At 60.1% G+C, this 115,343-nt stretch carries 106 protein-coding genes and 3 pseudogenes (2 of these 109 only partly in view); 57 read left to right on the top strand and 52 right to left on the bottom strand.

Going from position 1 to position 115,343, the window contains the following annotated elements; all coding sequences use genetic code 11:
• The 5 genes in view from J2Y86_RS02065 to fabI are tightly spaced (at most 21 nt apart) and all read left to right on the top strand, a layout consistent with a single transcriptional unit that may run on beyond the window.
• Nucleotides 1-159, top strand: partial view of an extracellular solute-binding protein gene (locus J2Y86_RS02065; protein ID WP_253427744.1) — the final stretch only. Its footprint begins 1,683 nt before the window's first position; only the last 159 of its 1,842 coding nucleotides appear in the window; the start codon falls outside the window, past its left edge; the stop codon is at nt 157-159.
• 3 nt (nt 160-162) lie between these two features.
• Complete coding sequence (locus J2Y86_RS02060; protein ID WP_084320827.1) at nt 163-1,236, top strand: microcin C ABC transporter permease YejB; 1,074 nt, start codon at nt 163-165, stop codon at nt 1,234-1,236.
• Nucleotide 1,237: 1 nt separating this feature from the next.
• Nucleotides 1,238-2,257, top strand: a complete 1,020-nt coding sequence (locus J2Y86_RS02055; RefSeq protein WP_214383768.1) for an ABC transporter permease — start codon at nt 1,238-1,240, stop codon at nt 2,255-2,257.
• Nucleotide 2,258: 1 nt separating this feature from the next.
• Nucleotides 2,259-3,869 (top strand): ABC transporter ATP-binding protein, encoded by a 1,611-nt coding sequence (locus J2Y86_RS02050; RefSeq protein ID WP_214383770.1) that lies wholly within the window; start codon nt 2,259-2,261, stop codon nt 3,867-3,869.
• Nucleotides 3,870-3,890: 21 nt separating this feature from the next.
• Nucleotides 3,891-4,685, top strand: a complete 795-nt coding sequence (gene fabI, locus J2Y86_RS02045) for an enoyl-ACP reductase FabI (protein ID WP_214383772.1) — start codon at nt 3,891-3,893, stop codon at nt 4,683-4,685.
• Nucleotides 4,686-4,867: 182 nt separating this feature from the next.
• Here fabI and J2Y86_RS02035 read toward each other — a convergent pair whose 3' ends face one another.
• Nucleotides 4,868-5,734, bottom strand: coding sequence for a LysR family transcriptional regulator (locus J2Y86_RS02035; protein ID WP_253427743.1), 867 nt, complete (start codon nt 5,732-5,734; stop codon nt 4,868-4,870).
• Nucleotides 5,735-5,848: 114 nt separating this feature from the next.
• On the opposite strand from J2Y86_RS02035, the gene J2Y86_RS02030 reads away from it, so the two are divergent.
• Complete coding sequence (locus tag J2Y86_RS02030; protein ID WP_253427741.1) at nt 5,849-6,283, top strand: VOC family protein; 435 nt, start codon at nt 5,849-5,851, stop codon at nt 6,281-6,283.
• Nucleotides 6,284-6,420: 137 nt separating this feature from the next.
• Here the strand turns inward: J2Y86_RS02030 and J2Y86_RS02025 are convergent, their stop codons facing one another.
• The 5 genes from J2Y86_RS02025 to J2Y86_RS02005 form a co-directional block, all read right to left on the bottom strand.
• Nucleotides 6,421-6,999: a GGDEF domain-containing protein gene (locus J2Y86_RS02025; protein ID WP_253427739.1), complete on the bottom strand. Its 579-nt coding sequence runs from the start codon at nt 6,997-6,999 to the stop codon at nt 6,421-6,423.
• 74 nt (nt 7,000-7,073) lie between these two features.
• Complete coding sequence (locus J2Y86_RS02020; protein WP_253427737.1) at nt 7,074-7,652, bottom strand: hypothetical protein; 579 nt, start codon at nt 7,650-7,652, stop codon at nt 7,074-7,076.
• Between the two features lies 1 nt (nt 7,653).
• Nucleotides 7,654-9,822 carry a xanthine dehydrogenase family protein molybdopterin-binding subunit gene (locus J2Y86_RS02015; RefSeq protein WP_253427735.1) on the bottom strand — a complete coding sequence of 723 codons (2,169 nt, stop codon included), beginning with the start codon at nt 9,820-9,822 and terminating at the stop codon, nt 7,654-7,656.
• Nucleotides 9,823-9,834: 12 nt separating this feature from the next.
• Nucleotides 9,835-10,290, bottom strand: coding sequence for a (2Fe-2S)-binding protein (locus J2Y86_RS02010; RefSeq protein ID WP_010459764.1), 456 nt, complete (start codon nt 10,288-10,290; stop codon nt 9,835-9,837).
• Nucleotides 10,291-10,712: 422 nt separating this feature from the next.
• Nucleotides 10,713-11,558 (bottom strand): oxidoreductase, encoded by an 846-nt coding sequence (locus J2Y86_RS02005; RefSeq protein WP_253427733.1) that lies wholly within the window; start codon nt 11,556-11,558, stop codon nt 10,713-10,715.
• A 114-nt stretch (nt 11,559-11,672) separates the two neighbouring features.
• Between J2Y86_RS02005 and J2Y86_RS02000 the strand changes: the two genes are divergently transcribed.
• Nucleotides 11,673-12,596 carry a LysR family transcriptional regulator gene (locus J2Y86_RS02000; protein WP_253427730.1) on the top strand — a complete coding sequence of 308 codons (924 nt, stop codon included), beginning with the start codon at nt 11,673-11,675 and terminating at the stop codon, nt 12,594-12,596.
• On the opposite strand, the gene J2Y86_RS01995 is transcribed toward J2Y86_RS02000, so the two are convergent.
• Together J2Y86_RS01995 and J2Y86_RS01990 are read right to left on the bottom strand one after the other, a co-directional pair.
• On the bottom strand, nt 12,580-13,734 hold the full coding sequence (locus tag J2Y86_RS01995) for an NnrS family protein (RefSeq protein ID WP_253427728.1): 1,155 nt from the start codon (nt 13,732-13,734) through the stop codon (nt 12,580-12,582). The two genes, J2Y86_RS02000 and J2Y86_RS01995, sit on opposite strands and share 17 nt — an antisense overlap.
• Nucleotides 13,734-13,982, bottom strand: a complete 249-nt coding sequence (locus J2Y86_RS01990) for a transmembrane sensor/regulator PpyR (protein ID WP_253427726.1) — start codon at nt 13,980-13,982, stop codon at nt 13,734-13,736. The genes J2Y86_RS01995 and J2Y86_RS01990 overlap by 1 nt, the downstream gene beginning before the upstream one ends.
• A 282-nt stretch (nt 13,983-14,264) precedes the next feature.
• On the opposite strand from J2Y86_RS01990, the gene J2Y86_RS01985 reads away from it, so the two are divergent.
• From J2Y86_RS01985 to J2Y86_RS01970, 4 genes are all read left to right on the top strand, one after another.
• A complete protein-coding gene (locus tag J2Y86_RS01985) occupies nt 14,265-14,789 on the top strand; it encodes a sigma-70 family RNA polymerase sigma factor (RefSeq protein ID WP_253427724.1) in 525 nt (174 codons plus the stop codon).
• Nucleotides 14,790-14,793: 4 nt separating this feature from the next.
• The gene (locus tag J2Y86_RS01980; protein WP_253427722.1) at nt 14,794-15,777 is read left to right on the top strand and encodes a FecR domain-containing protein; all 984 of its coding nucleotides are present in this window, start codon (nt 14,794-14,796) and stop codon (nt 15,775-15,777) included.
• 102 nt (nt 15,778-15,879) lie between these two features.
• Entirely contained in the window at nt 15,880-18,360 is a 2,481-nt protein-coding gene (locus tag J2Y86_RS01975; protein ID WP_253427720.1) for a TonB-dependent siderophore receptor, read from the top strand.
• Nucleotides 18,361-18,610: 250 nt separating this feature from the next.
• Nucleotides 18,611-19,444, top strand: a complete 834-nt coding sequence (locus J2Y86_RS01970; RefSeq protein WP_253427718.1) for an AraC family transcriptional regulator — start codon at nt 18,611-18,613, stop codon at nt 19,442-19,444.
• Between the two features lie 225 nt (nt 19,445-19,669).
• Here J2Y86_RS01970 and J2Y86_RS01965 read toward each other — a convergent pair whose 3' ends face one another.
• Nucleotides 19,670-20,257, bottom strand: coding sequence for a LysE family translocator (locus J2Y86_RS01965; protein WP_253427716.1), 588 nt, complete (start codon nt 20,255-20,257; stop codon nt 19,670-19,672).
• Between the two features lie 223 nt (nt 20,258-20,480).
• Nucleotides 20,481-21,812: a PLP-dependent aminotransferase family protein gene (locus tag J2Y86_RS01960; protein ID WP_253427714.1), complete on the bottom strand. Its 1,332-nt coding sequence runs from the start codon at nt 21,810-21,812 to the stop codon at nt 20,481-20,483.
• A gap of 102 nt (nt 21,813-21,914) precedes the next feature.
• Here J2Y86_RS01960 and J2Y86_RS01955 point away from each other — a divergent pair, with 102 nt between their 5' ends.
• The 11 genes and pseudogenes from J2Y86_RS01955 (at nt 21,915) to J2Y86_RS01905 (ending at nt 31,939) form a co-directional block, all read left to right on the top strand.
• The gene (locus J2Y86_RS01955; protein ID WP_253427712.1) at nt 21,915-22,811 is read left to right on the top strand and encodes a DMT family transporter; all 897 of its coding nucleotides are present in this window, start codon (nt 21,915-21,917) and stop codon (nt 22,809-22,811) included.
• A gap of 379 nt (nt 22,812-23,190) precedes the next feature.
• A complete protein-coding gene (locus J2Y86_RS01950) occupies nt 23,191-23,550 on the top strand; it encodes a DUF6124 family protein (protein ID WP_253427710.1) in 360 nt (119 codons plus the stop codon).
• Between the two features lie 500 nt (nt 23,551-24,050).
• Nucleotides 24,051-24,409 (top strand): annotated as a pseudogene (locus J2Y86_RS01945) (DUF6124 family protein).
• 103 nt (nt 24,410-24,512) lie between these two features.
• Nucleotides 24,513-25,133: a LysE family translocator gene (locus J2Y86_RS01940; protein WP_253427708.1), complete on the top strand. Its 621-nt coding sequence runs from the start codon at nt 24,513-24,515 to the stop codon at nt 25,131-25,133.
• A gap of 72 nt (nt 25,134-25,205) precedes the next feature.
• Nucleotides 25,206-26,246 (top strand): DMT family transporter, encoded by a 1,041-nt coding sequence (locus J2Y86_RS01935; protein WP_253427706.1) that lies wholly within the window; start codon nt 25,206-25,208, stop codon nt 26,244-26,246.
• An 89-nt stretch (nt 26,247-26,335) separates the two neighbouring features.
• A complete protein-coding gene (locus J2Y86_RS01930) occupies nt 26,336-27,418 on the top strand; it encodes a bifunctional transcriptional activator/DNA repair enzyme AdaA (protein ID WP_253427704.1) in 1,083 nt (360 codons plus the stop codon).
• 32 nt (nt 27,419-27,450) lie between these two features.
• Nucleotides 27,451-28,263 carry an isocitrate lyase/PEP mutase family protein gene (locus J2Y86_RS01925; protein ID WP_253427702.1) on the top strand — a complete coding sequence of 271 codons (813 nt, stop codon included), beginning with the start codon at nt 27,451-27,453 and terminating at the stop codon, nt 28,261-28,263.
• The gene (locus J2Y86_RS01920; protein WP_253427701.1) at nt 28,260-28,877 is read left to right on the top strand and encodes a DNA-3-methyladenine glycosylase family protein; all 618 of its coding nucleotides are present in this window, start codon (nt 28,260-28,262) and stop codon (nt 28,875-28,877) included. Before J2Y86_RS01925 ends, J2Y86_RS01920 begins: the two co-directional genes overlap by 4 nt.
• 211 nt (nt 28,878-29,088) lie before the next feature.
• Nucleotides 29,089-30,678 carry a lactate dehydrogenase gene (locus tag J2Y86_RS01915; RefSeq protein WP_253427699.1) on the top strand — a complete coding sequence of 530 codons (1,590 nt, stop codon included), beginning with the start codon at nt 29,089-29,091 and terminating at the stop codon, nt 30,676-30,678.
• A 167-nt stretch (nt 30,679-30,845) separates the two neighbouring features.
• Nucleotides 30,846-31,451 (top strand): SCO family protein, encoded by a 606-nt coding sequence (locus J2Y86_RS01910; protein ID WP_253427697.1) that lies wholly within the window; start codon nt 30,846-30,848, stop codon nt 31,449-31,451.
• Nucleotides 31,451-31,939, top strand: coding sequence for a copper chaperone PCu(A)C (locus J2Y86_RS01905; protein ID WP_253427696.1), 489 nt, complete (start codon nt 31,451-31,453; stop codon nt 31,937-31,939). Before J2Y86_RS01910 ends, J2Y86_RS01905 begins: the two co-directional genes overlap by 1 nt.
• 89 nt (nt 31,940-32,028) lie before the next feature.
• Here J2Y86_RS01905 and J2Y86_RS01900 read toward each other — a convergent pair whose 3' ends face one another.
• From J2Y86_RS01900 to J2Y86_RS01880, 5 genes are all read right to left on the bottom strand, one after another.
• Entirely contained in the window at nt 32,029-33,126 is a 1,098-nt protein-coding gene (locus J2Y86_RS01900) for an extracellular solute-binding protein (protein ID WP_253427695.1), read from the bottom strand.
• A gap of 2 nt (nt 33,127-33,128) precedes the next feature.
• A complete protein-coding gene (gene aguA / locus J2Y86_RS01895; protein ID WP_253427694.1) occupies nt 33,129-34,238 on the bottom strand; it encodes an agmatine deiminase in 1,110 nt (369 codons plus the stop codon).
• Nucleotides 34,239-34,338: 100 nt separating this feature from the next.
• The gene (locus J2Y86_RS01890; protein ID WP_253427693.1) at nt 34,339-35,223 is read right to left on the bottom strand and encodes a LysR substrate-binding domain-containing protein; all 885 of its coding nucleotides are present in this window, start codon (nt 35,221-35,223) and stop codon (nt 34,339-34,341) included.
• A 124-nt stretch (nt 35,224-35,347) separates the two neighbouring features.
• Complete coding sequence (locus J2Y86_RS01885; RefSeq protein WP_253427692.1) at nt 35,348-36,184, bottom strand: IS3 family transposase; 837 nt, start codon at nt 36,182-36,184, stop codon at nt 35,348-35,350.
• Nucleotides 36,181-36,483: a transposase gene (locus tag J2Y86_RS01880; protein ID WP_253427691.1), complete on the bottom strand. Its 303-nt coding sequence runs from the start codon at nt 36,481-36,483 to the stop codon at nt 36,181-36,183. Before J2Y86_RS01880 ends, J2Y86_RS01885 begins: the two co-directional genes overlap by 4 nt.
• A 214-nt stretch (nt 36,484-36,697) precedes the next feature.
• Between J2Y86_RS01880 and J2Y86_RS01875 the strand changes: the two genes are divergently transcribed.
• The 4 genes from J2Y86_RS01875 (at nt 36,698) to J2Y86_RS01860 (ending at nt 41,194) form a co-directional block, all read left to right on the top strand.
• Nucleotides 36,698-37,129, top strand: coding sequence for a PaaI family thioesterase (locus J2Y86_RS01875; RefSeq protein WP_253427690.1), 432 nt, complete (start codon nt 36,698-36,700; stop codon nt 37,127-37,129).
• A gap of 57 nt (nt 37,130-37,186) precedes the next feature.
• Complete coding sequence (locus J2Y86_RS01870) at nt 37,187-37,675, top strand: GFA family protein (protein ID WP_253427689.1); 489 nt, start codon at nt 37,187-37,189, stop codon at nt 37,673-37,675.
• 130 nt (nt 37,676-37,805) lie between these two features.
• Nucleotides 37,806-40,055 carry a TonB-dependent siderophore receptor gene (locus tag J2Y86_RS01865; protein ID WP_253427688.1) on the top strand — a complete coding sequence of 750 codons (2,250 nt, stop codon included), beginning with the start codon at nt 37,806-37,808 and terminating at the stop codon, nt 40,053-40,055.
• Nucleotides 40,056-40,405: 350 nt separating this feature from the next.
• Nucleotides 40,406-41,194, top strand: a complete 789-nt coding sequence (locus J2Y86_RS01860) for a MipA/OmpV family protein (RefSeq protein WP_253427686.1) — start codon at nt 40,406-40,408, stop codon at nt 41,192-41,194.
• Between the two features lie 128 nt (nt 41,195-41,322).
• On the opposite strand, the gene J2Y86_RS01855 is transcribed toward J2Y86_RS01860, so the two are convergent.
• From J2Y86_RS01855 to J2Y86_RS01845, 3 genes are all read right to left on the bottom strand, one after another.
• Nucleotides 41,323-42,609, bottom strand: coding sequence for an ATP-binding protein (locus J2Y86_RS01855; protein ID WP_253427684.1), 1,287 nt, complete (start codon nt 42,607-42,609; stop codon nt 41,323-41,325).
• On the bottom strand, nt 42,610-43,317 hold the full coding sequence (locus J2Y86_RS01850; RefSeq protein ID WP_253440074.1) for a winged helix-turn-helix domain-containing protein: 708 nt from the start codon (nt 43,315-43,317) through the stop codon (nt 42,610-42,612).
• Nucleotides 43,318-43,564: 247 nt separating this feature from the next.
• Complete coding sequence (locus J2Y86_RS01845; RefSeq protein WP_253427682.1) at nt 43,565-44,173, bottom strand: tRNA-(ms[2]io[6]A)-hydroxylase; 609 nt, start codon at nt 44,171-44,173, stop codon at nt 43,565-43,567.
• Between the two features lie 160 nt (nt 44,174-44,333).
• Between J2Y86_RS01845 and J2Y86_RS01840 the strand changes: the two genes are divergently transcribed.
• Complete coding sequence (locus J2Y86_RS01840) at nt 44,334-45,197, top strand: universal stress protein (RefSeq protein WP_253427680.1); 864 nt, start codon at nt 44,334-44,336, stop codon at nt 45,195-45,197.
• 158 nt (nt 45,198-45,355) lie between these two features.
• Here J2Y86_RS01840 and J2Y86_RS01835 read toward each other — a convergent pair whose 3' ends face one another.
• The gene (locus tag J2Y86_RS01835) at nt 45,356-45,826 is read right to left on the bottom strand and encodes a DUF1289 domain-containing protein (protein ID WP_253427678.1); all 471 of its coding nucleotides are present in this window, start codon (nt 45,824-45,826) and stop codon (nt 45,356-45,358) included.
• Nucleotides 45,827-46,233: 407 nt separating this feature from the next.
• Between J2Y86_RS01835 and acnB the strand changes: the two genes are divergently transcribed.
• Nucleotides 46,234-48,843, top strand: coding sequence for a bifunctional aconitate hydratase 2/2-methylisocitrate dehydratase (gene acnB / locus J2Y86_RS01830; RefSeq protein WP_253440071.1), 2,610 nt, complete (start codon nt 46,234-46,236; stop codon nt 48,841-48,843).
• Nucleotides 48,844-48,961: 118 nt separating this feature from the next.
• Here the strand turns inward: acnB and J2Y86_RS01825 are convergent, their stop codons facing one another.
• Nucleotides 48,962-49,924 (bottom strand): IS110 family transposase, encoded by a 963-nt coding sequence (locus J2Y86_RS01825; protein WP_253427677.1) that lies wholly within the window; start codon nt 49,922-49,924, stop codon nt 48,962-48,964.
• A gap of 805 nt (nt 49,925-50,729) precedes the next feature.
• Nucleotides 50,730-52,010: an HAAAP family serine/threonine permease gene (locus J2Y86_RS01820; RefSeq protein ID WP_253427676.1), complete on the bottom strand. Its 1,281-nt coding sequence runs from the start codon at nt 52,008-52,010 to the stop codon at nt 50,730-50,732.
• A 268-nt stretch (nt 52,011-52,278) separates the two neighbouring features.
• On the opposite strand from J2Y86_RS01820, the gene J2Y86_RS01815 reads away from it, so the two are divergent.
• From J2Y86_RS01815 to J2Y86_RS01785, 7 genes are all read left to right on the top strand, one after another.
• Entirely contained in the window at nt 52,279-52,662 is a 384-nt protein-coding gene (locus J2Y86_RS01815) for a tautomerase family protein (RefSeq protein ID WP_253427675.1), read from the top strand.
• A gap of 153 nt (nt 52,663-52,815) precedes the next feature.
• Nucleotides 52,816-53,199: a tautomerase family protein gene (locus tag J2Y86_RS01810; RefSeq protein ID WP_253427674.1), complete on the top strand. Its 384-nt coding sequence runs from the start codon at nt 52,816-52,818 to the stop codon at nt 53,197-53,199.
• A gap of 26 nt (nt 53,200-53,225) precedes the next feature.
• Entirely contained in the window at nt 53,226-54,146 is a 921-nt protein-coding gene (locus J2Y86_RS01805) for a DMT family transporter (protein WP_253427673.1), read from the top strand.
• Between the two features lie 63 nt (nt 54,147-54,209).
• Entirely contained in the window at nt 54,210-54,794 is a 585-nt protein-coding gene (locus J2Y86_RS01800) for a TetR/AcrR family transcriptional regulator (RefSeq protein WP_253427672.1), read from the top strand.
• A 113-nt stretch (nt 54,795-54,907) separates the two neighbouring features.
• Nucleotides 54,908-55,891 (top strand): 2-hydroxyacid dehydrogenase, encoded by a 984-nt coding sequence (locus J2Y86_RS01795; protein WP_253427670.1) that lies wholly within the window; start codon nt 54,908-54,910, stop codon nt 55,889-55,891.
• A gap of 143 nt (nt 55,892-56,034) precedes the next feature.
• Nucleotides 56,035-57,102 (top strand): phosphotransferase family protein, encoded by a 1,068-nt coding sequence (locus J2Y86_RS01790; RefSeq protein ID WP_253427668.1) that lies wholly within the window; start codon nt 56,035-56,037, stop codon nt 57,100-57,102.
• A 132-nt stretch (nt 57,103-57,234) separates the two neighbouring features.
• Entirely contained in the window at nt 57,235-58,002 is a 768-nt protein-coding gene (locus J2Y86_RS01785) for an SDR family oxidoreductase (RefSeq protein WP_253427666.1), read from the top strand.
• Nucleotides 58,003-58,154: 152 nt separating this feature from the next.
• On the opposite strand, the gene J2Y86_RS01780 is transcribed toward J2Y86_RS01785, so the two are convergent.
• The 8 genes from J2Y86_RS01780 to J2Y86_RS01745 form a co-directional block, all read right to left on the bottom strand.
• Nucleotides 58,155-59,792: a hypothetical protein gene (locus J2Y86_RS01780; RefSeq protein ID WP_253427664.1), complete on the bottom strand. Its 1,638-nt coding sequence runs from the start codon at nt 59,790-59,792 to the stop codon at nt 58,155-58,157.
• A gap of 129 nt (nt 59,793-59,921) precedes the next feature.
• Nucleotides 59,922-60,113 carry a hypothetical protein gene (locus J2Y86_RS01775; RefSeq protein WP_253427662.1) on the bottom strand — a complete coding sequence of 64 codons (192 nt, stop codon included), beginning with the start codon at nt 60,111-60,113 and terminating at the stop codon, nt 59,922-59,924.
• A gap of 12 nt (nt 60,114-60,125) precedes the next feature.
• Nucleotides 60,126-61,472 carry a hypothetical protein gene (locus J2Y86_RS01770; protein WP_253427661.1) on the bottom strand — a complete coding sequence of 449 codons (1,347 nt, stop codon included), beginning with the start codon at nt 61,470-61,472 and terminating at the stop codon, nt 60,126-60,128.
• 277 nt (nt 61,473-61,749) lie between these two features.
• Complete coding sequence (locus J2Y86_RS01765) at nt 61,750-62,760, bottom strand: hypothetical protein (RefSeq protein WP_253427660.1); 1,011 nt, start codon at nt 62,758-62,760, stop codon at nt 61,750-61,752.
• A gap of 495 nt (nt 62,761-63,255) precedes the next feature.
• On the bottom strand, nt 63,256-63,504 hold the full coding sequence (locus J2Y86_RS01760; RefSeq protein ID WP_253427658.1) for a DUF1652 domain-containing protein: 249 nt from the start codon (nt 63,502-63,504) through the stop codon (nt 63,256-63,258).
• A gap of 185 nt (nt 63,505-63,689) precedes the next feature.
• Nucleotides 63,690-65,177, bottom strand: coding sequence for a helix-turn-helix transcriptional regulator (locus tag J2Y86_RS01755; RefSeq protein ID WP_253427656.1), 1,488 nt, complete (start codon nt 65,175-65,177; stop codon nt 63,690-63,692).
• 205 nt (nt 65,178-65,382) lie between these two features.
• Nucleotides 65,383-66,666 (bottom strand): Zn-dependent hydrolase, encoded by a 1,284-nt coding sequence (locus J2Y86_RS01750; RefSeq protein ID WP_253427655.1) that lies wholly within the window; start codon nt 66,664-66,666, stop codon nt 65,383-65,385.
• Between the two features lie 165 nt (nt 66,667-66,831).
• Nucleotides 66,832-68,316, bottom strand: coding sequence for an NCS1 family nucleobase:cation symporter-1 (locus tag J2Y86_RS01745; RefSeq protein ID WP_253427654.1), 1,485 nt, complete (start codon nt 68,314-68,316; stop codon nt 66,832-66,834).
• Nucleotides 68,317-68,868: 552 nt separating this feature from the next.
• Here J2Y86_RS01745 and hydA point away from each other — a divergent pair.
• From hydA to preA, 3 genes are all read left to right on the top strand, one after another.
• Nucleotides 68,869-70,308, top strand: coding sequence for a dihydropyrimidinase (gene hydA, locus J2Y86_RS01740; RefSeq protein WP_253427653.1), 1,440 nt, complete (start codon nt 68,869-68,871; stop codon nt 70,306-70,308).
• 159 nt (nt 70,309-70,467) lie between these two features.
• The gene (locus tag J2Y86_RS01735) at nt 70,468-71,835 is read left to right on the top strand and encodes an NAD(P)-dependent oxidoreductase (RefSeq protein WP_253427652.1); all 1,368 of its coding nucleotides are present in this window, start codon (nt 70,468-70,470) and stop codon (nt 71,833-71,835) included.
• The gene (gene preA / locus J2Y86_RS01730; RefSeq protein WP_253427651.1) at nt 71,836-73,110 is read left to right on the top strand and encodes an NAD-dependent dihydropyrimidine dehydrogenase subunit PreA; all 1,275 of its coding nucleotides are present in this window, start codon (nt 71,836-71,838) and stop codon (nt 73,108-73,110) included.
• Between the two features lie 143 nt (nt 73,111-73,253).
• Here preA and J2Y86_RS01725 read toward each other — a convergent pair whose 3' ends face one another.
• Complete coding sequence (locus J2Y86_RS01725; protein WP_253427650.1) at nt 73,254-73,874, bottom strand: TetR/AcrR family transcriptional regulator; 621 nt, start codon at nt 73,872-73,874, stop codon at nt 73,254-73,256.
• Between the two features lie 146 nt (nt 73,875-74,020).
• Between J2Y86_RS01725 and copC the strand changes: the two genes are divergently transcribed.
• From copC to J2Y86_RS01680, 9 genes are all read left to right on the top strand, one after another.
• Complete coding sequence (gene copC / locus J2Y86_RS01720) at nt 74,021-74,386, top strand: copper homeostasis periplasmic binding protein CopC (protein ID WP_253427648.1); 366 nt, start codon at nt 74,021-74,023, stop codon at nt 74,384-74,386.
• Between the two features lie 3 nt (nt 74,387-74,389).
• A complete protein-coding gene (gene copD, locus J2Y86_RS01715) occupies nt 74,390-75,247 on the top strand; it encodes a copper homeostasis membrane protein CopD (protein WP_253427646.1) in 858 nt (285 codons plus the stop codon).
• A gap of 237 nt (nt 75,248-75,484) precedes the next feature.
• The gene (locus tag J2Y86_RS01710) at nt 75,485-76,786 is read left to right on the top strand and encodes an OprD family porin (protein WP_253427644.1); all 1,302 of its coding nucleotides are present in this window, start codon (nt 75,485-75,487) and stop codon (nt 76,784-76,786) included.
• Between the two features lie 429 nt (nt 76,787-77,215).
• Nucleotides 77,216-78,034 (top strand): NAD-dependent epimerase/dehydratase family protein, encoded by an 819-nt coding sequence (locus J2Y86_RS01705; RefSeq protein WP_253427642.1) that lies wholly within the window; start codon nt 77,216-77,218, stop codon nt 78,032-78,034.
• Between the two features lie 53 nt (nt 78,035-78,087).
• Entirely contained in the window at nt 78,088-78,975 is an 888-nt protein-coding gene (locus J2Y86_RS01700) for an SMP-30/gluconolactonase/LRE family protein (RefSeq protein WP_253427640.1), read from the top strand.
• Nucleotides 78,976-79,047: 72 nt separating this feature from the next.
• Nucleotides 79,048-80,019 carry a TRAP transporter substrate-binding protein gene (locus J2Y86_RS01695; RefSeq protein ID WP_253427638.1) on the top strand — a complete coding sequence of 324 codons (972 nt, stop codon included), beginning with the start codon at nt 79,048-79,050 and terminating at the stop codon, nt 80,017-80,019.
• A gap of 78 nt (nt 80,020-80,097) precedes the next feature.
• Nucleotides 80,098-80,625: a TRAP transporter small permease gene (locus tag J2Y86_RS01690; RefSeq protein ID WP_253427637.1), complete on the top strand. Its 528-nt coding sequence runs from the start codon at nt 80,098-80,100 to the stop codon at nt 80,623-80,625.
• Nucleotides 80,626-81,906 (top strand): TRAP transporter large permease, encoded by a 1,281-nt coding sequence (locus tag J2Y86_RS01685; RefSeq protein ID WP_253427635.1) that lies wholly within the window; start codon nt 80,626-80,628, stop codon nt 81,904-81,906.
• Nucleotides 81,907-82,040: 134 nt separating this feature from the next.
• On the top strand, nt 82,041-82,919 hold the full coding sequence (locus J2Y86_RS01680) for an aldose 1-epimerase (RefSeq protein ID WP_253427633.1): 879 nt from the start codon (nt 82,041-82,043) through the stop codon (nt 82,917-82,919).
• Here the strand turns inward: J2Y86_RS01680 and J2Y86_RS01675 are convergent.
• From J2Y86_RS01675 to pedF, 13 genes are all read right to left on the bottom strand, one after another.
• Nucleotides 82,904-84,631 (bottom strand): PAS domain-containing hybrid sensor histidine kinase/response regulator, encoded by a 1,728-nt coding sequence (locus J2Y86_RS01675; RefSeq protein WP_253427631.1) that lies wholly within the window; start codon nt 84,629-84,631, stop codon nt 82,904-82,906. The genes J2Y86_RS01680 and J2Y86_RS01675 overlap by 16 nt on opposite strands.
• Nucleotides 84,615-85,778, bottom strand: coding sequence for an alcohol dehydrogenase-like regulatory protein ErcA (ercA, locus tag J2Y86_RS01670; protein ID WP_253427628.1), 1,164 nt, complete (start codon nt 85,776-85,778; stop codon nt 84,615-84,617). The genes J2Y86_RS01675 and ercA overlap by 17 nt, the downstream gene beginning before the upstream one ends.
• Before the next feature lie 129 nt (nt 85,779-85,907).
• On the bottom strand, nt 85,908-87,050 hold the full coding sequence (pqqE, locus tag J2Y86_RS01665; RefSeq protein ID WP_253427626.1) for a pyrroloquinoline quinone biosynthesis protein PqqE: 1,143 nt from the start codon (nt 87,048-87,050) through the stop codon (nt 85,908-85,910).
• The gene (pqqD, locus tag J2Y86_RS01660) at nt 87,028-87,300 is read right to left on the bottom strand and encodes a pyrroloquinoline quinone biosynthesis peptide chaperone PqqD (protein ID WP_253427624.1); all 273 of its coding nucleotides are present in this window, start codon (nt 87,298-87,300) and stop codon (nt 87,028-87,030) included. Before pqqD ends, pqqE begins: the two co-directional genes overlap by 23 nt.
• A complete protein-coding gene (pqqC, locus tag J2Y86_RS01655; RefSeq protein WP_253427622.1) occupies nt 87,297-88,049 on the bottom strand; it encodes a pyrroloquinoline-quinone synthase PqqC in 753 nt (250 codons plus the stop codon). The genes pqqD and pqqC overlap by 4 nt, the downstream gene beginning before the upstream one ends.
• Nucleotides 88,050-88,166: 117 nt before the next feature.
• On the bottom strand, nt 88,167-89,081 hold the full coding sequence (gene pqqB / locus J2Y86_RS01650) for a pyrroloquinoline quinone biosynthesis protein PqqB (RefSeq protein ID WP_253427620.1): 915 nt from the start codon (nt 89,079-89,081) through the stop codon (nt 88,167-88,169).
• A 55-nt stretch (nt 89,082-89,136) separates the two neighbouring features.
• The gene (pqqA, locus tag J2Y86_RS01645; RefSeq protein WP_003253598.1) at nt 89,137-89,208 is read right to left on the bottom strand and encodes a pyrroloquinoline quinone precursor peptide PqqA; all 72 of its coding nucleotides are present in this window, start codon (nt 89,206-89,208) and stop codon (nt 89,137-89,139) included.
• A 246-nt stretch (nt 89,209-89,454) separates the two neighbouring features.
• Nucleotides 89,455-90,975 carry an acetaldehyde dehydrogenase ExaC gene (gene exaC, locus J2Y86_RS01640; protein WP_253427618.1) on the bottom strand — a complete coding sequence of 507 codons (1,521 nt, stop codon included), beginning with the start codon at nt 90,973-90,975 and terminating at the stop codon, nt 89,455-89,457.
• A 247-nt stretch (nt 90,976-91,222) separates the two neighbouring features.
• Complete coding sequence (locus tag J2Y86_RS01635) at nt 91,223-93,001, bottom strand: PQQ-dependent methanol/ethanol family dehydrogenase (RefSeq protein ID WP_253427616.1); 1,779 nt, start codon at nt 92,999-93,001, stop codon at nt 91,223-91,225.
• A gap of 273 nt (nt 93,002-93,274) precedes the next feature.
• Complete coding sequence (locus J2Y86_RS01630) at nt 93,275-94,213, bottom strand: quinoprotein relay system zinc metallohydrolase 1 (protein WP_253427614.1); 939 nt, start codon at nt 94,211-94,213, stop codon at nt 93,275-93,277.
• 16 nt (nt 94,214-94,229) lie between these two features.
• Nucleotides 94,230-94,991, bottom strand: a complete 762-nt coding sequence (locus tag J2Y86_RS01625; protein WP_253427612.1) for a quinoprotein dehydrogenase-associated SoxYZ-like carrier — start codon at nt 94,989-94,991, stop codon at nt 94,230-94,232.
• Nucleotides 94,988-95,866 carry a substrate-binding periplasmic protein gene (locus J2Y86_RS01620; protein WP_253427611.1) on the bottom strand — a complete coding sequence of 293 codons (879 nt, stop codon included), beginning with the start codon at nt 95,864-95,866 and terminating at the stop codon, nt 94,988-94,990. Before J2Y86_RS01620 ends, J2Y86_RS01625 begins: the two co-directional genes overlap by 4 nt.
• Before the next feature lie 3 nt (nt 95,867-95,869).
• Nucleotides 95,870-96,331, bottom strand: a complete 462-nt coding sequence (gene pedF, locus J2Y86_RS01615) for a cytochrome c-550 PedF (protein WP_253427610.1) — start codon at nt 96,329-96,331, stop codon at nt 95,870-95,872.
• Nucleotides 96,332-96,585: 254 nt separating this feature from the next.
• Between pedF and exaA the strand changes: the two genes are divergently transcribed.
• Together exaA and J2Y86_RS01605 are read left to right on the top strand one after the other, a co-directional pair.
• Nucleotides 96,586-98,478 carry a quinoprotein ethanol dehydrogenase gene (gene exaA / locus J2Y86_RS01610; protein WP_253427609.1) on the top strand — a complete coding sequence of 631 codons (1,893 nt, stop codon included), beginning with the start codon at nt 96,586-96,588 and terminating at the stop codon, nt 98,476-98,478.
• 139 nt (nt 98,479-98,617) lie between these two features.
• On the top strand, nt 98,618-99,265 hold the full coding sequence (locus tag J2Y86_RS01605; RefSeq protein WP_253427608.1) for a pentapeptide repeat-containing protein: 648 nt from the start codon (nt 98,618-98,620) through the stop codon (nt 99,263-99,265).
• Between the two features lie 21 nt (nt 99,266-99,286).
• Here J2Y86_RS01605 and J2Y86_RS30310 read toward each other — a convergent pair.
• From J2Y86_RS30310 to J2Y86_RS30150, 4 genes and pseudogenes are all read right to left on the bottom strand, one after another.
• Nucleotides 99,287-99,364, bottom strand: a pseudogene (locus J2Y86_RS30310) (outer membrane lipoprotein carrier protein LolA); the annotation flags it as partial.
• A 41-nt stretch (nt 99,365-99,405) separates the two neighbouring features.
• A complete protein-coding gene (locus J2Y86_RS01600) occupies nt 99,406-100,044 on the bottom strand; it encodes a response regulator (RefSeq protein WP_253427607.1) in 639 nt (212 codons plus the stop codon).
• A complete protein-coding gene (locus tag J2Y86_RS01595; RefSeq protein ID WP_253427606.1) occupies nt 100,041-101,303 on the bottom strand; it encodes a sensor histidine kinase in 1,263 nt (420 codons plus the stop codon). The genes J2Y86_RS01600 and J2Y86_RS01595 overlap by 4 nt, the downstream gene beginning before the upstream one ends.
• Nucleotides 101,304-101,305: 2 nt before the next feature.
• On the bottom strand, nt 101,306-101,428 hold the full coding sequence (locus J2Y86_RS30150) for a hypothetical protein (protein ID WP_255326110.1): 123 nt from the start codon (nt 101,426-101,428) through the stop codon (nt 101,306-101,308).
• A gap of 157 nt (nt 101,429-101,585) precedes the next feature.
• Between J2Y86_RS30150 and J2Y86_RS01590 the strand changes: the two genes are divergently transcribed.
• From J2Y86_RS01590 to J2Y86_RS01565, 6 genes are all read left to right on the top strand, one after another.
• On the top strand, nt 101,586-102,770 hold the full coding sequence (locus J2Y86_RS01590) for an ABC transporter substrate-binding protein (protein WP_253427605.1): 1,185 nt from the start codon (nt 101,586-101,588) through the stop codon (nt 102,768-102,770).
• 26 nt (nt 102,771-102,796) lie between these two features.
• Nucleotides 102,797-103,756, top strand: a complete 960-nt coding sequence (locus J2Y86_RS01585) for a YVTN family beta-propeller repeat protein (RefSeq protein WP_253427603.1) — start codon at nt 102,797-102,799, stop codon at nt 103,754-103,756.
• Entirely contained in the window at nt 103,753-104,484 is a 732-nt protein-coding gene (locus J2Y86_RS01580; RefSeq protein WP_253427601.1) for an ABC transporter ATP-binding protein, read from the top strand. The genes J2Y86_RS01585 and J2Y86_RS01580 overlap by 4 nt, the downstream gene beginning before the upstream one ends.
• A complete protein-coding gene (locus J2Y86_RS01575; RefSeq protein ID WP_253427599.1) occupies nt 104,481-105,272 on the top strand; it encodes an ABC transporter permease in 792 nt (263 codons plus the stop codon). The genes J2Y86_RS01580 and J2Y86_RS01575 overlap by 4 nt, the downstream gene beginning before the upstream one ends.
• A gap of 256 nt (nt 105,273-105,528) precedes the next feature.
• On the top strand, nt 105,529-106,086 hold the full coding sequence (locus J2Y86_RS01570; RefSeq protein ID WP_253427597.1) for a PQQ-dependent catabolism-associated CXXCW motif protein: 558 nt from the start codon (nt 105,529-105,531) through the stop codon (nt 106,084-106,086).
• A gap of 56 nt (nt 106,087-106,142) precedes the next feature.
• Nucleotides 106,143-106,808: a response regulator transcription factor gene (locus J2Y86_RS01565; protein WP_017339466.1), complete on the top strand. Its 666-nt coding sequence runs from the start codon at nt 106,143-106,145 to the stop codon at nt 106,806-106,808.
• A 138-nt stretch (nt 106,809-106,946) separates the two neighbouring features.
• On the opposite strand, the gene nahK is transcribed toward J2Y86_RS01565, so the two are convergent.
• The 4 genes and pseudogenes from nahK to J2Y86_RS01545 all read right to left on the bottom strand — a co-directional run bounded on the left by nahK (nt 106,947) and on the right by J2Y86_RS01545 (nt 113,104).
• Nucleotides 106,947-109,541 (bottom strand): hybrid sensor histidine kinase/response regulator NahK/ErcS', encoded by a 2,595-nt coding sequence (nahK, locus tag J2Y86_RS01560; RefSeq protein ID WP_253440068.1) that lies wholly within the window; start codon nt 109,539-109,541, stop codon nt 106,947-106,949.
• The gene (gene nosP / locus J2Y86_RS01555) at nt 109,510-110,673 is read right to left on the bottom strand and encodes a nitric oxide-sensing protein NosP (protein ID WP_253427595.1); all 1,164 of its coding nucleotides are present in this window, start codon (nt 110,671-110,673) and stop codon (nt 109,510-109,512) included. The genes nahK and nosP overlap by 32 nt, the downstream gene beginning before the upstream one ends.
• A gap of 265 nt (nt 110,674-110,938) precedes the next feature.
• Nucleotides 110,939-112,122: pseudogene (locus J2Y86_RS01550) on the bottom strand (porin).
• Nucleotides 112,123-112,297: 175 nt separating this feature from the next.
• The gene (locus tag J2Y86_RS01545; protein ID WP_253427593.1) at nt 112,298-113,104 is read right to left on the bottom strand and encodes a sulfite exporter TauE/SafE family protein; all 807 of its coding nucleotides are present in this window, start codon (nt 113,102-113,104) and stop codon (nt 112,298-112,300) included.
• 153 nt (nt 113,105-113,257) lie between these two features.
• Between J2Y86_RS01545 and J2Y86_RS01540 the strand changes: the two genes are divergently transcribed.
• Entirely contained in the window at nt 113,258-114,121 is an 864-nt protein-coding gene (locus tag J2Y86_RS01540; protein ID WP_253427591.1) for an MBL fold metallo-hydrolase, read from the top strand.
• Nucleotides 114,122-114,228: 107 nt separating this feature from the next.
• Here J2Y86_RS01540 and bkdR read toward each other — a convergent pair whose 3' ends face one another.
• Nucleotides 114,229-114,714: a Bkd operon transcriptional regulator BkdR gene (gene bkdR / locus J2Y86_RS01535; protein WP_253427588.1), complete on the bottom strand. Its 486-nt coding sequence runs from the start codon at nt 114,712-114,714 to the stop codon at nt 114,229-114,231.
• A gap of 185 nt (nt 114,715-114,899) precedes the next feature.
• On the opposite strand from bkdR, the gene J2Y86_RS01530 reads away from it, so the two are divergent.
• On the top strand, nt 114,900-115,343 hold the beginning of the coding sequence (locus J2Y86_RS01530) for a 3-methyl-2-oxobutanoate dehydrogenase (2-methylpropanoyl-transferring) subunit alpha (protein ID WP_253427586.1). 792 nt of this gene lie beyond the right edge of the window; 444 of the gene's 1,236 nt are visible here — the first part of the coding sequence; it begins with the start codon at nt 114,900-114,902; its stop codon lies beyond the right edge, outside the window.

Genomic DNA, 115,343 nt, shown 5'->3' with positions numbered 1-115,343 from the left:
ATCAAGACCTGGCGCGTGGCTTACTGGAACCACATCGGCCATCCGAAAACATCGCCCCGGTACGACATCGGCACGACCACCTGGTGGATCAAGCCAAACGTGACACCGGCGATAGAAGTCGAAACCAAACTGCAAGCCGACCCTGCGGGCACGGAGTAACAGATGCTGGCATATATTTTTCGGCGACTGCTGCTGATCATCCCGACCTTGTTCGGCATCTTGCTGATCAACTTCGTGATCATCCAGGCCGCCCCCGGCGGGCCGGTGGAACAGATGATCGCCAAGCTCGAAGGCTTCGAAGGCGCCACCAGCCGCATTGCCGGCGGCGGTGCCGAAGTGTCGGTGGCCGGTTCCGCCTATCGCGGCGCGCAAGGCCTGGACCCGATGCTGGTCAAGGAAATCGAGCACATGTACGGCTTCGACAAATCGGCGCCGGAACGTTTGTGGATCATGGTCAAGAACTACGCCACCCTGGACTTCGGCGACAGCTTCTTCCGCGACGCCAAGGTCATCGACCTGATCAAGGAAAAAATGCCCGTATCGATCTCCCTCGGGTTGTGGAGCACGCTGATCATGTACCTGGTGTCGATCCCGCTGGGGATCGCCAAGGCCACGCGGCACGGCAGCCACTTCGACGTGTGGACCAGTTCGGCGATCATCGTCGGCTACGCGATCCCGGCGTTTCTGTTCGCGATCCTGTTGATCGTGGTGTTCGCCGGCGGCAGCTATTTCGACTGGTTCCCGCTACGGGGGCTGACCTCGAACAACTTCGATGAACTGAGCATGGGCGGCAAGGTGCTCGATTACTTCTGGCACCTGGCGTTGCCGGTGACCGCGCTGGTGATCGGCAACTTCGCGACCATGACCCTGTTGACCAAAAACAGCTTCCTCGACGAAATCAACAAGCAGTACGTGGTGACGGCGAAAGCCAAAGGCCTGACCAATCACCGCGTGCTCTACGGCCATGTTTTCCGTAATGCCATGCTGCTGGTGATTGCCGGTTTCCCTTCGGCGTTCATCGGGATTTTCTTCACCGGCTCGTTGTTGGTCGAGGTGATTTTCTCCCTCGACGGGCTGGGTCTGATGAGTTTCGAAGCCGCGATCAACCGCGATTACCCGGTGGTCTTCGGCACGCTGTTCATCTTCACGCTGCTGGGGCTGGTGGTGAAACTGATCGGCGATCTCACCTACACCTTTGTCGATCCGCGCATCGATTTCGAAAGCCGGGAGCATTGAGATGAACCTGTCCCCTCTCAATCGCCGCCGTTTCGAACTGTTCAAGGCCAACAAGCGTGGCTGGTGGTCGCTGTGGCTGTTTCTCGTGCTGTTCGGCCTGAGCCTCGGTGCCGAGCTGATCGCCAACGACAAGCCGCTGGTGGTGCACTACGACAACAGCTGGTACTTCCCGGCGGTCAAGCGTTACCCGGAAACCGCGTTCGGTGGCGAATTCCCGCTGGAAGCCAACTACAAGAGCCCGTACATCCGCGAACTGCTCAAGGCCAAGGACGCCTGGGTGCTGTGGGCGCCAATTCCCTACAGTTACCAAAGCATCAACTACGACCTGAAAGTCCCGGCCCCGGCGCCGCCGTCGGCCGACAACCTGCTGGGCACGGACGATCAGGGACGTGACGTGCTTGCGCGGGTGATTTACGGCTTCCGGATTTCCGTTTTGTTTGCCCTGACGCTGACCATTCTCAGCTCGATCATCGGCGTGATTGCCGGCGCCCTGCAGGGTTTCTATGGCGGCTGGGTCGATCTGGCCGGGCAGCGTTTCCTGGAGATCTGGTCCGGGTTGCCGGTGCTGTACCTGCTGATCATTCTGGCCAGTTTCGTTCAGCCGAACTTCTGGTGGCTGTTGGGGATCATGCTGCTGTTCTCGTGGATGAGCCTGGTGGACGTGGTGCGTGCCGAGTTCCTGCGCGGGCGTAACCTCGAATACGTGCGCGCCGCCCGGGCGCTGGGGATGCAGAATGGTGCGATCATGTTCCGCCATATCCTGCCCAACGCGATGGTCTCGACCATGACCTTCATGCCGTTCATCCTGACCGGTGCCATCGGCACGCTGACCGCGCTGGACTTCCTGGGCTTCGGCTTGCCGCCGGGCGCGCCGTCGCTGGGTGAGCTGGTGGCCCAGGGCAAATCCAACCTGCAAGCGCCGTGGCTCGGCATGAGCGCGTTTGCGGTGCTGGCGTTGATGTTGAGTCTGCTGGTGTTCATCGGCGAGTCCGCTCGCGATGCCTTCGACCCGAGGAAGTGAAATGAATCAGGACAATCTGATCGAAGTGCGCGACCTGTCCGTCGAATTCGTCGTCGGCGATCGCTGTCAGCGCGTGGTTGAAGGCGTCAGCTTCGACATCAAGCGTGGCGAAACCCTGGCGCTGGTCGGTGAAAGCGGTTCCGGCAAATCGGTGACCGCGCACTCGATCCTGCGCTTGCTGCCCTACCCGCTCGCCCGGCATCCATCCGGCACCATCGAGTATTCCGGGCAAGACCTGCTGAGCCTGAAAGAGAAAACCATCCGCCACATCCGCGGCAACCGGATCGCGATGATCTTCCAGGAGCCGATGACCTCGCTCAATCCGTTGCACTCGATCGAGAAACAGATCAACGAAGTCCTCGGCATCCACAAGGGTTTGATCGGCAAAGTCGCAACCAAACGTACGCTGGAGCTGCTGGAGATGGTCGGCATTCCGGAACCCGAGAAGCGCCTGAAAGCCCTGCCCCATGAATTGTCCGGCGGCCAGCGTCAGCGGGTGATGATCGCCATGGCCCTGGCCAACGAGCCGGAACTGCTGATCGCGGATGAGCCGACTACCGCGCTGGACGTGACCGTTCAGCTGAAAATCCTCGAATTGCTCAAGGAATTGCAGGCCCGTCTGGGCATGGCGTTGCTACTGATCAGTCACGATTTGAACCTTGTGCGAAGAATTGCGCATCGCGTATGTGTCATGCAGCGCGGTTGCATCGTCGAACAGGCATCGTGCGAGGAGTTGTTCCGCGCGCCGCAGCATCCGTACACTCGGGAACTGCTGGCAGCGGAGCCCAGCGGCAAGCCGGCGACCAATGTGATTGGCCCGCCCTTGCTGCAGGTCGAGGACCTGAAAGTCTGGTTCCCGATCAAGAAAGGCTTGCTGAAAAAGACCGTCGACCACATCAAGGCGGTGGACGGGATAAACTTCAGCCTCCCTCAGGGCCAGACCCTGGGGATTGTGGGAGAAAGCGGTTCGGGCAAGTCGACACTCGGATTGGCGATTTTGCGGCTGATCGGCAGCAAAGGTGCGATCCGTTTTGAAGGCAAACAGCTAGACTGCCTGACGCAGCAGCAGGTTCGGCCACTGCGTCGGGAGATGCAGGTGGTGTTTCAGGACCCGTTCGGCAGCCTGAGCCCGCGAATGTGCGTGAGCCAGATCGTCGGCGAAGGCCTGCGGATCCACAAGATGGGCACCGAGGCGGAACAGGAACAAGCGATTATTGCGGCACTCAAGGAGGTAGGTCTGGATCCGGAAACCCGGCACCGCTACCCCCACGAATTTTCCGGCGGGCAGCGGCAGAGAATCGCCATTGCCCGGGCATTAGTGCTAAAACCGGCGCTGATATTGCTGGACGAGCCGACATCGGCCCTCGACCGGACAGTGCAGCGCCAAGTGGTGGAGCTGCTGCGTTCACTGCAAACCAAGTACAACCTGACGTATCTGTTTATCAGCCATGACCTGGCTGTCGTCAAAGCGCTGAGCCACCAACTGATGGTGGTCAAGCATGGCCAAGTGGTCGAACAGGGAGACGCGCAAAGTATCTTTGCCGCCCCCCAACATCCGTATACACAGCAGTTGCTGGAAGCCGCTTTCCTGGCACCAGCCACTGCGCAATAACCTGAAAGAGAGGAGCAACACATGGGTTTTCTCGCCGGTAAGCGCGTACTGATCGTCGGTGTCGCCAGCAAGCTGTCCATCGCATCCGGCATCGCTGCCGCCATGCATCGCGAGGGCGCTGAGCTTGCCTTCACTTATCAGAACGACAAACTCAAGGGTCGTGTCGAAGAGTTCGCACAAAGCTGGGGTTCCAACCCTGACCTGTGCTTCCCGTGCGACGTGGCCAGCGATGAAGAAATCGCCAAGGTCTTCGAAGCGCTGAGCAAGAAGTGGGACGGCCTGGACTGCATCGTGCACTCCGTCGGCTTCGCCCCGGGCGACCAACTGGACGGCGACTTCACCGAAGCCACCACCCGTGAAGGTTTCCGCATTGCTCACGACATCAGCGCCTACAGCTTCGTGGCTTTGGCCAAAGCTGGTCGCGAAATGATGAAAGGCCGCAACGGCAGCCTGCTGACCCTGTCGTACCTGGGCGCCGAGCGCACCATGCCGAACTACAACGTAATGGGCATGGCCAAGGCTTCGCTGGAAGCTGGCGTGCGTTACCTGGCCGGCTCCCTGGGCCCGGACGGCACCCGCGTCAACTGTGTATCGGCTGGCCCGATCCGCACCCTCGCCGCTTCCGGCATCAAGAACTTCCGCAAGATGCTGGCTGCCAACGAAGCGCAAACCCCGCTGCGTCGCAACGTCACCATCGACGAAGTCGGCAACGCCGGCGCCTTCCTGTGCTCGGACCTGGCGTCCGGCATCAGCGGTGAAATCATGTACGTGGACGGTGGTTTCAACACCACGGCCATGGGCAGCCTTGAAGAGTAATCTTCGGCCCGCCAACTAAAAAACCCGCCTCTTGAGGCGGGTTTTTTTGTGCCCACGATTTCAGGGCTGATGCAATCCAATGTGGGAGCGGGCTTGCTCGCGAAGGCGTCGTGTCAGTCGCCATCAATGTTGAATGATAAACCGCATTCGCGAGCAAGCCCGCTCCCACATTGGATTTGTGTTTAACCGTTGAACGGGGTGAGGCAGTTGGCGAACAACTGCTGGATCGGCTGGGTGCGCTGGCTGTAACGCTGCAACAGCACAATCTCGCGGTAGAACGTCAACTCACCCAACCGGATGATCCTGACCTTCGCGCCATACTCAAGCCACAACCCGGCTTCGGGAAGCAGCGACACACCCAGTCCGCATTCAACCATTTTGACGATGGCCTCCAGCTCATCCAGCTCCAGGGCCACTTGCACATCAATCTGCTGCTCACGCAGGAACCGTGTCACCAGGCGTCCGCCGAATGAATTGCGGTCGTAACGCACATGGGGATGGCGCGCGAGGATCTGCAACGGGTCGTCACCCTCGAGCTGCGGCGGCACGATCAGCACAAACGGCTCCCTGCGGATGACCTGCGCCGACAGCTCCTTGGGCAGTTCAAAGGGCGGTTTGATGAGGATCGCCAGATCAACCTCCCCGGTGTCGACCTGGCTCAACAGGTTCAGCGACACGCCGGGCACCAGTTTCGGTTCAAGCAACGGTGCTTGCTGGCGCAGACGTACTAACGCCTGGGGCAGCAACCCGGTCTGGGCCGTGGCCACGGCGCCGATCTTCAACTCGCCGCGATACTCGCTGACATCATCGCTGACGGCCATGCGGTTGAAGGTTTCCAGCATTTCCCTGGCCATCGGCAATGCCCGTTGCCCCGCCGCATTGAGAATCGCCTGACGCCCGGTGCGGTCAAACAGCCGAATGCCCAGCGCCTGTTCCAGATTGCGCATTTGTGCGCTGACCGCTGACTGCGTCAGGCCGATGTGCATGCCGGCCGCAGCAAACGTTCCATAACGCGTCACGGCGATAAAGGTCTTCAGTTCCCGCAGCATGGCCTTCTCGATTGATCGAAATTATTTGAGCTCGATGCAAAAACTATCGTCTTTCAATCGAAAAGCACAGCGCTAAACTCCACTGCAACCACCGTCAATCTGCGAGGCACAGCGATGCAACTCTCCCCTTTTCACTTGGCCATCCCGGTCTATGACCTTGCTGCAGCCCGAACTTTTTACCGTGACGTGTTTGGCCTGGAGGAAGGCCGCTCGAGCGACCATTGGGTCGACTTCAACTTCTTCGGTCATCAGCTGGTGATTCACCTGGCGCCGAAAAATGCCTCACAGGAAGCGGCGCACACCAACGCCGTGGACGGGCACGACGTGCCGGTGCCGCATTTTGGCGTGGTGTTGGGGATGGCCGAATGGGAAGGCCTGGCCGAACGGCTGAAGGCGCGTGAAACCCGATTCGTGATTGAACCGGGGATTCGGTTTCAGGGGTTGGTGGGCGAGCAGGCGACGATGTTTCTGTTTGATCCATGCGGGAATGCGCTGGAGTTCAAGGCGTTCAAGGACATCAGTCAGTTGTTTGCCAAAAGGATTGGGTGAATGTAAGGACGCCTTCGCGAGCAAGCCCGCTCCCACATTGGATTGGCGGTGTGCCAAAGATTTATGACACACAGAAGATCGAATGTGGGAGCGGGCTTGCTCGCGAAGAGGCCGGCTCATCCACCGCAAAACTTCAGCTACGGATGCAACGCCCTCTCAGCCTCAATCAGCAATTCATCGATCGAGTGGTGAAGAGGGTCGAACTCAACCTGCCCAATGCAGAACCGAATGTCATAACCGCGACGCATCGTGGCATTGCGCTCATCGAGGATTTCTTCAAGTCGCGCCTTGATCGCAGCGATGTCGACCGCGGATGACCCCGTCAACAACGCAACAAACTCATCATCGCCAAGGCGCCCGATCACATCGCTTTCGCGAAAGGCAATGCGCAGCACGTCAGCGAAGGTTTTCAGCGCATTGTCACCTTCGGCGCGACCGTAGAGATAGTTGATGTGCTTGAAGTTATCGAGGTCAAAAAACAACAAGGTGGCCGGTATTTCCAGGCGCTGACAGGTTTCCAGCCCCAATTGGGCCAGTGAAGTGAAGCCGTGGCGATTGGAGAGCAGCGTCAGCTCATCCATGCTCGCCATGGTCACGCCCATCACCTCCTGCTCGGCCTGGCGCGCCCTGTCACGCAGTACTTCGCGTGCCTGTTGCGGCGAAAGCGAGGGATCTGCGCTAGCGCCGTTTTTTACCGGTTTACCTGGGATCAGCATTACTTACTCCAGTGGCGGATATGTACTTTAGAGTCGTCCATACCCGCTTTGACTCCCTGCTAACGGACCGCCGGTCAACTACCGGCCACCGGACAAGGCCCGCCAGCCTCTGCCCAGCGCTTGAATTGAGTCACGAAAATGTCGTGCGGCACCGGCACCGGCGCCCTTCCCTCACCCGGATTCCAGCCCCACAGCACCAGTTTGTCGTCGCTGACATGCTTGATCAGCGCCGCGAAATCCCGATCGCCGTTGCTGCTGCGATCCTTGATCATCGCGCACAGCTTGTCGGCCGGCAGCCCGATCCAGGCCATCTTGTGTGCCGCGGGCGGCAGGCTCCAGTGCGGCGCTCCCGGCGGCGCATGCGGGCCGTAACTGGCCGGCGGGTTGTTTTCGGCATGGCAGGTAGCGCACGGCAGACCCGCCGCGCCCTTGCCGTCCATGCCCCGCACCACGTTCATCGCATGGGGAATCCCGGCGTCGAACTGCAACGGCGAATCACCGGGGATATGGCAGTTCTGGCAACGCGGGCTCTGGAAGACTTTCTGTACCGTGTCGAAAGCCTTCAATGCTTCCTTGTCTTCGGCGAACAGGTCCGAGGCGTAGATCGCCATGCCGACCAGCAGCACCGAGCAAAGCACAAGATGTCGTTTCATTTCACACCCCCGACAGTTGCAAGGGTAATTCGCGCAACCGTTGCCCGGTCAGGGCGAACACGGCGTTGGCCACGGCCGGCGCCGTCGGCGGTACGCCCGCCTCGCCGATGCCACCGGGCTTGTCTGTGCTGGGCACGATGTGCACTTCGACCACCGGCATTTCATTGAGTCGCAACACCTGATAGTCGTGGTAATTGGACTGCTGCACCTCGCCGTTCTTGAAGGTCAGCTTGCTGTGCAAGGTAAACCCGAGGCCGAAGGTGATGGCTGATTCCATTTGCGCCGCGATGCTCATCGGGTTGACCGCGATGCCACAGTCCACCGCACACACCACCCGGTGCACGCGGATCGACAGGTTGTCCTGGGAGACTTCGGCGACTTGCGCGACGTAGCTGCCGAAAGACTCATGCACTGCAACACCCAGCGCGTGACCGTCCGGCAGAGGCGCTGTCCAGTTGGCCTTCTCGACCGCCAGATTCAACACCCCCAGATGCCGCGGATGCGCCTTGAGCAAGGTTCGTCGGTACTCCACCGGATCCTTGCCCGCCGCCTCGGCCAGTTCGTCGATCAGCGACTCCATCACGAATGCGGTGTGAGTGTGCCCGACCGAACGCAGCCACAGCACGGTGATGCCGGTTTTCGGCGAATGCAGGTCCACTTGATGATTGGCCATGCCTGCAAGGTAAGGACTGTCGGCCACGCCTTCGACCGACGTCTTGTCGATACCGTCCTTGACCATGGTCGCCTCCAGCAGGGTGCCGGCCATGATCGACTGCCCGACCATCACGTGTTTCCACGCCATCGGCAGGCCGCCGGCATCCAGCCCGATGCGCGCCTGGTGCAGGAATGCCGAGCGGTAGTAGCCGCCGCGAATGTCATCTTCCCGCGACCACACGGTTTTCACTGGCCCGCCCGCCGCTTTCGCAACCTCCACGGCCTCCGCGACAAAGTCCGACGTCGGATTGGCCCTTCGGCCGAAACCGCCCCCCAGAAACTCGGTATGAATCTCGACCTGTTCGGGTTTGAGCCCGGTGATTTTGCCCGCGATCATCTGATCCAGGGTCTGAAACTGCGTGCCGGTCCAGATCTCGCATTTGTCCTGGGTGATTTTGACCGTGCAGTTGAGCGGTTCCATCGGCGCATGAGCCAGGTACGGCATGCTGTACTCGACGTCGATGGATTTTGCCGCTTTCGATAACGCGCCCTCGGCGTCACCCGCCTTGCTCGCCGGAGCGCCCGGCGTCGCCGCCAGTTTGCGGAAACTCTCCAGCAGGTTCTGGCTGTCGAGCCCGGCGTTCGGCCCCAGGTCCCAATCGACCTTGAGCGCATCACGCCCCAGCTTCGCCGCCCAATAATGATCGGCAATCACCGCGACGCCGGTCGGGACTTGCACCACTTTGTGCACGCCCGGTATCGCCAGCGCTTCGGCGCCTTCAAAGGATTTGACGTGGCCGCCCAACACCGGCGGACGCGCGACCATGGCGGTCATCAGGCCGTCGAACTGCACGTCCATGCCGAATTTGGCGCGGCCGGTGATTTTCTCGGGGGTGTCCAGGCGCTTGGTGGGTTTGCCGATGACCTTCCAGTCCTTGGCCTCCTTGAATTTTATCGACGCCGGGTCCGGCACCGGCAGCTTGCCGGCGTCATCGGCCAGCTCGCCGTACGTAGCGCGGTTGTCGCCGGCAATGACCACGCCCGACTCGGTAAGAATGCTCGACGGCGCGACGTTGAAGCGTTTGGCCGCGGCGTCGACCAGCATAAAACGCGCCGCCGCGCCGGCCTGACGGTAACGATCGAACTCCATCCAGGTCGAGGTCGAACCGCCGGTGATCTGCATCCCGCCAAACCCGGCCAGGCCATAGTCGGCCGCCGATGCGGGTGAATGTTCGACGCGGATTTTCGACCAGTCGGCGTCCAGTTCTTCGGCAATCAGCATGGTCAGGCCGGTCCAGATGCCCTGGCCCATTTCCGAGTGGCCGAGCAGCACGGTGACGCTGTTGTCGTTACCGATGCGTAAAAATGCGTTGGGCGCGAAGACGTTGCCCTGATTCTCGGCGCCCATGGCAAAACGGTGTGCGCCGGGGATGACGAACGCGACCACCAGCCCACCGCCCAACAACGCGCTGCCCTTGAGGAAACCCCGGCGCGATAACGGATTGATGCTGTTCATGGCTCAAGTCCCTCAACCGATCTCGGCGGCGCGTTTGACCGCGGCGCGAATCCTTGGGTAAGTGCCGCAGCGGCAGATGTTGCCGGAGAGCGCCTGGTCGATGTCGCTGTCGGTGGGTTTGGGGATCTTGGCCAGCAACGCCGCCGCCGACATGATCTGCCCGGACTGGCAATAACCGCACTGGACCACGTCGAGTTCGGCCCAGGCCTGTTGCACCGGATGCGAACCATCGGTGGAAAGCCCTTCGATGGTGAGGATTTTTTGCCCGTGGGCCACGGCGGTGGCGGGCGTGATGCAGGAGCGCAGTGGCGCGCCGTCGACGTGCACGGTGCAGGCGCCGCACTGGGCCATGCCGCAACCGAATTTGGTGCCGGTCAGGTGCGCGACGTCACGCAGGACCCAGAGCAACGGCATGTCCGCAGGGACGTCCAGCTCCTGATCCTTGCCATTGATGTTCAAGGTCAGCATGGTGAATTTCCTCAGACTCACGGTGTTCTGAAGGGGCGTTACTGTGTAGACGACGTTGTTTTCTGTAGGAGCGAAGCTTGCTCGCGAAGAACGATGACGCGGAATGACTGAAATGACGCTTTCGCGAGCAAGCTTCGCTCCTACAAAGGCTGGTCGATCTACACGCGCCTCGGTTATCCCTACAGCTAAGCGCAAAATGCCGGCCGAGACCGGTTCATCGACCACCGGTCACACCTGTGGCGAGGGGATTTATCCCCGTTGGGTCGCGAAGCGGCCCCCAGCGTCCTGACAGTCAGACCGGATTGGCGACTGCTTCGCAGCCGAACGGGGCGGTGCGACGTTTCGCTAAATCCCCTCGCCACAGGTGTGCGTGCTCGTCCTTGAGCGAACAGCATCAGCCAGCTTTCTTTTGCGTTTGACGCTTAGAAATCGGTAGACACCGACACCTCACGCCACACCTGCAACTCACCGGCCACAAAGCTGTTTTTCGCCTCGATCGCCGCGACACAATCACTGCCCAGCGGCAAGCGCAGTGGCGCGTTTTCCGCTTCCACCAGGGTGATCATGACCTGGGCGAGTTTGTCCGGGTCACCCGGCTGGTTCAGGGTCACGGCCTTGGCGATCTTGCGCACTTCGCCCGCGGTGCTGTCGTAGTCGGCAATCGAGGACGGCGACTCGACCAGCGAATTGCCTTCAAGGAACTCGGTACGGAAGTAACCGGGCTCGACAACGGTCACCTTGATGCCCAGTGGCGCCAGTTCGGCGTGCAGAGCCTCGCTCAAGCCTTCGACGGCGAATTTGGTCGAGCAGTAGACGCCGAAGCCCGGCCCCGACTTGTAACCGCCGACAGAGGAGAGATTAATCACATGCCCGCTGCGGGCGGCACGCATGTGTGGCAGGACGGCGCGGGTCACGTTCAGCAGACCGAAGACATTGGTTTCGTACACCCGCCGCACGTCATCGGCGCTGGCTTCTTCCACCGCACCGAGCAAACCGAAACCGGCGTTGTTGACCAGCACGTCGATGCGCCCGAAGTGGTCAATGGCGGCCTGGGCGACCGCAATGCCTTGTGCTTCATTGGTGACGTCGAGGCTGGCGGCCAGCAAACCGGGTTGTTCGCCAAAGCGCTGGGTGATGCTGTTGGCGTCACGTGCGGTGGCAACCACGGCGTCACCGTTGGCCAGCGCGGCGGCGGCGATTTTGGCGCCGATGCCACGGGAAGCGCCAGTGATGAGCCAGATACGTTGGAAAGAGTTGGAAGTGGTCATGAGCGTGTTTCCTTGTGTGCAGTGGGGGTAGGCACAAGGTACGCAGGAAGATTGCCCGGGAAAATGCCCTCGTGTTACAAGCACTATGAAACGCTCTTTCATAATGGCACCCACATGAACCACGATCCTTTCGACGGCTTGACCGAGTTCCTGGCGGTGGCCGAGCACAAGAGTTTCACCCTCGCCGCTACCCGCCTGGCGGTGACGCCCACGGCTGTAAGCCACGCGATCAAATTGCTCGAGCGTCGCACCGGCGTGCTGCTGTTTCAACGCACCACGCGCCGGGTGGCGTTGACCGAGGCCGGCGCCAGCCTGTTTGCGCACTTGCGTCCTGCGGCCAGTGAAATCGACGAGGCGCTGAAGGGGCTCAGCGGGTTTCGTGATCAGCCGATGGGCACGCTGCGCCTCACCGCTCCGCGGTTGTCCGGCTCGTTGTTGATGGAGCCCTTGATCCCGCTGTTTCGCGAGGCGTACCCGCAAGTCACCCTCGACATTTCCCTCGACGACGCCACCGTGGACCTGATGGCCGGCGGCTTCGATGCCGGGATCCGGCTGGGCGAGTCCATCGAAAAAGACATGATCGCGGTGCGCCTCACTCCCGATCTGCAATGGTCGGTGGTGGGTGCTCCGGACTATTTCGCCAAGGCGGGTAAACCGGCGAGCCCGGAAGACCTGACCCACCATCAATGCATCGGCTTTCGCTTCTCGACTTCGGGCAGCGCGCACCGCTGGGAGTTTCGCCGCGAGGGGCGCGACTTTACGGTGGGCGTCGAGGGCGGCGTGATCGTCAACGACCGACGCCTGCTGGTGGCGGCGGCTCGCAGCGGTTCAGGGCTGGCGTATGCGTGTGATCTGGAGATCGCCGACGAGTTGGCGGATGGACGGCTGGAACGGGTGCTGGAGCCGTTCGTGCCGCTCAGTTCGGCGCTGTACCTGTACTTTCCCAGCCGCACCCAGACTCAGCCGAAGCTGCGCGCCTTTATCGATCTGGCAACGCAGTGGATCGCCGAACAGGGAGGCCTCAAACCCTCGGTTTAAGCAATATGTCGGTGTAGCGCACCAGGAACAACCCGAACGCGGCACACCAGAACAGCGCCGACAGCGCCAGTCCGCCCCCGGAAAACGGCACCAGGAACACTCGGCACAGGCCGGCGATCAACAGCAGGAAAAACCCGGCCACTATCGTTTTCGACGGCTGCAACAACCGCCCGGTATGACCGAGGCTGACCCGGGCAATCATCGCCAGGATCAATCCGCCGATCCCGCCGACCGCCAGCGAATGCGTGGCCAGGCTCTGTTGCGGCATAACACCGGCGTGCCACAGCGCCATGCCCAGTGTTGCAATCGCCAGCCACGCATACGCCAGATACAACGACCACAGCAGCGGCACGCGCCAGATCCCACGGTCATGCCAGCGCCGCAGGCGCAGCAGGTGCAACCCGCCGATCAGCAGAAACAGTGCCGCAAGCCATGCTCGGGGGATGTCGTTCAAACCACCGGCAAAGGAAACGGCGGCCAGCAAACTGCCCGCCAGCAACACTCGGGTTGGCAGCGGATGAACCGGGTTGGCCGCAGGACGATTCAAACCGCGCTGAATGAAGAACGGGATCACGCGCCCGCCAATCACACTCATCAACGCGCCGATCAACCACACGGCTGCCAGCACACCGCGCCGTTGCAGGCCGACGTCATCGGTGGAAATTCCCCACAGCGTCATGGCCTGCGTCGCAGCCAGCAGCGCGACGACCAGCAGAATCGGATAATTGTCGCGTTTGCCGGCGGCCACCAGGTCCCGCCCCAGCACCCACGCCAGCAACGGCAGAAATGGTATTTGCAGCGCAATCAACGCAACCGCAGGCATTGGCATCAGCCACGCCAATCGCGCCAACAGCCACACCAGCAGCAGGCCGATCAAAGGCCAGCCGTTGAGCCCCGCACGCCCGGTCCAGTTCGGCACCGCCGTCAGCAGGAACCCGGCGATGATCGCCGCGGCGAACCCGAACGGCATCTCATGCCGATGCCAGCTCAGCATGCCGCCGACCGGTTGCGCACCCGGTAAGCGCCCGTACAACCACAGGGCCCAGACCGCCACGGCGATGGCCGCAAACCCGGCACCGGCGAGAAAAAACGGACGGAAGCCGAGGCTGAAAACCGGTGCTCCAGCGAGCTGACGCATCAGGCCGCTACCTTGAAAGTGTGGGTGCCTAACCGATGCTGGGCCAGCAGGCGCATGACGTAACCGATCTTGATCAGGGTCGGGCCGATGATGGTCATGGCATGCATCGAGACCAGCACCACGATCGGCAAATGGCCGGCGTAAAGATAAGCGCCGTAGATCCCCGCCAGCAGCAGCGCCAGGCCAGCGCCAAGGACGTTGCTCGACAGGTGCAGGACGTTCTGAGGATTGCTGAAGTAAGCGAACATTTTTTCGTACTCCTGAATCAGACCAGTTGTACGTTTGTTATTTCAGGTTTCGTGCCAGGTTTGTCACGCCGGTAAATCAAGGGGTTAAGACGTTTGAAGTCAATTTGACCCGCCATGAAAATGGTCAATGTGACGCCATTTGGAGTCATATTGACTGCAGTCAGGCTCGCGCACCCTAAAAGCGAACCAATATCATTTGCACACCATCCAACCTTTTGCTTTAATCGCGACCAATTCTTATTTGCACCGAAGGCGCACGTCGCCCATGGACAAGTGCTCACGATGATGGTCGCCGACTCTTCCAGCGTTCAGAACCTCTACGTCACTCATCACCGCTGGTTGCATGAGCTGCTGCGCCGTCGCTTGAGCAATGCGTTCGATGCCGCCGACCTTGCCCATGACACCTTCATCCGGGTGCTCAAGCGCCCGCAGGTGTTCGACTGTGAAACCCGCGAACGCTCTTACCTGGCCACCATCGCCCGGGGCTTGTGCATCGATCACTGGCGCCGTCGGCAACTCGAACAGGCGTGGCTGGAGACGCTGGCCTCACGCCCGCAAGCCGTTCAACCGTCGCCGGAACAACGGGCGATCATCGTCGAAACCCTGTACGAAGTGGACGCCATGCTGCTGCGCCTGCCCAGGAATGTGCGCGACGCGTTCATCCTCGCCCAGCTGCACGGCATGCCCTACCGCGCCATCGCCGAAGAAATCGGCGTGTGCGAGCGTATGGTGAAAAAGTACCTGGCCCAAGCGCTGATGCATTGCGCGATGCTCGAGGCCGAGCTTGACGGCCTGTTGATCGAGTAAGCACATGCCCTCCGCCGCTTCCAATTCCATCAGCCATGCCAGCCTTGAACAGGCGGCGCAATGGTATGTGCAACTCAACGATCAGCAGGTCGGCGAACACGAGCGTCAAAGCTGGCAAGCCTGGCTGGCGCAAAGTGGCGATCATCAGGCGGCCTGGCGCTATGTCGAACGCGTCGGCCAGCGTTTCGCCGCGTTGCAGGACGATCAGCCGCAGGCCGCCGGTCTGGTGTTGCGCAACACTGCGCGTTCGCCGATCACCCGCCGGCAAACGGTCAAGAGCCTGCTCATTCTCGCCTCGGGCGGACTGTTGGGCTGGAACGCCTGGCGCGAAACTTCGCTGCCGGACGCCTTGGGCCGCTGGACGGCCGACCTTTCAACCGGCACCGGCGAAACCCGCGAAAGCCTGCTCAGCGATGGCAGCCGGATCTGGCTCAACGCCCTGAGCGCCTTGAATGTGCGCTTCGACACCACGCAACGCCTGCTGCTGTTGAGTGCCGGGGAAGTGCTGATCGACACCGCCAAGGACAACAGCCGGCCGTTTCTGGTGCAAACCGCCCAGGGCCGGATGCGCGCGCTCGGCACGCGTTTCAGCGTGCGTCAGGAAGAACAACAGACGTTGCTCAACGTCTACGAAGGCGCGGTCGAAGTCCGGACCACTCAGGGCCAGGTGCAGGTGGTCGAGGCCGGACGCCAATTGGCGTTCACGCAAAACCACATTCCGCCTTCCTCCGAGGCGGCGGCCGGGCGCGAAGCCTGGCGTCGCGGTGTGTTGCTGGCGGATAACCTGCCGCTGGGCCAATTGATCGAAGAATTGAGCCGCTACCGTCACGGGCACCTGGCCTGCGACCCGGCCATCGCCGGGTTGCCAGTGATGGGTTCGTTTCCGCTCAAGGACACCGATCAGGCCTTGCGCCTGCTGGAAGCGGCCTTACCGATACGCGTGGAGAAAACCCTGGCGTGGTGGGTCAGCGTCGGCCCGAAAGTGTGAGTCATAAATTTTTGGCACCGCAGTTCCCTTTTGCGTTTCTCGTTCGGTTAACCCTGTGAAGCCCTTCAATTGCCGTTCGATTTGATTCCAGGGAACACCCCTTTGCGCGACGCCTTCATTCGCACTCGTTTTGCCTTGCGACCGTTGGCCCTGGCCCTTCCGGTGGCGTTGCTCAGCCTTGTTTCGACGCAGGCCCACGCCGAAACATCCGCCGCCAGTGAACAGTCAGGCAGCCACAAGCGTTACTACGCAATCGCGGCCGGTTCGCTGGTGAGCGTACTGAACAGCTTCGCCGAACAAGCGGGGATTTTCCTCGCCGGTCATAACGACCTGGCCAGCGATAAGCGCAGTCCGGGCCTGAATGGCGAGTTCACCGAGCAGCAGGGTTTGCAGCAACTTCTGCAGGGCAGCGGTTTGCAGGCTCAGCCTCAAGGCGACCGTGGTTATGTCCTCAAAACTGCCCCAGAGGGCCCGCTGGAACTGGTCGCCACCCACATTTCCGGCCAGGCACTGGGCGCTATCACCGAAGACACCCATTCCTACACCACCGGATCGACCTCTTCGGCCATCGGCCTGCCGCTGTCCCTGCGTGAAACGCCGCAATCGGTGACGGTCATCACCCGTCAGCAACTGGACGATCAGGGCTCCACCAGCATCGCCGATGCCCTGCGGCGCGTGCCCGGCATCAGCGTGCAGAACTACGACAGCGAACGCTGGGAGTTTTCCAGCCGTGGCCTGCCGATCACCAACTTCCAGTACGACGGTGTCAACACCGACTACGACGGCGTCTACGATTACGGCACCACCAGCACTGACATGGTGACCTTCGACCGCGTCGAAATCATCAAGGGTGCGACCGGCCTGATGACCGGCTCGGGCGATCCGTCGGCCACCGTCAACCTGATCCGCAAACGTCCCACCAAAACGTTCAAGGCCTCGATCACCGGCGCCGTCGGTTCGTGGGACAACTATCGCAGCACGGGCGATATCGCCGGCCCGCTGACCGAGAGGGGCAACCTGCGCGGGCGGTTCGTCGGGGCTTATCAAGACCGCAGCGCCTACATCGACAACTACCGCAACACCCGGGACATTGCCTACGGCATCCTCGAAGCCGACCTGACGCCGGACACCCTGCTGACCTTCGGTATCGACCAGCAGAACACCCGCTCCCGTGGCGCCAGCTGGACCGGTTTCCCGATGTACAACAGCGACGGTTCACGCACGCGTTTTTCCCGCTCGTTCAACCCGGCCACGGACTGGAGTCGTCGCGACTTCACCAACCAGACGATCTTCGCCTCGGTGGAGCAGCAACTGGCCAACGACTGGAAGCTCAAGGTCAGCTACGACCGCAAGCACCGCCAGCACGACACCTTCCTCGCCTCGGCCAGCGGCGGCAACCCGGACCCGGTCAGTGGCAACGGCATGTTCATGTACATGGGCCAGTTCAAGGGCGATCAGGTGCAGGACAACCTCGACGTCAACTTCACCGGCCCGTTCCGCCTGTTCGGTCGCGAGCACGAGCTGATCGCCGGCTTCATGTCGATGAACACGCGCCAGGACATCCCGGTGCACGGCTCGATTTATCCGCCCGTCGACGGCAGCATCTACGACTGGCGCGGCGAGTTTCCGAAACCGGGCATTGCCAAGGTCGGCGACAACGACATCGTCCAGCGGCAGACCGGTGCCTACCTCGCCACGCGACTCAGGCCCACCGACGATCTGGCAATCATCCTCGGCACCCGCGTCAGTCAGTTCAAGGCCGACGATGACCTGGACTACCGCGACCCGACCACCCCGGACCTGCATGACGGCTACCACCAGACCGGCGTGGTCACTCCGTACGCCGGACTGGTTTATGACCTCGATGACACGTACTCGGTGTACACCAGCTACACCAGCATCTATCAGCCGCAAATGAGCAAGGATGCCCAGCGCAAACTGCTCGACCCGGTGGAAGGCGATAGCTACGAAGCGGGGATCAAGGCCGAATACTTCGGCGGGCGCCTGAACGCCAGCTTCGCGGTGTTCCGTATCGAGCAGGACAACCTGGCCGAGTACGTCAGCGGCGTCGATAGCGAGTCGGTGTACCGTGCGGTGCAAGGCGCGACCACCAAAGGCTTCGAGGTCGAACTGGCCGGCGAAGTGATGGATGGCTGGAACCTGTCGGCCGGCTACAGCTACAACCACACCCGTGATGCCAAGGGCGATCAAGTCTACGGCTCGATCCTGCAAACCACCGCGCCGCAACAGGTGGTGCGGGTGTTCAGCACTTATCGCCTGTCGGGCGCGCTGGAAAAACTCACCGTCGGTGGCGGCGTGAACTGGCAGAGCGAATTCTTCGGCAACGTGTTCCAGCCCAACCCCAACGACACCGTCAATTTCGGCCAGTCCTCGACGCTCACCCAGCAAAGCTACGCCCTGGTGGACGTCATGGCGCGCTACCGCTTCAACGATCACTTGAGCACGACGCTGAACGTGAAGAACCTCTTCGACAAAACCTACTACACCGGGCTCGGCAACTTCGGGACCGGGTTCTATGGCGAACCGCGCAGCCTGCAACTGACGACCCGCTGGGATTTCTGACCGACGATTTGTCGATCTACGGTACTCCCGGACGACGGCAGGCTGGCTACGCTGAAAGCTCAGCATGAAAGGCCGCGAAGTACTACGGCGGCATCTTCGACCATTCAAAAATCACTGCCATCACCCACTATGGCAAGGCCGGTCAGGAGGTCTACGGTCAAGATGGAAAAAACGACATCGCGACGTTGCAACGAGCCTTTGACGGCAAGAGCTAATACACTCTGACGCTGACCTGCCGAGGACACCAACGATGAAGCCTACCGTTGCCAAAGACGCTGACAAGGCCCCGCGCTTCTGGCGCGACGACGCCCTGCCCTTCATCGAAGCCCGTTCCATCGCCGACGGGCGTGAGGTCTGTTACACCCGGCACGCACACGAGCATTTTTCCATCGGTGCGATTACCGCCGGTCGCAGTACCTATGTCCATGAACAATCGGAGTGTGAGGTCAGCGCCGGCACGGTGGTGCTGATGAATCCCGGCGATGTCCACGCCTGCAACCCGATCGATGACCAGCCGTGGTCGTACCTGATGTTGTACGTCGATACGCCGTGGCTCACCGATTTGCAGCATCAGCTCGGGTTCAGCAGCGACCTGGCGTTTCGGCGGTTTTCCGTTACCCATACCGATGACGCCAGCCTGTTTGCCGGCCTGAAGGCGTTGTATGAGGTGTTGGTCGACACGGAGCACGATGTGCTGAGCAAGCACAGCGCCGCGGTCGAGTTTTTCACCGACGTGCAGCAACGCCTCAACCCCGGCGATCAACCGCTGCGCGAGCCCAATTTCAAACTGGAGCGTGCGGCGGATTACATCCGTGACCACTGCACGCAACTGCTCAAGCTCGAAGACATTTGCGAAGCCGCGCAACTGTCACCGTCGTACCTGATCCGCGCCTTCAAACAGCATTACGGCATGACGCCCCACGCCTTCCTGGTCAACCGGCGCATCCAGTTCGCCCAGGATCGGCTGCGCAGCGGCCAGCTGATCGCCGACGTGGCGTTGGAAGCAGGGTTTGCCGATCAGGCGCATTTTCAGCGGGCGTTCAAACAGCATCTGGCGGCTACGCCGGGACAGTATCGCGGTTGAGGCCAACACACATTTCCTGCGGCTAACAAGCCACTGTGGCCAGCGCGCCTCTGTGGTAAGAGGGAACATTTGTGGCGAGGGGATTTATCCCCGTTCGGCGGCGAAGCCGTCGCAAAACCTGAATGCGAGGTTTCCCAGAGAGAATGCTGGGGCCGCTTCGCAGCCCAACGGGGCGGTGCGACGTTTCGCTAAATCCCCTCGCCACAAAAGCCGGTCAGCATCCCGCTAAGGCAGTAGCAGATACACCGCACTCATCGCCAGCAACGCCGCCATGCTCCGGTTGAACAACCGCATCCCCGCCGGGTTGTTCAAGTAACCGCGCAAAAAGGTCCCGGCGTAAGCCCAGCAACCAACGGACAGGTAGCAGATCACCAGATACACCGCAGCAAACTGCCAGACCAGCCGTGCCTCGCCATCGGCAACAAACGCCCCCATGCCCGCCACACAAGCCAACCAAGCCTTCGGGTTGAGCCATTGCATCACCGCGCCGTACAGCATCGACGGTGCCCGTGCTGAATCCTTCGAATCCAGCTCACCGTTGTCCGCCGCCAGTTTCCAGGCCATGAACAACAAAAACGCCACGCCGGCCAGTTGCACCACCCGCGTCAGTGCTGGCCATAGCTGCAATACCTCGTGCAGCCCTAACCCCATCAACACCAGCAACAACACAAAACCCAGCGTCGCACCGGCCACGTGCCGCTGACTGGCGCGGAAACCGAACTGCGCGCCGGAACTCAACGCCACAATATTCACCGGCCCCGGCGTGATCGACGCCACCAGCGCAAACGCCGCCATCGAAATAATCAGACTCATTGCGTACCTTCTTCACTTCAGTTGAACCAGCACTCAAGGTAAAGAGTGGCCCGGCGCCCGTATTGAAGAAAACTACCCACTGACGGGTAGGGTTAAACACCTCCCCTTGTGGGAGCGGGCTTGCCCGCGATGAACCCGAGGACGACGCGATTAATCAGGAAGTTCGCGTTATCGTTAACGTTCATCGCGAGCAAGCTCGCTCCCACAGGAGGTCGTGGTTACCTCAGGAATACGCGCCGACCACCCGCTTCACTTTGATCAACGCCTGTCGCAGCGAATCCATGTCCACCGACCCCAGCGCCAACCGGATCGCATGCGGTACGTGGACAGAGGTCGCAAAAGGTTCGGCGGTGGAGACGGCGACTTGCTCGTGCATCAACTCGACCGCGATCTGGTCCGCCCTGGCGTCTTCCGTCAACGGTAACCAGAGAAAGTACGAAGCCGGATGAGTGATGCAGCGCAGCCCTTTCAGCAGATCGGCGGCCATGGCTTGGCGGGCCTGGGCGTCCGCGCGCTTTTGCGCTTCCAGTTGGCTCACGGTTCCATCGTCAATCCAGGCGCAGGCAATCGCGGTCATCACGCCGGGGGTGTTCCAGGTGGTGGCCCGGATTGCACGCTCCAACGCCGGCACTTTCTCGACCGGCGCAGCGATGAAGCCGACACGCAGTCCGGTGGCGACATTCTTGGAGAACCCGGACACGTAGACGGTCCGTTCCGGCGCCAATTCGGCCAGCGGTGCCGGCGCGTCTTCAACCAGGAAGGCGTAGGCGGCGTCTTCGATGATCAACAGGTCATGCTGACGCGCAATCGACACCAACTGGTTGCGCCAGTGCGCATCCATCACCCAGCCCAGCGGGTTGTGCAGCGTCGGCATGGTGTAGACGGCCCGCACCGACCTGCGCCGGCAAAGCGCTTCCAACGCCTGCAGATCAGGCCCGGTGTCCGTGGCGGGAATGGGCACGATTTCCAGGTGCAGCGATTCGGCCAGCACCTTGAAACCGGTGTAGGTCAACGCATCCGCCGCGATCACGTCTCCCGGTTTGAGCAACGCCATCATCGTCACCGCCAATCCATGCTGGGCACCGCTGACGATCAACACCTGTTCGGCCTGGACGCTCAACCCGCGTGACGCCAGATGGTTCGCGATCGATGCCCGCTCATGCAGGCGCCCGGCATGGGGCTGATAGCGCAGATGGGACTCGAGGTCACCGGATAACGCGAGCTGGCGCAACGCGGTGCGCAACAGATCGGCCTGACCGGGCAATGACGGGTAGTTGAAGTTGAGATCGGCCATGCCCACGGCGACCACATGCTGGCTGACGCCCTGACCGGGCGGAAGCGACGTCTCCCTGACGAACGTGCCCCGCCCCGTTTCGCCACTGACCAGGCCCATCGCCTCAAGCTCCGCGTACACGCGGCTGGCGGTGACCAGCGCCAACCCGTGCGCAGCGGCGAGCTGACGATGGGTTGGCAGGCGCGTACCGGGCGGCAACTGTCCGGAACGGATGTCGGCGGCAAAGGTGTCGACCAGCGACTTGTAGCGCAAGCGAGGCATAGGGCGATGTATCCATGACAATTCTTTGATTGTCTTAATAGTCGGCCATACGATGCGTTCAAGGCAACCCGCCGCTTTAACCCTCTGTCGAGTGTGACCTCAATGGAACGCGTATCGAATCTGAACACCCAGACTCGGGAAAACACCACCAGCGGCTGGCTCAACGGGCTGATCGGCGTGGTGATCTTCAGCGGCTCGCTGCCCGCCACGCGGGTCGCGGTGCTGGAGTTCGAACCGGTGTTCCTGACCGTCGCCCGGGCCACCATCGCCGGCGTGCTTGCGCTGTGCCTGCTGTGGCTGTTCAAGGAAAAACGCCCGGCGCGCAGCCAGTTGCTGCCGCTGGTCATCGTGGCGATGGGCGTGGTGGTCGGGTTTCCGTTGCTGACGGCGCTGGCCCTGCAATACGTGACCTCGGCGCACTCGATCGTCTTCGTGGGTTTGCTGCCGCTCGCGACCGCCGTGTTCGGTGTGCTGCGCGGCGGCGAACGGCCTCGCCCGGTATTCTGGTTTTTCTCGGTGCTGGGCAGTCTGCTGGTGGTGGGATTTGCCGTCTCCCAAGGCCTGACTGCCTCACCTGAAGGTGACCTATTGATGCTGGCAGCGATCCTGGCCTGCGGCCTCGGTTATGCCGAAGGGGCGAAGCTGTCCCGGACACTCGGCGGCTGGCAGGTGATTTCCTGGGCACTGGTGTTGTCGCTGCCGGTGATGGCGTTGTTGACCTGGGGGCTCACGCCCGTTTCGTTCTCGGGGATCAGTGCGCCAGCGTGGTTCAGCCTGGGGTATGTGTCGCTGTTCAGTATGTTGATCGGGTTTGTGTTCTGGTATCGCGGGCTGGCGCAGGGCGGGATTGCGGCTGTGGGGCAACTGCAATTGCTGCAGCCGTTTTTTGGCTTGGCGCTGGCGGCGACGTTGCTGCATGAGCAGGTCAGCATTGGCATGCTGGGGGTCACTGTGGCGGTGATTCTTTGTGTGGCGGGTGCGAAGAAGTTTGCGAAGTAATCGATCTGTATACGTTCGAATCTGGCTGTTTAACCCGCTTGTTTAAGTGCGGTCAGATTTACTTCCTGAAAGCTACATCACCTTGCGCCGTTGCCTACGGGTGCGCCAGAATCCGCCGGCTTGTGCGCCTTGGACCTGGGCTCTATCGTCTTCCGGTCGCTGAAAAACAGCGATGGGGTTTGGTAGCCCCGGGTGATCGTAAGGTGCTAAGCATCATGATTCGCAGCGTTTGTTCGAACTGCATTATGGTGGTCATGCACAGGGCGTCTTCGGGCGCGCCGGTCTTCTTACGTCCCGGTCTACCAACCTGTGCATGGCCGCCACCCTTCGTTTGGTAGCGAGAGTGATGGCTCCTTTAATGACGTAAGGAGTTGTACCTATGTTCAAAGTAACGCCCAATCCGCCAGACACCGATCCGGCCTCCCCGTACGAACCCGATTCAAAAAAACTCAACGAGGCTGCCGAACGAGCTCTCGACTTTCACTTCCCGCCGGCTTCCGACCTCAAAGGCACCCCGCGCACGATCACAACGATGTTCACCGTCAACCCAGAGCTCGACACCGAAACCCTGCTGGCCCATGCATGCGAATCGCTGGCCTCGGCCAATGTCATGACCATGGACCTGGCGGACCACGTGGACGGGCCGAGTCGCAACACCCTGTTGGGCATTGCCCAAGTCATCATGCTCGGCGAGCTGGCGGTGAACCGGGCGCTGGATCGACTCGATCCGATCGAATAGCCGCCATACCGGATCATTCCCACGCTCCGCGTGGGAATGCCTCAAAGGACGTTCCGCGTTCCGCGTTCGGCTTTTGGGACGCCGAGCGTCCCGGGCTGCATTCCCACGCAGAGCGTGGGAACGATCAATGGGGTGGCGGAATATTTTTGTTTAACCCGCTTGTTTAAGCGCAGTCAGATTTACTTCCTGAAAGCTACATAACCTTGCGCCGTTGCCTACGGGTGCGCCAGAATCCGCCGGCTTGTGCGCCTTGGGCCTGGGCTCTATCGTTTTCCGGTCGCTGAAAAGAACAGCGATCGGGTTTGGTAGCCCGGGTTCTACAAGGTGTATGGCATCGCCATTTGAGGCGCTTTTTTGTCTCGGCTTTATGGTGGTCATGCACAGGGCGCCTTCGGGCGCGCCGGTTTCCTTGTACCCGGTCTACCAACCTGCGTATGGCCACCACCCTTCGTTTGGTAGCGAGAGTGATGGCTCCTTTTGCAGTACAAGGAGTTCTACCCATGTTCAAAGTAACGCCCAACCCGCCAGACACCGATCCGGCCTCCCCGTACGAACCCGATTCAAAAAAACTCAACGAGGCTGCCGAACGAGCCCTCGACTTTCACTTCCCGCCGGCTTCCGACCTCAAAGGCACCCCGCGCACCATCACAACGATGTTCACCGTCAACCCAGAGCTCGACACCGAAACCCTGCTGGCCCATGCATGCGAATCGCTGGCCTCGGCCAATGTCATGACCATGGCCTGGCGGACCACGTGGACGGGCCGAGTCGCAACACCCTGTTGGGCATTGCCCAAGTCATCATGCTCGGCGAGCTGGCGGTGAACCGGGCGCTGGATCGACTCGATCCCATCGAATAATCACTGCCACCCATGATTGTACGGTGCCTGCGGTTCACGACTGTACGGGTCAAGCCGCACGGCACCTGTGGTAAAAATATCGCTCTCGTTACTGGAGCCGATCATGGACCTCGCCACCCTCTCCCTCTTTCTCCCGGCCTGCTTCGCCCTGAACATGGCCCCCGGCCCGAACAACCTGCTGTCGGTCAGCAACTCGACGCGCTACGGCTATCGCACCGCGTGTGTGGCGGGTATCGGTCGGCTGCTGGCGTTCGCCGGGATGATCGCCCTCGCGTCGGCCGGGCTGGCGGTGGTGCTGCAAACCTCGGAGCTGTTGTTCTACGGGATCAAGATTGTCGGCGCGGCGTACCTGTTCTACCTCGCGTGGCAATTGTGGCGCGCCGATCCGGGGACAGAGAGCGCCGTGACCGGCGCGTCGGCGGGGATGCTGACCCTGGCGCGACAGGAGTTTCTGGTGGCCGCCGGCAATCCGAAAGCGATCCTGATCTTCACCGCGTTCCTACCCCAGTTCGTCGACCCGAGCCAGGCCGTGACGCCGCAATTCGCGGTGCTCGGCGCGTTGTTCCTGATGCTGGAATGGATCGCCATCGGTGCCTACGCCTACATGGGCCTGCACATGCGTCGCTGGTTCGCCAAGCCCCGGGGCAAGCGGATTTTCAACCGGTGCTGCGCGGGGTTGTTGTCGGCGGCGGCTTCGGTGCTGTTGATGGCGCGCCGGGCCTGACACAGGGTTTGACTGGCTGCCAGAGCAGTGCAGACTGGGTGGCATCCTGTAACCATGACCCGAGCCCTTCGAATGAACCCTAACGTGATCTACGCCCTCGGCGCTGCTGCGCTGTTTGGTGCCAGTACACCATTGGCCAAGGCGTTGGGCCTGAACGTTTCGCCGATCCTGCTGGCAGGGTTGCTGTACCTGGGCAGCGGCCTTGGCCTGACGCTGGCGAGATTGATCCGGGACCGCCGCTGGCAGCCCAGCGGCCTTACGTTGTCGGAATGGCCATGGCTGATCGGCGCCATTGCGTTTGGTGGCATCCTCGGACCCGTAGCGCTGATGTTCGGCCTGACCCTGACTTCCGCCGCCACGGCCTCGCTGTTGCTCAACCTTGAATCGGTACTGACCGCCGTATTGGCCTGGGTAGTGTTCAAAGAGAACGCCGATCGCCGCATCGTCGCCGGCATGCTCGCCATCGTCCTTGGTGGCCTGCTGCTGGCCTGGCCGCAGGATGCGGCACAATCACGAGGTTGGATGGGCCCTTTACTGGTCGCTTTGGCCTGTGCCTGCTGGGCGATCGATAACAATCTGACGCGCAAAGTCTCCGCCTCGGACGCGCTGTTCATCGCCGGCATCAAAGGTTTGGTCGCCGGTGTGGTGAACTGTTTTCTGGCACTGGCGCTGGGCGCAAAGCTGCCGCACGCAACGGTGCTGGTTCCTACTCTGCTCGTGGGTTTCCTCGGGTATGGCGTCAGTCTGGTGCTGTTTGTTCTGGCGTTGCGCGGATTGGGCACCGCGCGCACCGGTGCCTATTTCTCCACTGCGCCATTCCTTGGCGCGGCGATTGCCATCCTGCTGCTGGGCGAACCGGTGACGATTATGTTCTGGGCTGCTTCGCTGCTGATGGGCCTGGGCGTCTGGATCCATCTGACTGAACGCCACGCCCATAAGCATCAACATGTGGCACTGGCCCATCGTCATCGGCACGTTCACGACGAGCATCATCAGCATGAGCATTCGTTCCAGTGGGACGGTACCGAGCCTCACAGTCACGAGCATGAGCACGCGCCACTGCGTCACGCACACCCACACTTCCCGGACATTCATCACCGGCATAAGCATTAGCGCCACGCATTGAAACTGATGACGATTGCCTGGAATTCCCTGTCGATTTTCCGGTGGAGGCGCCGGGCCGCGCGCACTATGCTCAACCCATGAACCTACAAAACGCGATGCTTCCGCCCCACGCCGAGATGGTTCGCGCCATGCTCGAACGAGACACCACCTACGAGGGGGTGTTTTTTACTGCGGTCAAGACCACCGGCATCTTCTGCCGACCCAGCTGCACGGCGCGTAAACCGAAACCGGAGAACGTCGAGTTCTTCGCCCATGCCGATGACTGCCTGTCCGCCGGCTACCGCGCCTGCCTGCGATGCAAACCGCTGGACGCGGCCGCCATCGCGCCGGACTGGGTGCAGAAGCTGCTCCAGGCGGTAGACGCCGATCCCGAGCTGCGCTGGAGCGATGCCCAGTTGCTGGCCGAGGGCATCGAGCCGCTGAAGCTGCGGCGCTGGTTCAAGCAGCATTTCGGCATGACCTTCCACGCCTGGCTGCGCACCCGGCGCCTCGGCATGGCGCTGGGCGGGATCAAGCAGGGCGATTCCATCGACAGCGCGGCGTTCGATTCCGGTTACGAATCCCTGAGCGGGTTTCGCGATGCCTTTCAAAAATCCTTTCACATCACACCTGGCCGTGCGGCCAACAGCGAGCCCTTGCTGTTCACGCGCCTGACCACGCCGCTGGGGCCGATGATCGCCATGGCCGAACGGCGCGGGCTGGTGCTGCTGGAGTTTCTCGACCGGCCGGCGCTGACCCGGGAAGTCGAAGCCCTGCAGAACCGTCATGGTTATGCCGTGGCGCCCGGACACAACGCTCACTTGCAGCAGATCGAAACAGAGCTGGCCCAGTACTTCGCCGGCAAACTGACTGAATTCACGGTGCCGCTGCACTTGCCCGGCACCGAGTTCTCCCGGCAGGTCTGGGCCGAGCTGGCGAAAATCCCCTACGGCCAGACCAGCACCTACGGCACCATCGCCGCGCTGTTGGGCAAGCCCGGCGCCAGCCGCGCCGTGGGCCTGGCCAACGGGCACAACCGGATTTCGATTGTCTTGCCTTGCCACCGGGTGATCGGTGCGGACGGCTCATTGACGGGCTATGGTGGAGGGCAACCGCGCAAGGCGTTTCTGCTCAGGCTGGAAAACGCGGCGCTGCAGGTCACACGGCAACTCGCATTCTGACGCTTGGCTGTTTTCATAAGGAAGGACATTCGATGGACACGCTCGACCAGCAATTCCACAGGCTGCATCAGGACGGCCTGCTGATTCTGACCAACGTCGCCGATGCCGCCGGGGCGCGCATCGTCGAGCAACTGGGCTGCAAAGCCGTGGCCACCAGCAGTGCGGCAGTCGCCTGGGCTCACGGTTACGCGGACGGCAATGCCCTGCCCCTCGAACGCCTGGTCTCGACCGTCGAGTCCATCGCCCGGGTGATTTCGCTGCCGCTGACCGTGGACATCGAGGCCGGTTATTCCGATGACCTGACGCGGGTTGCCGAAGTGATTGATGCGGTGATCGCCGCCGGTGCGGTCGGGATCAACATCGAGGACGGTGCGTCACCACCCGAGCTGCTGGCCCGCAAGATCGAAATCGCCCGTCAGGTGGCCGAGCGCCGCGAGGTGAAGCTGTTCATCAACGCCCGCACCGATGTGTACCTCAAGGGCCTGGTGCCGGCCGAAGACCGCGTCGCAGAAACGCTCAAACGCGCGGCGCTGTATCAGTCGGCGGGTGCTGACGGGCTGTTCGCCGCCGGCGTTTCGGCGGAGTACGAAATTGCTGCGCTGTGCCATGGCACCCCGTTGCCGGTAAACGTACTGGGGCTGCCGGGGTTGCCGTCGCCTGAAGCGTTGAAAGCGCTGGGCGTTCGCCGGTTGAGCGCCGGTTCCGGTATCGCCGAGTTTCTTTACGGTGCGATGGCGGGCCTTGCGAAAAGTTTTCTGGAAACCGGCAAACTCGACAGCAGCCACCTCAAGGCATTCACTTACGGTGAAGTGAACGCACTGCTCAAACCTGCGGTGAACGCTTGACCGATCCTTACTTACCGGCGACGGCGTTTCTCGCGTCCATCGATGACGACTGGGCGCGCCACATCGCCGCCATCGGCCCCTGCCTGCACCAGCCGCATGCGGCGCGCGATCCGTATGAATCGCTGGTGCGGGCAATTGCCTATCAACAACTGCACGCCAAAGCCGGGGATGCGATTGTCGGTCGGCTGCTGGCGTTGTTTCCCTCGACGGCGTTTCCGCGTCCTGAACAGATTCTGGCGACCGGGTTTGATCAACTGCGCGGGTGCGGTTTTTCCGCGAGCAAGATTGCGACGATTCAGGGCATCGCTCAGGCAGCGCTGGATGGCGTGGTGCCGGATTATGCGACGGCGTTGGCGATGGACGATGAGGCGTTGATCGAGCGATTGATCACGTTGCGCGGGGTCGGGCGCTGGACGGTTGAGATGCTGCTGATCTACAGCCTGGAGCGGCCGGATATTTTGCCGGCCGATGACTTCGGGGTGCGTGAGGGGTATCGGCGATTAAAGGGGCTGGAGGTGCAGCCGACGCGTAAACAGATGGTTGAGATCGGGTTGGGGTGGAGTCCTTATCGGACGGTGGCTGCCTGGTATTTGTGGCGGGTGACCAGCCGTTAGACCGTGTCATCGTTCATCGCGGGCAAGCCCGCTCCCACAGGGACCTGGGTGTACGCAATATTTGTGTTCGACACATAACCTGTGGGAGCGGGCTTGCCCGCGATGGCGTCAGCCCATTCATCACACATCCAGAGCCACTCGCACCTCAAGTTATGAAGCCCCCTGCCGACAATCCCTACAGGAAACCACTGGTACTCAGCATGGAGCAGCAATGACCGTCATCTCTTCAATCTCTTCCTTGCCGCCACTGGCGGTCGCCAGGATTGCTGCCACCCAGCCCGCCGTTGGCACTGCCACCGAATCAACAGCCGCCCTGTCCTCCCCCGCATCGATTGTCACCTTGCATCAAGATAACAACACCATCGATGCGCAGACTTACACCTCCGGGGGTGTCATTGCGGAGCCTGATGCTCCGCTTGCCTGGGAATACACGCAGCCTGACAAAGTGTCGTTTCGCATGGGTGGCAACTTCGGAAACGCTTCAGCCAGCAGCCGGTTCCGGGGGTTGGGTGAAACGCTGCTTCTGCAGCTGGCGCAATCCAACCAGAACATCTCCCAGTCGGTCATTCGCTCATCGACCGGGCGGGCGCTCGAGCCGGCAGAGTTGGCGGCTGCCCAAGCCAGGATGCACAGTGGCGTTGCCGACAACAGCATCAACCTGACCCTGAAAACAGCTAGCGGAAAAACCGTTGAGATCACCCTCTCCAGTCAGGATAACGCGCTGGCGGTGCAGGCTCAGGTCCAGGGTGGCGAACTCAGCCAGGAAGAACTTGCTGCGCTTGGGGCAATGGCCAAAGGATTTGAATCGGCCATCCAGGGCCTCACCGCCGTTCCACCGCAACTCAAGCTGGAGGCGCTGGCTCAGTTCGACACTGACGTGTTTTCCTCGGTCGACCTGACCACACGGTTCAAGCTCGACGATGACAGTACGCAGAGCTTTGAGCTGCATGCCGACGCAAGCCAGCGCCAGGTACGCATGAGCGGCGCGGCGGGCGATTTCGATATGTCCGTGGACCTGAAAAACGCCGCCATCCTCGGCGACAGCAATCAGCAATCCAAGGCGCTCGCGAGCTACCTGCGGCAAATAGAAGCGGCGCGCGTACGAGGCGACGGCGACCAGAATCTGCTGTCGATGTTCGAGAGTGCATTCAAGACTGTGCACAGCAACTACCCGCAAAGCCGCGCTGATACCGGACTGCAGGCGCTAACGGCGATCAAGCTGACAGACACCGACCGCCGCGTGCTCACCGGCCTCGCCGATTTCAGCGCGACGATCAGCGAGAAGACTGTGAACGGCAATCCTGCACGGCCAGGCGAACTCGACTCGTTCAAATATGGCTTATCGCAGGCCACGCAATCCAAAGGTCAGGATCAGTTCAATCGCAAGGTCGTCCAGAATCAGCAATCGCATCTGACAGCCCAATACCATAAGCCACTGTATGCCGGACAAAAGCTGGATCTGACGGATGACCCACAATCCCAGAGCTATCAGTACTACCAGATCGACGATCAGGCCAGCAGCACGAGCAGCATCGGCTATGTCAAAGGCAAGTTGGTCGAAGCGTCCGTCAGCCATTCGGCAAGCCAGTCCACGCGTATTTCCAAATATGTAATGGGCCGTCTGGATGAAGATACCGTGACGCCTGCCTCGTCCTCGAAGACGCAAAATCTCCTCGGTCTGCTGCAACAGGCACTGCAAGAGGACAAACTGGCGAAACTCGGACGGGGTACGTCAAACGCCTTCGCCGCTCTCCAGGACAAGGTGATGTTAGTCAGCAGTCCAATGGAAATTAAGGGCTGACCTGAAAACCGATGCCGGTTCGGTGGGTCGCTGCGTCAGTTTGTCGCAAGTTATGAATAATCCTTTGAAGCGTATAATCGCTCCCCTCCGCTAAAACCGGCATGCATCATAGACGCCCTGTCCGAGGTTGATTTATCCGTTCGGGCTCATCAAAAGGTCTGTAGAACATGAGTGTTTCGTTCACCCGCCGCCAGGTGGTTGCAGGTATGGGCTTGTTCAGCCTTGGCCTCCTCGCCGGCTGCGACAATAGCGTCAGCCTGTCGTACAAATACGGCAAGGACCTGAGCGACAAGATCCTCGGACGGACATTCAAGCTCAAAGACTCGGAAGGCAATCTCACAACGCTCTCGAGCTTTCGTGGTTTGATGCCGATGATTTTCTTCGGCTTCACCCAGTGCCCGGCGGTATGCCCCACTACCCTGGCTCGCGCAGCGCAAATCAAGAAACTGATGGGAAAAGACGGGGATATTCTCCAGGTCGTCTTCATCACGCTGGACCCGGAACGGGACACGCCGGCGGTGCTGGATGCCTACGTCAAGACGTTTGATCCTTCATTTGTCGCGCTCCACGGAACACTCGAGGAAACGGCGGAAACGGCCAAGGAGTTCGGGGTGTTCTATGAAAAAATCCCGAGCGGCTCGACCTACACGCTCTCCCATACAGCGACCAGCTATGTGTATGACACAAGGGGCAGGTTGCGCGTTGGACTGTCCCAGTCCCTTTCTGCACAAGAGTGTACGGAAGACTTGAAAACCGTTATGGAGGTCTGCTGATGAATTCGAATGCCATTAAAACTGCCATCAATGTGCGCATTCAAACGGCTGTCCTGGGGCTTTGTCTGCTGGGATCGGCGCTGCAGGTTTCAGCCCAGACCCAAGTGGACGACGCCTGGGTACGCGCCACCGTTGCCGGGCAACAGGCAACCGGAGCGTTCATGACGGTGACCGCGAGCAGCGACAGCAAACTGCTGAGCGTGCAAACACCGGTCGCTAAAATTGTGCAGATTCACGAGTCGACGATGAAGAACGACGTGATGAGCATGCACCCCGTGGACTTCGTCGCTTTGCCCGCAGGGAAAGCGGTCACTCTGGATCCTCATAGCTATCACGTGATGCTGATCGACCTGGTCGGCCAGGTCAAAGAAGGCGACAAAGTGCCGCTGACCTTGACCGTCGAAAACGCCAATGGCGAGAAAGAGTCGATCAAGGTCGAGGCTGAAGCGCGCGCGCTGAATACGCCGGATCACAGCAAAATGCATTGATGGCTGGGAGTCACCTGGACATCGGTGGCGGTCAGTGGGACTGCGTTATCGTTCTTCGCGGGCACATTCACCCCATCATCCAGAACCTGTCACAACCCCGACTTCAACCGACTGAACGCCCGAATCAACGCCCGGTTGAACGCCTTGCCATTGTCATTCTTGCTATACAACGAAGCCCGAACAGCCGCCGACGGATACGTGCCCGGATCATTGCGAATCGCCGGGTCGATCAAGTCATCCGCCGCCGTGATCGCATTGGCGTAATGGATGGTGTCGGTGATCGGCGCAATCACTTCCGGCGTCATCAGGTAATCCATCAACGCCAGACCGGCCTCGGGGTGCGGCGCATCCTTGGGAATGACCATGGCATCGAACCAGATCAGCGTGCCCTCCTTCGGTATCCGGTAAGTCAACGTGAACGGTTTTTTCGCCGCCTCTGCCTGACCCGCCGCGATGGCCACGTTGCCGTTCCACGACATCGCCACGCAGGTGTTGCCGTTCGCCAGGTCGCTGATGTTCAGGTCATTGTCGAAATAGCGGATGTAAGGCCGGATCTTCGCCAATTGCTGCTCGGCCAGCTTCAGGTCATCGAGGTTCTGGCGGTTGATGTCCAGCCCCATGTACTTCATCACCGCGGCGAACACCTCGTTCGGATCGTTGAGCAAACTCACCCCGCAATCGGCGAATTTCGACACCACTGCCGGATCGAACAGCATCGCCCAGCTGTCCGTGGGCGCATCGGGCAAGCGCTTTCTGATCGCCTCTTGCTGATAGCCCACGCCGGTCGTACCCCAGGCGTAAATCCCGGCGTAACGATTGCCCGGATCGAACACCGCCATGTGCTGGCGGAATTCATCACCGACGCCGGCAAAATGCGGCAACCGTTGCGGGTTCAACGTTTGAATCGCCCCGCTCTGGATCGCCCGGGACAAATGCTGCCCCGCCGTCAGCACCAGGTCATAGCCGCTGCGGCCGGTGAGCAGTTTGGTTTCGACGGTTTCCAGGGAATCGAAATGATCGACAACCACATGAATGCCGGTTTTCTTCTCGAAATTGGTCAGGGTATCCGGGGCCAGGTACTCGCCCCAGATGTACAGGTTCACCACCGGTTTCGCGCTGTCGGCGGCCTGCACGCACAAGGGTGCAAGCACCAGCAGTAACGCTTGAGTCAGTTTGTGCAGGCCCATGATCACGCTCCTTTGCCCGCGTATTGCGGCATGGTGATGCACGCGACGTTACCGCCGCCGAGCAGGATTTCCCGGGAGTTTTCGATGCCGACGATCTTGTGCTGCGGGAACAGTTCGGCCAGTGTCGCCAACGCCACCTGATCATTGCGATCGCCAAACAGCGGCACCACGATCGAGGTGTTGCCGGCGTAGTAGTTGATGTACGACGCGCAGATTTTGGTCCCGGCCTGACGGGTGTGGGTGCTGTCTTGTTGATCCAGGCCTTCGGCTTCTTCCGCGGTCCATTCCAGCACGTCAGGTTGCGGCAGTTTGTGTACGGTCAACTCGCGACCACGGCTGTCACGGGTACTGCGCAGGATGTCGTAGGCTTCCTGATAGATTTCCCATTGCGGGTCATCGCGATTGTCGGTCCATTGCAGCACCACTTCACCAGGACGCACGAAGCACGCGAGGTCGTCGACGTGACCGTCGGTTTCGTCGAACTTGCAACCGCGCGGCAGCCAGATGACTTGCTCGGCGCCGAGGTAGTCCGTCAGCCGCCGGGTGACTTCTTCCTTGCCCAGGTGCTGGTTGCGATTGCGGTTGAGCAGGCACTGTTCGGTGGTGAGGATGCTGCCCTGGCCGTCGCTCTGGATGCCGCCGAGTTCGGCGATCAGCGGTGCGCGGTAGCGGTCGAAGCGCTCGATTTCGAGGATTTTGCTGGCGATCTGGTCGTCCTTGTCCCACGGGTAGTACAAACCACCGTCGAGGCCGCCATAGGCGTTGAATTCGAAGTCGACGCCCCGCACTTCGCCGCTGGCGTCATTCACCACAAAGCACGGACCGCTGTCGCGGAACCAGGTGTCGTTGCAGGTCATTTCCACCACGCGCACTTGCGGCGGCAACTGACGGCGCGCCGTGGCGAACTGTGCGGCGGAGGCACACACGGTGACCGGTTCACTGTGAGAGATGGCGGTGACGATCTGCACCCAGACTTTCTGCGCAGGCTTGGCGCCGTTGCGCCAGACATCGGTGCGCTCCGGCCAGCCGAGCCAGCAACCGGCCTTGGTTTCGAACTCGCCGGGCAGGCGGAAGCCGTCTTGTTTGGGGGTGGAGTCGAGCAAACGTGCCATGGTCAAACCTCGTCAACGGGGATTGGAATGACCACAGGCTAAGGTCGTCGGCGCCCTCCCCGCCAACGATGATTATTTCGGAATACTTGAATTCAACTCATCAATCGGCCAGCTGATCGTTGAACCATTCGAGCATCTGCGCCACGGCCGGACGCTCCAGGCGCACCCGTTCGCACACCAGCGCGTATTGGCCCAGCGCGGTGATGCTTGAGGTAAACGGCCGGACCAGACGACCGCTGAGCAAATCTTCCTGGGCCGTCAGGTTATCGCCCATCGCCACGCCCTGCCCCTGTGCCGCGGCTTCCAGCGCCAGCCCGGCATGGGCGAAATACAACTGTCGCTCGGGGCGTTGATCGCCGGCATGACTGGTGAGCCATGCGGTCCAGGTCTTGCCGTCCTGATCGTCGTGGAGCAGGCAGTGGCGCGCCAGGTCCTTCGGGGTCTTCAGCGTGCCTTGGTTGAACAGGCCGGGACTGCACACCGGAAAGAATTGCAGCGCCGGCAACGGCTTGACGAAATACGCACTGCTGTCCACCGGACCGGTGCCGTAGGTGATTGCGAGGTCAATGTCTTCGCCCGGCGCAGTGGCGTCGATCGGTTGTTCGTAGAGGTGCAAAGTGATGTGCGGGTAGCGCGCGTAGAAATCCGTGAGGCGACGCATCAACCACTTTTGCGCCAGCTCCGCCGTCACCGCCAGGCGCAACACCGCCAGCGACGACGGATCGCGCAGTTCATCGCAGGCCTCGCCGATCAGTTCGAAGGCTTGCTGCAGGCTTTGCATCAGGCGCCCGGCGGCCATGGTCGGACGGATCTGCCGGCCTTCGCGGATGAACAGCGACACGCCCAGTTGCTCTTCGAGCTGGCGGATCTGATGGCTGACGGCGCTGTCGGTGACGCACAACTCGGCGGCGGCCCGGCCGAAGTGAGCGTGGCGGGCGGCGCATTCGAAGGTTTTGAGGGCGGCCAGTGAAGGTAGTCGGCGCATGGGTCGGTTCCCGATTCGAGGTGCTCATGCTGACTGGGTGAACGGTGGGCGTCCAGTGGGACCGAGTTATCGTTCTTCGCGGGCAAGCTGAACTGGTCAAGTAATCTTGGACACCAATTAAGGTTTACGCCGCCAGTCTCTCCATCGTGACTGGCGGCCGGTAGTCGTTGTAACTGTGAGGCCTGGCGATGTTGTAGCGCGAGACATAGCGCTGCACATCCGCTCGGGCCTCATGTTCCGATCCGTAGCCTGTTTCGGGCACCCACTCTGATTTCAAACTGCCAAAGAAGCGCTCCATCGGAGCGTTGTCCCAGCACTCGCCCTTACGGCTCATGCTTTGCCGGAGCCCGTGTGCCAGCAGCTCATTCCTGAACTTATGGCTGGTGTACTGACAACCTTGGTCTGAGTGAAACAGTACGTCTTTTGGGCGACTGCGCAACTCAACCGCCATCCGCAAGGCTTCGCAGGTCAGGGTGGCATCGGAGATCATCGAAAACGACCAGCCCACGATCCGGCGGGCGTACAAATCCAGAACCGCCGCGAAATACAGCCACCGCTTACCGACCTTGATATACGTCACGTCCCCGCACCACACCTGATTGACCGCCGTGACATCAAACTTGCGCTTGAGGACGTGCGGCGCCACCAACGCCTCAACGCCGGGCGATTTGTACTTATGGCGCCGGCGCTGACGGCTGGCGATACCAGCTTCGCGCATCAAGCTGCGGGCCATGTACCGCCCGACACGATGTCCATCAGCTTGCAGCTCTTTGGCCAAGGTGCGTGCGCCCGCAGACTCCCTCGACGCCCTGTGATGCTTAACCAGCACGGCCTTGAGCTTCTCCCGCTCAGGGTTCACTTTGCCTTGGCGCTGACGCCAGGCGTAAAAGCTGCTGCGGTTGACACCAAAAACCCGACAGCAATTGTTAACGCCGTACTGCTCGTCCAGCTCATCGATCAACGAGAATGATCTTTGGCGTCCAAAAGCAGGAGAGCACTGGCCTTTTTTAGGATTTCGATATCCAGGTCTTTTTGCCTGAGCAAGGCTTTGAGTTTCTGGATCTCTCGCTGATCCGCGGTAATCGCCTTGGCGCCCACCGGAGTCGAGCCCAAGCGCTCCTTGCGAACTTGATCGACCCAGCGGCGCAAGGCCGTAGGACCGATATCCAGATTGGCACAGACCTCGGGAACCGACTGCCCCTCATCCAGCACCAGGCTGGCAGCCTTGAGTTTGAACTCACTCGAATAGGATTTACGCATATCCAAACACCTCAGATTTGGGCGCCATCATAGCGCCCGATTGAGATGTCCAAAATCATTAGGCCAGTTCAAGCCCGCTCCCACATTGGATTTGTAAACGACGCAGATCAAATGTGGGAGCGGGCTTGCTCGCGAAGACGCCTTTATATTCACCATAAATCCACCCGCCCATCACCCTCCTTTATCCACCATGACATCCCCCGGAACCCGGCGCATGTTGATGCCTCAACCGGAGGGATTCGCCATGCTTGATGCACTCAAAAAGATCAATTCAACGTCCGCCTTCAACCGCTGGGCCGGTTTCGACGTCACTCGCGCCGAGCCCGGCGAGGTGGAACTGACCATGGCTTTTCGCGAGACTGACATGGCGCAATACGCAGACTTCCTGCATGCCGGCCTGATCGGTGCGCTGCTCGATACCGCCTGTGGGTTTGCGGCCGGAACGGTCGCTGGCAATGTCCTGGCGTCGCATTTTTCGGTGAATTGCCTGGCGCCTGCCGTCGGTGAAGTGTTCATTGCGCGCGGCCAGGTGGTGAAGGCCGGCAAGAAGCAGGTGTTTGCCCGTGCCGAACTGTTCGCACAAACCGGGGATCAGTTGAAGCTGGTGGCAACCGGCGATGCGATCCTGGTGCCGATCCAGCAGTGAACCACCGGTTTTCGGGGTGGTCATGGAAGTAACAGCCAATCATTTGGAGGTTCTGCCATGCAACTCGAAGGCTCCTGCCACTGCGGCGCCGTGTCGTTCAGCCTGACCAGCGCGCACCCCTACCCTTATCAACGTTGCTACTGCTCCATCTGCCGCAAGACCCAGGGCGGTGGCGGTTACTCGGTCAATATCGCCGGCGATGCCGCCAGCCTCAAGGTGCGCGGTCGCAAATCCATCGCGATTTACCATGCGCGTCTCAAGGACGAAGGCGACAAACGCGCGCACCGCAGCACGGCGGAGCGGCACTTCTGTTCGGTATGCGGTTCGGGGTTGTGGGTATTCAGTCCTGAATGGCCAGAGCTGATTCACCCGTTCGCTTCAGCCATCGACACGGCGTTGCCGGTGCCACCCGAGTACACGCACGTGATGCTCGATTCGAAAGCGCCTTGGGTGGAGATTCCGCCCCATGCCGGTGATCGCCAGTGCGAGATCTGGCCCGAAGAATCCATCGCGCAGTGGCATGAGCGTCTGGATTTGGTCCGCTGAACCCAGAAAAAACACGGACCTCGAATTTTTTTCACTCTTTTTTTCGCGAACAGTTCCCTTTTGCGTTTTTCGTTCGGTTAACCCTCAGAAGCCTTTCACTTACCGAACGATTCGATACAAAGGGATCTCCATGTCGCACCCACTTGCCGCACGTTTTCGTTTTGCCCTGCGCCCCTTGGCATTGGCCCTGCCAGCCGCGCTGCTGAGCCTTTCCTACACCGCCCATGCCGCCGAAACGGTGGAAAGCAAGCCGGCGCCGAAAGACGACGGCGCGCTGCAACTGGGTGCAACGAACATTTCTGCCGTCGGCCTGGGCGCGACCACCGAGGACACCCATTCCTACACCACGGGCTCAACGTCTTCGGCGACCGGCCTGGCGTTGTCGCCCCGTGAAACGCCGCAATCGGTCACCGTGGTGACCCGTCAGCAAATGGACGATCGCGGTGTCCAGAGTGTCAGCGACGCATTGCGCAATGCCCCTGGCGTCTCGACGCAAAAGTACGACAGTGACCGTACCGAGTTTTCCGCCCGTGGTTTCGCCATCACCAACTTCCAGTACGACGGGGTCAACCAGCCGTATGACGGTGTCTACGGTGAAAACCCGAACAACAGCGATGACGCGGCCAGCCTCGACCGCATCGAAATCGTCAAGGGCTCGACCGGCCTGATGACGGGTTCGGGCGACCCGTCCGCCACCGTCAACATGATTCGCAAGAAGCCGACCAAGGAATTCAAGGCCTCACTCAGCGGCACGGTCGGTTCGTGGGACAGCTATCGCACCACCGGCGATATTTCCGGTCCGCTGAACGATACCGGCAGCGTGCGCGGCCGCTTCGTCGGTTCGTATCAGGACAAGAATTCCTACATCGATCACTACAGCCAGAAGAAAGACCTGTTTTACGGCATCCTCGAAGCAGACCTGACGGACGACACTTTGCTGACCTTCGGCATCGACAAGTCCAGCGCCACCCCGCGCGGCACCTCCTGGACCGGCAACACGGTGTACTTCGCCGACGGCGGCCGCACCGACTTCTCGCGCAGCTTCAACCCGGGCGCGGACTGGAGCCGTCGCGATTTCGACACGGTCACCTACTTCACATCGCTGGAGCAGGCGCTGGCCAACGACTGGAAACTCAAGGTCAATCTCAACCAGAAAACCACCGATCACGATACCCGCCTGGCTTCGGCCAGCGGTGGCGCGCCAGACCGCGCCACGGGTGAAGGCATGTTCCTTTACTGGGGTCGCTGGGAAGGTCATCGCGTGCAAAACACGGCGGACGTGAACGTCTCCGGGCCGTTTACCCTGGGCGGTCGCGAGCACGAACTGGTGGCCGGTTTCATGACGTCCCATGCCCGCCAGACCGGCGCGACATTCGACAGCGTTATCCCCGGCGCTGGCGGTGTGCCGGGCAGCATCTACGACTGGAAAGGCAATCTGCCGGAACAGGACTTCCCGAAAAACGGCAAGTACGAGCGCACCACCAGTCAGAACGGTGCTTACCTGGCCACGCGCCTGCGCCCGACCGACGACCTGTCGATCATCCTCGGCAGCCGCGTGAGCACCTTCAAGTACAACGAGGATTACAGCTACTACCCGGGCGCCGGCCAGACCGACACCCAGACCAGCTACAAGGAACACGGCGTCGTCACCCCTTACGCCGGTGTGATCTATGACCTGGACGACACGTATTCGGTCTACGCCAGCTACACCAACATTTACCAGCCACAGACCTACAAAGATGCCGCCGGTTCGACCCTGAAACCGGTTGAAGGCAACAGCTACGAGACCGGTCTGAAAGCGGCGTACCTCGAAGGCAAACTGAACGCCAGCCTGGCCTTCTTCCGCATCGAGCAGGAGAACGTCGCCCAATACGTCACCACCGACGGCACCGGGCAGGACGTGTATGAAGCCATCCCCGGCGCCACCACCAAAGGCGTGGAGCTGGAACTGGCGGGCGAGCTGTCCGATGGCTGGAACCTGTCGGCCGGCTATACCTATGCCCGTACCCGTGACAAGGACGAGCAACGGATCTACGGTTTCCCGCTGGCCACCACCAAACCGGAACACGTCGTGCGTACGTTCACCACCTACCGCTTGCCAGGCGCACTGGACAAGGTCACCGTCGGTGGCGGCGTCAGCTGGCAGAGCGCGTTCTACGGTCAGAGCTTCAGCCCGACCGAGGGCAGCACGTCACTCAAACAAGGCGGCTACACCCTCGTCGACCTGATGACCCGCTATCAGTACAACGAGCACCTGAGTTTCACCGCCAATGCCAACAACGTCTTCGACAAGAAGTACCTGACGGGGTTGGGCAACTTCGGCACGACGTTCTACGGCGAGCCGCGCAACCTGATGCTGACCACCAAGTGGGATTTTTAAGCTGAAGTGATACTGAGCCTGTGGCGAGGGGGCTTGCTGTGGCAAGGGGAATTACTGTGGCCAGGGTAATTTTCTGTGGCGAGGGGATTTAGCGAAACGTCGCACCGCCCCGTTGGACTGCGCAGCAGTCCCTTTTTTAGGGTCGCTGCGCGACCCAACGGGGATAAATCCCCTCACCACAATGAATCCCCTCAGCACAATAATTCCCTGGCCACAGTCAATGACCACAGGTAATCATTGCTCGGTCAGCCCCATTCACAGTCTTTGACAGTTTCCCGACAAAGCTGTCAAAGATTGCCGGCCGGCACCCACCTAGCATAGGCGCATCCAAACTACCCTCGGGTGCTCTCATGTTTCGTTCGCTGTCTGTGTCGCTGACTTCATTCTGCCTGCTCCTCCCCTCCACCTCCTTGCATGCCGAAGACTGGCGCTACAGCCTGCGCGCCGGTGCGGCCAGTGCGCCGCGCTACAGCGGCAGCGATGAGCGCGTGGTGGCGCCGTTGCTGGGCGGGAAAGTCGTCAGCCCTTACGGGGTCTTTCTGGACACTGAAAAGGGCCTGGGCTGGGCGTTTGACGAGGATGACTTCGGCCTCAGCGTGTACGTCGGCGCCAGTGATGTGCGCAAGGATCGCAAGACCGGGTTCAAGGGTTCGGATGAGCTGGACGGCATGGGCTCGATCAAATCCCGGCCGGTGCTGGGACTCGACGGCACGTATCACATGGGTCCGATCATTCTCGGCGCCAGTTTTGAACATGCGCTGGAAAAGGATGATGACGATGACGATACGGGTTCAGCCTGGAATCGCTTGAAACTGAGCATCAGCGCGCCGTTCTACGAGGGTGACCATGGCAAGGTCGTGGGCAGCCTCAACAGCCAGTTTGGCGACGGCGATTACATGCGCACCTGGTATGGCGTCAGCACGGGCCAGGCGTCGCGCAGTCAGTTCCGGGCGTATGACACCCATGGCGGGCTGGTGAGTCGCGGGGCGGATTTGACCTGGTCGTTGCCGATCGACGATCAATGGAGCGTGTCGACGGTGTTGGCGGTGCAGTATCTGGCCAAAGAGGCAGCGGACAGTCCGATTGTCGAGCGGCGGATGCAGGCTTCGTTGGCTGGGCAGGTGGTTTACAACTTTTGATTTGAGGCGATGCGGATGGCCTCTTCGCGGGCAAGCCTCGCTCCTACAGGTTGTGCGTCGATCATAAAAACACCGATAACCTGTAGGAGCGAGGCTTGCCCGCGAAGGCGCCCGCGAGAACAACAAAGCTAATCCTGATGCGCCCACGTCATACGAAACGACGCCCCACCCCACGGCGAATCCGCCACTTCCACTTGCCCGCCATGGGACTGCGACACCCGCCTGACCAGCGCCAGCCCCAGACCAAACCCACCCGTGCGCCGATCACGGCTGGCGTCCAGACGCGAAAACGGCTCGAAAATTTTCTCCCGCCCGGCCATCGGCACGCCCGGCCCATCGTCGTTGACCTGCACTTCGTAGTGATCGCCGGTGCGCACCAACGACACTTCCACCCGCTCTTCGGCATAACGAATGGCATTGCGCAGCAGGTTGATCACCGCCCGCGCCATGAAGCGCGGTTCAATGCGCACCTCATCGACCCGACACTCGGCAATCAACAACTGCACTCCGGCCGCCTCGGCCTCCAGCGCGACACTGCCGACCACGCTGTCGAGCCAGCTGCTGGCCTGAATATTCTCCCGCGTGATCACCGTGGCGCCGCGCTCGAGGCTGGCGTAGGTCAGCAGTTCCGACACCATTCCCTCCAGCTCACCGAGGTCAGCGTACATGTCAGCAATCAGCTCGCGGTTCCGAGACGGGTCGGGTTGTTGCTTGAGTTGGTCAAGCTCGAACGAAAGCCGCGCAATCGGCGTGCGCAATTCATGGGACACCGCATTGGTCAGCTCGCGCTGATTGGCGATCAGGCCCTCGATACGCGCGGCCATCAGGTTGAAGTGTTCAGACAGGTCGCGGATGTTCGAGCGTTTCGACAACTGGATACGCGACGACAAATCGTTATCGCCGAAGCGCTCGGCGGCCAGGCGCAGTTTTTCCAGATCGCGCCAATGTGGACGCACCCAGAAAATCAACACCAGACCGATCATCACAGCAATCATAAAATAGGCCGTAGCGATGTAGAACGGCATCAGACTCGGCTCGGCCGGCAGCTTGATACTGAGCAACTGCGAACCGTCGTCAATGCGCGAGATGAACTGCGTGTACTTGTCACGAAGCACCAGCTGACCTTGGGCCAACTCGGCTTTCTCCTGATCGGTCAGGGCCAGTTGATCGGTCTCGACCAGGCTCAGGCCCAAGCCATAGTGAGGGCGCACGGCGTCCAGTTGGCGTTCCCGGGCCGCACTGTCGAGGCCGCGCAATTGCTCCACCAGCGACCAGGCCTGACCACGTACCGCCTCGCGGTTGTAGCTCTGCATCTGACCGTCGAGAAGCGCATCGAACGTGCGCTCGACGGTTTGCAGCCCCAGGACCAGACCAACCGTCATTACCAGAAACAGCCCGAGAAATAGCCGCAGCATTTACAGCTCCCACGCAAACGGATTGAACAGGTAACCCTTGCCCCAGATGGTCTTGATGCATACCGGTTCACGCGGGTTGTCCTTGAGCTTGCCGCGCAACTTGCTGATGTAGACATCGACGCTGCGGTTGAGCCCATCGAAAGCGATACCGCGCATGCGGTTGAGAATGTCATCGCGGGACAGAATCTTGCCGGCGGCGCTGGCCAGCAACCACAGCAGTTCGAACTCCATGGTGGTCAGCTCGATGCCCTCACCCGCCAGTCGCACTTCGCGACAACTGCGGTCGATGCTCAGGTGGCCGAACTCCAGGGCGGTGCACACACTGCTGTCCGGCGTTTGCCGGCGTTGCAATGCGCGAAGGCGGGCCAGCAACACCGGTGGCTTGATCGGCTTGATCACGTAGTCGTCGGCGCCGGACTCCAGGCCGAGGATGTGATCGAGGTCATCTTCCTTGGCGGTGAGGATGACGATTGGTGTGTCGGACACACTGCGGATCTCGCGGCACACGTGCAGGCCGCTCTGGCCCGGCAGCATCAGGTCGAGTACTACGATTTTCGGTTTGAAGTCGAGGAAAGCCGCCAACGCGAGGTCGCCGCGGTACACCTGCAAAACCTCAAAGCCATGTTGGGACAGGAAATGCGCGATCAGCCCGGAGAGCTTTTCGTCGTCTTCCACCAGCAATACTTTGCCAAAACCCAGGTTATCCATAACGAACGCTTGCCAACCCTTGATTGAAGTGGGCGGCATTATGGCGTCAATCGGTGGCGGGACGGTGACGCCAGGCAGCAAAAACCGGCCTCTTGGGCCGGTTTTCAGTGATCTTTCATACTCTTAAGAGTTTTTAACAATTCAGACGCAAAAGATCGCGACGTGCGGGTGGCATTTGTAGGCGCACGGCTTGCCGGCGAAGGCGTCCTTGAGGTCACCTTCGCGGGCAAGCCTCGCTCCTACAAGGTTATGCGGCAGCTGGCACACCGCTGTGGAAGCGGAATTCCACGTCCGGCGACTCGATCAGCTCCTGTTCGGCCGCACGAACCCGGTCGATCACCTGGGCGATGTCCTTGGCGTCACCGTATTGATAAGCCAGTTTCAGATAACCCTGAAAATGCCGGGCCTCGCTTTTCAGCAGGCCGAAGTAGAACTTGCCCAGTTCTTCGTCCAGGTGCGGCACCAGTGCCTCGAAGCGCTCGCAGCTGCGGGCTTCGATGAATGCGCCGACTACCAGCGTATCCACCAGTTTGACCGGTTCGTGGCTACGCACTACTTTACGCAGGCCCGAGGCATAACGCCCGGCGGACAGCTGACGCAACTCGATCTTGCGCTTTCTCATCAGGCGCATGACCTGTTCGTGGTGCACCAACTCTTCCCGGGCCAGACGCGACATCAGGTTGATCAGGTCGACGTGGGAGTGGTACTTGGCGATCAGGCTCAACGCCGTGCTGGCGGCCTTGAATTCGCAGTTCTTGTGGTCGATCAGCAGGGTTTCCTGATCGGCCAGCGCGGCCCGGACCCAGCCGTCGGGGGTGCGGCAGCCAAGGAACTCGTGAATTTCGGGAAGGATCATGGGGCTCACGGATAAAGGGTTCAAAACGAAGGGCGCCGATTATACCGGCCCGCCGCCAGACCACCAGTCACGACCGTTGATATGCATCAACTCCCCGGTTGCCGAGCAGCAACTATAGTTGTGCAACGCCACGCTTTTTTACCCTTTGGAGATCCCGATCATGCAAGCCATTCGCAGCATTCTGGTGGTCATCGAACCCGAACACTCGGAAAGCCTGGCGCTCAAACGGGCTAAATTGATTGCCGGCGTGACCCAGGCGCATCTGCATCTGCTGGTCTGTGACCGCAAGCATGACCACAGCGGCATGCTTGGTGTGCTCAAGGCGGCGCTGCTCGAGGACGGCTACAGCGTCACGACCGAGCAGGCGTGGAACGAAAGCCTGCACGAAACCATCGTCGATGTGCAGCAGGCGGAAGGTTGCGGGCTGGTAGTCAAGCAGCATTACCCCGACAGCTCGTTGAAAAAAGCCCTGCTGACCCCGGCGGACTGGAAACTGCTGCGTTCTTGCCCGACACCGGTGCTACTGGTCAAAACCTCGAAGCCCTGGACGGGCGGCGTGATTCTGGCGGCGATCGACGTCGGCAATACCGATAACGAACACCGCCACCTGCACAACACCATCATCGATTACGGTTATGACATCGCCAGTCTGGCCAAGGCGCATCTGCATGTGGTCAGCGCCCATCCGTCACCGATGCTTTCGGCGGCGGATCCTACGTTGCAGCTCAGCGAAACCATCGAGGCGCGCTATCGTGAGCAGTGCAGAGCGTTTCAGGCCGAGTTCGACATCGATGACGAGCACCTGCATATCGAGGAAGGCCCGGCGGATGTGTTGATTCCGTTCATGGTCCACAAGCTGCAGGCCGCGGTAACGGTGATTGGCACGGTGGCGCGGTCCGGGTTGTCAGGGGCATTGATCGGCAATACGGCGGAGGTGGTGCTGGATGCGGTGGAGAGTGATGTGCTGGTGCTGAAGCCGCAGGAGATCGAGGATCATCTGGAGGAGATCGTTTCCCATCATTGAGATGTGTGGCCCTCTGTGGCGACGGGATTCATCCCCGTTCGGCGACGCAGTCGTCGCAAAACCGGCGCACGCGGTATGTCTGATTCATCAGGGTCGGCTGATTTTGGGGTCGCTTCGCAACCCAATGGGGATACATCCCCTCGCCACAGGTTATGTGTTCAGCCGCCGAAGGCGTCCTTGAGGAAACCCGGCGCAATGTAGCGCTGGTAATGCGCCTCCGAGAGCAAAAAGAACTCCCGATCAATCGCATCCCGCAGCTCCGGCAGGTTCCAGTCGCGAAACTCCGGCAGCAGGACCATCCCGTAGGCGTCCAGATTGTTGATCACCCGCGCGCCGCGAGCGATCAGCTGATAGGCCCAGCAATATTCCGACTGATGCGGCACGAAGCGGATCTTGCGCTGTTCCAGCTGCATTCTCAGCAGCGATGGATCAAAAATTTCCACCTTGCCGGCCATCACCTGGGACAACAGCTGCTCGAGACGCAGCCATACCGCGCGTTTTTCTTCCTCGTTGTAACCGTTCCAGTGGATCACTTCATGGTGGAAACGCTTGCAGCCACGGCAGACCAGATCACCGTAAACAGTGGAGCAAAGGCCGACGCAGGGGGTCTTGATGGTCTGATTGGGCATAGGTCGAAAGAACACGGGAAAGCAGAACAGGTCGGCATGTTAGCCCTTTGTCTAACATTCATCACCCCTCAATCTTGAGGGGCTAACTTACGTTTATATTTTTTTTGCCGTAGAATCAGCCAGCCTTTTAAGGCGCCAATGTCCGTTAGAAGCTGTTTTCAAAGCGTCACGAGCACAGTCGTTCCTTCAGAGCGGTGTTGGCGAAGGGTTTTTCCAGCGGGGAAAAGCCTTGCGCCAACCCTCATCAGCTCCCGTTCTGCAGGCGTAAAACTTTGAAAGCAGCTTCTGTAAGGAATTGTCGGTAATTCTGGCTAAGTGGCCCACAACGCCACGCAGCGCATGAGTACGGCAATTTCGGGATGAGCGTCCCGGACACCCATTTGGGACCACTGATGAGGGTAATAACTGTGCTTGAAGCCTACCGCAAACATATCGAAGAGCGTGCAGCACTGGGTATCGTTCCCCAGCCGCTTAACGCCGAACAAACTGCAGGCCTGGTCGAGCTGCTGAAGAATCCCCCGGCTGGCGAAGAAGCTTTCCTCGTTGACCTGATCACCAACCGCATTCCGCCAGGCGTGGACGAAGCAGCCTATGTAAAGGCCGGCTTCCTGTCTGCACTCGCCAAAGGCGAAGCAAAATCCCCTCTGATCGACAAGAAACGCGCTGTTGAACTGCTCGGCACCATGCAAGGCGGCTACAACATCGTGACTTTGGTCAATCTGCTGGACGACGCCGAACTGGCGCCAGTCGCTGCCAAAGAACTCAAGCACACGCTGCTGATGTTCGACGCTTTCCACGACGTCGCTGAAAAAGCCAAGAACGGCAACGTTCACGCTAAAGGCGTGCTGCAATCCTGGGCTGACGGCGAGTGGTTCAAAAACCGCCCGGTCCTGGCCGACAAGATCAGCCTGCGCGTATTCAAGGTCACCGGCGAAACCAACACCGACGACCTGTCCCCTGCTCCGGATGCCTGGTCCCGCCCGGACATCCCGCTGCACGCCCTCGCCATGCTGAAAATGGCCCGTGACGGCATCGTTCCGGACGTCCAGGGCGTTACCGGCCCGATGAAACAGATCGAAGAAATGCGCAACGCCGGCTTCCCGATTGCCTACGTCGGTGACGTGGTCGGTACCGGTTCTTCGCGTAAATCCGCCACCAACTCGGTGCTGTGGTTCTTCGGCGACGACGTTCCTTACGTGCCGAACAAGCGTGCTGGCGGTTTCTGCTTCGGCAGCAAGATCGCTCCGATCTTCTACAACACCATGGAAGATGCCGGCGCACTGCCGATCGAATTCGACGTTACCAACATGAACATGGGCGACGTGATCGACCTGTACCCGCATGCTGGCAAAGTCTGCAAACACGGCACTGACGAAGTCCTGACCACCTTCGAAATGAAGACCCCGGTTCTATTGGACGAAGTTCGTGCCGGCGGTCGTATCCCGCTGATCATCGGTCGCGGTCTGACCGACAAGGCGCGTGCCGAACTGGGCCTGGGCCCTACCGATCTGTTCAAACTGCCTGAAGCACCTGTCGACACCGGCAAGGGCTACACCCTGGCACAGAAAATGGTCGGCAAGGCGTGCGGTCTGCCAGAAGGCAAAGGCGTTCGTCCTGGCACCTACTGCGAACCGAAAATGACCACCGTCGGCTCTCAGGACACCACCGGTCCTATGACCCGTGACGAACTGAAAGACCTGGCGTGCCTGGGCTTCTCGACCGATCTGGTGATGCAGTCCTTCTGCCACACCGCGGCTTATCCCAAGCCGATCGACGTGACCACCCACCACACCCTGCCAGACTTCATCATGACCCGCGGCGGCGTTTCCCTGCGTCCGGGCGACGGCATCATCCACAGCTGGCTGAACCGCATGCTGCTGCCGGACACCGTCGGTACCGGTGGTGACTCGCACACCCGTTTCCCGATGGGCATTTCGTTCCCGGCCGGTTCCGGTCTGGTTGCGTTTGCCGCTGCCACCGGCGTCATGCCGCTGGACATGCCGGAATCGATCCTGGTGCGCTTCAAAGGCAAGATGCAACCGGGCGTCACCCTGCGCGACCTGGTTCACGCCATTCCTTACTTCGCGATTCAGGCTGGCCTGCTGACCGTCGAGAAGAAAGGCAAGAAGAACGCTTTCTCCGGCCGCATCCTGGAAATCGAAGGCCTGGACAACCTGAGCATCGAGCAGGCTTTCGAGCTGTCCGACGCCTCGGCCGAACGTTCGGCTGCCGGTTGCACCATCAAGCTGTCGAAAGAGTCGATCACCGAGTACCTGAACTCCAACATCACTCTGCTGCGCTGGATGATCGGCGAAGGCTACGGCGATGCACGTACTCTGGAACGTCGTGCTCAAGCGATGGAAGCCTGGGTTGCCAACCCTGAGCTGATGGTTGCCGATGCTGACGCCGAATACGCTGAAGTCATCGAAATCGACCTGGCCGACATCAAGGAGCCTGTGCTCTGCGCGCCGAACGATCCGGACGACGCCCGTCTGCTGTCCAGCGTTGCTGGCGAGAAGATCGACGAAGTGTTCATCGGTTCGTGCATGACCAACATCGGTCACTTCCGCGCTGCCGGTAAACTGCTGGATCAGGTCAAGGGTCAGCTTCCAACCCGTCTGTGGCTGTCGCCGCCGACCAAAATGGACGCTCACCAACTGACCGAAGAAGGCTACTACGGCATCTACGGCAAGGCTGGCGCACGCATGGAAATGCCGGGCTGCTCGCTGTGCATGGGTAACCAGGCACGTGTAGAGCCGAACTCGACTGTGGTGTCGACGTCGACCCGTAACTTCCCGAACCGTCTGGGTGACGGCGCGAACGTTTACCTGGCTTCGGCTGAGTTGGCGTCTGTTGCTTCCATCCTGGGTCGCCTGCCGACCGTCGAGGAGTACATGGAATACGCTGGCAAGATCGACAGCATGGCGGCTGATGTTTACCGCTACCTGTCCTTCGACCAGATCGCCGAGTTCCGTGAGGCTGCAGCGAACGCCAATATTCCGGTTGTTCAAGCCTAAGGCTTTCTCGTTGTAGAAGACGCCGCGTGTCGTGAGATGCGCGGCGTTTTTTTATGCCTGAGTTTTGGCCTACCGGCCGGCCTGTCATTTGAAGCGTACGCGTTCCCTGTGGGAGATTCTATGTTTGGGGGCAACCCCCAAGCATAGAACTTGGCTTGTACTCGCTTTGATTTTTCATCAAGGCAAACAGCACTCTGGCCAGCTTACGAGCAAGTATTACCAAGGCTTGAGTGCCCTTCAGGCCTCTTGCCAGATAGCTTTGATAGTAAGGTTTCCAGGCTGGAGAGCGACTCGCGGCCATGGCGCTGTTATGAAATAAGCGCCGGAACTCCGAATCGCCTCGTTTGGATAAGTAACGTCTCTGATCCTTCTTTCCCGATTGTCTGACTCGCGGATCCATTCCTAGAAAGGCGATGTAGCCATCGCTGTCGGAAAAATCTCCACGCATAAAGGCGGTGACTGCAGCTATGGCCGTCAGGACTCCTACACCCTCAACCGCTTGGCAGCGTTTTACCTGCGCGTCCATGTCAGCTTCGCTGACAATGCTCTTCAGCACTTTCTGTATGCTTTTTTCAATCTGCTCAAGGCATGCCAGATAGTCGGCCAATGCCTCTTCGAGCAACGGTTCGTCCTTCCAGCTTTGTTTGATGGCCACACGATGCCGAACAAGCTCGGCCCGACGACGCAGCAAGCTTTTGAGTTGTGTGTAGGCCTTTGGAGGCGGACTCCAAATCCTCAACTTGTCGGACTCTTTACTCAAGTAACGAGCCAGCAACGCTGCATCCAGGGCATCTGTTTTAGCCCGAATACCGATCCCTTCGCGGTATCGATTAAGACGGCTGCCATCGATGACGTAAACGTCATGACCCATTTCATGGGCCATCTCCGTCGTATCGAGGTGATAGATGTTGGTGGCTTCGAGGGCAATGGCGCTGTTTGCGGGCAGCGCCTTAAGCCACACCTTAAGGGCCGATCGCTCGTTCGAAACAATCAAGACCTGCTCCAGATCGGATCGATAAACAGCGATCTCGTCCTTCGCGACATCCACACCAACGACCACCTGCGAAACATGAATTGTCATGGCACGCCCTCCGAGCTAGGGTTTAAAGACTTGTCGGGGTTCACCGTTGCGCTGGCTTGTTTCTATCGTCGGTCTAGGCCGATGCATTCCTTATCGGCGCATTAGGTGAAGGGGCGGGACGAAGTCTCCCACGGTCTGTACTGGTCAGAGTCAGAAGCTAGGCTTTAGTCCCGCCCACCCCTTCAAGTCTAAACATACAAGCTGGCTTGCCAGCGATGGTCGTTAACGATGACGCGTGCTGTCTGAATGCATGCGGTGTCTGGGCGTCCATCGCTGGCAAGCCAGCTCCCACAGGGATGTTTGGCGGGCATGACATAGGTGTTCACCGCCGATGATCCTGGCGGACTTCAGGTCGGCTATCAGGCCGCCTCGCTCTGGCTTTTGATCTTGATCTGCCCCATCGGAAGGCCGAGCGCAGGTTCTGCGTAGTGGGCAACCCGGCATGGATGCCGGGTTAGCCGCCCCCGGCCATGGATGGCCGATGGCGGCGGGCCTACGGAGCAGGACCGGAGCGAGGGAACCCTGAGCCCAGGCGAAGGGCCGTACGTCAGGGGCCAAGCCTTTTGGTTCCTTTTCGGCGTTTGGAAAAGGGACTCGCCGTAAGGGCGAAACCATTAGCCGCCGTTACCGCAAGAATGGATATGTACACCCTCAAAACCCATGTCACCTGACACACCGCCATCGCTGGCAAGCCAGCTCCCACAGGTCCGGAGTACAACCGCAACACTCACGCAAAAAAAAACGGCCAACCCACAAAGCGGATCGGCCGTAACTCAACTCATCAAATCAAAGACGCCCGCAGCAATCAGGCACTCAACGAATAAATCAACGCCGAAATAGCCACCAAACCCACAGCCGTCACAAACACATTCGACGCCTGGCCACGAAAGCGCGCCATCGCCGGCACCTTGCGAATCGCATACATCGGCATCAGGAACAGAATTGCCGCGATGATCGGCCCACCCAGGGTTTCAATCATCCCCAGAATGCTCGGGTTCAGCGTCGCCACGATCCAGCACACCACCAGCATGAACGCCGCCGTCATACGATCCAGCGTCTTCGCCGCCGGGCGCTTGCCACTCTTGACGATCAGACCTTTAAGACCCTCGCTGGCACCGATGTAATGCCCCAGGAACGACTTGGAAATCGCCACAAACGCAATCAACGGCGCCGCAAACGCGATGGTCGGATTGCTGAAGTGGTTGGCCAGGTACGACAGGATCGACAGGTTCTGCGCCTTCGCTTCCGCCAGTTGCGCCGGCGACAGGGTCAGTACGCAGCTGAACACGAAGAACAGCACCATCACCACCATCAATACATGTGCGCGGGACAGGATCTGCGAGCTGCGCTCTTCGGCGTGGTCACCGTAGCGACGCTTCTGGTCCACCGCGAACGCCGAGATGATCGGTGAGTGGTTGAACGAGAACACCATCACCGGAATCGCCAGCCACAAGGTATGCAGCAGCGCCGACGGCTCAGGCAGCGTCGAGGCGGTGGTCAGGATGCCGCCATTCCAGTGCGGAACCAGGAACACCGCGAGGAACAGCAATGCCACGATAAACGGATACACCATCAGGCTCATGGCCTTGACGATCACCTGCTCACCGCAACGCACCACCGCCAGCAGGCCGAGGATCAGCACGAACGACAGCACCGCGCGCGGTGGCGGCATGATGTGCAGCTGGTGCTCGAGGAAACTGCCCACGGTGTTGGTCAGCGCCACGCTGTAGATCAGCAGGATCGGAAAGATCGCGAAGAAGTACAGCAAGGTGATCAGCGCACCGGCCTTGATGCCGAAGTGTTCTTCCACCACTTCGGTGATGTCTGCGCCTTCACGTCCGGACAATACGAACCGGGTCAGGCCGCGGTGTGCGTAAAAAGTCATGGGGAACGCCAGCAGCGCCAGGATCAGCAACGGCCAGAAGCCGCCCAGACCCGCGTTGATCGGCAAAAACAGGGTACCGGCCCCGATGGCCGTGCCAAACAGGCCCAGCATCCAGGTGGTGTCATGGCGATTCCAGCCCTCAAGGCTGACAGGTTTCGCCGCTACATAGCGTTCGTTGACGCTATTGGCCTGATCATTCATCCGGTGGGATCTCCGCATTCCGGTCAGTTGCTACCCGGTCAGGACGAGTCAGAAAAATCCGACAGGCAGCGCCCTGGCCGAAACAGGGGCGCGATTGTCCGGGATTAATGAGCAGAAGCAAAGACTTAGGTGAGGAATGGTTGTACGGATCAACGGATCGAACAGTATTTGGCGCACCAGCCTGAGGCACCAAACAGCGGCCTGCATTGGCCAACGTCTCCCATCATCTATCTTCAATTGACCGCTTCCTTCCCATCGGAGTCATGCCATGCCACTGGTTCGCGTCGACATCAAAAAACATCAGGACCCCGCCTTCGCCAAACGCGTCGGCCAACAGATCTACGCCGCCATGCACAGCACCATCGGCGTGCCGGAGCACGATAACTTCCAGATTCTCGCGGAGCACGATGAGCATCACTTCATCTATGACCCCCAATACCTGGGCATCAGCCGCACGGATAGTCTCGTATTCATTCAAATCACCCTGAGTGAAGGCCGCACCGTCGAGCAGAAGAAGCTGCTCTACAAAACCATCGCTGAGCGGCTGAACACCGAGCTGGCGGTGCGGCTGGAGGATGTGTTCATCAATCTGGTGGAGGTGAAAAAAGAGAACTGGTCGTTTGGCCATGGTGTCGCCCAGTACGCGCTCTGATCCACCGCGATCACAATCAGGCTGCCGCCCCGGACACTGAGGCCCGCGCATCCTTTATTAAATAGATGTTTAAACAAATCTATTTAATAAAGGATCAGCGTCATGTATTTTCGATGGACCTGCTGACCGGCAGTCCATTCTGCGGAGCCTTTCATGCCCCTCGTTCGCGTCGATATCAAAAACAATCCGGATCCGACCTTTGCCAAGCGTGTCGGTAAACTGATCTACACGGCCATGCACACCACCATCGGTGTCCCCGAGAACGACAATTTCCAGATCCTCGCCGAACATGATGCCAATCACTTCATCTATGACCCGACGTTCATGGGCATCGAGCGCACCGACAACCTGGTGATCATCCAGATCACCTTGATGGAAGGCCGCACCACCGAGCAGAAGAAACTGCTCTACAAAACCATCGCCGACAGCCTGAACGCCGAACTGGCCGTTCGCCTGGAGGACGTCTTTATCAATCTGGTGGAGGTCAAGCGCGAGAACTGGTCGTTTGGCAACGGCATCGGGCAATTCGCTGGCTAATCGTTGCACCGCCCAGGGGGCATCCCATGAAACACGCTGCGTACATTGCATTCGCCCTGCTTGGTTTGATCTGGGGCACCAACTTCATTTTCATGAAGTGGGCGGCCGCCTGGATCACACCCACGCAGATCGTGTTTCTCAGGGTGTTGTTCGGGTTCCTGCCGATTCTGGCGTTTGCGTTATGGCGGCGCAGCCTGAGTTGGGCGCACCTGCGGCACAGCCATCACTTTCTGGTCATGGCGCTGCTGGCGACGGTGATTTACTACTACGCCTTCGCCAAAGGCACTTCGCTGTTGCTGTCCAGCGTCGCCGGAATGCTCAGTGGCGCAATTCCGTTGTTTTCCTTCGTGACCGCGTGGTTGTTCCTGCGTGCCGAACCGCTGAACGCCCGCACGGCGTTCGGCATTTTCCTGGGGTTTCTCGGGGTGATTCTGATTGCCCGACCCTGGAACAGCCTGGCAGCCGGTGTCGATGTCAGCGGCGTGCTGTACATGATCGCCGGTTCGCTGAGCGTCGGCTGCTCGTTCGTCTACGCGCGGCGCTTCATTACGCCGCTGGGTTTGTCGCCACTGGCGCTGTCGACTTATCAGATCGGTTTTGCCCTGGTGCTGATCACGTTGATCACCGACATGCACGGAATGCCGCGAATCAGCGCCGATCCGGTCGCGCTGGTGGGCGTCATTCTCGGGTTGGGCCTGGCCGGGACCGGCATTGCGTACATCCTTTATTACTTCATCGTGCAACGCCTGGGCGCCCTCGCCGCTTCGGGTGTCACGTACATTCCACCGGTGATTGCGCTGTTGATCGGCACGCTGCTGGTGGGCGAACCGATCAAGACCCTGGACTTGCTGGCGATGCTGCTGATTCTGGGTGGGGTCTACGTCCTGCAGTCCGGAAAGAAAAATCCCACGGTCGGCCCTACCGCTGTCATCAAAGCCAGCACCTGACACGCTGCCAACACTTGCCTATGATGCTGGTCATCTATTCACCCACTTTATCTGTGAGCCGCCATGCCTCGAGTCTCCCGCAAACAAGCTGAACTGAACCGCGAGATCATCGTCGAGGCCGCCACGCGCCTGTTTCGCGAGCGCGGCCTGCACGGCATCAGCGTTGTCGACGTGATGGGCGCGGCCGGTCTGACCCATGGCGGTTTCTACGGTCACTTCGAGTCCAAGGAGGCGCTCGCCCAGGAAGCCTGCTCCCGGGCGTTCACGCAATCGCTGGAACGCTGGAAGCTGAAAATCGAAGACCACGACGACGAGCGCTCTGCCCGTGAAAGCATCATCGCGCCGTACCTGTCGGCGGCCAACCGTGACAATCCCGGCGAGAGTTGCCCGGTGACCGCATTTGCCGGTGACATGTGCCATGAAACAGCTGAAAGCGGTTTGCACCAAACCTACACCCAAGGCCTGGAAGCCCTGTTACAGACACTGGCGCCGCTGATGGGCGCGGATCAGCCCGAGATCAATCGGCAGAAAGCGCTGGTCGATTATTCGTTGATGGTCGGCGCATTGACACTGGCCCGCGCCACCCGTGGCGACGCTTTGTCCGATGAAATCCTCGAGGCCGCGCGAAGCTTTCTGACGGCGTCATAACCTGTCTCTCCTGTTCCGCTATGATCATCTGGCAGTGGTGCGATCTTTGGTCGCTGCCAATGCGTTTTTAAAGCCAGCTATCTCTAGGGATATTCAAGTCACAGGAGCCCAGCATGCCCGCCACTGTTCTGGTACTGGTTGAAACAATCAATGATTACCTGCCGATTCTCGAACATCAGGGCTTTCACCTGATTCTGGCGCCAACCCCCGCCGAGCGGGCCGAAGCCATTTCGACCCACGGCGCGCGTATCGATGCCGTGCTGACCCGCGGTCCGTTGGGCCTCTACGCCGATGAAATCGCTGCACTGCCCGCGCTGAAGATCATTTGCGTGATCGGTGCCGGTTACGAACAGGTCGACCTGCAGGCCGCTGCCGACCGGGGCCTTACGGTCACCAACGGCGCGGGGGTCAACGCCTCTTCGGTCGCTGACCACGCGATGGCGATGCTGCTGTCGATGGTGCGTGACATCCCGCGCTGCGACGCTGCCGTGCGCCGGGGCGAGTGGCCGAAAATCATGCGCCCTTCCCTGTCCGCCAAACGCCTGGGCATCCTCGGCCTCGGCGCTGTCGGCATGGCGATCGCCAAACGCGCGGCCAACGGTTTTGACATGAGCGTCAGCTACCACAACCGCCAGCACCGCAGCGACGTGCCGTACAGCTTCTGCTCGACGCCGACCGAACTGGCTCGCGCCTCGGATTTCCTGGTGGTGGCCACGCCCGGCGGGCTCGGCACCCGCAGCCTGATCAACCGATCGGTGCTGGATGCCTTGGGTCCCAACGGATTCCTCGTCAATATCGCTCGCGCCAGCGTGGTGGTGACCGCCGATCTGATCAACGCGCTGGAGCAACGGCGAATTGCCGGCGCGGCGCTGGATGTCTTCGATCATGAACCTCAGGTGCCGGATGCGCTGAAGTCGCTGAGCAACGTGATTCTCACGCCACACGTTGCGGGGCTGTCGCCCGAAGCGACCCAGGGCACCGTCGAGCTGGTCGGGCGTAACCTGACGGCGTTCTTTACCGGCCAACCGGTGCTCACTCCGATCGAGCTGCCAGTGTCGGCATCGGTGACGCCGCCCGAAAACAACGCCGTTCTGTAGGACAATTCAAACAGGTGTATCAAAAGCAATGATTGCCCGGCAACACCCTCACCTATAAGGGCCGATCGTGGTTGTGGGGGCCGGGTGTGCGCATTAGATTAGCCAATAGTCTCAGGCCTCCAGAATAAGCAGAAGGGATAAGCATGGCGCTTACTGACCAGTCCACCCGTATCCGCACCGGCGAAGAACTCGATGCCAGCCTGATCGATCCTTACCTCAAGGCCCACATTCCGGGCCTCAGCGGTTTGCCGCAGATCAGCCAGTTCCCCGGCGGTGCGTCGAACCTCACCTATTTGCTGGAATACCCCGAACAGGAATTCGTCCTGCGTCGACCGCCGTTTGGCCACAAGGCCAAGTCCGCCCATGACATGGGCCGCGAGTTTCGCATTCTCAATCAACTGCGCGACGGCTTTCCGTACTGCCCGAAAGCCTACGTGCACTGCACCGACGAATCGGTGATCGGCGCCGAGTTCTATGTGATGGAACGGGTCAAGGGCATCATCCTGCGCGCCGAACTGCCACCGGAACTGGGCCTGGATTCGGCGAAGACCGAAGCCCTGTGCAAAAGCTTCATCGACAAGTTCGTCGAGCTGCACCAGGTCGACTACAAGGCCTATGGCCTGGGCGACCTCGGCAAGCCCGAAGGTTATGTGGCGCGGCAGATCAAAGGCTGGAGCGACCGCTACGAGAAAGCCCTGACCCCGGACGCGCCGCAGTGGGAAGCGGTCAAGGCCTGGCTCAACGACAAGATGCCCGCCGATCACCCGACGTCGAGCATCGTCCATAACGATTACCGCTTCGACAACGTGATCCTCGACCCGAACAACCCGATGCAGATCATCGGCGTGCTCGACTGGGAACTCACCACCCTCGGCGACCCGCTGATGGACCTGGGCAACACCCTCGCCTACTGGATCGAAGCCGACGACCCGGCACCGGTGCAATTGATGCGCCGCCAGCCGAGTCACGCCCCGGGCATGCTGACCCGCCGCGAGTTCGTCGATTACTACGCCCAGCGTTCCGGCATCCAGATCGACAACTTCGACTTCTACTACACCTACGGCCTGTTCCGCCTCGCCGGCATCGTGCAGCAGATCTACTACCGTTTCTTCCATGGCCAGACCCAGGACAAACGCTTCGCGCAGTTCATTCACATGAACAAACTGCTGGAGCAGATGAGCTTGCAGGTCATCCAGAAATCCAGCCTCTGATAAAAAACGGCACCCGTAGGAGCCAAGCTTGCTGGCGAATCAGGCACTGCGGTGTATCTGTAGCACCGCGTCATCGTTCTTCGAGGGCAAGCCTCGCTCCTACAAACATCAGACCAATAACAAGGGAATCCCATGTCCAAGACTCAGTTGTTCGACCTCGACGGCAAGATCGCTTTCGTCTCCGGCGCCAGCCGCGGCATCGGTGAAGCCATCGCCAAACTCCTGGCCCAGCAAGGCGCCCATGTGATCGTCTCGAGCCGCAAACTCGAGGGCTGCCAGCACGTCGCCGACGCGATCATCGCCGCTGGCGGCAAAGCCACCGCCGTCGCCTGCCACATCGGTGAAATGGAACAGATCAGCCAGGTCTTCGCCGGCATCCGCGAACAGTTCGGCCGCCTGGACATCCTGGTCAACAACGCCGCGACCAACCCGCAGTTCTGCAACGTGCTCGACACCGACCTCAGCGCCTTCCAGAAAACCGTCGACGTCAACATCCGCGGCTACTTCTTCATGTCGGTCGAAGCCGGCAAGCTGATGCGCGACAACGGCGGCGGCAGCATCATCAACGTCGCGTCGATCAACGGCATCTCGCCGGGGATTTTCCAAGGCATCTACTCGGTGACCAAGGCTGCGGTGATCAACATGACCAAGGTGTTTGCCAAGGAATGTGCGCAGTTCGGGATTCGTTGCAATGCGTTGTTGCCTGGGTTGACGGACACCAAGTTTGCTTCGGCGCTGGTGAAGAATGAGGCGATTTTGAATACTGCGCTGGCGCAGATTCCGCTCAAGCGTGTGGCGGATCCGAGTGAGATGGCGGGGGCGGTGTTGTATTTGGCGAGTGATGCTTCCAGCTATACCACTGGGGTTTCGTTGAATGTGGATGGCGGGTTTTTGTCCTGATTCAACTACGGAAACCGTAAGTATTGCCCGTGGTAGTTTCACCACGGGCAATCTGACAACACTTCGGTTAAAAGACGCGTAACACTTACGCATAACCTCACAGGCAGTTCAACCAAATCTACAGACTTGTATTATTAAACAACTAACTGTTTTCACGCCAACGGATCCAGACTAAAGTTCAGGGCAACGCCGGGATATGCGTCAAAACTTGCCACCAACACAAAAGAACCACTACTATTTGCAATATTATCATTGACAAATATTTGCCAGACCGTATCTAAATCCTGAGTGCCTGCGGGTTTTAATTGCATACCGCCAGGGGCATTACTTGAGACACTCAGCGAATGTTTCGTAACCGGCGAACCAGTCCGCCGGCGAAACTCTAGATTCAGCCATCTACCCAGAGGGCAATCTAGAATTCGACCGGGAATCCGTTCTACTTCCATGAACCAAAAAGCTGGAGATTCAAACTTTAGCTGGATCTTCGGAGTTGTTAGTATTGCAGTGTCTGTGTCAATGCTCAATCTTATATTGATATCACCCTCTATTTTGGTAGCAGGGGTAAAATCCCAATCACGTAACGTTGGAAGATTTAAGGGTGGATTGCATTCAAAATCGAGTGGAGTAAATCCCGAACCATAAGCGTTAAGCTTCAGCGGAACCGCAAGCGTTGGGTCATTCCAGAGTACGGAGATTTCGTACGATTCACCGATATAGAAAGTCCTTCCCTCGGGTGGCAGCTCGACGTCGTCCACCAACGCCTTCAACTCATCCTCCAGTTTGGTCGATAGCACCGTGCGAGCAGGCAGTTCAAAGACCCAGATAATACCATTTGCCGTTAAGTACAGCCTGTACTTACCGCTATTGTTGTTGGAAGCCTTGACGTGATATGTATGAGGTTCAGTCAAGGTCGCCACCACATCGCCGTCCTTCAACCCGGTCAGCAGCACAACGTTCAGCGCCGATTCAAGGTCTTTCGCGGGGCTATGCTCCTTGTAGATAACTTTGAGGGTCTCAGTCTGTCCTCTGTGATGTATTCTAGTTGTCGGGTTCGGGTAAGGGCGGCCATTTTGCTCGATCCTTTCCACTTCATCCCCCATAGCGCGCGACATCACGCTGCAGATTAACGGAATGCCAGTAGTACTATCGCCCTCACGACTAATGTCGACTTTGAACGAGCCGCTTCGGGTATGGGCGTTGACCGTGCATTCATTCGGTCCAATGCGAGTCACGTCAAGATTGCCAGGTTGCACACCATTAATCGGCGTGGCTATTAGGTCATGCTGAAGATCTTTCTCGGGGCTGTCTTCATTGAACTCCACGCGGATGATTCGCGGCTCATTCCTCCAGAACCGGTTAATTGCGGAAGCAGGGTTATCGTCGACCAATACTTCCTTCACTTCATCTTTAATATTGTATGACAAACTCATGGTTACTAGCTCAAAGACCGCATCTACTTCTCTGCTCACAAAAAGCAGTTTACCGTAACCACTCTTGTCCGGCCCTGGAGTGCATTTACATTTAAACCTTTCACCGTCTCGCGACATCCAACTGTTAAACTCTGGTTCTGCCCTGACCTCCAAATCAGTATCACCATCATGAACCCAAACCAACATCAACTGACTGGCCGTCGCAGGCGAAACTTCCACCTCCAACCCAGTGCTCCGCCCGCGAAACAAAATAAGGGGATCACCCTTCGCCAGAGGTTTCCCGTCCACCAATACTTTCATTCCATCCCAGCCACTAAGCGTGCCAGATTCGACTGCAGTGCTTTCAAATTTTGAATTCATATTGATGGCCCCGACAATAAATACCAAGGAAAGCTGACTACTCAACTATCGGAAAAAACATGTCTTTTTGTAACTGTCATAATTGACAGTTCGAATAGAACAATTCGCAATAAATCCGACAGTCTGGATTCATTGAAACGTGTTTTTTCCGGGGCCGATCGACCAGGTTTGCGTCGGCCCGGATGAAAAATTGTGCGATTTGAAGATAGTGGTGGCGCAGATGCCCTGATCACTTTCGCCCGATAAACGAACGGCAGCTTCAGGGCTGCCGTTTTTTTGCCGGGTGCGTGCCGGATTGAGGGTGTCAGATTTTTTGTCCACTGACTTTGGGCTTTAACCTTCCGATTCGGCTCCCCCAGCCTCCAAACGAAGTCTTACCGGATATTCCTCCCTCCCTGGTGTCTGTGCTGTCGCTACTGCAGTAATGTCATACACCCCCGGCAGCAATGACACTGGAAAAATCTTCCTCCCGTTAGTGCCTGTAGTCCCCGTGAGTGGTTTTTCAGGGTCGGCCGGGTTATCCATCTTCACGAACGCTCCCACCACAGGCGAGCGGTCCGGGTAGCGAGCCTCAATAGTAAAGAGATAAAACCCCGCCGGGACTTTGACCCATATCGGCCATTGAGGCAATTCTTGATATTGCCCACCAATAAGTGCCATGAACATCGGTTTGAGAGGGGCTGGCAACAATATGATCGACGGCGAAACCAGGTCCGTCATGCCGACATCGTTGGCCAACTTCAGTTTATAGATCCCCGCCGTCGAATTTGCGACCTTGAGGTTCCACAAATGATCCACGGTAGGTGCGCCCAGCGTCGGCTCGCTGCGAAAATCCTCTGGTTTATTACCGGTGTCCGTAACAACTTCCAGGCTTAAAGGAATACCCTCCATTGCATTGCCATTTTTGTGAACAGCACTTACTTCATAGAATTGTCCTGCATTCATCGTTGCGCCGTCGGGTGGTATCGGAGTGCCGTTCACCAACAAGTCCACTTCCCCGTTCATGTTAGGCGACAGCACCCTGCTGCCCTCCAGCGTCATGCCTACCATCTGTTCCGCTGCCAGATCCAGATTGACAGGACCACTGTTGTTTTTACCCGTGACGTTCCACCGGTCAAGCCCCCATCCGGAGACTTGCATGTCACCTGGCTTTAAAGGGGGGAACACTGTCGTCGTTAGTGTTGTCGGGTAACCTCGCATCGGACTGTCTTCGTTGTAAATAACCGACAAGGTTCGCTGTACGCCCCGAAGAAACACAATGCCTTTTGCCGGATAAGGCTTACCATCCACTTGGATTTCTTTCACCTCATCTACGAAGCGTGGTGAAATCACCCGGATATCGTGCACTCTAGGCTTTGCATCTTCCCGAATCACAAATATTAACGAGTCCCAGCCACTTTTTGCCCTTGAAGCATTGACCTCCCAGTTGTACACACCCTCGACGGGTGACACCCAATCACCAGACAGTGGGTTTAAAACCAAGTCGAGGTCATTCTCGTTACTAAGATGAATTGCCATCAACTCTTTGGCGCCCGTTTTTTTGATACTCACAGTGTTGGACTGCTCACGGAATACAGTGGCCTGCTCCCCCCAAGGCACCTCCTTACCATTTACGAACAGTTTTGTATCTTTCCAGAAGTCATTCTTGACTGAGCGTTTTTTTTGAAGTTTGAGGTTCATAGTGAAGTTCTCGATAATCGGCGGCACGAAAAAGCTGACAACCTCAACTATCGAAGAAAAACGAACGCTGCGTAACTGTCATAATTGACAGATCAAATAGAACAATTTGTAATATAAAAGCTGAGCAATGTATCTGGTGAGTGATGCTTCTTACGATACGGCTTAAGTTTCGCTGAATGTGGAGAGCAACTATCTTCACAGGTGTTTATTACGCTGACCGTACCCACTTCAAGCGGAACAGGCTGTCGGCACCCAGAATCACCGCGATTCTTTAATGTTACGCCAGGGAGCCTGGTTTCCTCAGCCGATGATTCGCCGTGACCCCCACCGCCTCCTCTCCCTCAGTATAGATTTTCAGTCCAAACTTTCCCGTCTTAGCAGAATTGAGTTTGACCTTCCAGATATGGTTCGGCGTAAATTCCCCGGGATTCGGGTAGCTAGAAAAGTCGGCTTTCGTAATTTCGCCATCAGGAATCAGATCAATCGCCAACGGAACGCCAATCAACGGCCTTGAACCCGAGTAGGTTAATGTAATTTCGTACTCGCGCGCGCCAACGAAAATTCCCCCGTTATGAATATACAAGCCGTCCTGTGTCAAAACCGCCTCCCGGTTCAAGTCGCGCAATAGCACTCTGCTTTTTGGCAGCTTAACGCCGATCGTCATCCCCAGCCCTGTCAGCAACGGATAGATCCCTCCGGACACGCCGTCCTTGATACTAACAATCCACTTATGAAGTCCGGACTCCACCACTTCCAAATCGCCGGGTTGCAACCCTCCGATCGTCAGCGTCAGCGGATGGTCTTGCAATGAGCTCTCTGGAGGAAAGGTCGCACTGACAGTCACCGACTCGTCTCCGAACAACAGGATACCGCCCGGCGGATAATCGACATCATTCACCTTGACCGTAGGCTTTTCCTGATTGAGATCGGTTGACACTACCCGGCTCTCTAGCAGCCAAGGCATCACTTCTTCCCTGCTCAAAAAAAACAAGACGATTTTGCCACTCAGCTCTTTTACCGGTGTGAACTTCCAATTGAAACTGCCATTGTCCCGATCTACCCAGATGCCGAGTTTCGGGGACGCTTGGAACTCTAGGCCTGCGCTCTCGACCAGCTCAAGGTTGAGCTGTCTTGCAAGCTCGGGTGGCGCTTCCACCCTGACGTCGTTCTCCTGCCCGCGGCGAAACACGACAAGCTCCTGCCGTGGCACCAGTTTATTGTTAACGAATAACCTGGCTTTTTCCCAAGGATTTGCAGCGACTGTTCCGGCGTTTAGTTGAATGGTCATAGCGTGATCTCGATAATCTGTTATGGCTCTGACTATCAAGAAAAACCAACGAACAAGTAACTGTCATAAATGACAGCTCACATAGACCGAATCGCAATAAAAACCGATCCTGCCACCAACTACCGTTAACTACTGAGTAACACAACGCGTCAAGGTAGTGTCCCGCGTCACCTGCCCCTCTTCCGCCCGCACATCACCCAGCACGTCAGTTTTTTCAGACGTTTCACAAGTGCGTTGGGGAATTGGTGGCGGCGCGGCGGGTGGTGGCGGTGGCGGACTGGCGCAACCCGCGAGCATTGCCACGCAGAATGCCAGCGACAGGGGGGTAGAAATGCGTTTCTCAAGACTTTTCATAGGTTGACCCGCGATAAGTGATCGACACTTATTTGTGACAACAAAACAATGCTGGAAAGTCCACGGGTGGTCGCAGAAAAATATTCACGGCTAATGAGTCTTGCTGAACAAGAGCTGGCGCATCTGCGATCTTTGCTTTGGTTACGTCGTCTGGGGACGCCGCAGGGTATTGCTCTCAAGTTCGTAGCGCAGTTCTTCGATCAATCCGTCCACGGCTTCTGGCGTCCCGAGGGAGGACACTTTCAATCCGCTGACCACTAGATCCACCTGCCCCGACACCGGGTGATAAAGCTTCACCGTCAACGAATGATCCCCCGTCAGCGTGCACTCGCAGGCCAGCGGCGAAAAACTGCGCTCCAGTTGCAGGCGTAATTGCGCCAGGGAAATCATTGCAATTCACCTTGGCGGCGGCGCATACAACCGTGCGCTTTGAACGTGAGCATGTGACGGTTCCTTTTCATGTACCGAGGGGAGCACGAAGACTTGTATCGCACCCTTCCAGCCTAAGAACCGCCGAGCCTGACCAGAACCTTCATTTGCACCGGCTAAACTAGTGCATTTGCACCTTAACGCACTCATTTCGATCGGCGTTCACTGGAGAACAACCCCCGCTCACGCGCCCAGACGATCGCCTCGCTGCGGCTGTGCACATCGAGTTTGGAATACACCGTCGACACATGGTTGCGCACCGTGTTGGGCGCCAGTTTCAGTCGCGCGGCGATTTCCTTGTCGGCCAGGCCTTCACAGATCAGGCCCAGCACATCGCGCTCACGGGCAGTGAGGTCGGTGAAGGAAACGCCGGGCAATTTCGGCGAGTTGACGCTCTTCACGTTGGCGAGTTTTTCGATCAGCGTGCGACTGAACCACGAGGCATCTTTCATCACCTCTTCGATTGCCGCCACCAGTTCCAGCTCGGTGCGTTTGCGCTCGGTGATGTCCATCAACACGATGAGATAGCAGGGTTCGTCCTGAATGTTCACGGTGTCCGCCGACACGGCGCATTCGATCAGTTCGGTGTCTTTTCTACGCACTCGAACATCGATGCGATCCAGGCTTCCGGCTTTCTCGAGCGCCGAGAACAGCTGTGTACGTGCAGCTCTGTCGTGGATGAAATCAATCTCGGCGATGGTCTTGCCGAGCACTTCTTCGCTGGGATACGCGAAGGTGCAGAGAAATGCCTCATTGACGTCCAGGACCACCTGATCACTGGCGCTGCACACCAGGATGGGCACCGGGGTAAGGCGAAAAGCCTTGGCGAAACGCTCCTCACTCTGGCGCAGGGCGACTTCGGCCTTGTGCCGAGGCTCCATGTCCACGAAGGAAAATAGCATGCAGGCTTCTTCGTTGAATTCGAGGGGTTGGCCGGCGACGATCACCTGTTTGCTGCCGCCTTCGGGCAATTGCAGTTCGGCCTGCATTTGTGGAATGGTCGTTCCTTCGCGCAAACGCTGCTTGGCCAGTTGTATATTTTCGGCGCCCTGCAGCACGTCCACTTCATAGGTCGAACTGCCGATGACCTGATCCCGTGCGTAACCGGTCATTTCGAGAAAGCCCGAATTGACCTTGATGTAGCGCAAATCGCTGAGGCGGCAGATCACCGCCGGGGCCGGGTTGGCGTTGAAGGTCTTTTCGAAACGCTGCTCGGCGCTGGCCCATTCGGTGACGTCGTCCATGATCAGCACCAGCGACTCAGGGTCACCCTCGCTGTCGGCCAACACCATGCTGCGAACGTTGTGGACCCAGGTGCGCTCTTCGTCGCCTGCCGGCGTCACCTCCACCAGCACATCGCCGAACGTCTCGCCGCGAGCCACGCGCCGGATCGGATAATTCTCGGCCGGCACCGGGTGATTGTTGCGATAGCGCAAGGCAAAGCGCTCGGCATACGCCTCGGCATTCGCGCCCAGATCACCGATCTGATTCACCCCGTGCATGGCCAGCGCGGCGTCATTGGCCCAGAGTATGGTCTGGTCGAGCTCCAGCAGAATCACCCCGTCGGACAAACCGGCGATGATCTGCTGCAACTGACGGCGATTGGTTTCGGTGGTCAGGACGTCCTGGCTCATTTGATCTCCACGCGTGCGCCGGCGCATTCATGCGCCGGCCTGTGAAGATTACGACCGCGAGGCGTCGGGATCGTGCGGCGTGCGTTGCTCCCCCTGCAGGAGCGAAGCTTGCTCGCGAAGGAGTGTCAGACACCGCTGCGTAGACTGACACTCCTTCGCGAGCAAGCTTCGCTCCTACAGGGTTACGCAGCCACCGGCCGGATCTTCATGCCGCGAGCTGCCCACTGGCAATCGCCGCCGACGCCGCCAGCATCGCCCGCAACAACACCGCACACCCCGCCGCCAGGTCATCCGGTGCGGCGTTTTCGATTTCGTTGTGGCTGATGCCGCCTTCGCACGGTACGAAGATCATCCCGGCCGGGCCGAGTTCGGCGAGGAAGATGGCGTCGTGCCCTGCCCCGCTGACGATGTCCATGTGCGACAGGCCCAACCCTTGGGCGGCACCGCGCACGGCTTCGACGCAGCCCTTGTCGAAGTACAGCGGCGGGAAATCGGCGGTCGGTGTCAGTTCGAACGTCAGGCCGTGTTCCTTGCAGGTGGTTTCGATGACTTCGCGGACTTCGGCAATCATTGAATCCAGGCGTGCCGGTTCCAGATGCCGGAAGTCGAGGGTCATGCGCACTTCGCCGGGGATGACGTTGCGCGAGCCGGGATAGGCTTGCAGACAACCGACCGTGCCGCAGGCATGGGGTTGATGGCCGAGGGCGGCGCGGTTGACGGCACCGACGATGACGGAGGCACCGACCAGTGCGTCTTTGCGCAGGTGCATCGGGGTCGGGCCGGCGTGGGCTTCGACACCGCGCAACTTCAGGTCGAACCATTTTTGCCCGAGGGCGCCCATCACTACACCGATGGTTTTGTGTTCGTCTTCGAGGATCGGGCCTTGCTCGATGTGGGCCTCGAAATAGGCACCGACGGCGTGACCGCTGACTTTGCGCGGCCCCGCATAGCCGATGGCGTTCAGCGCTTCGCCGACGGTGATGCCTTCGGCGTCGACCTTGGCCAGGGTTTCTTCGAGGGTGAATTTTTCCGCGAATACGCCGGAGCCCATCATGCAGGGGGCGAAGCGCGAGCCTTCTTCGTTGGTCCAGACCACCACTTCCAGCGGTGCTTCGGTTTCCACGCCAAGGTCGTTGAGGGTGCGCAGGACTTCGACGCCGGCGAGCACGCCGAAGCAGCCGTCGAACTTGCCACCGGTGGGTTGGGTGTCGATGTGGCTGCCGGTCATCACCGGTGGCAGGTTCGGGTTGCGGCCGGGGCGACGGGCGAAGATGTTGCCGACGGCGTCGATGCTGACGGTGCAGCCGGCTTCCTCGCACCACCGGACGAAAATGTCCCGGGCCTGGCGATCGAGGTCGGTCAGGGCCAGGCGACAGACGCCGCCCTTGACCGTGGCGCCGAGCTTGGCCAGTTCCATGAGCGACTGCCACAGGCGGTCACGGTTGATGTGCTGATGGGTGGATTGCAGAACGTCTACGGCAGCGTTCATGGTGATCTCCTCAGGCAGTCGTTATAGGTTTTTCAGGCAATTCTCGGGTGTGTTCGAGGCCGTCATCGCGGGCAAGCCCGCTCCCACAGTGGATCAGGTGCTCCCAAGTTTTGTGTACGACCTCAATCCCTGTGGGAGCGGGCTCGCCCGCGATGGGGCCAGTGCTCACACCGCAGTTTTCGCAACAGACGGACTGGGCCGCATCGAGCACAACCCGTAATAAATCAACCCGCCCAGCGCCGAGCCAGTGAACCACCCATAGCTGTAAAACCAGCTGAAGGCATCGCTGCCCAGCGACAGCAGCGTCAACACCACCGGCACACCAAACGCGATAAACCCGAACCAGTTCCACGCCGGATAAACGTCATCGCGATAAAGCCCGGCCAGGTCCAGTTGCTGTTTCTTGATCAGGAAATAGTCCACCACCATGATCCCGGCGATCGGCCCGAGCAGGCTGGAATAGCCCAGCAGCCAGTTCGAATAGACCGTCTCCAGGCTCACATCAGAAACGATAAGCCCGAGCTTCTTCAGCAGTTCATGCGCCATCAACACCAGGCCAACCACCCCGGTGAGCATCACCGCTTTGGTACGGTTGATCACTTTCGGCGCGATGTTCTGGAAGTCGTTGGTCGGCGAAACGATGTTGGCGGCGGTATTGGTGGAGAGCGTGGCGATGATGATCAGTGCCATGGCCAGCGCGACCCAGACCGGGCTCTGGATATGGCCGATCAGTGTCACCGGATCGGACACGGTCACGCCCACCAGTTTCACCGAGGCGGCGGTCATCACCACGCCCAGCGAGGCGAACAGGAACATGGTCAGCGGCAGGCCGATGATCTGCCCGACGATCTGGTCCTTCTGGCTTTTAGCGTAACGGCTGAAGTCAGGAATGTTCAGGGACAACGTGGCCCAGAACCCGACCATGGCGGTCAGGCCGGCGGCGAAGTAACTGACCACGCTCGCCCCTTCCGGACGCTTGGCCGGGATCGCCAGCAATTCGCTCATCGACACGTTCGGCATGGCCCAAACCAACAAGCCCACACCGACCAGCACCAATAGCGGCGCGGAGAGCGTTTCCAGCCATTTGATCGACTCGGCGCCGCGAATCACCACCCACAGGTTCAAGGCCCAGAACACCATGAAACCGATGACCTCACCGGTGCCGCCGAGGGATTTCCAACCCTCGAATACCGAGCCCAGGAACAGGTGAATCGCCAACCCGCCGAACATGGTCTGGATGCCGAACCAGCCACACGCCACCAGGGCACGGATCAGACAAGGAATGTTGGAACCGAGGATGCCAAAGGACGAGCGCAACAACACCGGAAACGGAATGCCATATTTGGTGCCGGGGAATGCATTAAGTGTCAGAGGGATCAGAACAATGATGTTGGCAAACAGAATCGCCAGCAGCGCCTCGCCGACGCTCAGACCGAAATACGCCGTGAGCACGCCGCCCAACGTGTAAGTCGGTACACAGATCGCCATGCCGACCCACAGCGCCGTGATGTGCCATTTGTTCCAGGTTCGTTCGCGCACCTTGGTCGGTGCCATGTCGTGGTTGTAACGGGGACTGTCGAGGACATCGCTGCCGGCTTCGAGCTCGAACAAGCCGTCGCGCTCGGTCACTTGCGATCTGATCTGTTGCATGGCCGCTCCACTGTTCTTTGAATTATTTTTTGCTCATCAGGGCTGGAGGCATCAATAAACGTGCCGGGCACCCCGATTGCGCATCGGGCAGTTCCATAAACACTTTGTAAAGCACTGATGTTTATCAGCTTTATTTATAGACCTCGTGAGTCCTTGGTGACTTGCCCGTTCCCTCAGGCCAGAGGCCAGGCAAGTTGTCCAAACCGTCTGGACTCAATCTGGTGCGTACATCTTTTTTTTCAAAGTTGCGCATCAACCATAGACCATCCTCAAGCGGCTGATTTCACATAAGAAATCTTGACCATTTTTGGAACCTGTCAAGTGCGTCAAAATGGTGAGAGCCCTCACCATTTTGGTGATTAATCGATTTAGTTCTTATTTATCAGATAGTTAAACAGGCTATATGCTTATAAAAAATATTCTTGCTCATTCCCTGAACTCATACTAGCTTCTATTCCTGACAGTGTTGACAGGAATACTCCTGTTTACGCTTGCTTCATATAAAACATTTAGAACCGGCACCAGTCGGTCATTGCCTGCGAGGAACTCGGAATGTCTCTGTTGATCCGTGGCGCCACCGTTATTACCCATGATGAAAGTTATCGCGCCGACGTCTATTGCGCCGACGGCGTGATCAAAGCCATCGGTGACAATCTTGATGTTCCGGCGGGCGCCGAAGTGCTCGACGGCAGCGGCCAATACCTGATGCCCGGCGGCATCGACCCGCATACCCACATGCAGTTGCCTTTCATGGGCACCGTGGCCAGTGAGGACTTTTTCAGCGGCACGGCGGCAGGCCTTGCCGGGGGCACCACGTCGATCATCGACTTCGTGATTCCCAATCCGCAGCAATCGCTGATGGAAGCCTTTCATCAGTGGCGCGGTTGGGCGGAGAAGTCAGCCTCGGATTATGGCTTCCATGTCGCGATCACCTGGTGGAGCGAACAGGTCCGCGAGGACATGGCCGAGCTGGTCAACCAACACGGCGTCAACAGCTTCAAGCATTTCATGGCGTACAAGAACGCGATCATGGCGGCTGATGACACGCTGGTGGCGAGCTTCGAACGCTGCCTGGAGCTGGGCGCGGTGCCGACGGTGCATGCGGAAAACGGCGAGCTGGTTTATCACCTGCAACGCAAGCTGATGGCCCAGGGCATGACCGGCCCGGAAGCGCACCCACTGTCGCGTCCGTCACAGGTCGAAGGTGAAGCGGCGAGCCGAGCGATCCGTATCGCCGAAACCCTGGGCACGCCGCTGTATCTGGTTCACGTGTCGACCAAGGAAGCCCTCGACGAAATCACCTACGCCCGCAGCAAGGGCCAGCAGGTCTACGGCGAAGTACTGGCCGGGCATCTGCTGCTGGACGACAGCGTCTATCAACACCCGGACTGGCAGACCGCCGCCGGTTATGTGATGAGCCCGCCGTTCCGTCCTCGCGGTCATCAGGAAGCGCTTTGGCATGGGTTGCAATCCGGCAACCTGCACACCACCGCCACCGACCATTGCTGCTTCTGCGCCGAGCAAAAAGCCGCGGGTCGTGACGATTTCAGCAAGATCCCGAACGGCACCGCCGGCATAGAAGACCGCATGGCGGTGCTGTGGGATGAAGGGGTGAACACCGGGCGCTTGTCGATGCAGCACTTTGTGGCGCTCACCTCCACCAACACCGCGAAGATCTTCAATCTCTACCCGCGCAAGGGTGCGATTCGCGTCGGTGCCGATGCTGATCTGGTGCTGTGGGATCCCGAAGGTTCGCGGACGATTTCGGCGAAAACCCATCACCAGCAAGTCGACTTCAACATCTTCGAAGGCAAGACCGTGCGCGGGGTGCCGAGCCACACGATCAGCCAGGGCCGGGTGGTTTGGGCCGATGGTGATCTGCGCGCTGAGCGTGGGGCCGGGCGGTATGTCGAGCGGCCGGCGTATCCGGCGGTGTTTGATTTGCTGAGCAAGCGGGCTGAGTTGAATCAGCCGGTTGCCGTGAAACGCTGAAAGCGGCCTTCGGCCTATCGCGGGCAAGCCCGCTCCCACAGGGATCTCAGGTGTGTGCAAAACCTGTGGGAGCGGGCTTGCTCGCGAAGAGGCCGGCACAGACAACAAAAATCCAATGCCCACCAGAGGCAGCACCTCAATAACCGTGAGGCCAACACCGTGATCAAGACCCTGACCCATCTTCCGCATCCCTACGAGAACGCGGCCGCCCTCGCCGGCCACTTCACCGACCTGGCGCCACCACTCAACGACCGCCAGGCGCATCTGGAAGCCTCGCGTTGCCTGTATTGCTACGACGCACCGTGCGTGAATGCCTGTCCGAGCGACATCGACATTCCCTCGTTCATCCGCAATATCCATCAGGACAACGTGCAAGGCGCAGCGCAGAAAATCCTCTCGGCGAACATCCTCGGCGGCAGTTGCGCGCGGGTTTGCCCAACGGAAATCCTTTGCCAGCAAGCCTGTGTGCGCAACAACGCCGATGAGTGCGCGCCGGTGTTGATCGGTCTGCTGCAGCGCTACGCCGTCGACAACGCGCACTTCAGCGAACACCCCTTCCCTCGCGCCGCAGCCACCGGCAAGCGTATCGCCGTGGTCGGTGCCGGGCCGGCCGGTTTGTCCTGCGCCCATCGCAGCGCCATGCACGGGCACGACGTGGTGATTTTCGAAGCTCGGGAAAAGGCTGGCGGCCTCAACGAGTACGGGATCGCCAAGTACAAACTGGTGGACGATTACGCGCAGAAGGAACTGGACTTCCTGCTGCAGATCGGTGGCATCGAAATCCGTCACGGTCAGAAACTCGGCGAGAACCTGACCCTCAGCGAACTGCATCAGCAGTTCGACGCGGTGTTTCTCGGGCTCGGCCTCAACGCCAGCAAGCAGCTTGGGCTGGCCCACGAAGATGCACCGGGCCTGCTCGCCGCCACCGAGTACATCCGCGAATTGCGCCAGGCCGATGACCTGACGCAACTGCCTTTGGCCGACCACTGCATCGTCCTCGGTGCCGGCAACACCGCCATCGACATGGCCGTGCAAATGGCCCGGCTCGGCGCACATGACGTGAATCTGGTGTATCGCCGCGGCGTCGAGGACATGGGCGCCACGCACCACGAACAGGACATCGCCAAAGCCAATCAGGTGCGCTTGCTGACGTGGGCGCAACCTGAGGAAGTGCTGCTCGACGATCAGGGCAACGTGCGCGGCATGCGTTTCGCTCGCACGCACCTGGTGGAGGGTCGCCTGCAAACGACTGGCGAAACCTTCGAACTGGCCGCCGATGCGATCTTCAAAGCCATCGGCCAGGCCTTCGATTCAAGTGCCCTTGGCGATCCGCTGGCTCGCGAACTCAAGCGTCAAGGCGATCGGATTCAGGTCGATGAACACCTGCGCACCAGCATCCCGGGTGTGTATGCCGGCGGTGACTGCACCAGCCTCGATCAGGATCTCACTGTGCAGGCGGTGCAGCACGGCAAACTGGCGGCCGAGGCCATCAACGCTCAACTGATGCTTAACGTGGAGGCTGCGTAAATGGCCGATCTTTCGATTGTCTTCGCCGGCATCAAATCCCCCAACCCGTTCTGGCTCGCTTCCGCCCCGCCCACGGACAAGGCCTACAACGTGGTCCGCGCCTTCGAAGCCGGTTGGGGTGGCGTGGTCTGGAAAACCCTGGGTGAAGACCCGGCGGCGGTCAACGTGTCGTCGCGCTACTCCGCGCACTTCGGGGCCAACCGTGAAGTACTGGGCTTCAATAACATTGAGCTGATTACCGACCGTTCGCTGGAGATCAACCTGCGGGAAATCACCCAGGTCAAAAAGGACTGGCCGGACCGGGCGCTGATCGTTTCGCTGATGGTGCCCTGCGTCGAAGAATCGTGGAAATACATCCTGCCTCTGGTGGAGGCTACCGGTGCCGATGGCATCGAACTGAATTTCGGTTGCCCCCACGGCATGCCGGAGCGCGGCATGGGCGCGGCGGTCGGCCAGGTTCCGGAGTATGTCGAACAGGTCACGCGCTGGTGCAAGACGTATTGCTCGCTGCCGGTGATCGTCAAGCTCACGCCGAACATCACCGACATCCGCGTCGCCGCCCGTGCGGCCCATCGCGGAGGGGCCGACGCGGTGTCGCTGATCAACACGATCAACTCGATCACCAGCGTCAACCTCGAGCGCATGGTCGCCAACCCCACCGTCGGCAGCCAAAGCACCCACGGCGGTTATTGCGGTTCAGCGGTGAAGCCGATCGCGCTGAACATGGTCGCCGAGATCGCTCGCGATCCGCAGACGCAAGGCTTGCCGATCTCCGGCATCGGCGGCATCGGCAACTGGCGCGACGCAGCGGAATTCATCGCGCTGGGCAGTGGCTCGGTGCAGGTGTGCACGGCGGCGATGCTGCATGGTTTCCGGATTGTCGAGGAAATGAAGGATGGCTTGTCACGCTGGATGGACAGTCAGGGTTACGCCAGCGTGTCGGAGTTTTCCGGGCGCGCCGTGGGCAATACCACCGACTGGAAGTACCTGGACATCAACTATCAGGTGATTGCGAAGATCGATCAGGAAGCGTGCATCGGGTGCGGGCGTTGCCATATCGCCTGCGAAGACACCTCCCATCAGGCGGTGGCCAGTCTCAAGCAGGCGGACGGTACGCATAAATATGAAGTGATCGATGAGGAGTGTGTGGGCTGCAATTTATGCCAGATCACTTGCCCGGTGCAGGATTGCATCGAGATGGTGCCGATGGAGAACGGGAAGCCGTTTCTGGACTGGAATCATGATCCGAGGAATCCGTACCATGTTACCGTTTGAGTCCGGCGGCACCTGATCTTGCGCCTTCGCGAGCAAGCCCGCTCCCACATTTGATCTCCAGCGAACACAGCATTTGTGTCTGACAGCAATCAAATGTGGGAGCGGGCTTGCTCGCGAAGGCGCCGGCAGCAACACCCTGGACATCAAGGCTCCAACCCGATCCCCCGCAAAATCACACTCGTCACCGTCTGCACCGCCCGCTCGAACTGCATGTCCGACAGCGGCTGATGATCATTCAGAATGTTCACCTGATGATCGAAGTCAGCGTAATGCTGGGTCGAGGCCCAGATCATGTACAGCAGGCTTGATGGCTCCACCGGCAGGATGCGTTTGTCGTCCACCCACTGGCGAATTTTCGCTTCTTTCATCTTGGCCCAGTCGTACAGGCTGATGTCCAGTTTCTCACCCAGCGTCGGTGCACCGTGGATGATTTCGTTGGCCCAGACTTTCGAGCCGTAAGGCCGGCTGCGGGAGTGGTTCATCTTGGCGCGGATGTAGCTGCTGAGCACCACGCGCGGGTCATCGAACATCTCGAAACACAGGGCGTCCTGTTTCCACACCTCCAGCAAATCGAACAGTACGGCGCTGTACAACTCGGTCTTGGTGCTGAAGTAGTAATGCAGGTTGGAGCGCGGCAGTTGCACTTCGGCGGCGATGTCGGCCATGGCGGTACCGCCGAAGCCTTTTTCAGCGAAGACCTTTTCGGCCCCGAGCAGGATTTTTTCGACGTTACTGCGGCGAATCTCGATCTTGTGATTGCCCATGAGGGCTCCCTGACAACAGCGTTGCTCAAGACTAGCATCCGCTCTACCTCGCGGCGACAGCGGAAAACGAAACTTCGTACACCCACCCGCTGACGCTCGCAGTTAAACTGTCGCCCTTCTTCGAATCTGCCTCCGAGGTCTCCACGATGCTTTTCAAGCAAGCCCTGACCACCGCTGCCCTGCTCGGCTCACTGCTCGCCGCCTCGTCGGTGTTTGCCCACGCCCATCTGAAAGGCCAGACCCCGGCCGCTGACAGCACCGTGAGTGCGCCCTCGGAACTGCGTCTGGAGTTTTCCGAAGGTGTCGAAGCAACGTTCACCAAAGTCACGATCAGCAAGGACGGCACCAACGTGCCGGTGAAAAGCCTGGCCACCGAAGGCAGCGACAAGAAGACTTTGATCGTGACCCCGGCAGCACCGTTGGCGGCAGGAACTTACAAAGTCGAATGGCACGCGGTGTCGGTCGATACCCACAAAAGCGAAGGCGCCTACAGCTTCAAGGTTGGCCAGTAATTCATGACGAGCGCGATGGTGCTGTGCCGTTTCCTGCATTTCACCGTGGTGCTGATGCTGTTCGGGGCCTGGGTATTCAGGCCGCTGTTGTTGGGCCGTGAGACGTTGCTCGACGCGACGCTGTTGCGCGTCAGCCGATGGCTCGGCGCCGTGGCACTGATCAGCGGCATCGGCTGGTTGCTGCTGATCACTGCCAGCATGGCCGGAGCCTGGGAAGCGGCAATCGATCCATCGACGTTGAGTCTGGTACTGGGCAACACATTCTTCGGCCAGGTCTGGCGCTGGCATTTTTTGCTGAACGGACTTCTGGTGGTGTTGCTGCTGACGCCGCTGCACACCCGCCAGACCTTGCGCCTGATCCTCGGCAGTCTCCTGTTGGCCACGCTGGCCCCGGTCGGCCACGGGGCAATGCTCGATGGTCTCAGCGGCCAGTTGCTGATCCTCAATCAAATCGTTCACCTGACGTGTGTCGGCGCCTGGTTGGGCGGACTGCTGTTGCTGGTGATTATTTTGCAGCAACCGGCTGGCCATGCCGTTCGCGAAGTACTGCAGCGTTTCAGCGGCGTGGGTTACGCATTGGTGACCGGTTTGATTATCACGGGACTGATCAATGTGCGGGTACTCACCGGGCAGTTCTGGCCGACACCGCTGCTGTCCGGTTTCGCACTGATTCTGCTGATCAAGGTGGTACTGGTCGCCGCTATGTTGGGGCTGGCGCTGTTCAATCGGTTGCGGATCAAGGATTGCGAGCAGCGGTTGGCCACGCTCAAGACCAGTGTGATCCTCGAATGGCTGCTGGGGATTGGCGCAGTGGCAGCAGTCTCCCTCCTGGGCACCATGCCTCCAATGATTACGAGCTGACAACACAACCCCCCTGTGGGAGCGGGCTTGCTCGCGAAAGCGGTGGGTCAGGCAGCAAAGATGTTGAATGTAATGACCTCTTCGCGAGCAAGCCCGCTCCCACAGGGTTATACGCCGCCCTCAAGTCATCGTATAACTTCCGATTGACAATCCCTCAAACCCTCGCAAATAATCGCCCCCATGTTGTACGACGACGTATAACAATCATAAAAACAAGAAACACATGGGAGCGTCACTTTGAGCAAGCTCGTCTGCAATTCCTCCGCCTGCACCCCTCGTCCATCCTTCGCACGCCGTCATTCCCTGAGCCTGATCGGTTGCAGCAGCCTGGCCGTACTCGCCATGCCGATGACCAGTAACGCCGAAGGTTTCGTCGATGACGCCAAGGCCACGCTGAACCTGCGCAACGCCTACTTCAATCGCAACTACACCAACCCGGCCTACCCTCAAGGCAAGGCTGAAGAGTGGACGCAAAACTTCATCCTCGACGCTAGGTCCGGCTTCACTCCGGGCCCGGTCGGTTTCGGCGTGGACGTGCTCGGCCTGTACTCGCAGAAGCTCGATGGCGGCAAAGGCACGGGCGGCACCCAGTTGCTGCCGATTCACGATGACGGCCGTCCGGCAGACAATTTCGGCCGCATGGGCGTGGCGCTGAAAGGCAAAGTCTCGAAGACTGAATTGAAGGTCGGCGAATGGATGCCGGTGCTGCCGATCCTGCGCTCCGATGACGGTCGCTCGCTGCCGCAAACCTTTCGCGGTGGTCAGGTGACGTCCACCGAGATCAGCGGCCTGACGCTCTACGGCGGCCAGTTCCGGCAGAACAGCCCGCGCAACGATGCGAGCATGGAAGACATGTTCATGAACGGCAAATCGGCCGCCTTTACCTCTGACCGTTTCAACTTCGGCGGCGGTGAGTATGCGTTCAACGAGAAGCGCACCCAGGTCGGTGTCTGGTACGCGGAACTCAGCGACATCTATCAGCAGCAATATTTCAACCTGAGCCACAGCCAACCAATCGGCGACTGGACCCTGGGCGCCAACCTCGGTTACTTCATCGGCAAGGAAGACGGCAGCGCCCTGGCCGGCGACCTCGACAACAAAACCGCCTTCGCCATGCTCTCGGCCAAGTACGGTGGCAGCACCTTCTATGTCGGCCTGCAGAAACTCAGCGGCGACGATGTCTGGATGCGTGTCAACGGCACCAGCGGCGGCACCCTGGCCAACGACAGCTACAACTCCAGCTACGACAATGCCAAGGAGAAATCCTGGCAGCTGCGTCATGACTACAACTTCGTGGCGCTCGGCATTCCCGGCCTGACGATGATGAACCGCTACATCAGCGGCGATAACGTGCACACCGGCGTGATCACCGACGGCAAGGAATGGGGTCGCGAATCGGAACTGGCCTACACCGTGCAGAGCGGCCCGCTGAAAAACCTCAACGTAAAATGGCGCAACGCAAGCATCCGCAAGGACTTCAGCACCAACGAATTCGATGAGAACCGGATTTTCGTCAGCTACCCGATTTCGTTGCTGTAAAACCTTATAAGACTGACAAAACTCCTGTGGCACAGGAGATACCTGTGGCGAGGGGATTTATCCCCGTTGGGCTGCGAAGCGGCCCCAAAACCTGAATCGCCATTTCTTCAGGTAAACCGCCTGACAGGACGACGACTGCTTCGCAGTCGAACGGGGATAAATCCCCTCGCCACAGGTATTTCCTTTGCCATAAGTATTTCCTTTGCCACAGGGATCTCCTTTGCCATAGGTATCTCCTTTTGCCATAGGTATCTCCTTTTGCCATAGGTATCTCCATTGCTATAGGTAGCCACCTTGCCCACAGGACCCTCCGTCCATTTCCTCCAAAGTCGCGTTGACAAGACCCGGAAACCCTAACGATACTTCGGCAAAGTCGTACGACAACCTACAACGAATTCAACAACAATAAATTTGCACCCAGGAACAGCCATGACCACCACGCCCAACGCCCCTTTCAATCGCCTGCTGCTGACCGGTGCCGCCGGTGGCCTCGGTAAAGTCCTGCGCGAAACCCTGCGCCCCTATGCCAATGTGATTCGCCTGTCGGACATCGCCAACATCGCCCCCGCCATCGATGACCGCGAAGAAGTCGTGACCTGCGACCTCGCGGACAAGCAAGCCGTGCATCAACTGGTGGAGGGCGTGGACGCGATCCTGCACTTCGGCGGCGTCTCGACGGAGCATTCGTTCGAAGACATCCTCGGCGCCAACATCTGTGGCGTATTCCACATCTACGAAGCCGCGCGCCGTCATGGCGTGAAGCGGGTGATTTTCGCCAGTTCCAACCACGTCATCGGTTTCTACAAACAGGACGAAGTGATCGACGCCCACTCCCCTCGCCGCCCGGACAGCTACTACGGTTTGTCCAAGTCCTACGGCGAAGACATGGCCAGTTTCTACTTTGATCGCTACGGCATCGAGACCGTCAGCATCCGCATCGGCTCTTCGTTCCCGGAACCGCAAAACCGTCGAATGATGAGCACCTGGCTGAGTTTCGGCGACCTGACCCAATTGATCGAGCGCGCCCTGTACGCCCCGAACGTCGGCCACACCGTGGTCTACGGCGCCTCCGACAACAAAAAAGTCTGGTGGGATAACCGCTATGCTACCGCCCTGGGTTACGCGCCACAGGACACGTCTGAAGTGTTCCGCGAAAAAGTCGAAGCCCAGCCGATGCCGGCCGCGGATGACCCAGCCATGGTTTATCAGGGTGGCGCCTTTGTCACGTCCGGCCCGTTCGGCGACTGACGCCCCTTGTTTCGCTTGATCCCCACAACAAAAAACCAAGGGAATGAGTCGCCATGCAAGCCGAATTGATTGTCGATGCCCGCAACGGGGTCGGTGAAAGCCCGGTCTGGGTTCCCGAGGAAAACGCCCTGTACTGGGTCGACATTCCTGCCGGAGGCCTGCAACGCTGGAGTGCCGAGAGCGGGCATGTCGACGCCTGGACCGCGCCGGAAATGCTCGCCTGCATCGTGCGCAGTCCTGACGGCGGTTGGGTGGCCGGGATGGAAAGCGGATTCTTCCGCCTTCATACGCACAGCGACGGCAGCCTCGATTGTGAATTGCTGGCGCACGTCGACCACGCCCGCACGGACATGCGCTTGAACGATGGTCGATGTGACCGTCAGGGGCGCTTCTGGGCCAGCAGCATGGTGCTGAACATGGGCGCCAATGCGGCCGACGGCGCGCTGTATCGCTACAGTGCCGGACAACGCGGTCCGCTCGCTGCGCAACTGGGTGGATTCATCGTGCCCAACGGGCTCGGCTTCAGTCCGGATGGCCGCACGATGTACCTGTCGGACTCGCATCCCTCGGTCCAGCAGATCTGGGCGTTCGATTACGACATCGACAGCGGCATGCCGTCCAACCGACGGCTGTTCGTCGACATGCATCAGTTCCCCGGTCGCCCCGACGGCGCCGCGGTAGACGCCGACGGTTGCTACTGGATCTGCGCCAACGACGCCGGACTGATTCACCGGTTCACCCCTGACGGTCGCCTCGATCGCTCCCTCGAAGTTCCGGTAAAAAAACCGACCATGTGCGCCTTTGGCGGCAGTCGACTGGACACGCTTTTCGTGACCTCGATCCGCCCCGGTGACGATGAGGATCCTCTGTCGTTGGCTGGCGGCGTGTTCGCCTTGAATCCCGGCGTCAAGGGATTGCCGGAACCCCTTTTCAACCACTAGCTGCAAATGCTTCTGCTGCACCGCTGCGCCTTGAATGAAGACAAAAAAAATAACAATACTGGAGACAACCTCATGGACTTCAAACGCACCTTGCTCGCCGCTGCACTCCCCTTGGCCTTCACCATCAGCAGCGCCGCACACGCGCTGGAAATCAAATACGCCGATATCCACCCCGCCGGTTATCCGACCGTGGTGGCGGAAGAGCAGTTAGGCAAAACCCTGACCGCCGACAGCAACGGCAAGCTGACCTTCAAGATGTTCGCCGGAGGTGTGCTCGGTTCGGAAAAAGAAGTGATCGAACAGATGCAGGTGGGGGCCATCCAGATGGCTCGCGTCAGCCTCGGCATCGTCGGGCCCGTAGTGCCTGATGTGAATGTGTTCAACATGCCGTTCGTGTTCCGCGATCAGGCTCACATGCGCAAGGTCATCGACGGCGAAGTCGGCGACGAGATCCTCGACAGAATCACCAAGTCCGAATTCAACCTGGTGGCCCTGGCCTGGATGGATGGCGGCACACGTAACATCTACACCAAAAAACCGGTGCGCAAACTTGAAGACCTCAAGGGCATGAAAATCCGCGTGCAGGGCAACCCGATGTTCATCGAAACCATCAATGCCATGGGTGGCAACGGCATCGCGATGGACACCGGCGAAATCTTCAGTGCCCTGCAAACCGGCGTGATCGATGGCGCAGAAAACAACCCGCCGACCCTGCTCGAGCACAACCATTACCAGAACGCCAAGTTCTACAGCCTGACCGGCCACTTGATCCTGCCAGAGCCGATCGTGATGTCGAAAATCACCTGGGAAAAGCTCACCCCCGAGCAGCAGATACTGGTGAAGAAAACCGCCAAAGCCGCACAGGCCCAGGAACGCACCTTATGGGACGCGAAATCCGCCAGCAGTGAGGAAAAACTTAAGGCCGCGGGTGTCGAGTTCATCACCGTCGACAAAAAACCTTTCTACGAGGCCACAGCCTCGATTCGCGAGAAGTACGGCGCGCCTTACGTCGACCTGATCAAGCGCATCGAAGCCATTCAATAAACCTCCTTGCATTCATGAAAGGCCCGGCGCCGCTGACGTTGGTGTAAGTCAGCGCGCGCCCGGTTACGGTGGAACCCGATGAAGAATTTACTGCTGCGTATCAACGACAGGATTTACATGACCTGTATCTGGGTCGCCGGCCTGTCGGTCCTGGCTATTTCCCTGATCATTCCGTGGGGTGTATTCGCTCGTTACGTCCTCGGCACCGGTTCGAGCTGGCCGGAGCCCAGCGCCATTTTGCTGATGATGGTGTTCACCTTCATCGGTGCTGCCGCCAGTTACCGCGCCGGCGCGCACATGGCGGTGGCCATGCTCACCGACCGCATGGCTCCTGAGTTGCGCAGGGCCATGAGTATTTTTTCCCAGTTGTTGATGGCGACCATTTGCCTGTTCATGGCGATCTGGGGCACCAAGCTGTGCATGTCGACCTGGAACCAGTTCATGAGCGCCCTGCCGACTCTGCGCGTCGGCATCACCTATATGCCGATCCCGATTGGTGGTGTGCTGACGCTGATCTTTGTCCTGGAAAAACTCTTGCTCGGTGACCAGAGCAACCGTCGGGTCGTGCGTTTCGATCTGGTTGAAGAAAGCGAAGGTGCCGCATAAATGGACGCTCTGATTCTGCTCGGCAGTTTTATCGCTTTGATCCTGATCGGTATGCCCGTCGCCTATGCTCTGGGTCTTTCTGCTCTGATCGGCGCGTGGTGGATCGATATCCCGTTCCAGGCGCTGATGATCCAGGTCGCTGGCGGTGTGAACAAATTCTCTCTGTTGGCGATTCCGTTCTTCGTCCTAGCAGGTGCGATCATGGCCGAGGGCGGCATGTCCCGACGGCTGGTGGCGTTTGCCGGCGTGCTGGTCGGCTTCGTGCGCGGCGGCTTGTCGCTGGTCAACATCATGGCCTCGACGTTCTTCGGCGCGATCTCCGGTTCCTCGGTGGCTGACACCGCGTCCGTGGGTTCGGTGTTGATTCCGGAAATGGAACGCCGCGGCTATCCACGGGAATTCGCCACCGCCGTGACCGTAAGCGGTTCGGTGCAAGCGTTGTTGACCCCGCCGAGCCACAACTCGGTGCTCTACTCGCTCGCTGCGGGCGGCACGGTGTCGATTGCCTCGCTGTTCATGGCAGGCGTGGTACCGGGCCTGTTGATGAGCGCGTGCCTGATGGTGCTGTGCCTGATCTTCGCGAAAAAGCGCAACTATCCCAAGGGCGAAGTAATTCCGCTACGCCAGGCGCTGAAAATCTGCGGCGAAGCCATGTGGGGCTTGATGGCGATGGTCATCATCCTCGGCGGAATTCTCTCGGGCATCTTCACCGCCACTGAATCGGCGGCGATCGCGGTGCTCTGGTCGTTCTTCGTGACCATGTTCATCTACCGCGACTACAAGTGGAGTGAACTGCCGAAACTGATGCACCGCACGGTGCGTACGATCTCGATCGTGATGATCCTGATCGGCTTCGCGGCGAGCTTCGGCTACATCATGACGCTGATGCAGATCCCGGCGAAAATCACCACGATGTTCCTGACCCTGTCCGACAACCGTTATGTGATTCTGATGTGCATCAACGTCATGCTGTTGTTGCTCGGCACGGTGATGGACATGGCGCCGCTGATCCTGATTCTGACGCCGATTCTGATGCCGGTGATTCTGGGTATTGGCGTGGACCCGGTGCAGTTCGGCATGATCATGCTGGTGAACCTGGGGATTGGATTGATTACACCGCCGGTGGGCGCGGTGCTGTTTGTGGGGTCAGCCGTGGGCAAAGTCAGTATCGAGAAAACCGTGAAGGCGCTGCTGCCGTTTTATGGCGTGCTGTTCCTGGTGTTGATGGCCGTGACCTACATTCCTGCGCTGTCACTTTGGTTGCCGCATTTGGTGTTGTAACAACAACTAAACGATGACGCATAACCTGTAGGCGCCAGGCTTGCCGACGAGGGCGATTCTGAATACGCCTTCGCCGACAAGCCTGGCGCCTACAGGGGATCGCATTTCAACCATTGATATCATTGCGGGTGAATATGACGCCAACAATTCTCGAACTCGAAGACGACTTCACCCTCCTCACCTTTGCCCCCGAAACCGGCGGCAGCATCGTCAACTGGACCGTGCGCAGTTCGGGTCAGCCGCTGTTGCGCCACAGTGACGCTCACGCGCTGAACACCGGCCTGCCGGGCAAGCTCGGCTGCTTTCCCCTGGTGCCCTGGTCGAACCGCATTTCCGACGGTGGTTTCGATCGCCCGGATGGCTGGCTCGCGCTCGAGCCCAACAGCCTCACCGATCCGCTGCCGATTCATGGCAGCGCCTGGCAGCAGCCGTGGCAGGTGGTTTCGCAGACGGATGATGAAGTCGTGCTGCAACTCGACAGCACCACGCCGTTCGCGTATCGCGCCCGGCAGCGCTTCCATCTGAGCGACGGCAAACTCAGCATCGAGTTGCACGTCACCCATCTGGCCGAGCGCGCCGCGTGGCACGGCTTGGGGTTGCATCCTTATCTGCCGCGCACTGCCGGTACGCGGTTGCAGGCAAACGCCGGGCAAGTCTGGTTATGCGACGCCGCCAAACTGCCCACACGACTCAGCCCATTGCCGGCCGATTGGGATTTTCAGCACCTCAAGGCCTTGCCCGACACGCTGGTCGACAACGGTTTCTGCCAATGGGATGGCCACTGCCTGATCCAGCAACCCGACCTCGGTTATGAACTGGAATGCCAGGCCAGCGGCAGCGATTACTACCTGCTCTACTGCCCGGTTGACCTGGGATTTTTCTGCATCGAACCGGTGAGCCATCCGGTCAATGCGCACCACTTGCCCGGCCGCCCGGGACTGGTGCTGCTGGAGCAGGATCAGTCCACTGAACTGGCTTTCAGCCTGCAATACCGCGCCTACCCTAATAGCTGACTCAGCACTGCGCGCAACTTGCCGGGTTTCACCGGTTTGTTCAGCAGCGGCGCGTCGAGTCGTTGCAACGAGCGTCGGCACTGGTCCGTGCGGTCGGCGGTGATGATCACCGCCGGTATGGTCTGACTGAAATGCTCGCGCAAATGTCGCACCACTTCACACCCCACCACTCCGTGATCGAGGTGATAGTCCGCCAGGATCAGTTCCGGCGCCTGGCCCTGCAACGCGGCCAGTGCCGAGGTTTCGTCGGTGGCGACGACCACTTCGCAACCCCACTGCCCGAGCAATGCGCTCATGCTTTCCAGAATGCTCACTTCATTGTCCAGCACCAGCAAGCGCCGGCCCGGCAATGGATTGCCGGTACCCGGCTGGGGCGCCGCGAGGCTGATGGGTAACGGAACCTCATGGGAAATCGGCACCTCAATGCTGAACATTGACCCCCGTCCCGGCAGCGAATGCACCTGGATCCGGTAGTCGAGGATCTTGGCGATGCGCTCGACGATGGCCAGCCCCAGCCCCACACCTTTGCGGTCGGCGGCGCGGCCGACGTCCAGTTGATTGAACTCGAGGAAGATCGAGTCGAGGCGATCCGCCGGGATCCCGCGCCCGGTGTCCCACACTTCCAGGCGCAGTCGGTCGCCACGACGCCGGGCCCCGAGCAGAATGCTGCCTTCGTCGGTGTAGCGACAGGCATTGCTGAGGAAGTTGCGCAGGATGCGGGTCATCAGGCGCAGGTCAGTGCGTATGGCGAAATCGCCCATGTGCACGCGCAAACGCAATCCGGCCGCATCGGCCACGGACCGGAATTCGGACACCAGCGGCCCGAGCAATTCATCGAGGCGGTACAACGCGACATCCGGTTTGACCGCGGCTTGATCGAGCCGGGAGATGTCCAGCAAATCGGTGAGCAAATCTTCCGCCCCTTCCAGGGCCTGGTGGGTGCGTTCGACCAGCACCTGTTCGACGTCCGGCAGTTTGCGCTCACGCAAGGTCGAAATCAGCAATCGCGCGGCGTTGAGGGGTTGCAGCAGGTCATGACTGGCCGCGGCGAGGTATTTGTCCTTGCTGCGATTGGCGGCCTCGGCCGCATCACGGGCATCGCGCAAGGCCTCGGCGATCTGTTTACGCTGGGTGATCTGTTGCTGCAGGTTACGGTTGGCTTCGAGTAATTCGTCGGTGCGCGCGGTGACCCGCTGTTCCAGTTCGTCATTGAGTTGCTGCAGCCGTTGCTGGGCCTGTTTGCGTTCAGTGATGTCGGCGACAAAACCCTCCACCAGGGCCTCTTGATCGGGCTTGAGCAGCAGGTTCATCAGTACGTCGAGGCTGCTGCCGTCCTTGCGCCGCAACTGGGTTTCATAGCCATGCAGACTGCCCTGATGCCTGAGCATCTCACCAATATTTTCCAGTTCCCGGGCACCGCCGACAAACAGGTTGCTCGCCAGGTCAGCCAGGGAAAACAACACGTCCTGAGGGTTTTCATAGCCCAGCATCCGCGCCAGCGCCGGGTTGGCGGCGCGCATGCCTTCGAGCAGGCTGGCCTGGAAAATCCCGTGCACCGCATTTTCGAACAGCCACTTGTAACGATTGCGCTCGGCTTCGAGCTCGTCGAGGCGCGCGGCGAGTTCCGGGTAATGGCTCTTGCGCGCCGAGTGGCTGCCTAATCCGAGTAACCCGGCCAGCGCGCGTTGCTGTTCGTCAGAGGGCTTCGCCATAGACGACCTCGACATCGCGCTGACTGGATTCGCGCGGGTTGGTCAGGATGCACGGGTCGTGCATGGCGTGTTGCGACAGGAACGGGATGTCCGCCGTACTGACACCGTGCAAACCGAGGGTTTCGTGGAAGCCGATGGCGTGTTTCAACGCGATCAGGTGTTCAACCAGACGCCCGCAGATCTGCCGGTGGTTGAGGCCCCGGCAATCGATGCCGAACGTCTCGGCAATCACCTTGAACCGCTCCGGCGCAGAGCTGTAATTGAACGCCACCACGTGCTCCACCAGTACCGCGTTACACAAGCCGTGAGGCAAGTCGAGAAAACCGCCGAGGCTGTGGGACATGGCGTGCACTGCGCCGAGAATCGCATTGGAGAACGCCAACCCGGCCTGCATGCTGCCGAGCATGATCTTCTCGCGCAGGGCGATGTCGTTCGGGTTGGCGATCATCTGCACCAGGTTGCCGTTGATCAGGCGCATGGCTTCCAGCGCGTGAGGGTCGGTCAAGGGGCCGTGACCGGTGGACACGAAGGCTTCGATGGCATGCACCAACGCGTCGATGCCGGTACAGGCCGACAGGAACGGGTCCATGCTCAGGGTGGTTTCCGGGTCGATCAGCGACACGTCCGGCACCACCGCTTTGCTGACGATGGAGAACTTCATGCGTTCTTGCTGGTTGGAAATGATCACGAACTGCGAGACATCCGCCGAGGTGCCCGCCGTGGTCGGAATCAGGATCAGCGGTGGGCTGGGCACACGGATGGTGTCCACCCCTTCGAACTCGAGGATGCTGCGCCCATGGGCGACGACAATGCCGATGCCCTTGCCGCAATCCATCGGGCTGCCGCCGCCGACCGCCACGATCACATCGCAGTGGTTTTCCTTGTACAGCTCGGCGCCGAGCATGACTTCCTCGACCCGTGGGTTGGGCGAAACGTCGCTGTACAGGAAGTAATCGATGCCCTGGGCTTGCAGGCTGGCCTCGACATCGGCGACCCAACCGGCGGCGATCACGCCAGGATCGCTGACCACCAGGACCTTGCGGGCACCAAAGGTCTTGGCGTAGTTGCCGACGTTATGCCGGCAACCGGCACCGAAGATGATTTCAGGCGAAACGAATTTACGCAGCTGGCTGAGACTCTGGCTCATTGGAAAGCCTGTTTTTATTGTTTTGGAAGGTGAGAGCCACACTAACCCATCCGGCTGTGAATGCAATCAGACCAATGGCTGGTCGCCATTCACCGCCGCTCCCACAGGGGATTTGTGTCTGCTTTCGATTCATCCGCGATAGATCAATCGCGATGCCTTCTCGTTACGCAAGGTCAAATGCTCCATCCCCTGCCCTGGAGCATCGGCTTCCTCGCGTGCCTTGAGGATCACACCGTGGTGCGGCGACTTGCTGCACACCGGGTCGGCATTGGCGGCGTCACCGGTCAGCATGAACGCCTGGCAGCGGCAGCCGCCGAGGTCCTTGTGCTTTTCATCGCAGGAGCGACACGGCTCCTTCATCCAGTCGTCGCCGCGAAAGCGGTTGAAACCGAAGGAGTCGGTCCAGATGTGTTCAATGCTGTGCTCGCGCACATTGGGAAACGTCACCGGCAATTGCCGGGCACTGTGACAGGGCAACGCCGTGCCGTCCGGGGTGATGTCGAGGAACAGATTGGCCCAACCGTTCATGCAGGTCTTGGGACGCTCTTCGTAATAATCCGGGGTGACGAAAATCAGCTTGCACGGATGGCCCTGCGCCTCAAGCCGTTCCCGGTATTCGTTAGTGATGCGCTCAGCGCGCTGCAATTGCTCGCGGGTCGGCAACAGGCCCACGCGGTTGAGCTCGGCCCAGCCGTAGAACTGGCAGGTCGCCAATTCGACGAAATCCGCCTCCAGTTCAAGACACAGGTCGATGATCTTCGCGATCTCGTCGATGTTGTGGCGATGGGTGACGAAGTTCAGCACCATCGGATAACCCTGGGCTTTCACCGCGCGGGCCATGGCGAGCTTCTGCGCGAAGGCCTTGCGCGAGCCGGCGAGCATGTTGTTGACGGCTTCGTCGGCGGCCTGGAAGCTGATCTGGATATGGTCGAGCCCGGCAACCTTGAAATCACGGACTTTCTGTTCGGTCAGACCGATACCCGAGGTGATCAGGTTGGTGTAGTAACCCATGTCCCGTGCGGCTTTGATCAACTCCGCCAGGTCCTGGCGCACCAACGGCTCGCCACCGGAAAAGCCCAGTTGCGCGGCGCCCATTTCCCGCGCCTCACGGAACACGCGAATCCATTCTTCGGTACTCAACTCTTCACCTGATTGGGCAAAGTCCAACGGGTTGGAGCAGTACGGGCATTGCAGCGGACACCGATAAGTCAGCTCCGCCAACAGCCACAACGGTGGTCCCGGACGCGAGTCATTCGATCCAGAATTGAGCATGGGCCACCTCCAGAAACGCCAGCACATCCTCGTCGATCCCCGGCACACCAGGGAAACTCGCCGAGAGTAAATCAATGATCGCCGCCACACTGCGCTGACCGTCCAGCAGATCGAGAATCTGCCCGGCACTGGTATTGAGTTTGATCATGCCCTCCGGGTAAAGCAGCACATGGCAGTCCTGACGCGGCTCCCACTGCAAGCGAAAACCCTGGCGCAACGCCGGTGACTGCGCACGTTTGATCAGGCTCACAGCGCGATCCCCCGATGCCAGACGCGCTCGGTGGTCACCGTGTGATACGGCGGGCGTTCCAGTTCATAGGCCATGCTCATGGCATCGAGCATGCTCCACAGCACGTCGAGCTTGAACTGGAGGATTTCCAACATCCGCTGCTGGCCTTCGACAGTGACGTAATGGGCCAGGGTGATGCGCAAACCGTGCTCGACATCACGCCGCGCCTGGCTCAGGCGCGTGCGGAAATAGTCGTAACCGGCGACGTCGATCCACGGGTAGTGCGCTGGCCAGGCGTCGAGCCGCGATTGGTGGATCTGCGGTGCGAACAGCTCGGTCAGCGAACTGCTGGCCGCTTCCTGCCAGCAGGCGCGACGGGCGAAATTGACATAGGCGTCCACAGCAAAACGTACGCCGGGCAATACCAGCTCCTGGGACAGAATCTGTTCACGCTCCAGGCCCACCGCTTCACCGAGGCGCAGCCAGGCTTCGATACCCCCTTCGCCGCCGGGCACACCGTCGTGGTCGAGAATCCGTTGCAGCCATTCGCGGCGCACGTCGCGGTCCGGGCAGTTGGCCAGGATTGCGGCATCCTTGAGCGGAATGTTGATCTGGTAATAGAAGCGGTTGGCGACCCAGCCTTGAATCTGCTCGCGAGTGGCGCGCCCGGCGTACATGGCTTGGTGGAAGGGATGATGGATGTGGTAGTAGGCGCCTTTGGCACGCAGGGCGGCTTCGAATTCGGTGGGGGTCATCGGGGTGTCGGTCATTGCGGGGCTCCGGGAAATCTTGGGTGTCTGGTCTGGCCTCTTCGCGGGCAAGCCTCGCTCCTACAGGGTTTGCGCATCCCCTGTAGGAGCGAGGCTTGCCCGCGAAGGGGCCATTCGCTACAGCACAATGTCCATGCCGTCATAGGCCACTTCGATGCCCCGCCGCTCCAGCAACGCCCGCTCAGCCGAGTCTTCGTCGAGGATCGGATTGGTGTTGTTGATGTGGATCAGCACCTTGCGCTGGCGACTGAAACCCTCCAGCACTTCAAGCATGCCGCCCGCTCCGCTTTGCGGCAGGTGGCCCATCTCGCTGCCCAGGCTCTGGCCGACTTCACACACGCGCATCTCGTCATCGCGCCACAACGTACCGTCCAGCAACAAACAATCGGCGCGCTGCATCCAGCTCAACACCTCATCGTCGACCTGGCCCAGGCCCGGCGCATAGAACAACGACGCGCCCGTGCGCAGGTCTTCGATGAACAGGCCGATGGTGTCGCCCGGTTGCGGGTTGCCGCGATTGGGCGAATAAGGCGGCGCGTTGCTGACCAACGGAATCGCCCGAAACTGCAAATGCTTGCACGCCGCGATATTGAACGGCTCGCGGTCCAGCCCCACGGGTTGCCACTGCAAGCCGCCGTTCCAGTGTTTGAGCATGGTGAACAACGGGAAACCGCTGCTCAGGTCTTCATGAACCCGCTCGGTGCACCACACCGAATGCGGGCAGCCTTCGCGCAAGCTCAGCAGACCGGTGCAATGGTCGATCTGGCTGTCCATCAGGACCACGCCGGCAATCGCCGTGTCGCGCAAGCGGCGGGCCGGTTGCAACGGCGCGAAACTCTCGAATTGCGCGCGGATATCCGGTGAAGCATTGCACAGCACCCAGTCCACACCGTTGTCGCTCAAGGCAATGGAAGACTGCGTGCGCCGTTGCGCCCGCAGGCTGCCGCTGCGCATACCGGCGCACTGGCGGCAGTTGCAGTTCCATTGCGGAAAACCACCGCCAGCGGCGGAACCGAGAACGCGAATGTGCATGGGCAATGCTCCAGAAGGCAGGCCCGGCCAACGCTGCGGCTGGCCGGGTGGACGATCAGCGGTTGGCGAAATACATCGTCACTTCGAAGCCAATGCGCAGGTCGGTAAACGCGGGTTTAGTCCACATGGGTCAATCCTCTTCTTGTGCCGGACGATTCCGGTAAAGCCATTAATGCACGGAGCGGCAGGCGCCCGAATGCTACTTTCGAAGGAGGTTGTGGGGTGCGTTGGTAGGGGGTGGCAGATGCACAAAACCAATGTGGGAGCGGGCTTGCTCGCGAAAGCAGTGTGTCAGTCAGCGTACAAGTCGACTGACACACCGCATTCGCGAGCAAGCCCGCTCCCACAGGGAGATGCGGTGTGTTTGCAGAAGTTAGAAGAACCCGAGCGGGTTGATGTCGTAGCTCACCAGCAGGTTTTTGGTCTGCTGATAGTGGTCGAGCATCATCTTGTGGTTTTCACGGCCGACACCGGATTTCTTGTAGCCACCGAACGCCGCATGCGCCGGGTACAGGTGGTAGCAGTTGGTCCACACGCGCCCGGCCTTGATCGCCCGGCCCATGCGGTACGCACGGTTGATGTCGCGGGTCCACAGGCCGGCGCCGAGGCCGAACTCGCTGTCGTTGGCAATCGCCAGGGCTTCGGCTTCGTCCTTGAACGTGGTGATGCCCACCACCGGGCCAAAGATCTCTTCCTGGAACACGCGCATCTTGTTGTGGCCCTTGAGCAGGGTCGGCTGGATGTAGTAACCCGTCGACAAGTCGCCTTCAAGACGTTCAGCCGCGCCGCCGGTGAGCAGCTCGGCGCCCTCCTCCTGGGCGATTTTCAGGTACGAGAGAATCTTGTCGTATTGCTGCTCCGACGCCTGGGCGCCGACCATGGTTTCGGTGTCCAGCGGGTTGCCGCGTTTGATCTTGACGATCTTCTGCATCACCACTTTCATGAAATCGTCGTAGATTGATTCCTGCACCAGCGCTCGCGATGGGCAGGTGCAGACTTCGCCCTGGTTGAAGAAGGCGAGCACCAGGCCTTCGGCGGCTTTCTCGATGAACTGCGGCTCGGCGTTCATGATGTCTTCGAAGAAAATGTTCGGCGACTTGCCGCCCAGTTCAACGGTGCTTGGAATGATGTTCTCGGCGGCGCATTTCATGATATGCGCACCGATCGGGGTGGAACCGGTGAAGGCGATTTTGGCGATGCGCTTGCTGGTGGCCAGCGCCTCACCGGCTTCGCGACCGAAACCCTGCACGATGTTCAACACACCGGCTGGCAGGAGATCGGCGATCAGTTCGGCGAAGATCATGATCGACAACGGCGTCTGCTCGGCGGGTTTGAGCACGATGCAGTTACCGGCCGCCAGGGCCGGGGCGAGTTTCCACGCGGCCATCAGCAGCGGGAAGTTCCACGGAATGATCTGCCCGACCACGCCCAGCGGTTCGTGGAAATGGTAGGCGGTGGTCAGCTCGTTGATCTCGGCGGCGCCGCCTTCCTGCGCGCGGATGCACCCGGCGAAGTAGCGGAAATGGTCGGCGGCCAGCGGCACATCGGCGTTCAGGGTTTCGCGTACGGCCTTGCCGTTGTCCCAGGTTTCGGTGACGGCGAGGATTTCCAGATTCTCCTCGATACGGTCGGCGATTTTCAGCAGCACCCGCGAGCGGTCCTGCGCCGAGGTCTTGCCCCAGGCATCGGCAGCGGCGTGGGCGGCGTCGAGGGCTTTTTCGATGTCGGCGGCGCTGGAGCGCGGGAACTCGGCGATCACTTCACCGGTGACCGGCGAGGTGTTGGTGAAGTATTCGCCATTGACCGGCGCGACGAACTCGCCGCCGATGAAGTTGCCGTAGCGCGTCTTGAACGTGACGACGGCGCCTGGTGTTCCGGGTTGTGCGTAGATCATGGTGAGCCTCTGTCTGGGTCGATGCCTGTCGGGCAAACAGGCGATGAACCGATAGTAGAGAGCCCCGCGTGCCGAACGAATGCGCCGTTGGCAGGGGGGTTCTCGTTATTTGGTAGTAGGTTTCACACAAACCAATGTGGGAGCGGGCTTGCTCGCGAAGGCGTCCATCCAGTCAGAACAGCTGTGTCTGACACACCGTTTTCGCGAGCAAGCCCGCTCCCACAGGGGTTATGCGGTGGACTCAGGGTCAGTGCTTCGCCACGACCAGGTCTTTCGGCAACTTGAACGTCCAGAGCATCCCGCCCTGGTTGAAGTCCTTGATGCGCTTGGCCACTTCGCCGCCCCACAGCGGTACGGCGCCCCCCCAACCGGACAGCACCGAGACGTATTGCTCGCCGTCCATTTCCCAGGTCACGGGTGAACCCAGCACGCCGGAGCCGGTCTGGAATTCCCAGACCTTCTCGCCGGTCTTGGCGTTGAACGCCTGCAGGAAACCTTCCGGCGTACCGGTGAACACCAGGTTGCCCTTGGTGGTCAGCACCCCGCCCCACAGCGGCGCGAAGTTCTTGTGACGCCAGACTTCCTTGCCGGTTTTCGGGTCGATGGCGCGCAACACGCCGATGTAGTCTTCGTTCAACGGCTTGATGGTGAAACCGGCCCCGAGGAACGCCGCGCCTTTCTTGTAGGCAATGCCTTCGTTCCAGATGTCCATGCCCCACTCGTTGGACGGCACGTAGAACAGCCCGGTGTCTTTGTTGTAGGCCATCGGCATCCAGTTTTTCGCGCCGAGGAACGCCGGGGCGACGAACACCGAACTGCCTTTGGCTTCAGTGCCCGGTGCGCCGGGACGGCTGGCTTCGTTGTAGATCGGCCGGCCTTCTTTATCGAGCCCCGTGGCCCAGGTGATCTTGTCCACGAACGGGAAGCCGCGAATGAACTTGCCGTTGGTGCGGTCCAGCACGTAGAAGAAACCATTACGGTCGGCAGTGGCCGCCGCTTTGATTTCCTTACCGCCTTCGGTGTAGTTGAACGAGACCAGCTCGTTCACGCCGTCATAGTCCCAACCGTCGTGGGGCGTGCTCTGGAAGTGCCATTTGATCGTGCCGTCGTCCGGGTTGAGTGCCAGACGCGACGATGAGTAAAGGTTGTCGCCAGGACGCAAGTGCGAGTTCCAGGGCGCCGGGTTACCGGTGCCGAACAGCAGCAGATTGGTTTCCGGGTCGTAGTAACCGCCAAGCCAGGGCGCCGCGCCGCCGGTTTTCCACAGATCGCCCGGCCAGGTCTTGCCGGCTTCGCCACCGGAAATGCCGTTCTCTACCGCTTTGCCGTCCTTGTAGACGTAGCCCATGTGACCTTCGACGGTCGGGCGGCTCCACAGCAGGTCGCCGTTTTTCGGGTCGTAGGCTTCGATCTTGCCGACCACCCCGAACTCGCCACCGGCCACGCCGGTAATCAGTTTTCCGTTGATCACCAGGGGGGCGGCGCTGATCGAATAGCCTTCCTTGTGGTCGGCGACTTTCTTGCTCCAGACGACTTTGCCGGTGTCTTTGTTCAGGGCCACGAGCTTGGCGTCGAGGGTGCCGAAGAACACCAGGTCGCCGTACAGCGCCACGCCCCGGTTGATCACGTCGCAGCACGGGCGGATGTCATCGGGCAGGCGCGCATCGTATTGCCAGAGTTTCTTGCCGGTGCGCGCGTCCACCGCAAACACCCGCGAGTAGGAGCCGGTCATGTACATCACGCCGTCCTTGATCATCGGCTGGGCTTGCTGACCGCGTTGTTTTTCGCCGCCGAAGGAGAACGCCCAGACTGGCCGCAAGTCCTTCACGTTGTTGACGTTGAGGGTGTCGAGCGGGCTGTAGCGCTGACCCTGGACGCCCAGACCGTTGGTGACGATCTGCTCCGGGTTCTTGGGGTCCTGGAGAATGTCCTGGTCGGTGACGGCGGCCAATGCCGTGCCGGACAACAGCATGGCACTGAGCAACAGGCTCAAGACGAAGGGATGGCGACGTGCGGGTTGGGTCATGACGGCTGCCTCTGCGATTTTTGTTATACCCGGGAAATTTTCCCGGTCTGGTGCAGATTCTTGGGCGCCGCCGCCCTTCGAACAATTGCCCGCAGTACTGAGTTTGCTAGTTCCTTAGTAGCGGGTCGGAAAAGATGAACACTGGATTTCGTGATCGACACCAGTCCCCTGTGGGAGCGGGCTTGCCCGCGATGGCGACGTCACATTCAACACATTCGTTGACTGACAGTCCGCTATCGCGGGCAAGCCCGCTCCCACAGGGATCTGTGTATTTCACTTATCCGCGCTGGAATCCACTCGCGTCATCTGTGCGCGCTCGTAGCGCGGATAGAGATGACTGACGCTGCGAATCAGCTCATAGCGACTCAGGCTGATCGCCGCGAATCGTTCGGGAATGGGACTGAGGATCATCTCGCTCATCTCGCTGCCATTGGCCGCGCCGTCGCGCATCAGTTGATCGAGCCAGCCAAGGTAGTCGCGCATTTGCTCGAACGGTTTTGCATCCGTGGCTAACGGGCCATGGCCGGGCACAATCATTGTCCACGGCAAGCCTTGCAGCGTCGCAATGTCCGCCAGCCATACCGAAAGCCCCGGACTGTTGGGCGTGGTCAGCGCCCGTTGGTAAAACACCAGATCCCCGGCAAACAGCACGCCGGTGGTCTGGTCGAGAATAGCCAGATCAGCGCCCGTGTGCCCACCCAGGCTCAGCAGGCGCAGATCGTGATTCCCAAAGTTTCGCACGCCCGGCGTCAGTGTCTCGGTCGGCAACACCACTTCAGTGCCACGCATCCAGTCACCCACCAGCCGGTACATGTTCTCGGCCATGGCATCGCCCTGCTGCCGAAGCAACCCGGTCGTGCCGGCCAGCGCGCCGATCGGCACGTCACTGAAGGCTTGATTACCCAACACATGGTCAGGGTGATGATGCGTCAGCAACACCTGGATCACGGGTTTATCGGTGGTCGCGGCGATGGCTTTGCGCATCGCTTCGCCGTAGCGCTTCGACGGCCCGGTATCGATTACCACCACGCCACGCTCGGTGACGATGAACGCCGTATTGACGATGTTGCCACCGTTGCCCTTGGCGAAATTGTCGGTGCTGCCTTCCAGCAGCCAGGTGTCCGCGGCGATCTGCCGGGGCTTGAGTAAATAGTCGGGATCGGCCAGCGCAGGAAGGCTCAGGCTCAAGAACAACAGCAGCATCCAGCGCATCACGCGCTCCTTTGAGTCAGGGTATGGCCGCATCAAACTGGTTGCCGCTGTTATCGCGCAGCAACAAGCGTGTCTGCCCTGCCCCTTCGATGTCGAACGCCAGGCTGGGGTTTTCGCTGACGGCGGGAAACAGTTCGAGGCGGGCCAGCAACCGATCGTTGTGATCCCGCAGCTCGGCATGGTTGATGAAAAACTCCGGGATGCCGCCGACCATGCCGTTGTCCATCGGATGCGCGACCTGCATACGCAAGCGGCTGAATTCGCCACGCGGATAGCGCCCACCGATGACTTCGCCAATGTGTTCTTCCCAACCCGGCTGGGTGCGCACCACGCTCGGCGCCGTGCAACCGCCGCCCGCCGCATCGATCAGGGTCGAGCCGACATGCCACAGCCCGTCGCGGGTCAGGACCGCGGCACGCAACGGCGTGGCTTGTTCGATACGGATGCGCACCGACAGCCACGGCAGCACCCGATCCAGCGGTTGGAAATCGACAATTTTCGGCAGCGGATTGAGTTCGGCCCACGCAAGGATTTTCACCACCTCGCCCTTGAACGCCCGGGCGTCGATTTCCAGCGGCACTTGCCGGGCGTCTTCGGCGAAGGGCGGCGCCAGCAGCTTGACCCGCTCGTCGAACACGAACGGCGCATCGCCCAGCATCTGCTTGTGATAGAAGGCCCACATGACCGACGGCACCGGGTCTTTGCCCGGTTCGATGGCGGCCGCGTGCGCGGCCAAGGGTAGCCAACAGGCCAACAGACAACGCACGCTCCAGTTCACTGTTGATACATCTCCGGTACGTCATACCGCAGGCCGTAACGGGCATAAATGGCTTTCACCGAGCCCTCGCGGATCAAGGTTTCCAGCGCCTCTTCCACGGCATAGGCCAATTGACGATTGCTTTCGTGCACCGCCATGCCGATCTCCCAAAGTTGCTTGCCCATGTTCGGATAGGCGTTTTCCGCCAGCGCGAGTTGCGGGTCCGCCGCCTCATGAACCTGCCAGTCGATCTCGCCGCGCATCGCCATGACCGCGTCGACCTCACCGGCCTTCATGGCCGCGAACGCCTGGGGCACGCCGGGGTAGTGACGGGTTTTGCCGGCGAGCATGCCGTTGAATACCGAGGTCAGGTAGAACGACGGCACGCTGTCGACCTCGACGCCAATCGGGTGGTGCTCGAACACTGCGACACTGCCCACCGACTCCAGCCGACGGCGGTCATACGCGACTTGCCATTGCTCGTTCTGGTACGGACCGAACATCACCACATGGCCGTTTTCCAGTTCACCCAGTTCGTTGCGCTTGCGCGCGTAATCCTGGTCATAGGGCACGCGCATCATCAGGTCGGCCAGTTGCAGATCGTGCAACTGGCTGGCGCGCCAGATGTAGTCGCGCAGGTCGTCGTCGAGTTTCTCGCCGGCGGGCGCCCAGATCAGTTTCAAGTGAACGCCAAGGGCTTTGGCCAAGGCCTCGGCCAGTTCGACATCCACGCCACGGGGCTTACCGGCGTCTTCGAAACTGTAGGGGGCGAAGTCTTTGTAGACCGCCACCTTCAGCTTCCCGGCGGCGATCATTTCGTCATAGGTACGGACCTGCGCCTGCACCACCTGGCAGCACAGCAGCACAGCGCTGATCAACACAGCGAGCAGGCGCATGCATTACTCCTCGACGTGAACGCTGTCCAGGTAAGTGCGCACGGCCCACAGGGCTTCCTGACTCAGGTAATCGGCCATCTTCGGCATGTACACCCGGCCGTCCCTTACGGCGCCGTTGCGGACCCGTTCGACGAACCATTCATCACCGGCCTCGCCGACATCGAGCATGCGCAAATCGGGGGCGATGCCGCCAGACTTGGCTTCGAGACCATGACAGGCCGCGCAGTTCTGGTTGTACGCCGATGAGCCGATTTCCACGGCTTTGTCGTGCTCAGGCGTCGTACGGTAAGGGTTTACCGCCGCCCAGCCATCGCCATCAACCTGCACACCGGCGTCCTTGATCGGGGTCAGGCCCTTGGTTTCGACGGCTTGGGGTACCACGTTGCCGTGGGCCCAGGCGGAACCTGCACTGATAAAGCCGGCCAGCAGTCCGGCAACGAGCAAGGCGTTGCGTTTTGTTGTCATTGTTATGCCCTCAGGATTGCACGCAAAACCTCTTGGCAGAGGCTATGGCAACCATCTTAGGAAGCGTTTCGCGCAAGCCCCATGCTGCTTTGGTGGCCGCCACGCAGTACCTTGGTAGTAGGGCTTGTGGCGCACACCTAAATCAGGTGCCGCATGGGAAATCTTCCCGGCATCAGCGGGACTTTTTCCGTATTCGCCACCCCGTCGGACGCACCACCCTGTGCAGGCCAAAAACTCCACTGGGAACTGCAACCATGACAATAAGATCGCTACCCGCCCTTTCCCCTTTGACCCTCGCCATGCAAGCCTTTTTGCTGGTGAGCAGCCTGTCCCTGAGCGCTGCCGGCCAAGCCGCGACCGAACCTGCCTCGCCGACGCACAACGTGAGTTGGGAAGACATTGCCAACGATCACCTGACCACCAAGGATGTCCTGCAATACGGCATGGGCACCAACGCCCAGCGCTGGAGCCCGTTGGCCCAGGTCAACGACAAGAATGTGTTCAAACTGACGCCCGCCTGGTCTTATTCGTTTGGCGATGAGAAGCAGCGCGGCCAGGAATCCCAGGCCATCGTCAGTGACGGCGTGGTGTACGTCACCGGTTCGTATTCGCGGGTATTTGCCCTCGACGCCAAGACCGGCAAACGTCTGTGGACCTACAACCATCGCCTGCCGGACAACATTCGTCCGTGCTGCGATGTGGTCAATCGCGGGGCGGCGATTTATGGCGACAAAATCTACTTCGGCACCCTCGACGCCCGGTTGATCGCGCTGGACAAAAACACCGGCAAAGTGGTGTGGAACAAGAAGTTCGGCGACCACGCCGCCGGTTACACCATGACCGGCGCCCCGGTGCTGATCAAGGACAAGACCAGCGGCAAGGTGCTGCTGATCCATGGCAGCTCCGGCGATGAATTCGGTGTGGTCGGGCAACTCTATGCCCGCGACCCGGACACCGGCGAAGAAGTGTGGATGCGGCCTTTCGTCGAAGGTCACATGGGCCGCTTGAACGGCAAGGACAGCACCCCGACCGGCGACGTCAAGGCGCCGTCCTGGCCGAACGATCCGACCACCGAAACCGGCAAGGTCGAAGCCTGGAGTCACGGCGGCGGCGCCCCTTGGCAGAGCGCCAGTTTCGATCCGGAAACCAACACCATCATCGTCGGCGCCGGCAACCCCGGCCCGTGGAACACCTGGGCGCGCACCGCTAAGGATGGCAACCCGCACGATTACGACAGCCTCTACACCTCGGGCCAGGTCGGCGTCGACCCGAGCACCGGCGAGGTGAAATGGTTCTATCAGCACACGCCGAACGATGCCTGGGATTTCTCCGGTAACAACGAGCTGGTGCTGTTCGACTACAAGGACAAGGACGGTAAAACGGTCAAGGCCACCGGCCACGCGGACCGCAACGGTTTCTTCTACGTGGTCGACCGCAACAACGGCAAATTGCAGAACGCCTTCCCCTTCGTCGACAACATCACTTGGGCCAGCCACATCGACCTGAAGACCGGGCGACCGGTCGAAAATGAAGGCCAGCGTCCGGCCAAACCGCTGCCGGGCGAAACCAAAGGCAAACCGGTTGAAGTGTCGCCGCCGTTCCTTGGCGGCAAGAACTGGAACCCGATGGCCTACAGCCAGGACACCGGGTTGTTCTACATTCCGGGCAACCAGTGGAAAGAGGAATACTGGACCGAAGAGGTCAACTACAAAAAAGGCTCGGCGTATCTGGGCATGGGTTTCCGCATCAAGCGGATGTACGACGATCACGTCGGCACCTTGCGCGCGATGAACCCGACCACGGGCAAAGTGGTGTGGGAGCACAAGGAACACCTGCCGTTGTGGGCCGGTGTGCTGGCGACCAAGGGCAACCTGGTGTTCACCGGCACCGGCGACGGTTTCTTCAAGGCCTTCGACGCGAAAACCGGCAAGGAGCTGTGGAAGTTCCAGACCGGTAGCGGCATCGTTTCGCCGCCGATCACCTGGGAACAGGACGGCGAGCAGTACATCGGCGTGACCGTCGGGTATGGCGGCGCGGTGCCGTTGTGGGGCGGCGACATGGCCGAGCTGACCAAACCGGTGGCTCAGGGCGGGTCGTTCTGGGTGTTCAAGATTCCGAGTTGGGATAGCAAGGTGGCGAAGAAGTAACACGCCTACCCCCTGTGGTGAGTGGGTCCCTGAGGTGAGTGAGGCCCTGTGGCGAGGGGGTTTACCCCCTCGCCACAGGAATCAACCTGGCCACAGTTTTGTGTGTATCCCGCCGCCCTCCACGCTCCGAGGACCTGCCATGAACTATCTATCTCTACTGCTATTGCTCACTGCCCTTCCGGTTTTCGCCGATGACGGCGAAGATGCCCCACTGATCATCAACGGCTGCACCATCGCCGAACACAGCCCCTGCCCCGGTGCCAATCTCAAAGGCGCCAACCTGAGCAATCAGGACCTGCGCAACATGAACCTCAGCGGCGCCGACCTGCGCAATGCCGATTTGCGTCACGCCCGCCTCGACCTCGCCAATCTGGAAAAAGCCCAGCTGCAAGGCGCCAACCTGACCCGGGCCAGCCTGCAACAGAGCAACCTGCGTCTGGCCGATTTCACCGGCGCGACGCTGATGGCGATTCAAGGTTGGGGAATGTTCGCCCAAGGCGCGCAATTCGAGAACGCCAACCTCAGCGGCGCCTATCTGCAATTCGCCCGGCTCTCCGGGGCCAAACTGCACAACGCCAACCTGCGGGCGGCCGACCTGGAGATGACCTGGTTGAGCAAGGCTGATCTCAAAGGCGCGGATCTCGGCGATGCCAATCTGCAGGAAGCCAAGTTTGGCGAAAGCAACCTGGAGCAAGCGAACCTCGACGGCTCACGCCAGCATTATGCGAATTTTCAGGATGCGAATATGGAGGGGTGCAACGGGTGCCCGACCACCTGGGACAAATGATCTGAAGGCAACACCTCCCCCTGTAGGAGCGAGCTTGCTCGCGATTAACCTGAGAGCGCCATGGGGTTTCAGACTGCCAGCGTTATCGTTGACGAGCATCGCGAGCAAGCTCGCTCCTACAGGGTTCTGCGGTGGATTGATCACCTCGCCTTTCGCACCACGCCCATATCAATCCCCAGATGCACCAGCTCGGCATGGGAGCTGACTTGCAATTTGCTCTTGAGCAAGGTCAGGTGATTGGAGACGGTCTTGCTGCTGATGCTCAGTTGCTCGGCAATCAACCGGGCCGGGGTGCCTTTGGCGAGCATCACGAAAATCTCCAGTTCTCGTTGAGTCATGCTCTGCAAACGCGGATCGCTGGCGTCCTGTTGCGGGTGACAGACCAGTTGCGTGGCCAGCGGTTGTTCGATGTAGGCGTGACCGGCGAGGATGCGCCGCACGGCCTCGATCAACACATCCGGCGCCGAGCTTTTGGTCAGGTAGCCCGAGGCGCCCGCATCCAGTGCCTGGCGCACCAACGGCAGCTCATCGTGCATGCTGAAAAACAGCACGCGCAATTGCGGCAGGCGCTGTCGCAGGCGACGCGTGGTTTCCAGCCCGCTGATCCCCGGCAAACCGAAATCCATAATCACCAGGTTGGGCACGGCTTCCTGGACCCTGATCAGCGCTTCTTCACCCGTCGCGGCTTCACGCACTTCCATCGCCGGCAGCAACGCTCGCAACAAACTCGCATAGCCCTGACGGACCACCGCATGGTCATCCACCAGCAGAATATTCATGACGCCTCCAAAGGCATGCTCAAGGACAGCGCCCAACCGGCGCCGGGGTGGCTGATGATGCGCAGCTCGCCGCCCAGACTGCGGGCGCGCTCGAACATTGAGTACAAACCGACACCCGGCCGCTGTGGCTGGCGAGCACCGCAACCGTTGTCACGCACCAGCAAGCGCAACTGCCCGCTGCGACGGTGCAGGCGCACTCGTACCTCGCTGGCACCGGCGTGGCGGGCGACGTTGGTCAAGGCTTCCTGCAACAGGCGGTAGAGATGGGTCTTGTTTGGCGCGGACAACGACGGCAAGTGCCCGCTGACCCATAACCGGCAATCGATCCCTTGTCGGGCTTGCCATTGTTCCACCAGCAACCCGAGGGCTTCGGCCAGCGGCAGGTGCTGCAACACCACCGGATAGAGGTCGTGCACCAGCGCTCTGAAACCTTGTTGCAGGTGTTCGCAGTTGTGCTCCAGCTCACGCACCGTGCGCTCTACGGTGTCAGGTTGATCGGCGACCAACCGCAAAAGGCAGGCCTGCGCCCGAATCCCCGCGAGGTATTGGCCTAGATCGTCGTGCAGGGTCTGCGCCAGATGAGTGCGTTCCTGCTCCTGCACCGCCAGCAAGGTCTGGGTCAGTTGCGTGTTGTCGGCACGCGCCTGTTCCAGTGCTTCGGTCATGCGATTGAAATGCGCCGCCAGTTGCCGCGCTTCCGGCAGCCCTTGCGCACGCAATCGCACCTTGAGCTGGCCGCCGGAGACCTGCCGTAACGCACGCAGCAACTCGTCGAGCAGGCCCATGCCCCGGCGCACGGCCCAGCGGATGGTCAACAGACTCAACAACAACGCCACGCCACACAGACTCAGCAGCTGTTGAACGGAGTCCCAGACTTCGTCGATTTCATCCCGTGGATCGACTGTGATCTGTACGCGCCGGCCATCCTGCAAATCCAGCACCCGCGCGTGGTGCCGGGCTTCGGCGAACAACAGTCGCCCGAGCCAGGCGTCGAGCCCGTCCTGCGTCGAAGGGTGTGCAGCCTCGCCCGGTTCGAGCCAGCGCACCCGCACGTGACGCAGACTTTGCGTCAGCCGTGGTTGCAGGCTGACGGGATCACGCTCGGCGGTTTCGCTCAAGTATTCGACCACCGCCTCAGCGGATTGCAGCTCACGCTCCACATCCGCCAGCGCCTGATGCACCAGTAACCCCATGCACGCCAGGGTGACCAGGGCGAAAAATCCGCAGACCCAGAGGTTGATTCGCCACAGCGCTGACACGCCTAGCGCCCCGGTGTCGCGGGTAAGACCGGCAGCAACGCGGGGCGCGGGCCGTGGAGCTTGTCGACGCCGATCAGACTCAGGATCAGCAGCAAGGGCAGGAGCAGCGCTTTGAGAATACGCATGGTCGATCTCCTCCAGAGTGATGGCCGTTGTTGTCCATGCTAAAACCGCGCCGCCCTCGGCGAGTTACTACCTTGGTACTGCCTCACTGGTACTTTCTGCATATTTCATCCTGCCCTCAGGCTTCCTATGCTGGCGCTAACCGTCATGGAGTGCCTTATGCGCCAGCTCGCCCCTTACGCCCTGACCTACCTGTTGGCGATTGCCTGCGCCGCGGGGCTGGCGACCCAAAGTCAGGCGGCCGACGCACCGCTGCAGGTGCAGATCGGCTACCTGGGTTATCGCCCTGACCCGGGACCGCTACTGTCCAACGTGATTCCTGAACCGGTCGATGCCGGGCTGCGGGGCGCTGAACTGGCGATCACCGACAGCAACAGCACCGGGCGTTTTCTCAATCACAGTTACAGCCTGGCCAGCGTCAACGCCGACAGTCCGGAGGCCTTGCTTGAAGCGGCCAAGGCTCAACACGCGCAAGGTCTGCGCCTGTTCGTGGTGAACGCGCCAGTGGCCAGCCTGCGCCAACTCAGCGCCGCCCTGCCTGACAGTTTGCTGTTCAACGCTGGCAGCCCGGATGACAGCCTGCGCACCACCGACTGCTTGCCGAACGTGCTGCACACGCTGCCGAGCCGGGCGATGCTGGCCGATGCACTGGCGCAGTTTCTGGTGGTGCGCAAATGGCAGCGGGCGCTGTTGATCGTCGGCCCGACCGCTGACGATCAAGCCTATGCCGCCGCCCTGCGCCGCGCGGCGAAGCGCTTCGGCGTGCAACTGGTCGCGGAAAAAACCTGGAGTTTCGATAACGACCAGCGCCGCAGCGCCCAGGCCGACATGCCGCTGTTCACCCAGACCGCCGAGTACGACGTGGTGCTGGTGGCCGATGAACGCGGAGACTTTGGCGAATACGTGCCCTACCAGACCTGGTATCCGCGCCCGGTGGCCGGCACTCAGGGCCTGACCCCGGTGGGTTGGCACAAGACCGTGGAAACCTACGGCGCCGCACAATTGCAAAAACGCTTCGAAGCCATGGCCGGACGCCGGATGAACGACCGCGACTTTGCCGCGTGGATGGCCGTGCGCAGCATCGCCAGCGCCGTGAGCAAACTGCGTCAGACCGACCCGATGGCGATCCGTACGCTGGAAATCAGCGATCAATTGCCACTCGATGGCTTCAAGGGTCGCAAGCTCAGTTATCGCCCGTGGAACGGCCAGTTGCGCCAACCGATCCCCATCGTCCAGCCGCGGGCGCTGGTCAGTACCTCGCCGCAGGACGGCTTTCTGCACCCTTTCAACGAAATGGACAGCCTCGGTTACGACAAGCCCGAGGTCAGCTGCCGCTTTCCCTGATATTCCACAACAATAAGGAATCTGCCATGCGCCGCACCCTGCTCTCATGCGCCCTGCTGCTCGCTGCCGGGCACGCCGCGGCCAGCACCGCCTGGGTCTCGAACGAGAAAGACAACAGCCTCAGCCTGATCGACCTGCAGACCTTGCAAGTCACCGACACCCTGCCCGTCGGCCAGCGCCCTCGCGGTCTGTTGCTGTCCCACGACAGCAAGCTGCTGTACATCTGCGCCAGTGATTCGGACCGGGTGCAGGTGATGGACGTCGCCACGCGCAAGATCATCAAGGAACTGCCTTCGGGCAAGGACCCCGAGCAATTCGCCCTGCACCCGAACAATCGCTGGCTCTACGTTTCCAACGAGGACGATGCGCTGGTGACGGTGATCGACACCGAAACCTCCAAGGTGCTGAGCCAGATCAACGTCGGCGTCGAACCCGAAGGCATGGCCGTCAGCCCCGACGGCAAATGGGCAGTGAACACCAGTGAAACCACGAACATGCTGCACTGGATCGACACCAGCACCCAGACCCTGGCCGACAGCACGCTGGTGGACCAGCGACCGCGTTTTGTCGAGTTCGCGCCTGATGGTTCGAAGCTCTGGGCCTCGGCGGAAATCGGCGGCACGGTGACCATTCTCGACGTCGCGACCCGCCAGGTGCTCAAGACCCTGACCTTCCAGATCAAAGGCGTACACCCGGACAAGGTGCAGCCGGTGGGCATCAAACTCAGCGCCGACGGCAAGTATGGTTTCGTCGCGCTCGGCCCGGCCAATCATGTGGCGGTGATCGATGCCAAAACCTTCGAAATCCTCGACTACCTGCTGGTCGGCCGACGTGTCTGGCAGATGGCGTTTACCCTGGATCAGAAGCAATTGCTGGCGACCAATGGTGTCAGCGGAGACGTGTCGGTGATCGATGTCGACAGCCTCAAAGTCACCAAATCGGTGAAGGTCGGGCGCTATCCGTGGGGCGTGGTGGTGACGCCATGAACGCACTGGAAGTCAGCGACCTGAGCTTTGCCTACGGCACGCGAGAGGCGTTGCGCCAGGTAAGTTTCTGCCTGGAGCCGGGGCGTTTCGCGGCGCTGCTGGGGCCCAACGGTGCAGGAAAATCGACCCTGATCGCGCTGCTTACCCGGCTCTACGATTTGCAGCGTGGCGATATCCGCGTCGGCGGCTGTTCGCTGCGTAATGCGCCGCGCCCGGCGCTGAGGCAATTGGGTGTGGTGTTCCAGCAAAGCACCCTGGACCTGGACCTCAGCGTCGAGCAGAACCTGCGGTATCACGCCGCGCTGCATGGGATGTCGCGGCGCCAGACCAGCCTGCGGGTCGACGCCGAACTGGCGCGGCAAACGCTGACCGAACGCCGGCGCGAGCGAGTGCGCGAACTGAATGGCGGACATCGTCGCCGGGTGGAAATCGCCCGCGCGCTGCTGCATGAGCCCCGCCTGCTGCTGCTCGACGAGGCGAGCGTCGGCCTCGACCCGGCCAGTCGCCTGGCGCTCAATCAACGAATCCGCAATTTGTGCCGCGAGCAACACATCAGTGTGCTCTGGACCACCCATTTACTGGATGAAGTGCAGCCCAGCGATGATTTGCTGATTCTTCATCAAGGGCATCTGGTCGCCAGTGGACAAGCCGACGCCCTGAGCCTCGAACACGGTGGCGACCTCGGTTGCGCCTTCGCTCGCCTGACGACCTCTGGAGCCACCCGATGAATGCTTACTGGCAATGTTTCAGCGGCATCGTGCTGCGCGAATGGCTGCGTTTTGTGTTGCAACGCACGCGGTTTCTCAGTGCACTTGTCCGGCCGTTGCTGTGGCTACTGGTGTTCGCAGCCGGTTTTCGTGCGGCCCTGGGCATTGCCATTATCGAGCCCTACGACACGTACATCCCTTATGAGGTCTACATCATCCCTGGCCTGGCCTGCATGATTCTGCTGTTCAATGGCATGCAAGGTTCATTGTCGATGGTCTACGACCGGGAAATGGGCAGCATGCGCGTGTTGCTGACCAGCCCCCTGCCCCGGACCTTTCTGCTGTGCAGCAAACTGTTGGCAACGTCGTTGATTTCGCTGTTGCAGGTGTATGCCTTTCTGGCGATTGCCTGGGTGTACGGCGTGCAACCACCGGCCATGGGACTGTTGATCGCCTTGCCGGCGTTGTTGCTGGTGGCGTTGATGCTCAGCGCGCTGGGCCTGTTGCTGTCGAATGCCATCCGTCAGCTGGAAAACTTCGCCGGGGTGATGAATTTCGTGATCTTCCCGTTGTTCTTCCTGTCCTCGGCGTTGTATCCGCTGTGGAAGATGCGCGAGTCCAGCGAGTGGTTGTTCTGGTTGTGTGCGTTGAACCCGTTTACCCATGCGGTGGAGCTGGTGCGGTTTGCGCTGTATGAACGTTTTAATCCGTTGGCGCTGGGGGTATGTGCGGGGCTGACATTGCTGTTTGCCCTGCTCGCCGTGCTTACCTTCAACCCGCAACACGCCGCCTTGCGCAAAGCTAACTAACCACCCATCCCCCTGTGGGAGCGGGCTTGCTCGCGAAAGCGGCCGCCCAGTCGACAAAGATGTTGCCTGAAACTACGCCTTCGCGAGCAAGCCCGCTCCCACAGGGGATCGTCGTTGAATACAAGACAGGTGTAGGACGCAGCACCCGTAAAACAAACAAAATTACTACTTTAGTACTGGTTTTCCTGTCTATCGTCGCATTCCCAACGCACCGAGACTGGCATGTAATGGGCTCATAACTATAAGGACTCAACCCATGCCGCGTGCCCGACGTGTTCTGCTGCGCCCTTCCCTCGCCGTGTTTTCGCTGAGCCTGCTGCTGGGCGTCGCACACGCTGACACACCGCTGTTCTCCGCCGAAGGCTATCGCATCGGCCTCTACCGCAGTCCGACCCCGAATCAACTGCAAGGCGCGTCCATCATCGATACGCCGGCCCTGCAAACCCTGCTCAGCCAGACACCCCGTCCGGTGCTGATCGACGTGTATCGCCGTCAATGGCTGCAAGGGCGCTTCATCGAAGACGAGCCCCATGAGAACCTGCCCGGCAGTCATTGGCTGGCCAATACCGGCGATGGCGACCTGACGCCCGACTGGCAGGGCTATTTTGCGCGTAACCTGAACGCATTGACCGCGGGCGATCTTGCGCAACCGCTGGTCTTCTACTGCCGCTCCGATTGCTGGTTGAGCTGGAACGCGGTGAAGCGCGCCGCCGCCATGGGCTATAAGACTCTGTATTGGTATCGCGACGGCCTGGATGCCTGGCAAGCGGCGAACCTGCCCGTGACGCCCGCCCGGCCCGAACCCTTTCCCTGACCTTTACGCGTGCGTGTTGTTGCCACACCATAATCAAAATAATGAGGTGAAAGGCTATGTACAAAATTCTGATTGCCGACGATCACCCGCTGTTTCGCGAAGCTATTCATAACGTCATCAGCGATGGTTTCCCGGGCAGCGAGGTCATGGAAACCGCTGACCTCGACAGCGCCCTGGCGCTGACTCAGGAACATGACGACCTGGACCTGATCCTGCTCGACCTGAACATGCCGGGGATGCACGGCCTCAATGGCCTGATCAACCTGCGCAACGAGGCGCCGACCATCCCGGTGGTGATCGTCTCCGCCGAGCAGGACAAACAGATCGTGCTGCAAGCCATCACCTATGGTGCGGTGGGTTTCATCACCAAATCCTCGCCGCGGGTGCAAATGACCGAGGCGATCCAGCAGATTCTCAACGGCAACGTCTACCTGCCGCCGGACATCATCCGCACGCAAAAAAGCGGCACCCACCGCCGGATGAACGATAACCCGAGTTTCCCGCCGGAACTGCTCCAGGCCCTGACGCGCAAGCAGTTGCTGGTGCTGGAACGCATGACCAAAGGCGAGTCGAACAAACAGATCGCCTACACCCTGGAAATCGCCGAAACCACGGTCAAGGCCCACGTTTCGGCGATCCTGCGCAAACTCAACGTGCACAACCGGGTGCAGGCGATCCTGAGTGCCGGGGATATTGATTTCGGCTCTTATCTGCGGCGTTGATTCTGGTACACCGAGTCGCCCCCATCGCGGGCAAGCCCGCTCCCACAGGTTTTGCAGTGTTCAAACAAACTATGTTCCAACACAAACCCTGTGGGAGCGGGCTTGCCCGCGATGGGGCCTTTGAATTCACCGCAAGACTCAAGGCCTTCCGAGCAGGTGACTCATCGCCGTCTTCAGCTTCATCGGCCGCACCGGTTTGTGCATCAAGGTGTGCCCCAACTCACGAATCTGCACTTTGAGCTCATTGCTGTAGTTGGCGGTGATCATCATCGCCGGAATGGCTGAACCGCGCCGGGCGTTGATCCGGGCCACCGCATCCACACCGTTCTGCTCGTCATCCAGGTGATAATCGGCAATCAGCAAATCCGCTTCGGCGTGATAGTTGTCCACTTGCCGCGCCAGGTCCTGCTCCGACAGCGCCGTCACCACCAGGCACCCCCAACCTTCCAGCAACGTACGCATGCCGGCACAAATCGCCGCGTCGTTGTCCAGCACCCACACCCGCGCGCCGCGCAGACGCTCGAGCATCGGCTCACTCATCAGCAGGCTCGGCAGTGCCTTGGGTGCCGTCGCGCTCAGCGGCACTTCGACGGAAAACATCGAGCCCTTGCCCGGCCACGAACGCACGTGAATACGGTGCCCGAGAATCCCGGCAATTTTCTCGACAATCGCCAGCCCGAGGCCCAGGCCGCGGTCCTGGTCCGGACGCTGCACATCACCGCGCTTGAACTCCTGGAAAATCTCTTCCAGGCGGTTGTCCGCAATGCCCATGCCGCTGTCCCAGACCTCGATCGACAGGCGTTGATGATGACGCCGGCAACCGAGCACCACCCGGCCGCCGTAGGTATAGCGAATCGCGTTGCTCAACAGGTTGCGCAGGATCCGCGCGAGCAATTGAATGTCGCTGCGCACCAGCGCCGAACACCCGATGAAGTGCAACTCAAGCCCTTCGCTGCGTGCCACCTGGGTGTACTCGGCGGCGAGGTTTTCCAGCAGTTCGCTCAACGCGAACGGCGCAATGTCAGCCTTGATCACCCCGGCATCGAGTTTGGAAATATCCACCAGGGTGCCCAGCAGGTTTTCCACGTCTTCCAGGGAATTACTGACATTGCGCACCAGAATCTCGTTGGCCACCGGTTCCCGGCGTTCGAGCAAGGCACTGGTAAACAGCCGCGCGGCATTCAGTGGCTGCAACAAGTCATGGCTGACGGCGGCAAGAAATTTGGTCTTCGACAGGTTGGCCTGTTCGGCGTCGAGCTTGGCTTCGCGCAGGCGTGATTCCACGCGCCGGCGTTCATCGATCTCGCGCAGCAGCTGCTCATTGAGAGTGGTCAGCTCCGCCGTACGCTCACGGACCCGCAGCTCAAGGTTTTGATACGCCTGGTGCAGTGCCTCGGCGGTGCGGCGGCGCTCGGTGATGTCGCGGATCAATACGAAAATCCCCACCACCTCCCCGGTGGCCAGCCGATTCGGCACATAGGAGCGCAGCATGTAGCGCTCCTGATTATTGATGTTGGTTTCGGCAAACTCGAACGTCACGCTTTCACCGGCCAATGCCCGGGCCACGTAGGCCTCCAGCCGCTGATAGTGTTGCTCGCTGTGCACCTCGCGCAGGCTCTGCCCGAGCATCACGCCGCGAGGCCAGCAGTACCATTCTTCATAAACCTTGTTGGTGAACTCGTAGACCAGATCGGCATTGAGGTAGGCGATCAGCGCCGGTACGTGGTCGGTGATCAGGCGAATCCAGCGCTCGCTTTCGCTCAGCGCTTCGGCGTGCTGGTAGCGCTCGGTGATGTCGGTGAAGGTGTTGACGAAGCCGCCGGTGGGCAACGGATGCGTGCGAATTTCCAGGACCCGACCATCGTAAAGACGCTGCTCGCATTCCTGCACCGGGCGCCCGTTGCCGTCGCGGCTGGCGGGGGTCAGCAGGTTCAACTCGCTGTCGGCGATCACTTCAGCGAACGGCCGGTGCGCCGCCACGGGTGCAAGGCCGCTGAGCTCGAGAAAACGCCGGTTCCACAATTCCAGTATGCCTTCGGCATTGACCATCGCCACGCCCTGGGACAGGTTGTCGACCGCCCGTTGCAGCAAATGGGATTTCTGCGCCACCGCCTGCTCGCGGCGCACCGTCTCGCTGAGTTTGACGTCGGTGATGTCGGTGAACAGGATCACCCGCCCGCCCTCTTGCGTCGGCCGTTCGCTGACTTGCAGCCAGCGACCGTTCTGCAGGCGAAACAACAGGTTTTCGTCGGCCTGACCGCGCGGTTCTTCGGTGAACAGCCCGGTGGCGATCATCAGCCGCTTGACTTCGGCCAGGCGCATGCCGGCGTTGATCCGCACCCGACTGTTGCCCCAGAACGCCTTGAAGCGGCTGTTGAACAGCACGATTCGCTGGTCGGCATCGAACAGTACAAAAGCGTCGGAAATGCTCTCGATGGCATCGATCAGATGTTGATGCGCGGTTTCTGCACGCAAGCGCGCTTCGCTGAGCAAATGATTGCCCGACTTGAGTTCGGCCATGGCCTGGTTCAAGGCGTCGGTGCGCTCACGCACCTGTTCGGCCAGCACCACCGAATGCTGGAACGCCGCGTAGGGATCGTTGCCGCGGGTGATACCGGATTCGATCCGTTCGATCAGCGCGCCATTGATGCGCTGCAGTTTCTGGTTTTCGTGTCGCAGGCTGGCGACTTGGGCCTGAAGCTCAACGATGTCCAGGGGACCGGCCTCGGGCAATGGCAACCCCGGTGAAGGTCTGGTTGATGTGCATGCCATTGAACTGTTCTCCGTAGGTGTTGAAACCCATCACCCGCTGGTCTCGCAAAAACGTACCGATCTGCTCCAGGCTGCCGCCGTCCTCCAGTTCCAGGCGCCTGAGAAAACAATCGCAGCCGATGGTCAGCAACAGGTCACCGAGACGTTCCTGCAAGCCCTCGAACAGATTCTGCAGGTTCGGCAGCATCGGGCCGGGCGTCATGACCGTGAGGACGATGCCGTTTTCCACCGCACAGTAGAAACTCAGGCTCAGGTCCGGATGCACCTGCTGGATCGCCCGTACGTAGTACTGATCGTTGATCCGCACCGCTAGCGGGTGTGCGGCGAAGACCCGGTGATCGAGCTCAGCCACGGGCACGCCGATGTGCCGGGCGTACTCCTCGGCGGCGGGTTCGGCATTCAGTTCGAAAACCCGGCGCGAAGCGCTGTCGGCCCCGGTGACGACCAGTTTTTCCGCCCGCGGCAGGATGTGGTGGGTGGTGAAGACTTCGAAATCCAGCCAGGTGTTGACCAGCACCACCACCGCCGCGCCGCTGTGGAACTCGCCATTGAAATAGACGTGGGTATGGGTCAGGTAATTGTCGTCGCCGGCCGAACCGCCGAAATGCGGGATGTCGCCCAATGCCGCGCTCAGCGCCGCGAGGACCATTTCTTCACGACTGGATAAACCGTCAAGCAGGGTCAGGGCAAAGCTGTTGCCCTTGATCGGCGCCAGGGTGTTGCTGCGACAGCCACTGACCAGACGCTCGACCATTTGCTGAGCGTCAATCAGGCTGAATCGCTCCATCTCGTCGATCAGTTCGGCGTCGATGGAAAAATGCCGATGGTCGAAACCGACTGCCGTCACGCAGTTGCGACCGTAGCCCAACGGGGTGATTTCGCCCGCGCTGGTGCAGCCGACCAGGCGAATGCCGCCGAAGCTTTGTTGCAAGGCCTGACCCAGCGCCTGCAAGTCGTACTCGGCGGAACAGAAAAACAACACGAACCCCAAATGCGGATGCAATAGCTGCCGCGCCAGTTCCTGAGCCACCTGTTCGGCATCGGTCGACTGGGACATTGCACTGACGACACCTTCGCTCTGAACCTGCTGCATCGTCGCCTCCCGCAGGTGCGCATGTATGAGGTTGGAGTGTACGAAGGCTATGGGCTGCTACGTATGCTACTTGGGTAGCGGTCAGGCGGTTCGATGGGATGAGTACAATTGTGAGTTCGAACCCTTGTGGCGAGGGGACTTGTCGGAACGCCGCATCGCCCCGTTGGACTGCGCAGCAGGCCCCTGCGGTCGATGCGCAACCAAAGGGGTCCGCTGCGCGGCCCAACGGGGACAAGTCCCCTCGCCACAGGTGATTTAAGTGCGGTTACCAGGTCAGCACCGCCCCCACTGCAAAGGTGTCGGTGTCTTCGTTCTGCGCGCTGGTGTCGTGGCCGTTGATTTCGAACTGGTTGTACTCGGCCACCAGCTTCAGGTTGTCGTTGACGTCATGAAACAGCGCAATGCCGCGAGTCTCGTAGTCCGCGCCGCTGCCGACCACACCGTTGCCATCGTCCTTGGTCTTGCCGTAGGACAAGGCCAGGCGGTTTTTCCCCAGTTTGTAGGAGCCCTGCAACAGGTAACCGTCGCTGTCGACGTTGCGCAAAGTCGGTTCGCCAGCGTTGTTGGTGAAGAACGGGTTGATGCCCTTGGCCTGAAAGCCGGAACCGGTCAGCGACAACCCGCCCATTTTCGCCTGAACGCCGTAACCCACACCTTTGGACGTGACGGATTGAACCGTAGCGTCGGTATTGTCCGAGGTCTGGTAGCTGCCGTTGACCCAGCTGTAAATCTTCGCCCCGGCAACATCGAACTGATAGGTGATCTCGCTCTCGGTCCGCGGATTCTCCTGATAGGCCTTGCCCGTCGGACTGCTGTCGTTGGTGTCCACCGGGTCCATGATCCCCACCGCCACCCGCAAGCCGTCCATCACCGGGGTGCGGTAGGTAATCTGCGAGGTCGGGAACGGGTACGGATAACCGCTGCCGATGTTGCCGAACGACACCCCGCCACCATCCACCAACCCCAGGGTATCGCTGACCTGACCGTAACCGGCGAGCAATTCATCCAGCAGGATGTTGGAACGGGCAAACAGGCCGAAGTCCTTGCCGATCAGCACTTCGCCCCATTCCGGGTTGGCCACCGTGCCGTAGAACTGCCGCACATCGATGGCCGTGTCGGTGCCGTTGGTTTCGCTGTCGTTGATCGTCACCCAGAACGACGCCCGGGCGCCGAGCTTCAGACATCGACCTGCTTGCCCATGTTGAAGCCCAGGTAGTTGGGCAGGAAGCCCATTTTGACCCGCGCCTGTCGACGATCGTATTGATCACCGGCACGGTCCACATCGCTGTTCACATAAAACGCGTTGATGTAGCCATCGGTGGAAAAGGTGGTCTGGTCCTTGTCGTACAGCATGATCTCGGCTTCGGCCATCGAGCTCAAACCGAGGGTCGACAGGCTGGCGATCAAGGCTGGCAAGTAACGATGCTTGAAATTCTTATTGTTGTGCATGAAGCGCTCCGCAGCGGGGGACTGGATGTCGGAGGCGATTATCGAAAGCAGACCGGCGGCGTCATACGCTGCCTTGGAGGTGGTTTTGAAGTGCTTTGGCGTGGCGGGTGGCGTGCAGCAAGTTCGACGTAAGACCGGGCCACGACGAGGGCCCGGAACTTAGGGTGTAAGACGGCTAGACGCCGGCTTTGAACAGCATGTAGGCAGCGACCACGACGCAGACGCTGGCGAAGCCGATCTGCAGGGCCCGGGCCGGGACTCGGGCGCAAAGCTGTCGGCCAATGATCATGCCGACAACACTTGCGACAATGAACGACACGCCCAGCCCATCGATCCGCACCCCGGCTTGAAACGCACCGATCACGCCGATGGCGGAAATCAGGCTGATCACCATCAGGGACGTCGCCACGATCCCGCGCATCTGCACATCGGTCAGTTGTTTGAACGCCGGGACGATCAGGAACCCGCCACCGACCCCGAGCAACCCGGAAACAACGCCGGTCACCGCACCGAGTGCCGCCAGGGTCGCAGTGCATTTGGCGGTCCAGGAAAAGCGACCGGTCTGTTGATCGAGCATGCAGTTTTTCTGGCCCCAGTTGGCGTGGCCGTGATCACTCGGGCCTTCGTCCTGGCGCTCGCGGCGCAGCATTCGCCAGGCCACCATGACCATCAGCAGGCTGAACAGAATCATCAGGATTTTTTCCGGCAACTGATGGGCAAAGTAGATGCCGACCGGTGAAAAGATCGCCCCCAGCAATGCAATCAGCAGCGCCGCGCGATAGCGCACCAGGCCATGGCGCAACCCGTCAATCGCCCCGACCGCCGCCGCGCTTCCCACTGCAAACAAGGCGACGGGCGCCGCCTGCGTCATGGTCAAACCCAACCCCAGCACCAGGGCCGGAACAGCAAGAATGCCGCCACCGGCACCGGTCAATCCGAGGACCAGGCCCATGACCACACCAAAAAAACTAGCCAGCAACATAGAACCCCATGACAAAAGCCGGGTACGCCCGGTATCGATGAGTGACAGGATAGAGCCCGCACGGTTTTTTACATCAATTGAATTGTTGTAGGGCTGGTCAGCGCAGGGAAAATCACACTACCCTCAAGGCCTGTCCCAAAAGAAACGGCCACCATGCCCGCCTTGATTGAAGCCTTCCTCGACCCTGCCTCGTCGACTTACAGTTACGTGATCTACGAAGCCGACGGCGGCCAGTGTGCGATCGTCGACCCGGTGCTTGATTACGACCCGGCTGCCGGGCGCACCGCCACCACCCAGGCGGATAAAATCATCGCCTTCGTCCGCGAACACCACCTGCACGTGCAATGGCTGCTGGAAACCCACGCCCATGCCGATCACCTGTCCGCCGCCCCTTATCTGCGCCGGGAACTGGGCGGCAGGATTGCGATTGGCCAGTCGATCAGCAAGGTCCAGGGGGTATTCAAAAACCTGTTCAACCTTGAGCCGGAATTTGCGGTAGACGGTTCGCAATTCGATCATCTGTTCGCCCCGGACGAATCGTTCATGATCGGTAACCTCAAGGCCACGGCCCTGCATGTGCCCGGTCATACCCCGGCGGACATGGCTTATTTGATCGGCGGCGACCTGATTCTGGTGGGCGACACGCTGTTCATGCCCGACGTCGGCACCGCGCGCTGCGACTTCCCCGGCGGCGATGCCAGTCAGTTGTTTGCCTCGATCCGGAAGTTGCTGGCCTTTCCGGCTAGCGTCAGCCTCTACGTCTGCCACGATTACCCGCCCGAAGGCCGCGAACCCCGGTGCATGGCAACGGTCGGCGAGCAGCGCAAAAGCAACGTCCACGTTCGCGACGGAATCGATGAAGCGGCGTTCGTCGCGATGCGCACCCAGCGTGATGCGGGGTTGGGCATGCCGACGTTGCTGCTGCCGGCGATTCAGGTGAACGTGCGGGCGGGGAATTTGCCGCCGGCGGAAGAGAATGGCGTGACGTACCTGAAGATCCCTTTGAACAAGCTCTAACCTGTAGGAGCGAGGCTTGCCCGCGAAAGCGGTGCGCCAGTCGACATGAATGGTGAATGTGACGGCCTCTTCGCGGGCAAGCCTCGCTCCTACAGGGACCAGGGCGGTTATGCGAGGGTCAACCCATTCGCCGGCAACGGCAGCGCGGTTTTATAACGCACCTGCTTCAGCGCAAAGCTCGAACGGATGTTGGCCACACCGGGGACCTTGGTGAGGAAGTCCATCATGAAGCGTTCCAGCGACTGAATGGTCGGTACCAGCACCCGGATCAGATAGTCAGGATCCCCTGCCATCAAATAGCACTCCATCACTTCCGGGCGATCCGAGATCGCTTCTTCGAAATGGTGCAACGCCTCCTCCACCTGTTTTTCCAGGCTGACGTGAATGAACACGTTCACATGCAGCCCCAGCAGATCGGCATCCAGCAGCGTCACCTGCTCGCGAATCAGGCCCAATTCTTCCATTGCCTTGACCCGGTTGAAGCACGGCGTCGGCGACAGGTTCACCGAGCGCGCGAGGTCGGCATTGGTGATGCGCGCGTTCTCCTGAAGGCTGTTGAGAATGCCGATGTCGGTACGGTCCAGTTTGCGCATGAGACAAAACCACCTGTTTTTTATGTTTATGCAGATTTTTTATCCTCAAATGATCTCGAGCGCAACGAAACAGAGAGAAATATTCTTCTTGGCCGGGCCTATGATTGTTGTAGGACAAGATTTCCTCCACAGAGGAATGACGGTCAGCTCACTACAAGAAATTCACAAGATCGAGCGTAGAAGCCATGAACCAAGCGTACGAACCGCTGCGCCTGCACGTTCCCGAACCTTCGGGCCGCCCAGGCTGCAAAACCGACTTCTCCTACCTGCGTCTGACCGACGCCGGCACGGTGCGCAAACCCGCCATTGACGTAGAACCCGCCGACACGGCCGACCTGGCCAAGGGCCTGATTCGCGTGCTCGATGATGAGGGCAATGCTCTCGGTCCATGGGCCGAAGGCGTCCCGGTCGAGATCCTGCGTAAAGGCATGCGCGCCATGCTCAAGACGCGGATCTACGACAACCGCATGGTCGTCGCCCAGCGCCAGAAGAAAATGTCCTTCTACATGCAGAGCCTTGGCGAAGAGGCCATCGGCAGCGGCCAGGCCCTGGCCTTGAACGTCGATGACATGTGCTTTCCGACCTACCGTCAGCAAAGCATCCTGATGGCACGCGAAGTGCCGCTGGTG

This window comes from Pseudomonas migulae, assembly GCF_024169315.1.
Classification (GTDB): domain Bacteria; phylum Pseudomonadota; class Gammaproteobacteria; order Pseudomonadales; family Pseudomonadaceae; genus Aquipseudomonas; species Aquipseudomonas migulae_B.
The sequence above is the reverse complement of the archived record's forward strand: the minus strand, read 5'-3'. Positions and strand labels throughout refer to the sequence as shown.

Coding starts and splice junctions, on each gene's coding strand:
- J2Y86_RS02015 (WP_253427735.1), bottom strand. CDS start 9,822: ATGAACAGCATCAATCCGTTATCGCGCCGGGGTTTCCTCAAGGGCAGC.
- J2Y86_RS01815 (WP_253427675.1), top strand. CDS start 52,279: ATGCCACTGGTTCGCGTCGACATCAAAAAACATCAGGACCCCGCCTTC.
- J2Y86_RS01960 (WP_253427714.1), bottom strand. CDS start 21,812: ATGCCTCGCTTGCGCTACAAGTCGCTGGTCGACACCTTTGCCGCCGAC.
- pqqC (WP_253427622.1), bottom strand. CDS start 88,049: ATGACCGACACCCCGATGACCCCCACCGAATTCGAAGCCGCCCTGCGT.
- hydA (WP_253427653.1), top strand. CDS start 68,869: ATGTCTCTGTTGATCCGTGGCGCCACCGTTATTACCCATGATGAAAGT.
- preA (WP_253427651.1), top strand. CDS start 71,836: ATGGCCGATCTTTCGATTGTCTTCGCCGGCATCAAATCCCCCAACCCG.
- J2Y86_RS02060 (WP_084320827.1), top strand. CDS start 163: ATGCTGGCATATATTTTTCGGCGACTGCTGCTGATCATCCCGACCTTG.
- J2Y86_RS02050 (WP_214383770.1), top strand. CDS start 2,259: ATGAATCAGGACAATCTGATCGAAGTGCGCGACCTGTCCGTCGAATTC.
- ercA (WP_253427628.1), bottom strand. CDS start 85,778: ATGAGCCAGAGTCTCAGCCAGCTGCGTAAATTCGTTTCGCCTGAAATC.
- J2Y86_RS01845 (WP_253427682.1), bottom strand. CDS start 44,173: ATGATCCTTCCCGAAATTCACGAGTTCCTTGGCTGCCGCACCCCCGAC.
- J2Y86_RS01750 (WP_253427655.1), bottom strand. CDS start 66,666: ATGAACGCTGCCGTAGACGTTCTGCAATCCACCCATCAGCACATCAAC.
- J2Y86_RS01985 (WP_253427724.1), top strand. CDS start 14,265: ATGATGGTCGCCGACTCTTCCAGCGTTCAGAACCTCTACGTCACTCAT.
- J2Y86_RS01925 (WP_253427702.1), top strand. CDS start 27,451: ATGGACACGCTCGACCAGCAATTCCACAGGCTGCATCAGGACGGCCTG.
- J2Y86_RS01870 (WP_253427689.1), top strand. CDS start 37,187: ATGCAACTCGAAGGCTCCTGCCACTGCGGCGCCGTGTCGTTCAGCCTG.
- J2Y86_RS01580 (WP_253427601.1), top strand. CDS start 103,753: ATGAACGCACTGGAAGTCAGCGACCTGAGCTTTGCCTACGGCACGCGA.
- J2Y86_RS01970 (WP_253427718.1), top strand. CDS start 18,611: ATGAAGCCTACCGTTGCCAAAGACGCTGACAAGGCCCCGCGCTTCTGG.
- J2Y86_RS01785 (WP_253427666.1), top strand. CDS start 57,235: ATGTCCAAGACTCAGTTGTTCGACCTCGACGGCAAGATCGCTTTCGTC.
- J2Y86_RS01900 (WP_253427695.1), bottom strand. CDS start 33,126: ATGGGCCTGCACAAACTGACTCAAGCGTTACTGCTGGTGCTTGCACCC.
- J2Y86_RS01855 (WP_253427684.1), bottom strand. CDS start 42,609: ATGCTGCGGCTATTTCTCGGGCTGTTTCTGGTAATGACGGTTGGTCTG.
- J2Y86_RS01890 (WP_253427693.1), bottom strand. CDS start 35,223: ATGCGCCGACTACCTTCACTGGCCGCCCTCAAAACCTTCGAATGCGCC.
- pqqB (WP_253427620.1), bottom strand. CDS start 89,081: ATGCACATTCGCGTTCTCGGTTCCGCCGCTGGCGGTGGTTTTCCGCAA.
- J2Y86_RS01840 (WP_253427680.1), top strand. CDS start 44,334: ATGCAAGCCATTCGCAGCATTCTGGTGGTCATCGAACCCGAACACTCG.
- J2Y86_RS01685 (WP_253427635.1), top strand. CDS start 80,626: ATGGACGCTCTGATTCTGCTCGGCAGTTTTATCGCTTTGATCCTGATC.
- J2Y86_RS01990 (WP_253427726.1), bottom strand. CDS start 13,982: ATGTTCGCTTACTTCAGCAATCCTCAGAACGTCCTGCACCTGTCGAGC.
- J2Y86_RS01570 (WP_253427597.1), top strand. CDS start 105,529: ATGCCGCGTGCCCGACGTGTTCTGCTGCGCCCTTCCCTCGCCGTGTTT.
- J2Y86_RS01745 (WP_253427654.1), bottom strand. CDS start 68,316: ATGCAACAGATCAGATCGCAAGTGACCGAGCGCGACGGCTTGTTCGAG.
- J2Y86_RS02010 (WP_010459764.1), bottom strand. CDS start 10,290: ATGCTGACCTTGAACATCAATGGCAAGGATCAGGAGCTGGACGTCCCT.
- J2Y86_RS01780 (WP_253427664.1), bottom strand. CDS start 59,792: ATGAATTCAAAATTTGAAAGCACTGCAGTCGAATCTGGCACGCTTAGT.
- J2Y86_RS02025 (WP_253427739.1), bottom strand. CDS start 6,999: ATGCTGATCCCAGGTAAACCGGTAAAAAACGGCGCTAGCGCAGATCCC.
- J2Y86_RS01605 (WP_253427608.1), top strand. CDS start 98,618: ATGAACTATCTATCTCTACTGCTATTGCTCACTGCCCTTCCGGTTTTC.
- aguA (WP_253427694.1), bottom strand. CDS start 34,238: ATGGCACGTTTGCTCGACTCCACCCCCAAACAAGACGGCTTCCGCCTG.
- J2Y86_RS01620 (WP_253427611.1), bottom strand. CDS start 95,866: ATGCGCCTGCTCGCTGTGTTGATCAGCGCTGTGCTGCTGTGCTGCCAG.
- J2Y86_RS01915 (WP_253427699.1), top strand. CDS start 29,089: ATGACCGTCATCTCTTCAATCTCTTCCTTGCCGCCACTGGCGGTCGCC.
- J2Y86_RS01675 (WP_253427631.1), bottom strand. CDS start 84,631: ATGGCGAAGCCCTCTGACGAACAGCAACGCGCGCTGGCCGGGTTACTC.
- J2Y86_RS01565 (WP_017339466.1), top strand. CDS start 106,143: ATGTACAAAATTCTGATTGCCGACGATCACCCGCTGTTTCGCGAAGCT.
- J2Y86_RS01930 (WP_253427704.1), top strand. CDS start 26,336: ATGAACCTACAAAACGCGATGCTTCCGCCCCACGCCGAGATGGTTCGC.
- J2Y86_RS01820 (WP_253427676.1), bottom strand. CDS start 52,010: ATGAATGATCAGGCCAATAGCGTCAACGAACGCTATGTAGCGGCGAAA.
- J2Y86_RS01765 (WP_253427660.1), bottom strand. CDS start 62,760: ATGACCATTCAACTAAACGCCGGAACAGTCGCTGCAAATCCTTGGGAA.
- J2Y86_RS01545 (WP_253427593.1), bottom strand. CDS start 113,104: ATGTTGCTGGCTAGTTTTTTTGGTGTGGTCATGGGCCTGGTCCTCGGA.
- J2Y86_RS01905 (WP_253427696.1), top strand. CDS start 31,451: ATGAATTCGAATGCCATTAAAACTGCCATCAATGTGCGCATTCAAACG.
- copD (WP_253427646.1), top strand. CDS start 74,390: ATGACGAGCGCGATGGTGCTGTGCCGTTTCCTGCATTTCACCGTGGTG.
- J2Y86_RS01540 (WP_253427591.1), top strand. CDS start 113,258: ATGCCCGCCTTGATTGAAGCCTTCCTCGACCCTGCCTCGTCGACTTAC.
- J2Y86_RS01910 (WP_253427697.1), top strand. CDS start 30,846: ATGAGTGTTTCGTTCACCCGCCGCCAGGTGGTTGCAGGTATGGGCTTG.
- J2Y86_RS02005 (WP_253427733.1), bottom strand. CDS start 11,558: ATGACCACTTCCAACTCTTTCCAACGTATCTGGCTCATCACTGGCGCT.
- J2Y86_RS01575 (WP_253427599.1), top strand. CDS start 104,481: ATGAATGCTTACTGGCAATGTTTCAGCGGCATCGTGCTGCGCGAATGG.
- J2Y86_RS01790 (WP_253427668.1), top strand. CDS start 56,035: ATGGCGCTTACTGACCAGTCCACCCGTATCCGCACCGGCGAAGAACTC.
- J2Y86_RS01875 (WP_253427690.1), top strand. CDS start 36,698: ATGTTGATGCCTCAACCGGAGGGATTCGCCATGCTTGATGCACTCAAA.
- bkdR (WP_253427588.1), bottom strand. CDS start 114,714: ATGCGCAAACTGGACCGTACCGACATCGGCATTCTCAACAGCCTTCAG.
- J2Y86_RS01995 (WP_253427728.1), bottom strand. CDS start 13,734: ATGCGTCAGCTCGCTGGAGCACCGGTTTTCAGCCTCGGCTTCCGTCCG.
- J2Y86_RS01865 (WP_253427688.1), top strand. CDS start 37,806: ATGTCGCACCCACTTGCCGCACGTTTTCGTTTTGCCCTGCGCCCCTTG.
- J2Y86_RS01955 (WP_253427712.1), top strand. CDS start 21,915: ATGGAACGCGTATCGAATCTGAACACCCAGACTCGGGAAAACACCACC.
- J2Y86_RS01590 (WP_253427605.1), top strand. CDS start 101,586: ATGCGCCAGCTCGCCCCTTACGCCCTGACCTACCTGTTGGCGATTGCC.
- J2Y86_RS01825 (WP_253427677.1), bottom strand. CDS start 49,924: ATGACAATTCATGTTTCGCAGGTGGTCGTTGGTGTGGATGTCGCGAAG.
- pqqE (WP_253427626.1), bottom strand. CDS start 87,050: ATGCTCAATTCTGGATCGAATGACTCGCGTCCGGGACCACCGTTGTGG.
- J2Y86_RS01980 (WP_253427722.1), top strand. CDS start 14,794: ATGCCCTCCGCCGCTTCCAATTCCATCAGCCATGCCAGCCTTGAACAG.
- J2Y86_RS01770 (WP_253427661.1), bottom strand. CDS start 61,472: ATGAACCTCAAACTTCAAAAAAAACGCTCAGTCAAGAATGACTTCTGG.
- J2Y86_RS01795 (WP_253427670.1), top strand. CDS start 54,908: ATGCCCGCCACTGTTCTGGTACTGGTTGAAACAATCAATGATTACCTG.
- J2Y86_RS01700 (WP_253427640.1), top strand. CDS start 78,088: ATGCAAGCCGAATTGATTGTCGATGCCCGCAACGGGGTCGGTGAAAGC.
- nosP (WP_253427595.1), bottom strand. CDS start 110,673: ATGCAGCAGGTTCAGAGCGAAGGTGTCGTCAGTGCAATGTCCCAGTCG.
- J2Y86_RS01835 (WP_253427678.1), bottom strand. CDS start 45,826: ATGCCCAATCAGACCATCAAGACCCCCTGCGTCGGCCTTTGCTCCACT.
- J2Y86_RS02020 (WP_253427737.1), bottom strand. CDS start 7,652: ATGAAACGACATCTTGTGCTTTGCTCGGTGCTGCTGGTCGGCATGGCG.
- pedF (WP_253427610.1), bottom strand. CDS start 96,331: ATGACAACAAAACGCAACGCCTTGCTCGTTGCCGGACTGCTGGCCGGC.
- J2Y86_RS02000 (WP_253427730.1), top strand. CDS start 11,673: ATGAACCACGATCCTTTCGACGGCTTGACCGAGTTCCTGGCGGTGGCC.
- exaC (WP_253427618.1), bottom strand. CDS start 90,975: ATGATCTACGCACAACCCGGAACACCAGGCGCCGTCGTCACGTTCAAG.
- exaA (WP_253427609.1), top strand. CDS start 96,586: ATGACAATAAGATCGCTACCCGCCCTTTCCCCTTTGACCCTCGCCATG.
- J2Y86_RS01940 (WP_253427708.1), top strand. CDS start 24,513: ATGGACCTCGCCACCCTCTCCCTCTTTCTCCCGGCCTGCTTCGCCCTG.
- J2Y86_RS01810 (WP_253427674.1), top strand. CDS start 52,816: ATGCCCCTCGTTCGCGTCGATATCAAAAACAATCCGGATCCGACCTTT.
- J2Y86_RS01680 (WP_253427633.1), top strand. CDS start 82,041: ATGACGCCAACAATTCTCGAACTCGAAGACGACTTCACCCTCCTCACC.
- J2Y86_RS01635 (WP_253427616.1), bottom strand. CDS start 93,001: ATGACCCAACCCGCACGTCGCCATCCCTTCGTCTTGAGCCTGTTGCTC.
- J2Y86_RS01725 (WP_253427650.1), bottom strand. CDS start 73,874: ATGGGCAATCACAAGATCGAGATTCGCCGCAGTAACGTCGAAAAAATC.
- copC (WP_253427648.1), top strand. CDS start 74,021: ATGCTTTTCAAGCAAGCCCTGACCACCGCTGCCCTGCTCGGCTCACTG.
- J2Y86_RS01935 (WP_253427706.1), top strand. CDS start 25,206: ATGAACCCTAACGTGATCTACGCCCTCGGCGCTGCTGCGCTGTTTGGT.
- J2Y86_RS30150 (WP_255326110.1), bottom strand. CDS start 101,428: ATGCGTATTCTCAAAGCGCTGCTCCTGCCCTTGCTGCTGATCCTGAGT.
- J2Y86_RS02055 (WP_214383768.1), top strand. CDS start 1,238: ATGAACCTGTCCCCTCTCAATCGCCGCCGTTTCGAACTGTTCAAGGCC.
- J2Y86_RS01965 (WP_253427716.1), bottom strand. CDS start 20,257: ATGAGTCTGATTATTTCGATGGCGGCGTTTGCGCTGGTGGCGTCGATC.
- J2Y86_RS01600 (WP_253427607.1), bottom strand. CDS start 100,044: ATGAATATTCTGCTGGTGGATGACCATGCGGTGGTCCGTCAGGGCTAT.
- J2Y86_RS01760 (WP_253427658.1), bottom strand. CDS start 63,504: ATGATTTCCCTGGCGCAATTACGCCTGCAACTGGAGCGCAGTTTTTCG.
- J2Y86_RS01630 (WP_253427614.1), bottom strand. CDS start 94,213: ATGCGCTGGATGCTGCTGTTGTTCTTGAGCCTGAGCCTTCCTGCGCTG.
- J2Y86_RS01695 (WP_253427638.1), top strand. CDS start 79,048: ATGGACTTCAAACGCACCTTGCTCGCCGCTGCACTCCCCTTGGCCTTC.
- J2Y86_RS01755 (WP_253427656.1), bottom strand. CDS start 65,177: ATGAGCCAGGACGTCCTGACCACCGAAACCAATCGCCGTCAGTTGCAG.
- J2Y86_RS01850 (WP_253440074.1), bottom strand. CDS start 43,317: ATGGATAACCTGGGTTTTGGCAAAGTATTGCTGGTGGAAGACGACGAA.
- J2Y86_RS01585 (WP_253427603.1), top strand. CDS start 102,797: ATGCGCCGCACCCTGCTCTCATGCGCCCTGCTGCTCGCTGCCGGGCAC.
- J2Y86_RS02035 (WP_253427743.1), bottom strand. CDS start 5,734: ATGCTGCGGGAACTGAAGACCTTTATCGCCGTGACGCGTTATGGAACG.
- J2Y86_RS01805 (WP_253427673.1), top strand. CDS start 53,226: ATGAAACACGCTGCGTACATTGCATTCGCCCTGCTTGGTTTGATCTGG.
- J2Y86_RS01705 (WP_253427642.1), top strand. CDS start 77,216: ATGACCACCACGCCCAACGCCCCTTTCAATCGCCTGCTGCTGACCGGT.
- J2Y86_RS01950 (WP_253427710.1), top strand. CDS start 23,191: ATGTTCAAAGTAACGCCCAATCCGCCAGACACCGATCCGGCCTCCCCG.
- J2Y86_RS01800 (WP_253427672.1), top strand. CDS start 54,210: ATGCCTCGAGTCTCCCGCAAACAAGCTGAACTGAACCGCGAGATCATC.
- J2Y86_RS02030 (WP_253427741.1), top strand. CDS start 5,849: ATGCAACTCTCCCCTTTTCACTTGGCCATCCCGGTCTATGACCTTGCT.
- J2Y86_RS01690 (WP_253427637.1), top strand. CDS start 80,098: ATGAAGAATTTACTGCTGCGTATCAACGACAGGATTTACATGACCTGT.
- J2Y86_RS01880 (WP_253427691.1), bottom strand. CDS start 36,483: ATGCGTAAATCCTATTCGAGTGAGTTCAAACTCAAGGCTGCCAGCCTG.
- J2Y86_RS01860 (WP_253427686.1), top strand. CDS start 40,406: ATGTTTCGTTCGCTGTCTGTGTCGCTGACTTCATTCTGCCTGCTCCTC.
- fabI (WP_214383772.1), top strand. CDS start 3,891: ATGGGTTTTCTCGCCGGTAAGCGCGTACTGATCGTCGGTGTCGCCAGC.